This is a genomic window from Ochrobactrum sp. AN78, from assembly GCF_029909885.1.
Lineage (GTDB): Bacteria > Pseudomonadota > Alphaproteobacteria > Rhizobiales > Rhizobiaceae > Brucella > Brucella quorumnocens.
The window spans coordinates 1-115343 of the sequence record NZ_JASAMU010000002.1; the positions used below are offsets into that span (position 1 = coordinate 1).

A 115343-nucleotide genomic window follows, 5' to 3' on the forward strand; every position below is an offset into this window, starting at 1 on the left:
CCCCACCGCCCCACCCCCCCCCCCCCGACGCTCCCCGCCCCCGCCCCCCTCCCCCCCCCCCCCCCCCCCCCCCCCCCCCCCCCGACGCTCTAACACTCTAAAATGAGCGCATAATTTTACCTTAAACTGAACCAAGTTTAAGGAATTATGCTCTAGTGCGCCGGGCCATTTTCCTCGCCCGGAGCAGTCTGCACCGGAGCTGGAGTGGCAGCCACATCGTCAGGACGCTTCTTCGGCGGCTTACGGGCAATCAGGCTGTAGAACATCGGGATGAAGAAGGTTGCGATAAAGGTCGCAGCCAACATACCACCGATAACGCCCGTGCCGATCGAGTGACGACTTGCAGAACCTGCACCGGAGCTGATTGCCAGCGGAACCACACCAAGGATGAACGCCAATGACGTCATCACAATTGGGCGGAAGCGCAGGCGTGCAGCTTCAGCAGCAGCCTCAATAGCCGACTTGCCCTCTTCACGTTGCAGCACCGCAAACTCCACGATCAAAATCGCGTTCTTTGCCGCAAGACCTATGAGCGTCACCAGACCAATCTGGAAATAGACGTCGTTGGTCAGGCCGCGCAGATCGGTGGCGAGCAGCGCACCGAAGATAGCGAATGGTACAGCCGTGATAACAGCCAGCGGCAGGCTCCAGCGTTCATACTGAGCAGCAAGGATCAGGAACACCATGATCAAACCGAAGATCATAGCCTGACTGCCGCTACCGCTTGTCGTGACTTCCTGATAGGCAGAGCCCGTCCAGGCAATCTGATAGCCCTGCGGGAGCACTTCAGCAGCCACTTCCTGCATCGCCTTGATCGAGTCACCCGATGTGTAGCCCGGCGCTGGATTACCGGTAACCTTTGCAGCATTGAACGCATTGAACCGTTCGAGCTGATCAGGACCGACAACACGCTTTACCGTCACCAGTGCGCTCAGCGGGATCATGCTGCCAGAATTGGCGCGCACAAACACATGCTTGAGATCGCTCGGATCACGACGGAACTCGGCTTCCGACTGCAGATTGACCTGATAGTTGCGCCCATAGAGCGTGAAGTCGTTGACATAAACGCTACCGAAGGTCGCCTGCATGGCGGTGAATACCGAGTTGATCGGCACACCCATCGCCTTGGCTTTTTCACGGTCAAGCTGGATGTCGTACTGCGGAACATTTGGATCGAATGTCGTACGTACACCTGTCAGTTCCGGGCGCTTGGCCGCAGCATCTGTCAGAAGTTTGGTCGCATTGGTCAGCGATTCAACACCGCCACCAGTACGATCCTGCACGTAAAGTTCAAAACCACCTGTGGTGCTGAGACCCATGATCGGAGGCGGATTAAATGCCAGAACCATACCATCCTGAATGCCCGCATTCATGCCCATGATAGCACCGGGCAGATTACGCGCGTCGAGATCTGGCGTCGTGCGTTCTTTCCAGTCCTTGAGCATAATGAACATTGTACCCGCACTGGTCTTCAGACCACCCGAGAGCAGATCGAAGCCGGAGACTTCAAACACACTTTCGACAGCAGGATGCTTGCGGATATTGCTGCTGGCCTCATGAAGCACTGCAGACGTGCGCTCCAGCGAAGCTGCTGGTGGCAGGATAGCCACACTGAACAGGAAGCCCTGATCTTCATCCGGCAGGAGCGAACTCGGCACCTTCTCGAAGAGATAGTATGTACCGCCCAACAGACCGGCGAAAATCAGCAAACCGATAGCAGCGCGTTTCAGGAAGAACCGCACACCATTGGTATAACCGCGCGTCAGACTATCGAAGAAGCGATTGAAGATGCGGAACGGCAGCATTGGCTCATGATGGCCAGGCTTCAAGATCAGCGCGCACAAGGCGGGCGTCAGCGTCAAGGCCACGATGCCGGAGATCGTTACCGAAATCGCAATCGTAACAGCGAACTGCTTATACATTTCGCCGACCAGACCGCCCATGAAAGCGACCGGTATGAACACGGCGCAGAGCACCAGAACAATCGCGATAACCGGCCCTGTCACTTCGCTCATTGCCTTGATGGCAGCTTCGCGCGGCGGCAGTTTCTCGGTTGTCATAATACGTTCGACGTTTTCCAACACCACGATGGCGTCATCAACCACGATACCGATGGCCAGCACCAGACCAAACAATGTCAACAGGTTGATGGAGAAACCAAGCACATACATGCCTGCGAACGTACCGATGATCGAGATCGGAACCGCGATGACCGGAATAAGGGTGGCGCGCCAGTTCTGAAGGAAGATAAAGACCACAAGAACCACGAGGATAATCGCCTCGATGAAGGTATGGACCACTTCCTCGACCGAGACCTTAATGAACTTGGTCGTATCGAATGGAACCGAATAATCGATGCCTTCAGGGAAACTCGTCTTCAGTTCCGCCATGCGGCTCTGAATGAGCTCCATCGTGTTCAAAGCGTTGGCGCCCGGCTGCAGATAGATCGCAATCGGAACCGCCGGCGTGCCATTCAGAGCACTGTCGACGAGATAGCTTTCTGTCCCCAGTTCAACACGCGCCACATCCTTAAGCTTCAGCGTTGCAGCATTTTTGTCGGAACGAAGAATGATGTTCTCAAATGCTGATGCGTCAGGCAAACGACCCTGCGTTGTCGCAGTATAGGTGAACGGCCCCGCCTGCGGGTCAGGCTGATCGCCAAAACGACCCGCTGCAAACTGCGCGTTTTGCTCCTGAATAGCCGTCTGAACGTCCGAAGGCGTTAGATTATATTGTGCTAGTTTGTCAGGACGCAGCCAGACACGCATCGAATAATCTATGTTGCCGAGAAGCTGAACATCACCCACGCCCGTAAGACGCTTGAGATCGTCAATGACGTTCAGAAGCGCATAGTTACCGACATAGGTACGATCATAACGGTCAGTGGTGGAGAACATCGCCACCATGCCGAGAATTGTGCTCGAACGTTTGTCGACGGTAACGCCCAGACGTTGCACTTCCTGCGGCAGGGACGATGTTGCACGCTGTACGCGGTTGTTGACGTTGATGGTCGCCTGATCCGGATCAGTGCCAAGAGCAAAGGTCACGGTCAGCTGCATAGTGCCGCTGCCAAGGCTCGAGGACTGCATATAAAGCATGTTCTCGACGCCGTTGATCTGCTGCTCAAGCGGTGCTGCAACGGTTTGCGTCACCGTTTCAGCACTTGCACCCGGATAGGTCGCACTGACGACAACCTGTGGCGGCGTCAGCTCGGGATATTGTGCAATCGGCAGGATCCGCATCGAGATGAGGCCCGCCAGCACAATGACGATAGAGATAACCGCCGCGAAAACCGGGCGGTCGACGAAGAATCTATTCATTTCTTGTCTGCCGCCTGTTCTTTACCAGCCTCTGCCCCTGCATCACCTGCAGCCTTTTCAGCCGAAGCTTCGACCGGCTTAACCGTCTTGCCTGGAGCGGCTTTGATCACGCCTTCGGTAATGATGCGGTCGCCAGCTTGCAACCCGTCGCTCACGAGCCATGCGTCAGTAAGTTCACGCGAAATCGTAACGGGGCGAACTTCTGCGACATCGTCTTTGTTAACAACATAGACGAACTGTCCCTGCGGGCTCTGCATCAATGCTGCTTTTGGAACCAGAATTGCATTGTCGATGGTAACGCCGAGAATGGCGGCTCGCACAAACTGGCCAGGGATCAGACGCTGATCGGGGTTTTCCACGACCGCGCGGGCACCCAACGTGCCTGTTTCGGTATCAAGCGATGACGAGGTGAAGTCGATTGTGCCTTCATGCTCATAAGCCTGTCCGTCACCAAACAGAATCTTGATGCGCAGGCGATCGGCATCCTGACCTGTTGCCCCTCTCGCCTCACGCAGCTTGCGGATTTCCGCGGCTTCCGTGTCGGTGAAGGAGAAATTGACGTAGACCGGATTGATCTGGGTGATCGAAGTCAACAGGCTCGATGCCGAATCTGTACCGATGAGGCTGCCTTCAGAAACCTGTTCAAGGCTGGTGATGCCGCTGATCGGGGCAGTCACTTTGGTGTAGCTCAGATTGAGCTCCGCCGTCCGCAACTGCGCCTTGGTTGCTGCAACAGCCGCCTTATTGAGATCGCGGGTCGCAAAAGCCGTATCGCGGGCAGCCGTGCTTTGCACTCTCTGCTGAACAAGCTGTTCGGCACGTTCGGCATCGCGGATCGACTGCTGATACTGGGCTTCAGCCTGCGCTACTTGCGCCTGAACGCGTGCAAGCTCTGCTTCGTAAGGTGCCGGGTCAATTTCGAAAAGCACATCGCCAGCTTTGACTTCCGTGCCCTCTACGAAATTGCGGTGCAAAAGAATGCCGCCGACACGAGCGCGCACCTGAACATCACGATATGCGCTCACGCGAGCGGCATACTCATAAGGGACGGAAACGTTCTGCGCCTTGATTTCTGTGATAGTGACAGGTGGAGGCGGCGGCGTAGCGCCTCCAGGAGCCTGCGCATAGGCAGACTGTCCTGCAATAATGAAAAATGCGGCTCCTGCCGCAAAAAGCCGAATAGAACGGTTCATGGTCATAATGGGAGTTGCCCTTGATGTCGCACGGTGCGGCCGGATAAACATACACGAATGTTTGTAAATACGAATTACCGTGTTATAGTCAATCACCTAATGTTACATATCACGAATGAGTTATCCCAATTGTGAAGTAAAAACCCAAAGAGGTTTTGGAATTTTTTCACCTTGGAATTTCGAAAGAACCCGAATGCGCAGGACCAAAGCCGAGGCTGCGGAAACACGTGACGCCATTCTCACGGCAGCCGAGCATGTTTTTCTAGAACGCGGCGTAACGCAGTCCACATTGATGCAAATAGCAGGTCATGCCGGTGTGACACGAGGTGCGATCTATTTCCATTTTCACGACAAACTCGACATTTTTCAAGCGCTTATCAGCCGCACTCGCTTTCCACATGAAGAGATTATGCTACATGCGGCGGCCTGTGACCACCCCAATCCTCTCTATGTCCTTGAACAGTCGATCCTAACGGCCATAGAACTCTTCATTACCAATGAACGGCAGCAGAATGTTTTCACCATCATTCACCAGCGCTGCGAGTATGTTGGCGAAAACGCTCCGGTCGTTGAGCATTTGAAAGAAGCGCGCGCCAACATTCTGTCTCTTTTCATAGGACTGCTTGAAGTCGCGGAGCGTCGCGGAGAACTTTCCAGAGAGTGGACATCTTTCACGGCGGCGCAAATCCTGCTCGCTGTCCTGGGTGGGCTCCTCAATGAATGGCTCAGAAGCGAGCGGAGCTTCGATCTTGTCGGTTCAGGCAGCAAGGCTATCAAAACAATGATACAGTCTATGCGCAGCGAAAAATTCGCCGTTAGCTGATATCTATCTGACACCACAACTCGATCGGCCTGTCACCGCAAAATAATGCGAGATTCAGCGAAACGCGATGTTTATTGTGTTTACACACCACCCAACCCAACAAGTTGGGAAAGACGCTGCACAGCTTTTTAATTTACGCTTACGTCAATGTAACTCTTGCGATTACGACGAAAGTCGCCCACATTAATTTCTGAGGAGCGCGCCTATCCGTCTTTCTGGATCAGGCAGCATTGGGAGAAGGGTGGCGGGCTTGCTACTCAAACAAAGGACGGAGCAATCCGGGGAGAAGGCATGGCGAAAAAGGCAACCGAAACTAAAACCACATCAACCAAAGCAACATCGGGCAAAGCAACGTCGAACAAGGCAACAGCCACTGTGCCTACACCGGATAAGATTTGGCTGAAATCCTACCCGAAATCAGTGCCGCATGAGATCGATCTGAGCAAAGCCACATCTATTGGCGACATGATCTCCGCCGCGTGCCGCCAGTTTACTGACAAGCCGGCCTTTACCTGTATGGGCAAAGACTTATCCTATAAGGATTTGGACGAAAATTCGCGCGCGCTCGCAGCATGGCTTCAATCACGTGGACTGGTCAAAGGTGACCGCGTTGCCGTGATGATGCCCAATATCCTGCAGTATCCGATTGCGATTACGGCAATCCTGCGGGCGGGCCTCGTCGTCGTGAATGTCAATCCACTTTACACACCGCGCGAGCTTCAGCATCAATTAAATGACTCTGGCGCCAAAGCGCTGATCGTGCTCGAAAACTTTGCTGCGACTGTCCAGAAGTCGCTGGCTTCCATTCACGTGCCAAACATCATCGTCGCCTCGATGGGTGATATGCATGGGTTGAAAGGCCACATCATCAATCTGGTGGTGCGCAAGGTGAAGAAGCTGGTGCCAGAATGGAGCATTCCCGACCATGTGCGCTTTAAAGATGCGCTGACGCAGGGGCGCAGCAAGTCTTTTAATCCGGTGCCAGTCAACAATTCGGATCTCGCCTTCCTGCAATATACCGGTGGTACAACCGGCATTTCAAAAGGCGCAATGCTGAGCCACAACAATATTCTCGCCAATGTCGAGCAGATGCAGCTCTGGATGGACGTCGCATTTCAGAACAAAGGCAAGCCGAAGGAACTCAACTTCGTCTGCGCCCTGCCGCTCTATCATATCTTCGCCCTCACCGTGAATGCGATGATCGGCATCAAACTTGGCGCGCGCAATATTCTCATTCCGAACCCACGCGACATTCCAGCCTTCGTAAAAGAGCTGCAGAAATATCCGTTCCATATCTTCCCTGGCCTCAACACCCTGTTTAACGGCTTGATGAACAACGACGATTTCAAGGCGCTCAACTTCAAGCCGCTTATTCTCACACTCGGTGGCGGCATGGCCGTGCAACGCCCCGTGGCTGAACGATGGCAAGAACTCACCGGCTGTCACATCACTGAAGGCTACGGCCTTTCTGAAACATCTCCGGTTGCTTCTGCCAATGCACTGGATGCGACCGAATTCAGCGGCACTATTGGCTTGCCAATGCCGTCGACAGATGTGGCGATCCGCGACGATGACGGCAAAGATCTGGCGCTTGGTGAGGTCGGCGAGATTTGCGTGCGTGGTCCACAAGTCATGGTCGGCTATTGGAACCGCGAAGATGAAACCGCGCGTGCTATCATGCCAGATGGCTTCTTCCGCACCGGCGACATGGGCTTCATGGACGAAAACGGTTTCACAAAGATTGTGGACCGCAAGAAAGACATGATCCTCGTTTCCGGCTTCAATGTGTACCCGAACGAAATCGAAGAAGTGGCTGCGGAACATCCCGGCATCGTGGAATCGGCAGCCGTCGGCATTCCAAACGAACATTCAGGCGAGGTGGTGAAGCTCTACGTGGTGCGCCGCGACCCGAACCTGACGGAAGAAGATGTGAAGTCCTTCTGCGCCCAGCGCCTCACCAACTATAAGCGTCCGCGCGAAGTCGAATTCCGTGACGCACTGCCGAAAACCAATGTCGGCAAAATCCTGCGTCGTGAATTGAGAGACTAAACAGTCTCAATCATTGGGGATGACAAACTGCGGCTCTGCTGAGCCGCAGACGGTAGAGCTTTGTGTCAAAGAGAATGGCCGATGATTGAAGAAATCACCTTTACAGCCAGCGACGGCTTCCCACTTTGTGGGCAGCTGTTCCATGGCGAAGGCAGAAAGCCCCTTGTGCTGATTTCATCGGCAACCGCCGTGCCGCAAGGCTTTTATTCCGCCTTTGCCAAGCACCTCCTCGCCAACGGTGCACGCGCGGTTCTAACTTACGATTATCGTGGCGTCGCCGCTTCCCGCCGTGCCCGCAAGGCAGTGCCTGCAATCCGTTTCAAGGATTGGGCCAAGCTGGACTTCCCCGCTGCCCTGAAATGCTTACAAGCTGTAGCACCGGGACATGAAATGGTTGGCATAGGCCAATCCTTCGGTGGACAAGCGCTGGGGGTGTCGGGATGCTCTGGCGAATTCACCCGCTATGGTATGGTCGCAACCATGTCCGGTGCAGTGCATCTTCTTAATGATAAATGGGTCTGGCCGCGCATGAACATTGTCGGCGTGCCGGTTTCTTATCTCACACCGAGCACACCGCGCTGGATGAATGGAGAGCCTATTCCCGGATCGGTTTTTCGTGACTGGGCGCGATGGTGCCGGATGAAAAACTATTTCTTTGATGACGCCGAGCTTGACGCTGCAGACCTTATTGCCAAGGTCAAAACACCCATTCTGTCCGTCGGGCTTGAGGATGACCCATGGGGTACGCGGCGCGCAGTGAATCACTTTCTGAGCTACCACGTGAACGCACCCATTGAGCAGCGCTGGTATTCGCCAGCAGATACCGAGGGTCAGCCAATCGGCCATCTTGGCTTTTTCCGTTCGCGCTTTGCACAAAGTCTATGGCCAGAAATGACAGAATGGCTGCTGGATGGCGTTTCACCATCCAGTCAGGATCACTTGAACAAGTCAGGCAAGCCTGCGATGGAATCAAGCACTACATCCGCGTGAGGCTCCAGCGCCTCGCGCGGACTGTTGCCAGAAAGAACACCGACGGCAAGTCCAGCTTTCGCAGCCTGCGCTGTTTCCAAATCATGCAGATTGTCGCCCACCATTGCGATGGCGCTTGGTTCAAGGCCGACCTTTTCTGCGAAATAAAGCAGTGGATCAGGATAAGGCTTGGGACGTGCTGCCGTATCGTAGCCGATCACGACATCAAAGAAATGGTCGATCCCCAATGCCTTTGCTGTTGCATGCGCACCGGCTTCTGAATCATTGGTGGCGATGCCGAGTATGTAGCCCATTTCACGAAGCGTTTGCAGCGTCTCCTTTAGGCCCTCAATTGCCACTGCGGAACGCGCACCTTCCGCAACCGTGTAGGAGTCGAATTCGTCGATCTTGGCTTTGAAACCGGCCTCATCAATATCCGGGTGCCAGAGCTGGACAATGTCTTCCACCGTACCGGCTGCAATCACCGAATTGGCGCGAAAGCGTGACGCTTCCCAGTCATATCCGCCGGCATCGAGCAAAGAGCGCGCACGATGTTCATCGCCATTTGCGGTACGCTGTGCGAGGTTCCACGACACGGTAAACCATGTGCGGTCGAAATCGATCAAGGTGCCATCCTTATCGAACAGGATGGCACGGATCGCTTTCAGTTTTTCAGGAGAAGACGATGCACTCATGCCTCTAACGCACCCGAACGCTTTTTGACCGCCGATGGCTTGGCCGCGAGCAGTTTTAGCAGATCATCGCCACGGCGAACATAACGCAGCGTGCGGCGCGTGAGGATGCGGCCTGCCTGCGGCGCGGTCAGCGTAATGTCGCCTTCCGGTTCGCCCGGACGAGTGACAATCGTTACGAGCTTTGCGCCCGCTTCCACGACATCACCGGGAGCGATGTGGTAAAGCACCATACCGCCTTCTGGCGCACGCAGCATTTCCACGTTTTCAAGCGGCGTCACCAGACCCTTGTAATGAAGATCAAGCTTTACGTTTTCATCAAAGATGACGCCACGATGGACGAGGAATTTGTAAAGGCCTTCCGCATCACCTTTTCCCATATCAGCATAGACATCGCTCAGGCCACGGAACTCGACCGTGGTAACAGCGCGGCGCTTCATGTTGCGCTGATCAGCAGGCAATTGCAGCACCGGATGCGCGCAGGCCTCCTCGAAAGCCGCGTCTGCCGTCGTGTCCCATGCGAGGATCGCAGTCGAACCCAGCGCAATCGCCAGATCCTTCATGTCTTCCACGAATTCCTTGGCGATGTAGACGTAGTTTTCGCTTTCATCATCGCAATGAAGATCAAGCACGATATCGTTGGCAAGAGCGAGCTTCAAAAGCGTTGATTTGAGGCGCTGTGCAAGGGCCACCGGTGCATCCGGGCCGGGCAGTTCCGACGTGTCGAAATCCGGCAGAAGCGGAAAAGCCCGGTTGAAATTGACCGCTGAGAAAAACTCGAAACGACCCAGATGCTGATGCGCCTGCCACTGGTTCGAGCCAATCGGATTTGCCTGTGGGATAACCGTGATATTGCCGAGAATGCGGCCTTCATCGCCAGCTTTTTTCAACATCGGCACGAGAAAATGCAGAGCAGCCTGCCCCGGCAATTCACCACCATGCAGCGAGGATTGCAGATAGGCAGTTGGCGCATCGCTGTCTTTGCCTGCAAAACGCAGCACACGCAGTCCAATGGCGTTACCCGGTACATCGCCGGCAAACTCGATAATCTCGGTCTTCATGTCTCATCCCAATTCATGCACAAAAAAAGCCGGGCAGAGCGCCCGGCTTGCCTTATTGATTTGCCTTAATATCAGGCTTTACGGCGTGCATGCAAATGGGCAACCAGACCTACGGTCGAGGCATCTTTGCCTTCAGCCGATTCAGCGCCGGAAACAACCGGCAGAAGCTCGGTCGCCAATTCCTTGCCAAGTTCCACGCCCCACTGGTCGAACGCATTGATGCCGAAAATCTGCGCTTCGACGAACACGCGATGTTCGTAAAGGGCGATCAGGCGACCCAATGCAAACGGGTCGAGCTTGTCGTGAACAAGCGTCAGCGATGGACGATTACCAGAGAAGACGCGGTGCGGCGCGATACGTTCGACTTCCGCTTCGGGCAGCTTCTTAGACTGGAGCTGGGCACGGGCTTCATCGAGCGTGCGTCCCTTCATCAAGGCTTCTGACTGCGCAAGGCAGTTGGCGAGCAGCATTTCATGCTGATGATCAAGATGCTTTTCATGGCCCTTGGCAGCTACGATAAACTCAAGCGGAATGGTGTCCGTGCCCTGATGCAGAAGCTGGAAGAATGCGTGCTGGCCATTGGTGCCGGGTTCGCCCCAGACAACCGGACCCGTTGGGCCGGAAACAGGCTTGCCATCCACAGTCACGCTCTTGCCGTTCGATTCCATATCGAGCTGCTGAAGATAGGCCGGAACACGAGCAAGACGCTGATCATAAGGGATGACTGCGCGGCTGGAATAATCGCAGATTGCGCGATGCCAATAGCCGATAAGACCGAGCCAGATTGGCAGGTTCTTTTCGAGCGGCGCATCGCGGAAATGCACGTCCATCGAATGCGCGCCCGCAAGGAACTTGCGGAAGTTGTCAGCACCCACCGCAATCATCACTGGCAGGCCGATTGCCGACCAGACGGAATAACGACCGCCAACCCAATCCCAGAAACCGAAGACGCGGTCTTCGCCAATACCGAAGGCTGCAACCTTATCAAGTGCTGTGGAAACAGCCGCGAAATGTGCGCCAACTGCATCTTCGCCCAGCGCATCAGCAATCCATTTGCGCGCGGTTTGCGCGTTGGTCATGGTTTCGATGGTAGTGAAAGTCTTGGACGCGACAATGATGAGTGTCGTTGCCGGATCAAGCGCATTAAGCGTGTCGGCAATATGTGCGCCATCAATGTTGGAGACATAATGCGCGCGTGGGCCATCATGATAAGGGGCCAGCGCCAGCGTCGCCATAACTGGGCCAAGATCGGAACCGCCGATGCCGATATTGACGATATCGGTGATCTTCTTGCCCGTCGCGCCCTTGATCGAGCCGGAACGGATGCCATCAGAGAAGGCAGCCATGCGATCGAGAACTTCCTTCACGTCCGGAAGAACGTTATGGCCATCGACCAGCACTTCCTTAGACGTGGTATCGCGCAGTGCAACATGTAGAACGGCACGGTCTTCAGTGTTGTTGATGTGCTCGCCTGCAAACATTGCAGCGCGACGACCTTCAACGTCAGCGGCCTTGGCCACTTCGGTCAGAAGCGCAATCGTCTCGTCGTTGACACGTGCTTTCGACCAGTCAAACAGAAGATCGTCCAGAGATAGCGAATAGCGCTCAAAACGGCCTGGATCGGCTTTGAAAGCTGCGCGCATGTCTTTTGGTGCAGCGTCCGTCCAGTGCTTTTTCAGCTTTGCGACCGTTGCTTCAAGCTTCGCCGCGTCTCTTGCCATGATGGTACTCCCGGTCAATCAAATCGATTTAATTGTCTTAATAGAGCATTTTAGTAGAGAAGTGCATCCGTTAAATTACAGAAATTTTCCATTTTGATGTGGTTCCATATAGGGATATGCATCAATTTAGGTTGATCAGGAGCAGTGTAAAGCATGGACCTCGTCGGAGAAGAAAGAATCGCCGCACCCCGGCAGGCCGTATGGGACGCGCTCAATGACATTGAGACGCTGAAAAACTGCATTCCCGGCTGCGAAGACCTCGAACGTCTGTCGGAAACCGAAATACGGGCGGCACTGAAAGTCAGCCTTGGTGTACTTAAAGTCCGTTTCCACGGCATGCTCGAACTCTCCAACATGAACCCACCCGCCTCCTATACGATCTCCGGACGCGGCGAAGGTTCCATTGCGGGCTTCGCCCACGGCGATACCGATGTAACACTCACCATCGACGGTGATGATACGATCCTCACTTACGTGATCCGAGGTGATGCAGGGGGCAAGATCGCCCAGCTCGGCTCGAAACTGCTTGGCTCGGTGGCGCGCAAGATTGCGGATCGGTTCTTTGCCAATATCGGCGCTGCGGCAGCACAAAAAGCGGCAGAGAATGCCGCTGCAAAAACGGCATAATTTCATTCCAATCTATAATAGGAAGAGACGCGAAAGGATTTTTGCTTTTCGCCCTTTTGAGTTAGTCGATACTGCATAACCCGTAACAAGGCCTATCGGCATGAAACCCAGAGATATCGCAACGTATATGTTCCTTGCCGTAGCATGGGGGCTATCGTTCCTCGTGGTCCTGCGCGTGGTCGAAGCCTTTGGCTGGGTTGGCGCTGTTGCATTCCGCTCCTTCATCGCAGCCGGAACGCTTTTCGCGATTGCGAAACTCTCTGGACGCAGGCTTGATTTTCACGCAGGCTGGAAACCTTTCGCCGTAGTTGGCGCCACAACCGTTGCTGGTCAGCTTATCGGCCTGTCCTACGGTACACCGCTGATCGGAACAGCAATGGCCGCGATCTGCGTCGCATCCATTCCGCTGTTCTCAATGGTTATCAGCCAGCTCTGGGGACTTGAACGTATCACGTCACGCGGCCTTGTTGGCCTGTTGCTTGGTGTTACGGGCATCGTGCTGCTGGTTGGTTTTCCGGCAGTCGCAGTTACGCCAGCCTTCATCATGGGCTGCGTTGCCGTGCTTTTTTCCTGCTTTTCAGCCGCTTTTGGCAGCAATTATGCCAGCCGTCGCCTTTCCGGCTCAGGTTCCTGGGAAACAACCATCGGCGCTTTCGTCTTTGGCGGCATTCTTACCTTGCCGCTGATCTTCGCCGTTCCCGTGCCAACCACCCCGGGACTAATCGATTTTGCCTATCTGCTTATTTCGGCCTGCGTGATGAGTGCTCTGACCTATGTGCTCTATTTCAAACTCGTGGGAAATGTCGGACCTACCAAAGCCATCAGTGTTGAATTTGCCGTGACCGTAATCGCGGTTCTGATCGGCGCTGTATTCTTGAAAGAACAATTGTCTTTCATCCAGTTCATCGGCGCATCGGTCATCATCGCAGGCTGTGCTCTGGTGCTCAGTTCACGCCCGGCATTGTCACGTGAAGCAGAAACTTTCTCCGATCCAGAAATTGTAGCAGAGCCAACGCCGGACGCACTCAAATCCGACTCCCTCTGATTTCACAACGTAACTCCTTTCAAAGGCCCGCGCTTTCAAAGCCGGGCCTTTCGCTATTTCTGGTATGGAAATGTCATAAATTGACCAGATGATAAAAAATTTGACCTTCCGTAAAAATCTGTCATCCTGTCATCAACGGGCGTCACGCGACGGCAAAGATCGCAGCCCGGAACAGAGTTAAGGTGCGCAAAGGGAACCCGCGCCGTAACGCAGCAAAAATGGGAGATGCGATCCATGCGATCAGCAGATAATTCGCCTATTGATGCAGTCGATCATGCGGCCCAGCCTGATATGTCAGGGCCGGATATTCATGGCGCGCGGCTTGAAAAGGCCGATTATGCGCATGTCTTTGATGATCTGCATCCGCCGCTTACCAAACATGAAGCCATCGTTGAATCTGACCGCTGCTATTTCTGCTATGATGCGCCGTGCATGAATGCTTGTCCCACAAGCATCGACATTCCGCTGTTCATTCGTCAGATCAATGCTGGCAATCCTATCGGGGCCGCAAAAACAATTCTTTCAGAAAACATTCTTGGCGGCATGTGCGCCCGTGTTTGCCCGACAGAAACGCTCTGCGAAGAAGTCTGCGTTCGCGAAACATCGGAAGGCAAGCCAGTCAAAATCGGCCACTTGCAGCGATATGCCACCGATGTTTTGATGGAAACGGGCAACCACCCATTTAAACGCGCACCGGAAACCGGCAAACATATTGCTATTGTTGGCGCAGGCCCGGCAGGTATTTCGGCAGCTCATCGCCTTGCAATGCATGGCCATCAGGTGACGATTTTTGAAGCCCGCGCCAAAGGCGGCGGTCTTAATGAATATGGTATTGCCGCCTATAAGACAGTCAATAATTTCGCCCAGCGTGAGCTGGAATTCGTGCTGAAGATTGGCGCGATCAATATCGAATATAACCAGACACTCGGTCAGGACATCACTATCGAGGCACTTAAGGCTGGATATGATGCCGTGTTCCTCGGTATGGGCATGCCCGGCGTCAACGATCTGGGGCTTCTTGGCGAAGATGCGCCCAATGTGATCGACGCCGTTGACTACATTGCCAATCTGCGTCAGGCAAAAGACCTTTCGTCGCTTCCCGTTGGTCGCAATATCGTGGTGATCGGTGGCGGCATGACGGCAGTCGATGTTGCGATCCAGACCAAAAAGCTTGGCGCTGAAAACGTGACTATCGTCTATCGTCGTGGACAGGAAAGCATGAATGCCAGCGCCTATGAACAGGAACTGGCACAGATTCATGGTGTGGTGATCCGTCACTGGTTACAGCCGCATGCACTGGAGCGGAACGAAGACGGCACAGTCAATGCAATCGTCATGGAATATACAACCGCAACAGACGGTAAGCTTTCAGGCACTGGAGAATATTTGATCCTTGAAGTCGATCAGGTCTTCAAAGCTATCGGTCAGAAGTTCGAACCTGAACCAGTCGCTGGATCAGGCATCAGACTTTCCAAAGGGCGCATCAGCGTTGATGAGGAACGTCGCACATCCGTTGAGGGCATATGGGCGGGGGGCGACTGTGTTGCCGGTGGTCAGGATCTGACCGTGGCATCGGTGGAAGATGGCAAGGTTGCAGCAGAATCCATCCATGCAACGCTGACCAAACGTCCCGAAGCAATTGAAGGCTTTGCCGATGCGGTGTTGTCGGGCGGTGCGCTTCATGCGCCTGCGCCAGCGTCGCATGACCGTAATGCCCACTTGGGCCAGGAACAGGGCTGAGGAGATTAATCATGGCTGATCTGTCAACGAACTTCCTCGGTATCAAATCTCCAAATCCGTTCTGGCTGGCATCAGCTCCGCCGACCGACAAAGCCTATAATGTAGAGCGTGCCTTCAAGGCAGGCTGGGGCGGAGTGGTCTGGAAAACGCTGGGCTCTGAAGGCCCGCCAGTGGTCAATGTCAATGGTCCGCGTTATGGCGCGATCCATGGTGCTGACAGGCGCTTGCTGGGTCTTAACAATATCGAACTCATCACCGACCGACCGCTCGAGGTGAACTTGCGCGAAATGAAGGAAGTGAAAATGCGCTGGCCCGACCGCGCATTGATCGCTTCAATCATGGTGCCCTGCGAAGAAGAAGCATGGAAAGCCATCCTTCCTCTCGTGGAAGAAACCGGAGCTGACGGAATTGAGCTCAATTTCGGCTGCCCGCATGGCATGAGCGAACGTGGCATGGGTGCGGCTGTCGGTCAGGTGCCGGAATATGTCGGCATGGTCGTCAAATGGTGCAAGCAATATAGCCGGATGCCGGTGATCACCAAGCTGACGCCGAACATCACCGATATTCGCAAACCTGCACGCGGCGCAAAAGCCAATGGCACCGATGCTGTATCACTGATCAACACGATCAATTCCATCGTTTCGGTCGATCTTGATAACATGTGTCCGGTCCCATCCATTGATGGACGGGGTAGTCATGGCGGCTATTGCGGTCCAGCGGTCAAGCCTATTGCGCTCAACATGGTGGCGGAAATTGCACGTGATCCGGAAACGCACGGACTGCCGATTTCAGGCATTGGAGGCATCACCACATGGCGCGATGCGGCTGAGTTTATCGCGCTTGGTTGCGGCACGGTTCAGGTTTGTACTGCTGCCATGACCTATGGCTTCAAAGTCGTTGAAGAAATGATCGACGGCCTGTCCGACTGGATGGATAGCAAGGGCTATGAGACGCTGGATGATTTCCGTGGCATGGCTGTTGGTCAGGTCAGCGACTGGCAATATCTCAACCTCAACTATGTCACCAAGGCGCGCATTGATCAGGACCTCTGCATCAAATGCGGTCGCTGCCATATTGCCTGCGAAGACACTTCGCATCAGGCGATCACAGCAATGGTCGATGGTGCGCGCCATTTTGAGGTGATCGACGAGGAATGCGTTGGCTGTAATCTCTGCGTCAGCGTCTGCCCGGTCGAGGACTGCATCAACATGGAGCAGATTTCCGACTTTGATCCACGCACCAACGCGCCGATCCCGGATCAGTATGCCAACTGGACGACCCACCCGAACAATCCAATGGCCGTCAAGGAAGCAGCCGAATAAAACAGAAACGCACTAAAACAAAACGCCGGGCAACACCCGGCGTTTTTCATTTCAAACAAGCGATTTACAGGCTGACGCGAGCGCCTTTTTCCGGCTCGAACACATGACTGGTTGCCGGATCGATTGCGATGGTCAAGACATCGCCCGGACGAACGGTCAGACGCTCGCGGAACAGACAGGTGATCGGCTGATCTCCCAGCTTGCCCATAACCATGATTTCCGAACCGGTTGGCTCAACGATTTCAACCGTGACAGGCACGCCGTTCTCGGCAATCTTCATATGCTCTGGTCGAACGCCATAAACGGCCTTGCCTGAAAGGCTTGCATAATCCCCTTTGGGCAGCGGCATGCGGAAACCGCCGTCAGCGAGGAAAGTACCCTCGTCGATCTTGCCGTTGATGAAATTCATCGAGGGAGAACCGATAAAGCCTGCGACGAACATATTGGCCGGACGATCATAAAGATCGAGCGGCGCACCAATCTGCTCCACCAGACCATCACGCATGACGACGATCTTATCGGCCATGGTCATGGCTTCGATCTGATCATGGGTCACGTAGATCGTCGTGGTCTTCAGCCGCTGATGCAGTCCCTTGATTTCACCACGCATCTGCACGCGCAGCTTGGCGTCGAGGTTAGACAGCGGCTCATCAAACAAGAACACCTGCGGATCGCGAACAATGGCGCGGCCCATGGCTACGCGCTGACGCTGACCACCGGAAAGCTGGCGCGGGAAGCGGTCGAGCAGCTTGTTAAGCCCCAGAATTTCCGCTGCACGATTGACGCGGCTGTCGCGTTCTTCCTTCGGCGCGTTTTTCAGCATGAGCGCGAAGCCCATATTGTCGGCCACCGTCATATGCGGATAGAGCGCATAATTCTGGAACACCATGGCGATATCGCGTTCCTTGGCGCGCAGGTCATTGACCACGCGCGGACCAATAGCGATTTCACCCTCGCTGATTTCCTCAAGCCCTGCGATCATACGCAGAAGCGTGGATTTTCCGCAGCCCGACGGCCCGACCAGCACGACAAATTCGCCGTCCTGAATGTCCACTGACACGCCGTGCAGAACGCCGACATTGCCATATTTCTTGATTGCATTTCGGATGGATACAGATGCCATCTTGAACCTCAACTCTTATTTGACGGCGCCTGCGGTCAGACCCGCAACGATCTGGCGCTGTGCGAAAACGGTCAGCAACAGGACCGGCAATGTGACCACAAGTGCTGCGGCGGCAAGCGGACCCCAGCTGACCTGTTCAAAGGACAGCATGTTGTAGACCGCAACCGGCAGGGTGCGTGTCTCGCGGCTTGCGAGCACGATACCGAAAACGAAATTGTTCCATGAAAAGATCACTGCAAGGATGAGCGACACCACAACGCCGGGCTTGGCGATTGGCAGTGCCACCTTCATGAACACCTGCCAAGAGGAAGCACCATCGATAATGGCTGCTTCTTCAAGCTCCATCGGTGTTGTCTCGAAATAGCCGATCATGATCCAGATCACGATTGGAACGGTGACGACCAGATGGATGATGATCTGCGGCCAGAGCGTGCCAAGCAGGCCCAAGGCCTGGAACAGCAGGAACAGTGGGATCAGGTAGGACAGGCCCGGCGTCATACGGGCAATCATGATGACGATTGCCGATTTATGCGCCTTGAGCCGTGCAATACCGTAACCCGCAGGAACGCCAACCAGAAGCGCAAGCAAGGTCGCCGTACCTGTGACCAGAAGACTGTTCCAGAAATAGAGCAGAAAATCGTTGGTCGCAAAGATATCGGTATAGTTCGACCAGGCGAAGCGTTCAGGGATCAGGATCGGCGGATAAGCGCCATTGTCGATTTCATATTTCAAAGAAAGCGACAGCATCCAGACGAAGAAGAAGATCGCTGGCGACACAATGATGAAAACCATGAGTGCCGTGCCAAGCTTGGAAAGAATTGACTTGCGTGCCATGGTCGGTCCTCAGCTGTTCCACTTGGTCCGCTGGCGCAGCGCCAGAAGAACAAGCGACATGGCGATAATGACAATGAAGAACACCACGGCAATTGCCGATGCATAACCAATGTCATAATAAGAAAACGCCACGTTATAGAGATAGATGTTGATGGTTTCCGATGCCGTTCCGGGACCGCCCTGCGTCATCGCATAGATGATGTCGAAGCTTTTCAGCGCATCGATCGAGCGAATAATCACAGCTACCATGATGAAAGGCAGGATCATCGGGAGTGTGATGTACCGGAATTTCTGCCAGGCATTGGCACCATCGATTTCCGCACTTTCAAACGGATCGCGCGGCATTGAAGCAAGACCGCCCAGCACGATCAGCATGACCAGCGGCGTCCACTGCCAGGTTTCAACAGCAACCAGCGACGGAATGACTGTGTTCTGGTTGAAAATCCATTCCTGTGGCGGAACACCGATCAGCGAAAGAAGATAGTTCAAGACACCCAGCTGTGGGTGATACATCATCGTCCAGACCAGCGCGACCGCAACCGGCGTTGCCATCATCGGCATGACGAAGATACCGCGTAACAGCCCGCGCATTGGCAGCTTGCTGTCAAAGACCAGCGCTGCAATCGTGCCCAGAATCATCGGGGCCACGACTGACAGAACCGTATAAACAACCGTATGCCACATGGATTCCCAGAAGCGCATATCGGCTGCAAGACGCAGATAATTGTCGAAACCGACAAAGCTCTGCTCCCCGCCGAGCTGCCACTGGTTGGCACTCATCCAGAGCGTGAACACCCATGGGAAGACGATCACCGCCCCGACGGTGATCAAGGCGGGCAGAACAAACGGCCAGTAGCTGGGCCGCAAGCGGCTCGTGACCGACTTGGTGGAGGAAGCTGCCTTCGCAGCAGCTTCCGTTTTTGCTCCTATCGGGGCGGCAGATGTCATTTTCCTTCGCTCCGTGCGAGGACCGGACGGAATTCTTCCGTCGCGCGTTTCATTTCAGTTTCTGCGTCAGCACCATTGAGAAGATTGGTGAGGCCGACACCGATAATGTCGCGGAATTCCGTGACAGGCACGATGACAGGCAGGCAGAGCTGGCTGATCGGGGCAGACTTCGAGAGGGCTTCCACCCAGCCTTCCGGCATGGTGACAGCCTTGCGCACTGCTTCGTCGTCAATGATCGACTTGCGGAAAGGAACGCCCGATCCCGATTGCAGAAGACGTGCACCCATTTCCTTGGAAATAGCCCACTGGCAATAGAGATATGCGGCTTCCTTGTTCTTGGAAGCTTCGGTCACGCCAATGCCGTCGCCTGTCGTTGGTGCTGCCTGTGCATTCGGGCCTGCCGGCATGACGCCATAGCCAACCTTGCCGACAACACGCGACTTGTTCGGGTCTTCCAGCGGTGGCGCAAAGCCGATGCCATCGAGCCACATGCCGACACGTCCCTGCAGGAAGTTCGACTGGCATTCAGCCCAGTTGAAGCCTGCAACACCGGGAGGTGCCGATTTGGTCATCAGGCGCTGATAGAGCTTGGCAGCTTCAATGCCTTCAGCCGAATCCGTCTGTAGATTGCCATCGGCATCAACCGACTGTTTGCCATAGCCAAGCAGCAAGCTGGTATAGACCGGCGCATTGGCATTCTTCATGCCGCGAGCGACGAAGCCATAGGTTCGGGTTGATGGATCGGTCAGTGCTTCGGCGGTTGTTACAAGCTCTTCAAACGTCTTTGGGAATTCAAGACCCTTCTCCGCAAAGAGCTCCTTGTTCCAGTAGATAATCCAGTAATCAACCGAGAACGGCAGCGCACCAAAGCGGCCATTGGCATCCTTGGCGAATGTCAGACCAGCGCTTGCGAAATCATCTTCTGTAAGCGATGCATCGGTCAGCGTCGGGTCTTTCAGGAACGGATTGAGGTCGGCAAGCCAGCCGCCCTTTTCAAACTGACGCTTCTGAACGTGATAGCTGATGTGGATGACGTCGAAGCTCGGGCGACCGGAAGTCAGCTCGATCACGGCCTTTTGACGCTGCTGCTGTTCCGGCATCTGCTCGGAATGCACCTTGATGCCCGTCAGCTCTTCAAATTCCTTCTGATGCTTCTGAAGGATTTCGCCGCGCGGGCTTTTGATGAGGTTTACTTCAAGTGTGGTTCCGGCAAATTTCTTCCAGTCGACATTTGACTGGGCGAATGACGGGGTGAAGCCCGTGATGCCGGATGCAGCGATTGCTGCGGTTCCCGCCATAAACTGGCGGCGTGTCGGACGTAACAGATTCATTGCTTACTCCTCCCCTGTTGTGTTTTAGGCCTTATACATTTTGGCCTGTCATTCTTCCGGCTCGGCGACTCCTCTCGCCAGACCGTCAGTCTCATATATGCAAAGCCAGTTTCCGCGCATTGTTGATATGAACGGCGATGGCATCCATGGCTGTCTGCGGGTCTCGGGTCTCGATTGCGCTCAGCACGGAAAGATGTTCCTGCATGACCGGGATAACGCGTCCGGTAATGCGGAAGCGCTCCTGATTGATCAGACGCATCTTGATCGTGTTGGTCTGGTAAGCGCGCCAGATGATTTCATTGTCGAGCGAGCCGACAATCGTATCGTGAAGGCTCCAGTCGATATTCTGCGCCTGCTCTTCCAGCTCCGGTGTCTCACCTTCACTCATCGCACGATTGAGCGTGTCTTCGTGCTCCGCGCGCAACGAACGTAGCAGTTCGTCAGATGCCGCCTGACAGAAGATGGCAATCGCCTCTTTCTCGATGAAAAGGCGAAACTGAAACGCCTCGCGGATGAGATTGAGATCGATATGCGCAATCTGAAGCCCGCGCTGCGGCACGGTCTTGATAAGACCTTCCGCTTCAAGGCGCGGGATAAGTTCGCGGATAGCACCGAGCGGCAGGCCTGTCATGGTGACGAGCTGACGCTGAGAAACGAATTGGCCCGGATGAAAATCGCGCGCCAGCAAATGCTGGGTGAAGCTTTGATAAGCTTTATCCCGCAATTTTACCGGTTCGTTGTGATCTTCCGCCAAAGCCTGTCCCCTCTCAGTGCCGTTCGCTTATGCCGTGATCAGGCCGCTTTTGCCATATGCAAACGGTCGAATACACTGCCAATTGCATTGAAATCCGCGTCGTTGAGTGAAACGAGCGGTGCACGCACCCGACGCCACTCCATGTCACCCGTATGACGCGCAACCATAGCCTTCACTGCTGGCGTGACCGGATAGTTCAGCAACTGCTGCACGGCGCTGACGAGTTCAGCGTCGTCCTGACCTTCGTTGACCATGCGCAGAAGACGATCCGGGAACAGATTGGCCATGCCGGAAATAGCACCCTGCCCACCAAGACGAACACCCGCAGCAAGATCGCGCTCATCACCGATCAGGATCGCAATGTCCTTGTGTGCGGCAAGCAGTTTTTCCGTATAGGCCCAGGTCCCCGACGAATCCTTCACACCAGTGATGATACCGCCAAAAGCTGCACGCAGACGGCTGATCAAATCGACAGAAAGCTCAACGGCAGTAACCGACGGAATGTTGTAAAGAATGATGCTGCGCGCATCATCGCCAAGACCTTTGAAGACTGCAGAAAACCAGTTGAACAGGCCATCATCGGAAAGGTTTTTGAAATAGGATGGGGGTGCCAGAAGAATGGCCTTGCAATCGCGACGCAGCGCATCGGCCGATTGAAGGACAGCATCAGCAACCGAGTTTTCCATCACACCGACAACGATGTTGGAAGCTGCAAAGCCTTGAGCAATGAAGCAATCCAGAAGTGCTGCGCGTTCGGCATCAGCGATCGACGAACCTTCGCCTGTGGTGCCAAACAAAGTGACGCTTGAGCAGCCACTATCGAGGCGAGCGCGGGCGTGCTTCAGAGCACGACTGACATCGATTTTGCCATCCGCATCGAATGGCGTTGTAAGCGCTGCAGAAAGCCCGAAGCGCTCCTGACCAGAATTATCGTGTGCCAAAACTGGCTCCTCCCAAGTTTGAACTTAGGTTTGCACATACTAACATGTTAGTAAAGAGTCAATTCGAGTTCAGTGTGTAATCGCATGATTTCGGGAAAATGGGAGAGAACGTAAAATAGCTGAAACGCGGGTTAGTCCAAAGCGCTGACATCTTCCTCCCTCATCCTGAGGAGCTGTTGAAAACAGCGTCTCGACGGACGAGGGAGGAAGATGTACGTCGCTTAACTTATCGTGCTGGAACAACGCCGCTTTCGATGAATGAAAGAACTTCCGCTTTATGTGGTGAACCGGCTCGTCCGCCGAAACGCGCGCATTTGATGGCGGCAGCGGCATTGGCAAAGCGGATGATGTCCGTCATCGGTTTTCCCTCCACCAGACCATGTGCAAAAGCACCGTGGAACACGTCACCTGCAGCAAGCGTATCCACTGCATCGACCTTGAAACCCGCCACATGTGAAACGGATTGGCCAGCGCCGTCTGACCAATAGCAGCCATCCGCTCCAGCGGTAACAGCAGTAAAAACATCATAGCGATCAGCTAAAATGCGGACACATTCGCTCAAATCGGTCGTCCCTGCCACGCTGATCGCGGCAGGTTCTGATGCTACGATATGGGTCGCAAGCGGCAGCAGCGTTTCGAGCAATTCGACGGGTGCCGTATCAGCATCCAGAATGGCCGGAATACCTGCGTCACGCGCAGCACGCAGCGCGGTTTCAGCAGCCCATGGCCAGCGCACATCGGTCATGACAGCCACATAAGCTCCCGCTGCAATCGGCGGCACCGGATCAGACGGACTTGCGAGCCTGCGATCATAAAAAGGCACGATGATGCGTTCACCATTCGCATCGACGAGGATCGAAGAAAATGCGGTGCGGGCGCCATCGAGCCGCCGAATATGGGAACAATCAATACCTTCGGCTTCAAGCTCCGCTATGGCGCGATCGCCCACCGGATCAATTCCCGCAGAACCCCAGAGCGCCACCTCACCGCCAAGCCGGGCAATCGCAGCGGCTGCACTTGATGCCATGCCAGCAGCAATCTCGACCGCCTCGCGAGGCAGATATTTACCTGCCTGTTCGGGAAGCGTATCGAGGCGGAAAATGGTGTCCATGGTGAGGGCACCAACGCAGAGAATTTTGGACGTCATGATTACGAAATGAGACCTTCCGAGCGAAGTGTCGTCCAGAATTCATCCGGGATCGATTGTTCAAACCACACAACATTTTGCCTGATCTGTTCAGGTGAGCGAACACCGATCAGAATGGAACTAACCGCCTCATGCATCATCGGGAACTGCATGGCGGCAGCGGCAAGCGGCACATGATACTCATCGCAAATGTCATGCAGGCGATTGGTGCGCTCGATGATTTTGGCAGGCGCATCGGCATAGTCGAACTTCTGTTCGCCGCCGCGCGGTGCCGCAAGAATACCTGAGTTGAAAACACCGGCGATGACCAGCGCCATGCCACGCTTTTGCGCCAATGGCAGGAATTCTTTTTCCGACACCTGATCGAGCAGTGAATAGCGGCCAGCAAGAAGCGAGCAGTCGAGATCAGCTTCTTCAAGCGCATCGCGAATGATCTGCCATTCGTTCACACCAAGACCAAAGCCCTTGATGTTGCCTGCGTCGCGCAATTCGCTCAGCGCGCGGAATCCACCGCCCCTGGTCAGCGCATTCCAATGAAGCTCGTGCCTGTCGGCATGGGTCACGCGGCCAATGTCATGGACATAAAGCAGATCGATGTCCGGAAAGCCAAGACGTTGCTGACTATCATCAAAGCTCCGCATGATGCCGTCATAGCTGTAATCAAATACCTCGCGGAAATTCAGCCCATTGTGCCAGCCGGAATCAAGCGGGTTCTTTGGTGGCGCTGGCGGCAGCTTGCGCCCGGCACGCTCATTGGTCATCAGGCGTCCGACTTTAGTCGAAATGACCGCACGCTCATTCTTTTCACGCAGCATATCACCCAGAAGGTGTTCACTGCGGCCATAGCCATACATCGGCGCGCTATCAAAATAGCGGATACCACCATCCCAGCCCGCTTCGAGCAGAGCGTCGGCGTCAGCACGCGCGACCGGCGCATAGAGCCCGCCCAAAGGTGCTGTTCCCAGACCAAGCGCCGTTACAGTCAGACCGGTCCGGCCAAGCGTCCGTTTTTCGGATGCCTTCAATTGCATGGATATCTCCCCAACAACGGCGCTCAACGTGCCGCGCTCCTTATCCAGCGCCTCTTATCCAAAAACCGCTTCACACGTTTCGGGACGCGCTGCCTCTTCCGCCGATTGATAGGAGCAAGTTTGCGCAAGTGCAATCGGAAAAACATGCCCATGCAAAGAGCTTATTCATGCGCAAATAAATCATTCACCAGAGCGATCTCACGGAGTTAAGATAAATATTCGATTTATATCAATAAGATAACAGATGATCCCCGATCACCCCATCATAAAACCCTTCACCAGCACCCGCTTGACAATGTCGATTTCCTGTCGATATTACTATGATGTCAGACCAATTTAAAAACCAATTAGGGAACCGGTTCTGACCTGATTGCGCGTTGAGATTCTGGACCGGACACTGGGCCAAACACTAGGTTAGTCTCTGGGCTGATCGCGGGGCTGATCTCTGGGCCAATCTGTAAAATGGAGGCAGGATGAAAGATCGCAGGCTGCTGCAAATAGCGCCATTACCGCCGATGGATCGTGCCCGGCAGGTAACGGATGCTCTCGCCAATTACATCGCGACAGCGCAGCTTCAGGCCGGTGACCGCCTCCCCGCAGAACGTGAATTGATGACTGCACTCGCCGTTGGTCGGTCCACCATTCGCGAAGCAATCCGTCATTTTCAGGCATTGGGGGTGATTCAAGCCCGCAAGGGCAGCGGCACTTATCTGCTGAAGCCGATTTCGGCGGCGACAATCCATATGCCGCTCTCATTCGATCCCGCACAGTTGCGCGATGCATTGCTGCAATCGCTTGAAGTACGCCGCGGCATTGAAGCGGAAGCCAGCATGGTTGCAGCGCGCAAACGCACAGCCGATGACCTCGTGATTATCGAGCGCAATCTGAACGAGATGGAGCGTGTTCACATCGCTGAAGGCACGTCAGGCCCCGAAGATCTTGCCTTCCATCTCGCCATTTATGACGCGACCCATAATCCGCTTTTCAGACAATTGCTCGAACAGATGCGCGAAGCCTTTCTGCACTTCTGGGATCATCCGTTTGAGCGCGTCGATTTCGCGCGGCGGACCTTTCCGTTCCACCGCACGCTCTTTAACGCCATCGTGGCTCAGGACCCTGAATCCGCGCGGCTGGAAACACTCAAGATCCTCGACATTGTTGAGGAAGACATCAAGGAAATGTCCAAATGACCGACGGGATGGATTCGCTGGATTTTGCAGCACTTACGGTTGCTCATGATGAAAGCAATGCATACGACGCCGTGGTTCCCCCCATCGTGCAGACCTCGCTTTTTACCTTCCCAAGCTATGACGATATGGTCGCCTCCTATCGCGGCGAAAAAGTTCGTCCAATCTATACACGTGGACTCAACCCGACCGTGCGGGCATTTGAAGAAATGCTGGCGAAGCTTGAGGGCGGCGAAGATGCGCTGGGGTTTGCCAGCGGTATGGCCGCAATTTCATCAAGCGTATTGGCCTTCGTCAATCCGGGTGATCGCATTGTTGCGGTGCGCCATGTCTACCCGGATGCGTTCCGGCTGTTCGGTACCATCCTGAAGCGCATGCAGGTGCAGGTCGATTATGTCGACGGACGTGACGAAGAAGCAGTCGCAAAGGCTTTGCCCGGCGCGAAAATCTTCTACATGGAAAGCCCGACAAGCTGGGTCATGGAAGCCCATGATGTCGGCGCTCTGGCCAAAATCGCCAAACAACACGGCGTTTTGAGCATCATCGACAACAGCTGGGCAAGCCCGATCTTCCAGCGTCCGCTGTCGCTTGGCGTTGATCTCGTTGTGCATTCGGCTTCGAAATATCTCGGCGGTCACAGCGATGTTGTGGCAGGCGTTGTGACCGGCTCGAAAGCGCTGATCAATGCAATTCGCGCAGAAACCTACCCATATCTCGGTGGCAAGCTTTCACCATTTGATGCGTGGCTGCTTATTCGCGGCATGCGTACTCTTCCAACGCGCATGAAGGCGCATGAAGCCTCGGCACTCGAAATAGCAAAGCGTCTTCAAGCGCTCGATACGGTGGAAACTGTTTGCCATCCAGCACTTGCCAATCGCCTGCCAGCAGGGCTGACCGGCACGTCCGGTCTGTTCTCGGTGATCTTCCACGAAGGCGTGAATATCCGCGAATTCTGCAACCATCTCAACCTGTTCAAGCTTGGCGTGAGCTGGGGCGGACATGAAAGCCTGATCGTACCGGGCGAAGTGGTGTTGCAGCAAAAGGCACAGCCAAATTCGGCACACACATTCGGCATTGATGCGCGCTCGGTGCGCCTGCATGTCGGACTGGAAGGAACCGAAGCGCTGTGGAGAGACATTGAAGGAGCGCTCGCTCAGTCAATCGCATGAAATAAACCGCCGTGAGGATAAAAAAAGGGGAACGGAAATGAAGAAACTAGTAGTCGCCGCACTCGCCACCATGCTGATGAGTGGCACAGCGCTTGCCGATACAACATTGAAGCTGGTGGAGGTTATCACCAGCCCGGAGCGCACCAAGACGCTTGAATCAATTGTTGCAAAGTTTGAAGCCGCCAATCCAGGAACCAAGGTGAAAATCATCTCGCTGCCATGGGGCGAATCCTTCCAGAAATTCGCAACCATGGTTTCGGCTGGTGAAATTCCTGACGTCATGGAAATGCCCGACACCTGGGTTTCGCTCTATGCCAATAACGGGATGCTGGAAAGCCTCGAGCCATATCTGGAAAAGTGGGAAACCACGCCAGACCTGACCGAGCGTGCGCTTGAGCTTGGCCGCAGCGTCAAGAACACTGCCTATACGCTGCCTTACGGCTTCTATCTGAACGCCATGTTCTACAACAAGAAGCTGCTGTCTGAGGCTGGTGTATCCGAGCCGCCAAAGACGATGGACGAATTCGTTGAGGCTTCCAAGAAGATCGCAGCCCTTCCCGGCAAGTCAGGCTTCTGTATGCGCGGTGGTCCCGGCGGACTTAATGGCTGGGTGATCTTTGCTGCGTCCATGGCAGGCAACAATAAGTTCTTCAATGAAGACGGCACCTCAACCATGAACAGCGAAGGCTGGAAAAAGGGTATCACCTGGATGGTCGATCTTTACAAGAACGGCCTCGCACCAAAGGACAGCGTGAACTGGGGTTTCAACGAAACCGTCGCTGGTTTCTATAGCGGCACCTGCGCCTTCCTCAATCAGGACCCGGACGCCCTAATCGCCATTGCCGAGCGCATGAAGCCTGAAGATTTCGGCGTTGCCATTATGCCAAAGGGCCCGGATGGCAAGACCTTCCCGACCATTGGCTTTGCCGGATGGTCGATGATGAGCGGAAGCAAAAACAAGGACCTTTCCTGGAAGCTGATTTCCACCCTTGAAGGACCTGAAGGCAACATCGAATGGAACAAGCGCACCGGCGCGTTGCCGGTTCTCAAATCCGCACAGAACGATCCGTTCTATAGCGGTGAGCAGTTCAAGGGCTGGTTCGATGAACTGGCTGACAAGAACGTCGTTCCAACCGTGATGCCGACCTATCTTGAAGAATTTGCCTTCTTCAAGGATTCGCTCGTCATCAAGACGTCGCAGGAAGCGCTTCTCGGCGACATCACGCCGGATCAGTTGGCCGACCAGTGGGCAGAATATCTGACCAAGGCACAGCAGAAGCACCTATCCAAGCAGTAAGCCGCGTAAACTTGACAGGCGCGGAGTTTTCGCGCCTGCTCATCATCTTCATGCAATCCCCGCGAAGGGAAAAATGATGACCGACACCGCTTCCATAAAGGCCCCGGTGCGCAGCGAAGTGCCAAAGCAGGACCAGCGCAGCTTTTTGCAGCGTTTTGCGCACGCCTCCGAACCCTATCTTTACAGTGCTCCGGCGCTGATCCTGATTGGCGCTATCATGCTGGTTCCGCTGGTCCTTGGCGTGTCCTATGCCTTTCGCGATATCCAGTTGCTCAATCCGTTTTCCGGCGGCTTTGTCGGGCTTGAACATTTTCGGGAACTTGCAACCGATCAGGCGTTTTATCGCTCATTGAAAAACACGCTCTGGTGGACGGGCTTTTCGGTCCTGCTGCAATTTGTGTTTGGACTTATTCTGGCATTGCTGCTCGACAAGCCGTTTGCGGGTCGCGGTCTGGCGCAAGCGCTGATCTTCCTGCCATGGGCAGTGCCAACATTCCTGACCGGTCTTAATTGGGCATGGCTGTTTAACCCGGTTATCGGTCCACTTCCTCATTGGCTGCACGCCATTGGACTATTGAGTGCGCCTGACAATATCCTGTCCGATCCCAATCTTGCCATGTGGGGCATTATCACCGCCGGTGTCTGGTGGGGGATTCCGTTCTTTGCGATCACCATGCTCGCGGCCTTGCAGGCCATCCCACGCGATCTTTACGAGGCAGCAAGCATTGATGGCGCGGGCCCAGTGCAGCGCTTCCTTTCTATTACGCTGCCTTATCTTGCACCCACCATGGCCATCACCATTTTGTTGCGCACCGTCTGGATTGCCAACAGTGCAGATCTGATTGTCGTGATGACCGGCGGTGGCCCGGCCGACCGCACGCAGATCGTCGCAAGCTACATTTTCACGCAGGCTTTCAAGCGGCTCGATTTTGGCTATGCGTCTGCCATTGCGATGGTGCTGCTCGTGTTGCTGATGGTCTATTCGATGCTCATCGTGCTGTTGCGCCAGACGCTGCTAAACAAGGATTAAGGTCATGACAAACCGTAAATTTCTCCTTGTCGGCGCACATCGCATAGCTATTTTGCTGTTTGTTCTATTCGCGCTTTTTCCGATCTTCTGGCTGGTCAAAGTTTCGGTCACGCCCAATGACCTGCTGTACAGCGAAGGTGTGCGGCTCTGGCCATCGCGCACGACGTTCGATCACTTCAGCCATGTCTTGAATAACAGCTCGTTCCCGCTGTTCTTCCGCAACAGTCTGATCGTGTCCGGCTCAACCGCCATCATCGTCACGCTGTTGGCATCACTTTCCGGTTATGCGCTGTCACGTTTCAACTTCCGCGCCAAATACTGGATCGTAGCGCTGATGCTGCTCACCCAGATGTTTCCGCTCGTGATGCTGATCGCGCCTATCTATAAGATCATGGCGCCGCTCGGCCTCACCAACAGCCTGATCGGCCTCATCATCGTCTATTCGGCATTCAATGTGCCTTTCGCAACCTTCCTGATGCAGTCGTTCTTCGACGGCATCCCGAAAGACCTCGAAGAAGCTGCGAAGATTGACGGTGCAACGCAATTCATGGCGTTTCGCCAAATCATTCTGCCGCTCACCTTGCCCGGCATTGCAGCCACGCTCGGCTTCGTTTTCACTGCTGCGTGGAGCGAGCTTCTGTTCGCGCTGATGCTGATTTCCGGCAATGATTCAGCCACGTTCCCGGTCGGGCTTTTGAGCTTTGTCTCAAAGTTCTCGGTCGATTTCGGACAGATGATGGCGGCGGGTGTGCTCGCACTGATCCCGGCCTGTCTCTTCTTCTTCCTCATTCAACGATATCTCGTGCAGGGCCTCACGGCAGGCGCGGTCAAAGGCTGAAAGGATTTTTCCCTATGGCTTCCATCGATATTCAGTCAGTCCGCAAGAGCTATGGCGAACATGCTGTTCTGCACGGCGTTGATCTTGAGATCAAAGATGGCGAATTCATTGTGCTGGTCGGCCCGTCAGGCTGTGGCAAATCCACATTGCTGCGCATGATTGCTGGCCTTGAAGACATCACTGCCGGTCAGGTGCAGATCAGTGGCAAGCGCGTCAATGAACTCGCACCCAAAGACCGCGATATTGCGATGGTGTTTCAGTCCTATGCGCTCTATCCGCATATGAGTGTCGCCGACAATATGAGCTACAGCATGCGGCTGCGCAAAACGCCGAAAGAAAAGATCGCAAGCGCCATCAAATCAACAGCTACAAAGCTCGGCCTGGAGCCCTTGCTGGAACGACGGCCAAAAGCGCTTTCTGGTGGCCAGCGCCAACGCGTTGCCATGGGCCGTGCCATTGTGCGTCAGCCCAAGGCCTTCCTCTTTGACGAGCCGCTTTCCAACCTCGACGCCCGCCTGCGCGAGCAGATGCGTGCTGAAATCAAGAAGCTGCATGGTGAGCTGAAAGCCACATCCATCTATGTGACACATGACCAGATCGAAGCCATGACTCTGGCCGACCGTATCGTCGCCATGCATGGTGGCGTGGTGCAACAGGTCGGCTCCCCACTCGAGCTTTATGACCGCCCGGCCAATCTCTTCGTGGCAGGTTTCATCGGTTCCCCCGCCATGAATTTTCTCGATGTTGCCTATCTTGAACAGGATGGTGGTCCGCGTTTGAAACTCAAGGACGGCACGCTCATCGCGCTACCGCAGCCCGTAAAACTCAAGGATGGCGCGAACGCCACGCTTGGCATTCGTCCAGAGCATGTTCATATCGAGAATTCAGCAGGCCTGACGGCTGATGTCGATTTGGTCGAGCCGACCGGCTTCGGCATTATCCTGCATCTCAGCCTGCACGGATTGCCGTTCAAGATTTTCACGCTCGATCGCGATGCGCTTCATGCGCAGGGCTCTATTCAAGTGAGCTTCCCGGCACAGCATCTCCATCTGTTCGATGGCGAAGGAAATCGCGTCGATATTGCTTAAACTGCTTCCGAAAACCGTGTCTGGATGCTTTGTGAAAGCAGGGCTACAGGTCGGGTCTGATCGCCCGCCGCAACCCAGATCAGCTCTTCGATTTCGCTTGAGGCGGTGGGTATCTGCCCATCGTTTAATGCAAGGTGAAACAATTCGGCTTCAACAGTTGCACCTTCTTCATTGGCAGCCGGTGCCGACATCTTTGCAGCATAGCGCAATTGGCTCTCATCAATGAGAATCCCAAGCTCTTCCTCGATCTCGCGGATAAGGGCTGTTTCAGGCTTCTCGCCTGCATCAATCTTGCCACCAGGCTGGAAGAAAATCTCGCTGCCGCGCTTGCGCACGAGGAGGAAACGGCCCGCGTCATCACGGACAATGGCTGCTGCAATAAGAATCGTTTTCATAAGGGCGAAACATCGTCGCGAACACGCACACCGTCAAGAATGATTGCTGCAATGGAGCGTGCTGTCTGCTCATAAAAATCAGGTTCTTCCGTGCGCTTGCCAAGAACGGCTGCGACCTGAACCGAGAAGTCAGAATAATGCTGTGTCACCGCCCAGATCGTGAAAATGAGGTGGTAAGGATCAATCGGCGCAATGCGCTTTTCCTCGATCCAGCGATGAATGACCCGCGCCTTTTCATCGACCAGATCTTTCAGATGACCTTTGAGAAAATCGGTAATGGCCGGAGCACCATGCAGAATTTCATTTGCGAAAAGGCGCGATGCTTCCGGTCTCTTCGCAGAGAGTTCAAGTTTCTGCGTAATATAGTGCCGGAGTTCATCCAGCGGATCGCCTTGCGGGTTGATGCTCTCAAACGGGCCGAGCCATTCTGTGAGTGTCTCTTCGAGAACTGTCACATAGATATTCTGCTTGCGCGGAAAGTAATAAAGCAGGTTTGGCTTCGACATCCCTGCCTTTTCGGCGATCTGGTCGACGGTAGATCCGCGAAAGCCATAGGCAGAAAAGACGTCCAGAGCCGCATCCAGAATCAGCCTGCGATTGATTCCCTGAATGCGGGTCGCACCCTCCGCCTTCTCGTTCACACCTGCTTCGACGGGAGCTGTCGCATCTGTGACCATTTAACACCTTTTGACAGAGCAAAATTTCTTAAAACCGCTTGACCAGTGTCGAACGCTCTTCTAGCCTGCATTTTGACCAACTAGTCAAGTTTTTGCAATTGTTGCAAGAAGATTGAGGCCAAAGAGCCAGGTCGCGGGAACAACATATCATGCGAAGCGCTGGCAGCAATGCCGCCGTTGATGCATGCTTGAAATGTGGAGGCAGAGCGTATGGTGCTCAGCAACAATCCCAGTTTCAGCAATCTCAAGGTCGATGGTGATCGCCTGTGGGACAGCTTGATGGATATGGCCAAAATTGGCCCTGGTATTCGTGGCGGCAATAACCGCCAGACGCTGACCGATGAAGACAGCGAAGGCCGCCAACTTTTCCAGTCGTGGTGTGAAAAAGCCGGACTATCGATGACCGTCGATACGATGGGCAACATGTTTTTCCTTCGCCCCGGCGAAGATGCGGATGCTGATCCGGTCTATATGGGCAGTCATCTCGACACGCAGCCGACAGGCGGCAAATATGACGGTGTGCTCGGTGTGCTGGGCGGACTTGAAGTCATGCGCACATTGAACGACACCAATATCAAGACAAAGCGACCTATCGTGGTGGTCAACTGGACCAACGAAGAAGGTACACGTTTTGCGCCTGCAATGCTGGCATCCGGCGTTTTTGCCGGCGTGCATGAGCAGGACTGGGCCTATGAGCGCACCGACGCCAAAGGCAAGAAATTCATTGATGAGCTGGAGCGCATTGGCTGGAAGGGTGATGAGCCGGTCGGCAAGCGCAAGATCCACTCGATGTTCGAGCTCCACATCGAACAAGGCCCGATCCTCGAAATTGAAAACAAGGATATTGGCGTTGTCACCCATGGCCAGGGGCTGTGGTGGCTGCAGGTTACACTGACCGGCAAAGAAGCGCATACCGGCTCGACGCCGATGAAGATGCGCAAAAATGCAAGCGTGGGCTTGGGTAAGATGCTGCAACTCGTCAACGAGATTGCCATGTCACATCAGCCAGATGCCGTGGGCGGCGTCGGCCATATCGAAGTCTCGCCGAACTCGCGCAATGTGTTGCCGGGTCAGATCGTCTTCACCGTCGATTTCCGCTCTCCTAACCAGAAAACACTCGATGCCATGAAAGAGCGTTTTGAGGCCGAAGCGCCTAAGATCGCAAAGGAACTGGGCATCGGTATCGAGATCGAAGTGGCCGGACATTTCGATCCTGTCACATTCGACGAAGGTTGCGTCACCGCCATCCGCAATGCAGCCGAACGGCTTGGTTACAGCCATCGCAATATCGTTTCGGGTGCTGGACACGATGCCTGCTGGATCAATCGTGTAGCGCCAACTGCCATGGTTATGTGTCCATGTGTGGATGGCCTGAGCCATAATGAAGACGAGGAAATTTCAAAGGAGTGGGCATCGGCTGGCGCTGATGTGCTTCTTCATGCCGTATTGGAGACTGCTGAAATTGTGAGTTAGCATTCGTTCCATCCAATACTGCTTAATGTTCGAAACAAAACCAAAAAGGGGAACGCGAACATGGTAAGTTCTGGGGCCAGCAAAGTGATCAAGGGCGGCACAGTTATTACTGCCGACCGCACCTTTAAAGCCGACGTTCTCATCGAAGGCGAGAAGATTGTTGCCGTGGGTGATAATCTGACCGGCGATGAAACCATTGACGCTTCGGGCTGTTACATCATGCCCGGCGGCATCGATCCGCATACGCATTTGCAGATGCCCTTTATGGGCACCTATTCATCCGACGATTTCGATACCGGCACCGCAGCCGCGCTTGCTGGCGGCACGACGATGGTCGTTGATTTCGTGCTGCCGGGGCCGGAAGGCAATCTGCTCGATGCGTTGCAGGAGTGGTTCCAGAAGGCAGGCAAGGCCCGCACCGACTATTCATTTCACATGGCAATTACCGGCTGGAGCGAACGCGCCTTCAATGAAATGCCGGAAGTGGTGAAACGCGGCATCAATACTTTCAAGCACTTCATGGCCTATAAGGGCGCCTTGATGGTCAATGATGACGAGATGTTCGCATCGTTCCAGCGCTGCGCCGAACTTGGCGCTATGCCGCTCGTCCATGCTGAGAACGGCGATATCGTTGCACAATTGCAGGCAAAGCTGCTGGCCGCTGGTAATGACGGACCGGAAGCACATGCCTATTCGCGCCCGCCGGAAGTGGAAGGGGAAGCCACTAACCGCGCCATCATGATCGCCGATCAGGCGGGTGTGCCGCTTTACGTGGTGCATGTCTCCTGCGAGCAGAGCCATGAAGCGATCCGCCGTGCGCGTCAGAAAGGGATGCGCGTTTATGGTGAACCACTGATCCAGCACCTGACACTGGATGAGAGCGAGTATCATAATCGCGATTGGGATTATGCCGCGCGCCGCGTGATGTCGCCGCCGTTCCGCGACAAGGTCAATCAGGATAGTCTCTGGGCAGGCTTAGCTGCAGGCAGTCTGCAATGTGTTGCAACCGATCATTGCGCCTTCACCTCCGAGCAGAAGCGTCATGGCATTGGTAATTTCACCAAGATTCCAAATGGTACAGGCGGGCTTGAAGAAAGGCTTCCTGTGCTGTGGACACGTGGCGTTCGCACCGGCCGTCTCACGCCCAATGAGTTCGTGGCTGTCACCTCCACCAACATCGCGAAGATTCTCAACATCTATCCGCGAAAGGGTGCGATCCTGCCGGGTGCTGATGCCGATCTCATCATCTGGGACCCGGAAGCGACTAAAAAGGTCTCGGCAAAGACGCAACATTCATCCATTGATTACAATGTCTTCGAAGGTTTTGAGCTGAAAGGCCTGCCGGTCAAGACGTTCTCGCGCGGTCGCCTTGCTTTCGACAAGGGGCATGTAACAGCACAACCGGGCGATGGCCGTTTTGTTGAACGCGAACCAAATGGTGCGGTGAACAAGGCATTGTCGCAGTGGAAGGAAATCGTTGCGCCACGCAAGGTGGAACGCAGCGCCGAACATATGCCGATAGGGGTCTGATACATGGCTCCAGCTCAGCTTCGGGAAATACGCATGAATTCGAATGATAGCGTGGCCCCGAAGAGGGGCTTGGATGATGCGCAGACGGTGATTAACGTCGAGGATCTCTCCTTGGTGTTCGAGACCAATGATGGTCCGGTTCATGCACTGTCCAACATTAATCTCACGATTAAGCGCGGCGAGTTTGTTTCCTTCATCGGCCCGTCGGGTTGCGGCAAGACCACGCTGATGCGTGTGGTGGCCGATCTTGAACAGCCAACCTCTGGCATTGTAACCGTCAACGGCAAGACGCCAGAGCAGGCGCGGCTGGATCGCTCATACGGATATGTCTTTCAAGCAGCCGCTTTGTTTCCATGGCGCACCATTGAAAACAATATCAGCCTGCCGCTTGAGGTGATGGGATATAGTGCCGCCGAGCGCAAAGCGCTGATCGAAAAGAACCTGGCACTGGTCAATCTCACCGGTTTTGAAAAGAAGTTTCCATGGCAGCTTTCAGGCGGCATGCAGCAGCGGGCATCGATAGCACGTGCGCTGTCGTTTGACCCGGACATGCTGTTGATGGACGAGCCTTTCGGCGCGCTGGATGAGATCGTTCGCGATCACCTCAACGAACAGCTTCTCAAGCTCTGGGCCGCAACGCAGAAGACAGTCATCTTCGTAACGCATTCCATTCCTGAAGCTGTGTTTCTGTCCACCAAAATTGTCGTCATGAGCCCGCGTCCGGGCCGCATTCATGAAATCATCGACTGCGATCTTGGTCCTGACCGGACGCTTGATATCCGTGAATCGGAAGCGTTTTTGAAGATAGCCCATCGCGTGCGCGAAGGCCTGCGGCTGGGGCATATCCATGAGTAAATCAGGGGGCATGAGTAAACGGCGGGGGCATAAATCAGGTGAAGGGGGGCGGCAAACATGAAAGCCTTTTTTCACGACAAATTTGTACCGGTTACGACGGTTCTCGCCATCATCATCGGGCTTTGGTATCTGCTTGCGGTCTTTCTCAATGCGCCGTTTGAACGCGATCAGGCGGAGCGCGCCGGAACCGAGATTGCATTCTCGACAACCGTTGCCAACACGATGCATCAGGACCGCCCTGTCCTTCCTGCCCCGCATCAGGTGGCCGAAGAAATCTGGAAAACCGTCTTTGATGTTAAGCCGAGTTCCAAGCGCAGTTTGGTCTATCATGGCTGGGTAACGCTTTCGTCGACCTTGCTTGGCTTCGTGCTGGGATCGGCGCTTGGCGTATTGCTGGCGGTCGGCATCGTGCATTCGCGCACGCTCGACAAAAGCCTGATGCCGTGGATCATCACCTCGCAGACGATCCCCATTCTCGCCATCGCACCGATGATTATCGTGGTTTTGAACGCCATCGGCATATCGGGGCTTTTGCCAAAAGCCATCATATCGACTTACCTTTCCTTCTTTCCCGTGGCCGTGGGCATGGTGAAAGGTCTGCGATCCCCCGATGTCATGCATCTTGATCTGATGCGGACCTACAACGCGTCACAGAATCAAGTTTTCTGGAAACTGCGCTGGCCCGCTGCCATGCCCTTCCTGTTCACATCCATGCAGATCGCCGTCGCCATCAGCCTTGTGGGCGCTATCGTCGGCGAATTGCCAACGGGCGCAGTCGCGGGCCTTGGCGCACGTTTGCTTGCCGGTTCTTATTACGGGCAGACCGTTCAGATATGGGCAGCACTTATTGCAGCTGCGATCATGGCCGGAGTGCTTGTGGCCCTCGTCGGGTTTGTCGCAAGCGTCGTCAATCGACGCATGGGTGCAAAGCCAGAAAGGGCGGTAACATGACGAATGTCATAATCATCATCGCGCTGATTGCCGTCTCATGGGCGATTGTCGGTTGGGTCGCAAGCCTGAAATCCCGCAATCCCCGCAGCCAGAAATTGCTGGACATCGCGGTCCCTGCCCTGTTCGGCCTTGCAATGCTGCTCCTGTGGGAAGTCACTGTGCGGTTGTTTGCCGTGCCGCAGGTGCTTTTGCCCGCACCATCGGTTATATGGGCGCGGATAACCAGTTCCATCCCAATCCTGTGGGCCGACTTTCAGCAGACATTTCTTAAAGCTGTTATCATTGGCTATGTTGCGGGCTGCGGTCTGGGCTTCATCACCGCCATCATCGCTGACCGTGTGCCATTCCTGCGAAAAGGGTTGCTGCCGCTCGGCAATCTCGCTGCTGCCCTCCCCATCGTCGGCGTTGCGCCCATTATGGTGATGTGGTTCGGCTTCGACTGGCACTCGAAAGCAGCCGTCGTCATCATCATGACCTTCTTCCCGATGCTGGTAAACACCGTTGCGGGGCTTGCTGCGAGCGGTTCGATGGAACGCGACCTGATGGAAACCTATGGCTCAAACTACTGGCAGACACTCGTCAAACTGCGCCTGCCTGCAGCCATGCCTTTCATCTTCAATGCGCTCAAAATCAACTCCACACTGGCGCTGATCGGCGCGATTGTCGCCGAGTTTTTCGGCACGCCGATTGTCGGCATGGGCTTCCGCATATCGGCTGAAATAGGCCGCATGAATGTGGATATGGTCTGGGCCGAAATCTTTGTAGCCGCTCTTGCAGGGTCGCTCTCTTATGGGCTGATCGCAATGATTGAGCGCAAAATGACATTCTGGCACCCTTCATACAGGAGGGCTTAAGCCTGAATATTTGGCATCTACAAAAATAAGGTAGAGCCTTAACCAGAGGAGAACTGAAATGAAAAAGGCAATTTCTGTATGCCTTGGAACAGCCGGACTGGCGCTCGCGCTTATGAGTAGCTCGGCAATGGCAGCGGACAAGCTGACCTTGCAGCTCAAGTGGGTCACACAGGGACAATTTGCAGGCTATTACGTTGCCAAGGACAAAGGCTTCTACGAAGCCGAAAATCTAGACGTGGACATCAAGCCGGGTGGCCCGGACGTTGCTCCGCCACAAGTGATTGCTGGCGGTGGCGCGGACGTGGTGGTGGACTGGATGCCTTCGGCACTCGCAACCCGCGAAAAAGGTGTGGCGCTCGTCAATATCGCACAGCCTTTCAAGAAATCCGGTATGATGCTGACCTGCCGCAAGGACACCAACATTACCAAGCCGGAGGACTTCAAGGGCCGCACGCTTGGCGTCTGGTTTGGTGGCAATGAATATCCGTTCCTGTCATGGATGAGCCATCTGAAAATTCCGACCGAAGGCGGCAAGGATGGCGTGACCGTCCTCAAACAGGGCTTCAATGTCGATCCGCTGATCCAGAAGCAGGCCGACTGCATTTCTACCATGACCTATAACGAATATTGGCAGGTGATCGATGCCGGGATTCCTGCCGACCAGCTCGTCGTGTTCCCTTATGAAGAACAGGGCGTGGCAACGCTGGAAGACGGGCTATATGTGCTTGATAAGAGCCTTGATGATCCTGCAATGGTCGACAAGCTCGCCCGCTTTGTCCGCGCTTCGATGAAGGGCTGGCAGTATGCATCAGAAAACCCTGCTGAGGCGGCCGAAATCATTCTCGAAAATGATGCTTCGGGTGCTCAGACTCAGGAAGTTCAGGAGCGGATGATCAAGGAAATCGGCAAGCTGATCGACGGTTCAGACGGCACGCTGGACGTGGCAGCAGCAGACCGCACGGTCGAGACACTACTCGGTGGCGGTTCCGATCCTGTAATTACCAAAAAGCCGGAAGGCGCATGGACCTCCAAGATCACGGATGCGATGAAGAAGTAACAAAGTGCATAACAAAAAAACCCCGGAAGATTGCTCTTCCGGGGTTTTTTCTTTTTGCAAAGTTTACTTCAGCTTTTCTTCCAGTGCGACTGCCCTGACCAGCTCGCGCTCAAGCCGCGCTTCTTCCTCAACTCTTGGCTTGGTGAACCGACCAAGAAGAAGATAGGCGACCGGCGTCACAAACAAGGTTGCTATCGTGGCAAGACCCAAGCCGCCCACAATCACCCAGCCAAGCGCCACACGGGCTTCAGCGCCAGCGCCACTTGCCAGAATCAACGGCACACCACCCAAAACCGAACAGATCATGGTCATACAGACCGGACGCAGGCGGATATTTGCCGCCTCTTCAATGGCCTGTCGAACATTCATGCCCTTGTCGCGTAACTGATCGGCAAATTCGACAATCAGAATACCGTTCTTGGCCATGATGCCGACCAGCAGCACAAGGCCGATCTGGCTGTACACATTCAGCGTCGTGCCAGTGAGGATCATCGCGAAGACCGCACAACCAAGACCCAACGGCACGGTTGCCATAACGATCAGCGCACTCACAAAGCTTTCAAACTGTGCCGCCAGAACCAGCAGGATAATGATGATGGCAAAGCCAAATACCAGTGCAATGCCCGTCGAGGTTTCGCTCAGTGTCGAGGCTTCGGCAAGGGGGATGATATGCGCGCCGGGTGGCAATAGCGGAAGGGCTATTTCCAGTGCGGCAGCATAGGCGTCGCCCAAGGCGAAATCGCTGCGCAGGTCACTTGTAATCGCTATAGAACGCTGTCGTTCTTCGCGGTTGAGCTGTGGTGGAACCGCTTTTTCGACCACCGTTGCGATGGAAGACATTGGCACATAACGACCATCTGTCGTCTTCAGGAAGACGTTTTCCAGATCGGTTGGATCGTTGATCGGGTTGGTTGTCGATACAAGCTTCACATCGAAACTTCTGTCGCCAACATAGACCGAACCGATTTTACGACCATCAAGGACAGCCTGAACCGCATTGGCGAGACCGGTGATATCAATGCCCAGATCAGATGCACGCTCACGGTTGATCTCGACAGAAAGCTGCGGCTGTGTCGGTTCGACAGACAAACGCGGCTGCACAAAACGAGGATCTTTTTCGAGCGCTGAAACGATAGCGTCAGTGGCAGGACGCAGTTTCGCATAATCCTGACCGAGCACAGCAAACTGCAAGCCATTGCCTGCACCGCGAATACCCAGACTGTTGGGCTGCGCCGTGAAAATACGCACAGCCGTAATCCCGCGTGTACGCGCAGTGATATCAGCCATGATTTCCTGCTGTGAGCGGCTGCGCTCTTTCCACGGTGCCAGCGTCAGAACCATAAAGCCGTTGTTTGACGAACCGCCTGACCCGGCAATGCCATAAGTGGTCAGGATTTCGCCGCTATCGCGCAAGGGCTGGATAGCCGTTTCGATCTTCTCAAGCTGCGACTGAAGAAACTCGACACTGATGCCCTGTGGCCCATTGATGCGCAACACTGCAACGGCGCGATCTTCCGTCGGTGTCAGCTCCTGTCGCAACATGCCAAAGCCGACATAGGAAGCACCGGCAAAGAGCACTGCAACCAGAACGACAATGAACGGTGCGGAGAGACAGGCATGCAGGCTCTTGCGATAGAAGTTCGCCAACCCACTGCCAATCCGACGCAAAAACTTTGGACCATGACCGCCACCCTCAGAGGCTTCAACACCTTCTTTAAGGAACCGCGATGCCAGCATCGGACACAAAGTCAGCGCAACAATCGATGACAGCAAAATAGCAATTGCCAGCACGAAACCGAATTCGCGGAACAGACCGCCAGCCTGACCGGGTAGGAAGGAAATTGGTACAAACACAGCCACAAGTGTCAGTGTCGTTGCAATAACAGCGAAGAATACTTCCTGTGTGCCAAGGACTGCAGCAGCACGCGGACCCATGCCCTGATTGCGTCGTCGCACGATATTTTCGAGCACAACGATCGCATCATCCACCACAAGGCCGGTGGCCAGCACCAATGCCAGCAAGGTGAGAATATTGACCGAGAAGCCGCTCAGATAGATCGCCGCAATTGTGCCGATCAATGCCACAGGCATGGCCAGAGCAGGAATAAGCGTTGCACGGATATCCCACAAGAACATGAAGATGATGACGACAACGATGATGACCGAGGCAATCAGCGCAATTTCAACTTCGTGGATAGCACCGTTAATAAAGCTCGCGTCGTCACTGGTCACTGTCACATCGACGCCGGGCGGCAATGTGTTTTTCAGATTGGCGACTGCTGCCCGAATACCTTCCGAAATATCAAGCGTGTTCGACTGCGCCTGACGCACGATGCCAAGACCAATGGCTGTCTTGCCGTTCGACCGGACAGCCGAACTTTCAATATCCGGACCCAGTGTTACCGTCGCAACATCGCGGATCTGCGTGCGCCCTTTAACATAGACACTTTCGAAGTCTTCTGGCCGTTCAAGATTGGCCGTGGCACGAACCACAATCGACTGATCGGAACTACGCAACGAGCCCGCTGGCGCATCAAGGCCCATGGACGAAAGTGCGCTGGAAATATCCGCGATGGTCAACCCGTAGCTTGCCAAGCGCGCCTGATTGATATCGATACGGAAAATCTTGTCGCGATCACCATTGATCTGCACATCGGCGACACCGGGAACAGCCGAGAGAACATCCTGGATCTGATCTTCAACCAACACCGTCATATCGTCGACCGCCATTGTGTCGGACGTTACAGCGAGGCGCATGACCGGATCGGCATTGGAATCGGCCTTGATGATACGCGAAGGATCAGCTTCCTCAGGCACATCGTTTGCCACACGTGAAATGGCGTCACGCATATCGGCTGCAGCGACGTTAAGATCAACGCCGTCGTTGAACTCAACCGTGACACGGCTGCGCTCAAAAGAAGACGACGACGAAATGGATTTCACGCCCGATACGCGGGCAACGGCATTTTCAAGCACCTGTGTCAGCTGACGGTCAATGGTTTCAGCCGAAGCGCCACTGAAATCGGTGCTGATGGTAACGACTGGCCGGTCCACATCCGGTAGCTCCCGGATGTCGACGCCGGTAAAGGCCGCAAGGCCCGCAACGATGATCAGAACATTGATGACGAAGGCAAAGACCGGGCGCCGAATGAACAGCGCTGTCGATCCACCGGTATTGCCCGAAGGCGAATTAGGATTGCTCACGCTTTATCCTCACCCTGCAACGCGGCTTTTGGCGGAAGGATCAATGCGGGCGGTGCCCTGCTCATCCTGCAAACGGACCGGTGCATCATCGCGCACAGTCTGCACGCCTTGCGTAACGATCATGTCGCCTTCCTTAACTGCACCGTCGATCAATATGTTGGTCGAATTGCGCTGTACGATGCGCGCAGCAACCTTCTTCGCGACGCCTTCTTCCACGCGCCAGACGTAAGAGCCGTCAGCACCCCACTGGATAGCCAGCGGATCAACGGAAGGATAGTTATCTCCTGGGAACAAAACAGTCACCGAGAACGACATGCCAGCACGCAAGCGGTCCTGATCGTTGTTGATCTCGGCACGAACATGCAACGTACGGCTCGCTTCATCGAGCATATTATCAACAGCGTTGATTTCACCCTTATGCGTCACGCCGGGAAACGCTGTGGATTCGGCTGTCAGCGGCTGACCAACTTTGATCTGTGGCGCAAAACGTTCCGGCACCCAGATGTCGATCAGTACCTTGGAGCGATCATCAATGCGGGCGATTGAAGTTTGTGCCGTGACATAGTTCCCGGCATTAACCGGCAAGATACCAACAACACCGGAAATCGGTGCGCGTACCGTGCGGCGGCTCAGTGCGAGCTGTGCATCTTCCAATACAAGCTTGGCGTTGGACAAAGCCAGATCAGCTTCAACTTCCTGCACCACCGTTGCCGTATTCGTGGCCCGCAAACGTACGATGCGCTGGCGGGTGGTTTCCGCATCTTTCAGCGCGATCTGCGCCTTGCTGACCGCAATGGTCTCGGTTTCATTATCCAGCACTGCAATCGGATCACCAGCCTTGATGGAATCGCCTGCTTTCACAAGCAGCTCATCCATATAACCGCTCGAATAAGGCGTGACTGAAACTGTGCTCAGCGCGCGAGCGGAACCAATGGCTGTGAGGCGACTGTTGATCGTCTCCTCGCCTGCCGGTTCAACAACAACCAGCGGAGCACCGCGTCCTGAGGCTGATCCATGCGTCTGCTGTCCGGGAGCTGCGCCTGATGCCGTTTGCGCCGAAGAGTCCTTGTTTTTATAGATGTACCAACCGCCACTGGCGGCAATAATAACAAGCAGGCACAGAACAATCTGCTTCCAAGACTTCATTCAACTCTCCGGCAGGGCCTTATCGAATGCCTCGACAAGCCGCTGATTCAAACCATTCATATTCACGTTGGGCGCAGGATAAGCTGCAAACAGTATCAAAATAATGATCGCCCCAATAGATTGCACCGAAAGTGCCGCCATTGAAGCATCACAGATTTCCCTTTTTGCGAGTTTGCACGTCGCGATTCAGCACGTCGAGTTAAATTTCGGTAATGCTGGCAAAGGAGTGGGCTACAGTATTTCTGGATTAAGTTGAATCATTAGAAATGCGTCTCACTTTTTGTGTTACGCACGTCTTGTTCCGAAAACCGGTGCCCACTTTTCGGGATATGCTCTAAGTTGTTTCAATCAAAAACGACAAAGTCCGTTGGAATTATCGTGTGCCACCATATATAGAAGACGATATTTATATGTATCGCATTGTGATGAGCTTTCTGGATAAGGCACGGCTGCATTGCAGCCACACAGCCTGTCGGTTTGGATTTGACGTATGGCGGCTGTTGAAAAAACCATGGATACGGGTGGGGTCGTTGCCGATGCAGCTGCGCAGCATTCCGCTGTGGCATCTCCCAAAGACGATAAGATGTCGCCTATCCATTTCACGCGTCTTCGCTGGCGAAACCGGCTTTCAAGCAAGCTCCTTATCCTAACCGCTCTTGCCGTTCTTATCGCTGAAGTTCTGATCTTCGTGCCTTCCATCGCCAATATGCGTGTGCGTTGGATGAGTTCACGCCTCGACACCGTAGATGCTGTGAGCGAAGTGCTTATTGCGAGCGGCAACATCAATATTCCACGCGAGGTTCAGGATAAGGTTCTGCTCGCAACCGGTACCAAAGCAATTGCGTTGCGTGAAGCCGGTGCATCCCATCTTCTGGCAATGAGCGAAATGCCGGACACGATCGATCAGGTGGTCGATCTCAATAATATCAGTGAAGCCGCTGCCATCTGGGATGCATTTGGAACGCTCTTTAATGGCGGTAATCGCACGTTGCGCATTTATGGATCGAACCCGCCATCGGCCAATCCGGGACGGATTATCGAAATCGTCACATCGGACGCCCCGCTGCGCCATGCCATGCTGAGTTACGCGACCAATGTAGCGATCATCTCTCTGCTTATCTCGGTTATAGCCGCGAGCCTTATCTATCTGATCATTCATGAGATGCTGCTGCGTCCTGTGCGCCTTATGCATCGCAATATGATTGATTTTGCCTCGGCACCCGACAATCCAACCCGGATTCTCGTGCCTGAAAACCGCAAGGATGAATTCGGTATAGCGCAACGACAGATCGCACACATCCAGAGCGATTTGCAGCGCACCCTGAAAGAACAGAAACATCTGGCCGATCTCGGCCTCGCTGTTTCCAAGATCAATCATGATATGCGCAACATTCTGGCATCGGCGCAGCTCATGTCAGATCGACTGGCCGACACTCAGGACCCGATGGTGCAGCGCTTCGCGCCAAAGCTCATCCACACGTTGAGTCGTGCCATCAATTACTCTGAAAGCGTTATGGCCTATGGCCGCTCGCAAGAGGCCCCACCTGCCCCGCGCCGCGTACAACTGAGCACCGTCATTCTTGATGTGCAGGAAACGCTCAATCTGAAAACGGAAAGCGGTATCGAGTTCGAAAATCTCATTCCAATTGATTTCGAACTGAATGTCGATTCCGAACAGCTGTTCCGTGTGTTGCACAATCTGTGCCGCAACTCCGTTCAGGCCATGGAGCGTGATCGGCGTAGCGATGTGTCTACCGTCAAGCGCCTCACGCTATCTGCAGGTAGAATCGGGACCACAACAATTATCGGCGTCGAAGACACTGGCCCTGGCCTGCCGCAGAAAGCACGCGATAATCTCTTTACTGCGTTTAAGGGCTCTACACGCAGCGACGGCACAGGCCTCGGCTTGGCGATTGCACAAGAGCTGGTGCGCGCGCATGGCGGCACGATCGAACTGCGTGAAGATCGGCCCATCGGCGCGCATTTCGAGATTCGTCTTCCTGACCTGCCGAATTGGAATGACAAGCGAAACAGCCAATCTGAAAGCGAAGTGGCCTGATTTTTACGGTGCACTCAAAAAATTCTCATAAAAAACAGAGCGTTGATACAGCTGATTCCTGTTTGCGACTGCCTTAAAACGAGTGCGGCGGAAGATTTTCGCGCTATAGGTTAGTTTTCCACGTTCTAAAACGCGGCGGAAACCCTTGGAAATGCGGGCTTTGACAAGAAAACTTCACATAAGCGCGTTTTTTTCCAAGAAGGTGCTTGCTTTTAGTAATCCGTCCGATTATCAACCGCCCATCGCCGCAGCAATCGCGGCACACAGGCAAGCACCCGTAGCTCAGCTGGATAGAGCACCAGACTACGAATCTGGGGGTCAGAGGTTCGAATCCTTTCGGGTGCGCCATTCTTTCTCTACAAAATTCAATGTTTTTAGATCAGCGGAAACGCTGATTTACTAAAATTATTCAGCTACTTAGAGCGCCGTGCACCCTCTTGGGCGCACAAAGGTCGCTCTAACACTTTATATTTACAGCATAATTTTCTGCAGGAATTCTTCTTTGTAAAGAGACTTCGGACGAGTGATATGAATTTGCTTTTCCATTCACAAAATCAAATCGCAAGTCATGGTGAACCGCAATGATATCTATCATTGTGAAGTTTGAAGTTTAATCTCGGGGGGATACGGCCTTGGTTTCCAACCTGGAGGAAACTGGTGCTGCGAGAGAGGATTGAACTCTCGACCTCTCCATTACCAATGGAGTGCTCTACCACTGAGCTACCGCAGCATTCTCTTGAACGCGGCGGACTTCTGCCACATCATTACGCAAACCGCAAGCAAGCAATCGCATTTCTTTTCACTTAATGTGGAAATCATTGGATACTCGCTTTGAAACCGGCTTTTCGTAGGCTTTTTACCGTAGTACATGAGACCTATGAGCGAAAAAAAGACAAAAAACGACAACGAAGCCCAATCTGATCCACGCGAAAAGCGGCGCGCGGAGCAGCTCCGTGCGAATCTGATGCGCCGCAAAGTGCAATCACGTTCGCGACGCGCGGGCGATGCAGATGAGCGAAATGACGGCATTACAGCTGGCAAAGAAGATAATGATTAGAGCCGTTTCACAAAATGTAAGAACCGATTTTCTGCGCTGAACTGCAAATTGCCCGAGAAGCGGGTAGCGCTTCAAATCCCGACATTTGAGCCACACTCGTAACAGATAGATGCAAATGCCGGAATCGGACCACTAGAGCGCCGCGCGCCTTCTTGGGCGCACAAAGGTCGCTCTAACACTCTATATTTACAGCATAATTTTACCTTAAACTGATTCAATTTTAAGGAATTATGCTGTAGGCAAGCTTTAAGGAATTCGATTTAAGCTGAAACAATCGCAGCAAAGCCTTCCTTGAAGATAGGGAGCACCTGCGTTAAAAGCGCAGTTCAATTCTTGATGGCGTTGCGGTCCGGGTACGATTCGTGATCGACGTAATTTTGCCGCAAGAACAGTCATTTCATAATGCAACGCTGCATGCTTGAACGCTGCGGAATTTGCAAAAATCGATTACCGGGCAATGGCTTCGGCCCAGAAGGTGAAACAGCATGGATCGCATCAAAATCGTCGGCGGCAACAAGCTCAACGGCGTTATTCCTATCTCTGGCGCGAAAAATGCTGCGCTTCCTTTGATGATCGCCTCCCTTCTCACCGACGATACGCTGACGTTGGAAAACGTGCCGCACCTCGCCGATGTCGAGCAGCTGATCCGCATTCTTTCCAATCATGGCGTTGATTATTCGGTTAATGGACGCCGCGAACACCAGAATGGAGCCTATTCGCGCACCATTCATTTCACCGCCCGCAACATCGTCGACACCACCGCTCCTTACGAGCTGGTTTCCAAGATGCGCGCGAGCTTCTGGGTAATCGGACCGCTTCTGGCGCGCATGGGTGAAGCCAATGTGTCCCTGCCCGGCGGCTGTGCGATCGGCACGCGTCCGGTTGACCTGCTGCTCGAATGCCTTCAGGCACTCGGCGCTCAGATCGACATTGAAAACGGTTATGCCAAGGCGCGTGCGCCAAAGGGTGGCCTTGTCGGCTCACGATACAAGTTCCCGAAGGTTTCCGTCGGCGCGACCCATGTCATGCTGATGGCTGCAGCCCTTGCCCGCGGCGAAACGGTTATCGAAAACGCAGCCCGCGAACCAGAGGTCGTCAATCTTGCGGATTGCCTGAATGCAATGGGCGCAAAGATCAGCGGTGCCGGAACCAGCACGATCCATGTTGAAGGCGTCACCAGCCTTTCAGGTGCACGTGTTCGCGTCATTCCTGACCGCATCGAAACCGGCACCTATGCCATGGTTGTTGCGATGACCGGCGGCGATGTGCTGCTCGAAGGCGCGCAGGAAAGCCAGCTTACAGCAGCGCTTGACACATTGCGTCAGGCTGGTGCCGAAATCACCGAGACCAATAGCGGTCTGCGTGTTGTTCGTAATGGACACGGCATTCACCCGGTCGATGTGACGACCGATCCATTCCCCGGCTTCCCGACCGATCTTCAGGCGCAGTTCATGGGCCTGATGACCATGGCAAAGGGAACCTCGCGCATTACCGAAACGATCTTCGAGAATCGCTTCATGCACGTGCAGGAACTGGCGCGTCTTGGCGCAAAGATTTCGTTGTCCGGCCAGACCGCAACCGTTGAAGGCGTTGATCGTCTCAAGGGTGCGCAGGTTATGGCGACCGATCTGCGTGCCTCGGTTTCTCTCGTCATCGCAGGCCTTGCTGCCGAAGGCGAAACCATCGTCAACCGCGTCTATCACCTTGATCGCGGCTTTGAACGCCTGGAAGAAAAGCTCTCGCGTTGCGGCGCGAATGTCGAACGCATCAGCGGTTAAAATCTAAAAGCCGGAAACTTGTTTCCGGCTTTTCTTTCATTTCAGGCTTATTAATCAACAGGCTGAAAAGCCTGTCGATTTTTTTGTGCTGGCATGTAAAGTTGCACTACGCGATCTGAAAAATAGCAGGGAACGATGCCAGATATGGAAATGTTGAAGCTTGTGGCACTGGATGAGGAGGATTTGCAGGTCCTGTCCGCCCATCTTCAGGATGCAGTCCTAAAAGTCTCCGATCTTCAATATCTTGCGAAGGACAAACGCTTTGTCCTGACTGCCAACCGTTTTGCTTGGGAAGAAGCCAAGCCAAAGCTGTTTCGCAAACCCCAGTATCAGCGCCGTCGCGCCACATTGCATTTCAATCGTGTAACGGTCGCGAAAGCAACAGGCATTGATCGGCAGAAACCGGATGAGGTTCTCTCGCTGCTCGCCATCCGTTTTATTGTCAGCGAAGCCCCAGCTGGAACAATCGAACTGACTTTTTCGGCAAATGCGGCTATCCGACTGGATGTGGAATGCATAGAAGCGCAGTTGACGGATCTGGGGCCTGCCTGGGAAACAGCTTCTGTGCCGCGACACGACACCTGATTGTCGCGGACGACTGCTTCACATAACTGACGGGCTACGCCCAGACTGCCAATTACCAGACTGACTTTTAAAGGAATACCAGCGTGGTCACGACGCTCAGACAAACCGATCCCGATTTTGAACAGAACTTTGCTACTTTCCTGACCGGTAAGCGCGAAGTCTCGGAAGATGTGGATCGGGCTGCCCGCGAAATCGTTGATCGCGTGCGCCGCGAAGGCGATACAGCGCTTATTGAATATTCCCAGCGGTTTGATCGTATCGATCTTCATAAGACCGGCATCCGCGTGACGGAAGCGGAAATCGATGCGGCCTTTGATGAGGCACCCGCCTCGACTATTGAAGCATTGAAGCTTGCTCATGAACGCATCGAAAAGCATCACGCACGACAGCTGCCCAAAGACGACCGTTATACCGATGCGCTTGGCGTTGAACTTGGTTCTCGCTGGACGGCAATTGAAGCGGTAGGCCTTTATGTACCTGGCGGCACGGCAAGCTATCCAAGTTCTGTGCTGATGAATGCAGTGCCTGCGAAGGTTGCAGGCGTTGACCGGATCGTCATGGTTGTCCCCTCGCCCGATGGCAAGCTGAACCCACTGGTTCTGGTGGCAGCACGTCTCGCAGGTGTATCGGAAGTCTACCGCGTGGGTGGTGCTCAAGCCATTGCAGCTCTCGCTTATGGCACCGAAACCATTGAGCCGGTCGCCAAGATCGTTGGCCCAGGCAACGCCTATGTGGCAGCCGCCAAGCGCATTGTGTTCGGCACGGTGGGCATCGACATGATCGCAGGGCCTTCCGAAGTGCTGGTGATTGCCGATAAGGACAACAATCCAGATTGGCTGGCCGCCGACATTCTGGCGCAGGCGGAACATGACACCGCAGCACAGTCGATACTGATGACCAATGATAAGCCTTTTGCAAAGGCTGTCGAAGAAGCCGTGGAGCGTCAGCTCAAGACGCTGCCACGCGCTGAAACAGCCGCCGCAAGCTGGCGCGATTTTGGTGCTGTCATTCTGGTCAAAGATTTCGACGCTGCCATTCCACTGGCAAACCGAATTGCCGCTGAGCATCTGGAAATCGCCACCGCAGATCCTGAAGCGCTGCTGCCCAAAATTCGCAATGCCGGTTCGATCTTCATCGGCGCCCATACGCCGGAAGTGATTGGTGATTATGTCGGCGGATGCAATCACGTTCTGCCAACAGCGCGCTCTGCACGATTCTCGTCCGGCCTTTCGGTTCTTGATTATATGAAGCGCACCTCGCTTCTCAAACTTGGCCCGGATCAGTTGCGCGCCCTCGGCCCCGCAGCCATAGAAATCGCTCGTGCCGAAGGCCTCGACGCCCACGCGCAATCTGTCGCCATCCGGCTCAATCTATGAGGTATCATGACCGCCGGCGTTCCTAATGCCCGTCTAGTTGACGTCGAGCTCGATGAATCCATCGGCCGCTCGACGCCTGACGTCGAGCATGAACGCGCGGTCGCGATTTTTGACCTGATTGAAGAAAACGCTTTTCACCCGGTCGGCGATGATACGGGTGGTCCTTACAAGCTGAAGCTTTCACTGATGGAATCACGTCTGATTTTTTCCATCATGCGTGAAAGCGGTGATGACGTTGCTACTCACATCCTCTCGCTAACCCCATTGCGGCGCGTTGTGCGCGACTATTTTCTGGTTTGCGAAAGCTATTATGAGGCCATTCGCTCTGCGAGCCCCAGCAAGATCGAGGCGATCGATATGGGGCGGCGCGGCTTGCATAATGAAGGCTCACAAACTCTTCAAACGCGACTGAACGGCAAAATCGAAGTCGATTTTGCGACTGCGCGGCGTCTTTTCACGCTCGTCTGCGTGCTGCACTGGCGGGGCTGATTCTTGATGAGCGCTCAGGAAGCGATTGCCCCTGCTGAAGAAAGTGAAGCCGCCAAACGGCCCACTTCAGTGCTTTTTGTCTGTGGAAAGAATTCTATCCGTTCACCAATTGCCGAACTTCTTGCAAGAAAGCTGCTTCCACCCAATATGTATATAGCTTCTGCCGGTGTTCAGCGCGGCGAGCGTGACCCGTTTGTCGATGCAGTGCTCAATGAAGAAGGCCTGTCACTCGATGCCCGGCAACCGCGCGGACTGGAAGAACTGGCAGACGGCTATTTCGATCTTATCATCACGCTCACCCCGCTTGCGCATCATACGGTGCTGGAGCGGATGCGCGGCTTTTCCGTCGATGTGGAATATTGGCCTACGCCCGATCCCACACTTATGACGGGAAGCCGTGAGCAGATCATGAATGCTTATCGTGATGTACGAGACCGCCTGAAGCGGCAAATCACACAGAGATTGGCACCGAATTAAAAGCTCCTGAGCCTAATCCAATTCGGTTGTTCACAAATGCCGTCTAATCATATAGGTTCCGGCCAAATTTAAAGCTGCGGCCCGATTTCGGGCCAATTTTATCAAAGAAAGTAACAGGTATCGCATGGCGAAAGAAGAAGTCCTCGAATTTCCGGGTGTTGTTACGGAACTGCTGCCGAATGCAATGTTCCGCGTGAAGCTCGAAAACGAACATGAGATTATTGCCCACACCGCAGGCCGCATGCGCAAGAACCGCATCCGCGTTCTCGCTGGCGACAAGGTTCTGGTCGAAATGACCCCTTACGACCTTACCAAAGGCCGTATCACCTACCGCTTCAAGTAAGCGACTAACTACCTTTCAGGAAAACCTTGTCTCAGGAAAAAACTTGTCTATGAGCGCGCAACATAAGCTGGTTCTTGCCTCCGGCTCTCCCCGCAGGATCGAGCTTCTGGGGCAGGTCGGCATTGAGCCAGATCATATTCAGCCAGCTGATATTGACGAAACGCCTGAGCGCGCCGAACATCCGCGTTCACTGGCGCGTCGTCTTGCGCGCGAAAAGGCAAAAGCCGCACAAGAACAATTAAAGGGCGACGAAAACTTCGCAAATGCTTTTGTTCTGGCGGCTGACACGGTTGTAGCTGTGGGGCGTCGTGTCCTGCCCAAGGCAGAGATCAACGACGAAGCACGGGAATGCCTGCGCCTCTTGTCAGGACGCACGCATAAGGTTTTCACTGGCGTGTGCCTCATTCTGCCCAATGGCAATTTGCGTCAGACGCTTATCGAAACGCGCCTGCGTTTCGAGCGGCTGACACGCAAACAGATCGACGCCTATCTCGCTTCTGGCGAATGGCGTGGCAAGGCTGGTGGTTATGCCATTCAAGGGCTCGCTGGCAGCTTTGTGGTCAAGCTTGTTGGATCATACACCAATGTGGTTGGCCTCCCCTTGCAGGAAACTGTGAGCCTGCTGGCCGATGGCGACTATCCCGTTTACGATAACTGGATAAACGGCAAGGTCTGAGAACTTCCATGAGCGACAAGAAAGATATATCCGCAGCTGCCGGTTCGCGCGTTACACCTTTGCGCCCGACTCGCCCCTGCCCTGAATGCGGTAAGCCGTCGGTCCGTGACACGTATCCATTCTGCTCGCCACGTTGCAAAAGCATTGATCTTAATCGTTGGCTTTCAGGAAGCTATGTCATTCCTGGAAAAACGATTGAGGAGGAAGAAGAAAACGACAACTGAGGCTGTTCAATAGGGATTTCCACAGTGAAATCGGCACTTTAGCGTGTTTATAAGAAATCTTATAAAAATTGCGATGGGGTGCTGGACAGCGCGAAATTTAATGCTATAACCCACCCACTTCCGGCGGACACCAACACCGCCACCCAGTGAGAAATCACTGATAGGATGCCCGGATAGCTCAGTTGGTAGAGCAGCGGATTGAAAATCCGCGTGTCGGCGGTTCAAATCCGTCTCCGGGCACCATTTTTCTCCTGAGAATGATTTTCTGATGTTACGCAGTATGTTAGCGACTGCCTTATATTCGGTGAGTTTGATCCGGAGCACTCATGAAATTTTCCCCTGCCGATCAAGACGCCCTCTTCCGCATTCTGCAGTGGCGGCGGGATGTACGCCATTTCCTGTCTGATCCTGTTTCCGATGAAGTGCTCGAAAAACTGCAAGAGGCAGTGGCCTATGCACCATCTGTCGGAAATTCGCGCCCCTGGCGTATCTTTGTCGTCCAAAGCGCTGAAATGCGTGAAGCGGTGCATCACCTGTTCGAAAAAACAAATTGCGATGCGGCTACTGTCTATGACTACGCTCGTGCAGAGGAATACGGAAAACTGAAGCTCGAGGCGATCCGCACGGCCCCGGTTCAACTCGCCATTTTCACCGAAACAGACCCCGCTGAAGGCCACGGCCTTGGGCGACAGACAATGGCCGCTACGCTTGAGCAAAGCACCGCAATGGCCGTCCAGAATCTCAATCTCATGGCCCGTTCACTGGGACTTGGTGTCGGAATGGTTTCCATTCTCGATCCGCTCGCCATGAAGCACCTGTTCAACGTGCCAGAACATTGGATTTTCAGTCATTATCTGTGTATCGGCTGGCCATGCTTCACCAGCGATATACCGCTCCTGCATGAGAATGGGTGGCAGGAAAATACGACCCTCCGTTGGAAGACGTTATAGTTCACAACTGCTCGTTGACATGACCACCCAGCAAGTGGCTGGCGCGCATATTTGATAGTTGATCGCGCCAGTCCAATTTGCTTAATGAGGCACATGCTTCTACACGACAAACATCGGCTCGCTGTTCTCACTTCCTATAACACGATCGAGATGGGGCAAGATCGCACACTGGATGCGCTCTGCAATCTGGTTCTATCGACGTTTGGTGTGCCCATGGCAGCGGTGTCGCTTGTCGATGAGTGTGTGACGCATCATATCGGCATGGCTGGCTGCGTGTTCGGTGATGTAGCCAATGAAAACACGTTCTGCTCCCGCGCAATCGAGAGTACTGATCCTTTTCTGATAGAAGATGCCACTTCCGATGATCGTTTTGCCACGAATCCTTTCGTGAAAGATGCGCCGGGGATTCGATTTTATCTTGGTGCTCCACTGATCGCGCCCGATGGCTCTACACTTGGCGCAATCTGTGCTCTGGATACCAAAGTCAGACAATGCACTTCTGAGGAAAAGATAAAGCTCATCAGTCTCGCCAGCACTGCTGTCGAGATTCTGAGCATGCGTCGCTACATGCGCGAAGCGCGTAAATTGGCGCTTGTCGATGGATTGACCGGCATTGCCAATCGTACTGGCATCGAGTTGGAAATCGAAAAGGCAATCCTTGCACTTCGCAATCACGATCTACCCTTTTCGCTGCTTTACTTCGATGTCGACCGGTTCAAGCAGGTCAATGACGCGTGTGGCCACGCCGCAGGAGACGAATTGTTGCGGTTGATCGGCGAAGTGCTGGCCGGGCGCAATCGTCCTGACGAGGTCAGCGCACGTCCTGGCGGCGATGAATTCATCGTGCTACGCCTCGGCGGTACAAGAATAAGCGATCTCGCTGAAGCCCAGCAGATCAAGGCTCTTCTGGATGATGCCGTTTCCCGCGCAAGTTTCCCTGTCAGCTTCTCGATGGGCCTTGTGAGCTTCACTGCGGCTCCTAAAGATGTTACGGCAGCTCTCTATGCGGCTGATGCACTGCTATATGACGCCAAGCGGCGCGGTAAAAACCTGATCACGGCCGGCGAACAGAAATAAGGCTTCACTTTTCAGTGAGACATTGGCCTATTGCCCCTACAGATAATTGGGAGTGTTATCTGTAAAGTTTCGGTGCACTCCGTTTATCATCACACAATTACGATCCACATCTAAGCGAGGATTTTCCATGATCTGGACCTTGTTCGGCATTCTTTCGGGTGCCTGTATCGCCATTCAGGCTCCCATCAATGCGGCGCTCGCGCGCGGACTTGGTTCTCCGGTCACCGCAGCAGCGATTTCCTTTCTGTCAGGCGCAGTCATTCTTGGCATAATCGCAGCCATAACCGCACGAGCGACAGGCGCGATGCCAGCGTTCAACGTGCCTTCTGGCTGGCTGTTTGTGGCTGGCGGTGCGCTTGGCTGTATTTATGTGACCACGTCTGTATTGCTCACACCACGCATCGGTGCTGCGGCCGTGATGGGGCTTGCCGTCGCCGGGCAATTGGTGGCGGGACTTGCCGCAGATCGTATCGGTTTCATGGGGGTAGCAGTACGCGAAATCACTGCAGGGCGCGTAGCCGGAGCCGTGTTATTGCTGACCGGCGCTTTGATGATCCGCTTTCTCTAGAGCGCATCCCGAAAAGGGTGAAACGGTTTTCGGACAAAGATGCGCGTTAAAACAGATAATTAGAGCGCCGATCTGTTCCAATCAGATCGAAACGCGCTCTAAAAGCAAAAGCCGCGCTGTATTTTTTCAGCGCGGCTTTTTTTATCAACCCTTGAAGGTGTATTCCGTAATCGACTGCGGCTTCATTTCGATGGAGAAGCCCGGCAGCGATGGCGGCATATAGGCCGCATCCTTGATGATGCATGGCTCAATGAAGTGCTCGTGCAGATGATCGACATATTCGATCACGCGACCGTCCATAGTGCCTGAAACGGCAACATAATCGATCATCGAAAGATGCTGCACATATTCGCACAGACCAACACCACCTGCATGTGGCCAGACCGGCTTGTTGTACTTGGCAGCAATCAGCAGCACGGCCAGAACTTCATTCAGACCACCCATGCGGCATGAATCGATCTGAACGATGTCGATGGCGCCTTCTGCGATGAACTGCTTGAACATGATGCGGTTCTGGCACATTTCGCCGGTCGCTACCTTCACGTCGCCAATAGCTTCGCGGATCTTGCGATGACCTGCAACATCATCCGGGCTGGTCGGCTCTTCGATGAAGAACGGCTTTGAGAAAGCAAGCTTGTTGACCCACTCAATCGCCTGATCGACTTCCCACACCTGATTGGCGTCGATCATCAGATAACGGTCTGGACCGATGACTTCACGTGCGATGGTAAGACGACGAATATCGTCTTCAAGATCACGGCCGACCTTCATCTTCACATGATTGAAGCCTTCGTCGATGGCTTCCTGACAAAGGCGGCGCAGCTTTTCATCGTCGTAGCCGAGCCAGCCTGCCGAAGTCGTGTAGCAAGGATAGCCAGTCGCTTCGAGGTTCGCGATACGCTCCGCCTTGCCGCTTTCTGCTTTGCGCAGAATTTCAACGGCTTCGTCGCGGGTGAGCACGTCGGTCAGATAGCGGTAGTCGACGATGTCGGCGATTTCCTCTGCTGAGAGTTCCGACACCAGACGCCAGACCGGCTTGCCGGACTGCTTTGCCAGAAGATCCCAGAAAGCATTGACGACAGCACCGGTTGCCAGATGCATCGCACCTTTTTCAGGGCCGATCCAGCGCAGCTGGCTGTCGCTTGTCAGATGGCGCCAGAACTTGCCGGGTGCGGAGCGGACAACGTCGAGATCGACGCCGACCACCAGATGGCGCATCGCAAGAATAGCCTGACAGCAGATGTCATTGCCGCGACCGATAGTAAAGGTGAGGCCATGGCCTTTCAGAGCCTCGTCATCCGTATCGAGGATAACATAGGCTGCCGAGTAATCCGGGTCCGGGTTCATCGCGTCAGAACCGTCCAGACTTTGCGAAGTCGGGAAGCGAAGATCGAAGACGCGAAGATCAGTAATTTTGGTCATTTGTAATTCCGCGATCCGAACATGACCCCCAAAAGCAGCAACGCGTTTTGGGAATCATGCTCAAAAAAATTAAACGTCAGCGCGCACGTTCTGCTTCTGCGAGCCGAGGCCTTCAATGCCGAGTTCGACAGTGTCGCCAGCCTTAAGATAGCGCGGTGGCTTCATGCCCATGCCGACGCCGGGAGGTGTGCCGGTGGAGATGATGTCGCCGGGCTGCAGAGACATGAACTGCGAGAGATAGGAAACGAGGTAGCGCACGCCATAAACCATGGTCTTGGACGAGCCGTCCTGCATGGTTTCGCCATTGACCTTGAGCCACATGGCAAGGTTTTCAGGATCAGCGATTTCTTCCTTCGTCACCAGCCATGGGCCGGTTGGACCAAAGGTGTCGCAGGATTTGCCCTTGGTCCACTGACCCTGACGCTCGATCTGGAAGGCGCGTTCGGAGACGTCGTGGATGGTGCAGTAACCGGCAACATAATCAAGCGCATCGTCTTCGCTGACATATTTCGCGGTCTTGCCGATCACGATGCCGAGCTCCACTTCCCAGTCGGTCTTTTCAGAACCGCGGGGAATGAGAAGGTCGTCATTCGGGCCAACGATGGCAGAGGTTGCCTTCATGAAGATGATCGGCTCAGGCGGAACGGTAGCACCCGTTTCAGCCGCATGGTCGGAATAGTTGAGACCGATGCAGATCAACTTTCCGGTGCCGGTAACGCATGGGCCAAGACGCGGGTTGCCGTCAACCTTTGGCAGAGAATTCACATCGAGCGAACCGAGCTTGGCAAGCGCTTCAGGGCTCAAAGCGGCACCCGACAGATCGCTCACATGAGCAGACAGATCGCGGATATTGCCATCAGCATCGAGAAGGCCCGGCTTTTCGTGACCGGTTTCGCCATAGCGAAGAAATTTCATGAGTTTACTCCTTTGCGGGGATAGAATTGGCAGCTTGGACTAGATCGTCCAGCCACCGTCGATGTTATAAGCCTGACCCGTGGTATAGGTGGCACCAGCGAGATAGACCGCGAGATCCGCGATCTCTTCCGGCTGGCCAATACGGCCAATCGGCTGACGGGCGATGAAGGCTGCACGCTGCTCTTCATAGTCACCTTGCGCGCGCAGACGATCCTGCAGCGACGGGCTTTCAACCGTACCGGGGCAGATCGCATTGCAGCGAATACCCTTCGCGACATAATCAGCCGCGACAGCCTTGGTAAGACCGATGACGGCAGCTTTGGTGACGCCATAGGCAAAGCGATTCGGCACACCCTTTACGCTGGAAGCAACCGACGCCATGTTGACGATTGCGCCGTCTTTGCGTTCCAGCATACCCGGCAGCACGGCACGGATGGTGCGGATCATCGCCTTGATGTTGAGATTGATCGCGAAATCGAGGTCTTCGTCCTTCATCTCGAGAATAGAGCCGCCATGGACGACGCCTGCGCAGTTAAACAGGATATCGACCTGACCGATTTCGGTGACAGTTGCGTTGACTTCTGCCTCATCAAGCACGTTGAGCTTGCGGGTGATGATGTTAGAGACACCTTCGAGTTCTTTGAGAGCGCCCTCGTTGATGTCAGTCGCATAGACCTTGGCACCGGCCTCAGCAAAAGCCAGCGCACTTGCACGACCAATGCCCTGAGCTGCGGCTGTCACCAGCGCGGTTTTTCCATCAAATCGTATCGTCATCTTTATGCCTTCCGTTCAACAAGCAGGATGTGGTCACAAGCAAGCACCACTTCGTCCCGCTGATTAAGCACTTCGCACCGCTCCGTAACGCGGCCCAAATTTGTCCGTTTCGGATCATCTTCCTTGGCACTGATCGTCACGCGCGTGCGGATCGTATCGCCGATATGCACCGGACGCACGAAACGAAGGCGATCATAGCCATAGGAAAACGCAACAGGGTTAATAAGCGTCGCCGTCAATCCAACGCCGATAGCAAAGATCATCGTGCCATGGGCAATGCGCTGACCACCTGGCAATGTCTTGGCAAATTCCGCATCCATATGATGCGGGAAGAAATCGCCCGTATGACCGGCATGCACCACGAAATCCGTTTCGGTGATGGTCCGGCCATAGGTTACGCGCTCATGGTCAAGTTCATAATCTTCAAAATAGATCGTCTGTTCGGACATGATTAAAACTCCGGCTTTGCAGCGAGCGGGGTAGCGGGTGAGCTACTTGACTGATAGGCCGCTTCGACCAGTGCCATTGTATGCCAGGCATCCTCAACCGAGCCGATGAGTGCTGCATCTTCGCCGCACGCAAAACGCTGCAACTGCGCCATGCGATTGAGAAATGCATCCGGGAACCACGCGCCTTCAAGCGCGACCTGCACCCAATCGTCGCCACCCTTCGGCTTGATCCAGAGCTCGTCCGGTTCGCCACGCGGGTAGTCGAGATTAACGCCAAGCTTCACGTAGGCAGCACCCTCAGTTCCACAAATGCGGAACTCGCAGGCCTGAAACTTGCGGCCAAAATCATGATCGTGATTGATCGACAGCGCACAACGTACGCGGTCGCCGTAATCAAGGATTGCAGCAGTGCGGGTTTGAGCGACTTCGTGGTTTGGGTGACCGATAGTCTTGGCGTGAACGCCTTGCGGATTGCCGAGCAGACCGCGCACGAAATCCAGATAATGGATCGAATGCATGGCGATCTCGATACGCGGCAGACCTTTGAGGAACGGCCACAGACCCCAAGGGGTCGCAAGCGCCAGCCATGCATCGAAATCCACCACTTCGCCAAGCAAGCCCTTATCGACGGCATCGTAAAGTGCCAACATCATTGGCGCGAAACGCAGCTGAAAATTCACCGCAGCTTTCAGATTACGCGCACGGCAGACCTTCAGGATTTCCGTAGCAGCGGCAAGATCACTGCCCATCGGCTTCTGAATGAGACAGGCCGCACCTTCCGGCAATTGCGCAAGGATCGAAGCATGGGCTGAAGGCGGTGTCGCCAGATCGAAGATCGCACCTTCAACTGCAATCGCTTCTTCAAGACTTGCAAAAGCCTTGACGCCCCACTGGTCAGCCAAAGCTTTGGTCTTCTCGAAATTGGGATCGAAAATGCCTGCAACCGGTAAGCCGCCCTGCTTATAGGCGGGCAGATGCGCGTCGCCGACAATGCTGCCTGCACCGAAGATCACGATAGGCTTCGGCTCAGACGGCTTGGCCGACCATTGGCGCAAGGTTTTGGGATCGAAGGTCTCAGTCATGGTGGAAAACCTCCTCCATCATGGCCCACCACTCGCCCTCTTTACGGGTTTCAAGCGGCTTCTGGCATGGCATGCAAACCGACCACCATTCCTGATTTTTGGGGTTATCAGCCATCTTCTTCATGTCGGCCTCAAAGTCTTGGCCGACATATTCCCACGTACCGAAAAGCAGGTTTTCCGGCTCTTTGAGAAAGATCGTGTAATTGGTGATGTTGCACTCGGAAATGAGCGCCAGAATTTCCGGCCACACGCGCGCGTGCAGCTTCTTGTATTCTGCAATTTTCTCAGGCTTCAGCCCGATCACCATGCCCATTCGTTGCGCCATTACGACCTCACGATCTCGCGGGTGAATTCGGAAACCGACCGCGCACGCACGGCATCCCAATCCCACGAAATACCAATGCCCGGCTCGGAAGGTGCAATGGCGTGGCCATCACGAATTTCCATGCCCTTGGTGGTCAGGTCATCAAGCTGCGGAATATATTCGACATAGCGCCCGTTCTGCACGGCACAGGTGAGGCTGACATGCAGTTCCATCAGGAAGTGCGGGCAAACCGGAATGTCGAAAGCTTCTGCTGCGTGTGCCACTTTCAGCCATGGGGTGATGCCGCCGATACGCGCCACATCCACCTGCACGATAGAGCAAGCGCCCTTCTGCATATATTCGCGGAAATGGCGGATCGAATAGATCGATTCACCCACTGCAATCGGTGTCGGTGTCGAGCGCGTCAGGCGGATATGGCCATCAAGATCATCAGCCGGAAGCGGTTCTTCGATCCACGCCAGATCAAGTTCTTTCAGGCGCTCGGCACGGCGGATCGCTTCATCCACCGTAAAGCCCTGATTGCAGTCGGTCATGATCTCAAAGCCATCGCCCACGGCTGCGCGAACAGCCGAAAGGCGCGCGTAGTCTTCCGAACCATGCGGTTTACCGATCTTCACCTTGGAGCCCGAGAACCCCTTGGCTTTCGCGGCTAGTGCATCCTCGACCAGCGCTTCCTTCTCGATATGCAGCCAGCCGCCTTCAGTGGTGTACAGCGGACAGCGATCTTTGGCACCACCTGCAAGCTTCCACAGCGGCAGGTTCTGTTTCTTCGCACGCAAGTCCCAAAGGGCCGTATCGATTGCAGCAAGCGCCAAAGCGGTAATCGCGCCAATGGTTGTGGCGTGGGTCGCAAATTCGAGCTTACGCCAGATCGCTTCAATACAATCGGTATCGTCGCCAATAATCAGCGGCACCAAATGGTCGTTCAACAGCCGCATAACGGACGAGCCGCCGGTGCCGATGGTGTAGCTGTAGCCCGTCCCCACCGCCCCATCACTGTCGGTGATGGTGACGATTGGCGTTTCCTGACTGACGAAGCTCTGGATCGCATCGGTACGCTTGACCTTCGGCGGAAGATCGACCATGCGCAGTTCAACTTTTTCAATGCGTGCCATATCTATACCGCCAAGCTCTTGCCGTTTGCCGCATCAAACAGATGGGCCTGCGACAGATCAAAATGCATGGAGATTGCTTCACCGGAATTGAGAGGGCGCGGGTTGAGCATACGCGCTACCCATTCCTTACCGGCGAACTCGACAAAAACCAGTGTTTCATTGCCAAGCGGCTCGGTGATCGAAACACGCAGGTCCTGCTCATGCGATGTACCGGCATCACCCGAAGACAGGCCGTGGCCGGTCGGGAAAAGATCATCCGGACGCAGACCGAATGTTACCTTGGCACCATCCGTAACCTTGGCCTTGAACTGTGCAGGCACTGGCAGGCGGTCGCCGCTGACAAAGACCAGTTCCGAACCCTGCACGGTTGCCTCCGCCATATTCATCGGCGGAGAGCCGATAAAGCCCGCAACAAACTGCGTGGCCGGACGCTTGAACACTTCATCCGGTGTTCCGACCTGTTCAATATGGCCATCGCGCATGATGACGATGCGGTCAGCCAGCGTCATGGCCTCAACCTGATCATGCGTCACATAAACGACTGTAGACTGCACCTTGGCATGAAGCTTCTTGATCTCCGTACGCATCTGCGTACGCAGTTTCGCATCGAGGTTAGAAAGCGGTTCGTCGAACAGAAAAACTTCCGGATTGCGCACGATGGCGCGGCCCATGGCAACGCGCTGGCGCTGACCGCCTGAAAGCTGTGCCGGACGGCGCTCCATCAAGGCTTCAAGGCCAAGAATGGCGGAGGCTTCATTAACACGGCGGTCAATTTCTGCCTGTGGCTGTTTGGCGATTTTGAGCGAGAAACCCATGTTTTCACGCACCGACATATGCGGATAAAGCGCATAGGACTGAAACACCATGGAGATGTTGCGATCACGCGGCGGCAGATCGTTGACCACCTTGCCGCCGATTTCCAGCGCGCCGTCGGAAATGCTTTCAAGACCGGCAATCATACGCAGCGTTGTGGACTTGCCACAGCCGGATGGGCCTACAAGCGCTACAAATTCCTTGTCAGCGATTTCGAGATTGATGCCATGCACCACTTCGATTGTGCCATAGCGCTTGACGAGATTTTTAATGGAAAGCTGAGCCATTGTAATATCAACCTTTAACCGCGCCGAACGTCAGACCAGCAACGAGATGCTTCTGAACGATGAATGTGAGGGTCAGCGCCGGAATAATCATCACGACCGCCAGCGCGCACATGCCACGCCAGTCGATGGTGAATTCAGCGGTGTAATCGAGAAGACCGACAGGAAGGGTCTTGGAATTGACCGAGCGGGTCAGCTGGGAAGCCAACGCATATTCGTTCCATGAAGTGAGGAAGGCGAAGATGCCTGCGGTGGCAATGCCGGGACCAGCAAGCGGAAACTCCACCTGCCAGAAAGCCTGCCAGCGCGTGCAGCCGTCAATCTGGGCTGCTTCCGCCAGATCCTTCGGCACCTGACGGAAGAAGCCTTCGATCAGCCAGATCGTGAATGGCACATTGAGCGCCACATAAGTGACAATCAGACCGAAATGCGTGTCGATAATGCCAATGCGCGAATAGAGCATGAAGAGCGGCAGCGACAAGGCAATGCCCGGCACCGAGCGCGTCAGCATAAGACCGAGGAATGTCGTCGACTTGCCCCAGAAGCGGAAGCGCGCAAAGGCATAGCCACCCGAAACACCGACAATCAGCGCAATGATGGTGGATGTGACCGAGATAATCAGCGAGTTGCGGAAATAATCCCAGACCGGAATGCCGCCGCCGCCTGCACCAGAGAACATCGCATAATAAGCATCAAGCGTGATTTCCTGCGGAATCCAGACCGGCGGCTTTGCCATGATTTCAACCGGCGGACGCAGCGAGGACAGCACAATCCACAGACCGGGCAGGCAGATGATCGTCATCGCGAGAAACAGGCCGATGAGGTAAGCGACTTTTTTGACGCGGCGCAGCAGGCGATGCTGATCATTAGAGAGGGTTTTGGAAGCCATGATTACCACTCCGCTCCAATTTGCGCGCGTGCGGCTGCAAGCTTGCGGAAGAACATTACGGTGAAGAGGATCGAGAGCAGGATCGCGACATAGGCCATGGCATTGGCCAAGCCCATCTGCGCATCCGAATAGGCGGTGCGCCCGACCAGCGTCCAGATCAGCTCGGTTCGCCGTGCCGGGCCACCATCGGTCATGATCTTCACGATGTCATAGGCACGCGCCACATCGAGCGAACGAATGGTCATCGCGATGAAAGCAAATGGCATCAGATAAGGCCAGATGACATAGCGGAATGTCTGCCATGGCGTGCAACCATCAACGCGCGCGGCTTCAACCGGATCCTGCGGCATGGACAGAAGACCACCCAGAATGAGGATGGCGAATACCGAGGTCGACATCCAGACTTCTGCCATCAGAATGGCAAACAGCGCCAGATTACCGTCGATCAGCCATGGAATAGCGGTATCGGTTATACCCAGCGATTGCAGCGCATTGTTCACAAGACCGATATTGTCGTTGAACATGAATTTGAACTGGAAGCCGACCAGAACCGGCGAAAACATCATCGGGAACATCATCAAGGTGCGCAGAAGGCGCTGGCCATGGGTGGCCTTGTTGATGAGCAGCGCCAGACCAAGTCCGAGCAGCATTTCCAGATTGAGCGCGATGGTGAGAAAGATCACCGTACGAATGAATGCAGCCCAGAACACCCAGTCGGTCATGATGCGCTGATAGTTGCGCAGACCGATGAAGTTGAACAGGCTATCAGGGCGCGTCAGCCGGAATGGCGTGAAGCTTGAATAAAGCGAAAGCGCGAGGGGAAACAGAACCACCGCAGCGAGGATGATAAAGGCCGGAAGCAAAAGCAAAACCGGCGGGGAAATTCGTTTAAACATTGTTCTTCCGAAGCGGCGGACCACAGCATCGGCCTAAAAATCGAAATCGATTTTTGGAAAGCACGATGCGTAGATTCAATAGTTTAGAGCGTCCTTTGTGCGTCCAATTGGATGCATGGCACTCTAAGCGGAAAACCTGTCAAAACGGCCCGCCAGTCGGTTTCCCAAAGGCGGGCCATAAAGTTACCAAGCGAAATCAGAGTTCGCCTGCATCCTCGAGGATCTGCGTTGCTTTCTTGGCTGCATCGTCAAGCGCCTGCTGCGAAGTCTTGTCGCCAAGGATCGCGGCCTGAAGCTCAGGATAGACAGCGTTTGAAATTTCGATCCAGGATGGTGTCTGAGGAACCGGGAAAGCGGTCTTTGCCGTTTCCTGGAATACCGAGAGCACTTCCTTCTTGTATGGATCGGACGCAGCCTGTTCGATGACGTAATCCCAGACAGCTGTGCGCGTTGGCAAAGTGCCTGCAGCCGATTCCTGCTTCTGCGAATCCTCGTTGGTCAGGAACCAGACGAGCGATGCAGCGGCTTCCTTGTTGCTACAGGTTTCAGTGACCGAGAAGCCGTGATGACCCGACCAGCCAGTGCGCTTGCCCGATGAACCTGCAGGTGGAGGAACGATCCCGACATTGCCTACGACTTTCGACGACTTTGGATCGTTGAAATAGGTCGCCCAGCCTGGCCAATCCAAGTTGATTGCGATGGTGCCCGATGCAAAGCCAGCGCCCAGCTCATCCCAGAGATAGTTTGTCGTGCCAGCAGGAACTGCCTTGGCCTTGTAGAGATTGACAAACCAGTCGAGCGCACGAACACCGGCTTCCGAATTGAAAGCTGGCTTGCCGTCCTTGAGATATTCGCCGCCTTCAGCAACGAGCATTTCATAGAAGCGGCCATTGATGGCTTCTTCCTTGCCCGCAAACTGTGTGCCGTAGAAATTCGGTGGATCAGCAAAGAACACAGCCTGATCGGAAACTTCTTTCCATGTCTTAGGCGGTGCCAGATCGTAGCCGTATTTCTCCTTGAATGCCGTCTTCTTGGCGTCATCCTCGTAGAGGCTCTTCTGATAATAAAGTGCCGAGACGTCGAACTGTGCACGCGGCAGCATGATCAGCTTGTCGTTGAGCGTTGAAGCCTTGATGACCGATGGCACGAAGCCTTCGATTTCTTCTTTCGGAAGCAAGCCGTTCAGATCGGCATAAAGGGTAGGATATTGCGGTGCAAAGGATGAATGGTTGGAACCGACGCACCAGTTGATCGAACCCGATGCGATGTCCGATTTGATTTCCTTGTCCAGTTCGAAGTGGTTCTTCTTGGACAGGATGTTGACCTTGGCACCGGTTGCCTTTTCCCAATCGGCAATGCGCGAATAAAGCGCTTCATATTGCTGACCGCCGATCAGCTTGGCGTCAATTGTAACGCCTTCAAATTTGCCCGGAAGTTCCGCAGCCCCCGCGGAAACCATCCCTGCAGCCAGCAGCACAGAACCTGCCAGCACAGATGTCGTGAAATTTCTCATGCTTCTCCTCCTCTTGACGGGCAACTCCCATGCCCACCCCCAATTGTGAATTGTGTATTTATATGCAAACATAATATTCACACCCGGTCAAGGCGCTTTCGATGCGTTCACGACTTTCGTCATTTGCAATGTTCGTATATGAAGAAGGCTATTCATGAAGGGGACGAGTTTGGAAACAGATGACCGCTATCGCGCGCCAGCGCTGGACAAGGGGCTGGACATTCTTGAATTGCTGGCAAGCGTTGATGGAGGTCTCAGCCAGGCCGAGATTGCAAAACATCTCGACCGCAGTCCGAATGAGTTTTACCGGATGCTCGACCGGCTGGTGAAGCGCGGCTACGTCACGAAACTCGAAGGCGACCGCTATTCTTTGACCCTTAAGCTGTTCGGTCTGGCGCATCTGCATGCGCCTGTTCGCAGGCTTGCATCCTTCGCCACGCCCTATATGCGTGATCTCGCCGACCGCTCAAAACAAGCCAACCAGCTCGCGGTTTTTGACCGTGGCTCGGTGGTGGTCATCGCCCAGCAGGAAGCCCCGGATTACTGGGGTATTTCCATCCGCGTGGGCTCGCATATCAGCCTGTTCGATACGGGTTCCGGTCATGTACTGCTTGCCTTCCGCTCGCCTGAAGAGCGTAAGATGATGATTGCCGAATATGTGAAAGACAGCGATAGCATCAAGCTGGATGAAAGCTTCTATGAGAGGCTCGACCAGATCAGAGAGCGTGGCTACGAGATGATGCCGAGTGCGCAGGTCGCAGGCGTTTACAATTTGTCCGCACCGATTCTCGGTCCCGATGGTGCCTGCATTGCAGCACTCACCTGCCCCTATGTGACGCTCGTCAATTCTGCCCCTGCACCAGACATTACTCAGACGATTACACTGCTGCAGAATACGGTAAAAGACCTGTCCAAACTGGTTGGTTCTGATATCGGCACAACAGAATAGTTCACTGCGATAATTCTTATTTGAAAACTCTCTTCTTTTTTGAAAGTATGACATAGGAGGAGAGTTTTCATGATTATCGATACCCATCTGCATCTGATCGACAAAAGCGCGTTGAATTATCCATGGCTGGGAGACGTACCAGCCTTGAACCGCGACTTTCTGTTTGAGACCTATCAGAAGCAGGCCGAACGCTGCGGCATTACAGCAGCGCTTCATATGGAAGTGGATGTTTTACCGGCTCAAATTGTGGCCGAGACCGTTCACATTGAGGCAATCTCGCGGCAATATAATGGCTACATTAAGGGTGCAATCGCATCCTGCCGCCCTGAAGAACCGGGATTTGCCGAATATCTGGAACAGCAGCTTGGCAATCCTTTCGTGAAAGGTTTTCGGCGCGTGTTGCATGTCGTGCCTGACGATTTGTCGGAAAAGCCTTTGTTCCGCGAAAATATCAGGCGCTTGGAAGGCACCGGCCTGACATTTGATCTCTGCACTTTGCCGCATCAAATCGACAAAGCCGTGGCTCTCGCCGACCTCGCAACAGATGCGCAATTCGTACTCGACCATTGCGGTGTGCCGGACATCAAATCAGGTGCGCTGGAAGTCTGGCAGAAGGGAATTACTGAGATTGCTCAGCGCGACAATGTGGTCGCCAAGATTTCAGGCGTTGTGGCTTATGCGGACTCCGCAAGCTGGACCGTAGAAACCCTGCGCCCTTATGTGGAGCATGTCATTCAGTCGTTCGGTTGGGAGCGTATCGTGTGGGGGAGTGACTGGCCGGTCTGCACCTTAGCAGTTCCGGGGGCGAGCAGTGTCGATGCGGGGCTTTCGACATGGGTTGCCACAACCCATGCGCTTCTTGAAGGATGCAGCGAAGACGAAAAAGCGCTGCTGCTTTCTGAGAATGCAACGCGCCTCTGGAAGCTGTAAAATTGATCAGGCTGGCGACAAACCGCCAGCCTTTTTTTAATTAAAAGCTTTCGCGGAAAAGCCTATTGAGATCGACGATAACATCTTCCGCCTTCTCATTTTCCGCTAAGCCCTTGTTAATGCGCTCGGATGCCGCTTCCTGAAATGGCATATAGCCATCGTGACGTGGGCGCACCCATGCGCCTTCAAGCGTTGCACGCGTATCCCGATAGAAGTCTGACGTCGCTGCATTTACAATGGCGTCTTCCCAGGCACTCGCATGCCCCGGCTGGCCGTTGGAGGCCGCATAAAGCCCCTTCTGCACATCCCCACTCGCAATCCAATAAGCAAAATCAATGGCTGCGTCTGAATGCTTGCTGAAGGCAGAAACCGCAATACCCGTGCCGCCGAGAGCAGAACCTGCAACACCCGCCGCACCCGCTGGAATATCGGAAAAGCGGATCAAACGTTCACGGAATTCTGGCATGGCATAATTCACATAGCCATAGATCAGCGGTGAGCAGGCTATCTCGGAATCAGGCTTCGCCATTTCCTCAAACACAGCAATCGGGTCCATGCCAAAACATTCAGGCTTCACCAGTGAAGCAAGCTCACTTAACTGCTCGAAAGCCTTTGCACCATCCTCAACAGAGATCAGCTCGCCTTCCACTGAGCAAGGTGTGCCGGCATTGGCGACAAGTGTGTAAAAACTCATCAGCGAATGCGGCGAACGCAGTGGCAACAGCACTTTTCCAGAGCGTGCAAGCCGCAGCACTTCGCCCCACGAGGTTGCAGGCTTGTCCATCAGATCAGGACGCCATGCCTGAACCTGCGTTGCAGCATCCAGCGGAAACGCCCATTGCCGCCCCTGCCAGTTATAGCTCGGGAAAGACTGCCCGACCGAACCATCCGCAAGCGCCGCAAGTTCTGTTTCGCGTCCAGCTACATCAAGCGGCAGCAGGCAATTTTCCTTGGTAATTTGCCCCACATGCGGATGATCAATCACGATCATATCGAAATTGCGCGCCAGTTCCTCGACAGGATAAGTCTCAAAATCCTGAAGCGAGCGCTTTTCCCACTCAATCTCGACGCCCTTATCCTGCAACCATTGTTGAGCCGCCGCCACCATCGGATCATAACCGCGCGGGTGGCTCCAGGTCATGCCTTTAAGCGTGATCTTGCTCATAGGCCGAACTCCTCGCGAATTTCCCTGCTGTTTTCGCCAATGCGCGGTGCCGCACGCGCAACCTTCGCACGCAAACCATTGATGCGCAGTGGTGAACGTGTAGTGGTGATGGAAACATCGTCTTCACGTGTCACCGTCTGGAGCATGTCGAGGACCGAAAAGCCTTCGCTTTTGAGCAGTTCTTCCCAGTTGAGAACGCGGGCACACCAGATATCGGCCGGTTCCAGAATGGCGAGCCACTCATCGACTGTTTTCTCAGCAATACGCGCCGCAATCAGGCGTTTGATTTCATCGCGCTTAGCGAATGCGATCTTCGGATCGTCAATGAAAGGCGCAAGTGTATCTGTTTCAAGCAGGGGCGCGAGTTTTGCAATCGGCATCATGGCAATGGCGAGATAACCGTCCGCTGCCGGATAAACCCCATAGGGTGCTGAAAGATAAGCGTGGGCGCTGCGGAACTCAGAACGCTTCGGCAGACGGCGACCATCGTTCAAATGAGTGGTCAGCACTTCAAACTGGAAATCAACCAACGCTTCGAGAAGGCTGGTTTCGACATGCGAGCCTTTGTTGGTAATGCCACGGCGGACCAGTGCGGCGAGAATGCCCTGCGCTGCGGCAGCGCCTGCCAGCATATCAGCGACCGCCAAACCGAATGGCACCGGCCCCTGCCCTTCATCACCATTCAGCCACATCAGGCCCGAACGCGCTTGCGCCAGCAAGTCCTGTCCCGGACGCCCGACCCATGGACCTTCTTCGCCATAACCGCTGATCGATGCATAGACGAGACGCGGATTGATTGCTTGAGCTGCTTCATAATCGAGGCCAAGACGCTTTATGACACCGGGACGGAAGTTCTGGATCAACACGTCAGCCTGTGTGAGAAGCTTCTTCAACGCCGCCAAATCGTCAGGGTTTTTCAGATCGATTGCAAGGCTGTCCTTGCCGCGATTGATCGCATGAAAAATCGTGGAATCACCACCTATTTCCGTGTCACTCAGATAAAGCCTGCGCGAGAGATCGCCGCCATCGGGCCGCTCAATCTTAATAACGCGTGCGCCTAAGTCCATCAGACGCAACGAGCAATAAGGCCCCGACAAAAACTGGCTCATATCGACAATGACGAGCCCGCTCAACGGCAGTTCGTTTTCCGACATCGGGAAATTCCCTCCTCATGAATTTCTTATGTGAATACAGTCTTCACATATGGATTTATGGAAGGCAAGGTGAAATTGGGGTTCGAGCGCGGTTCGGTGTGAATGTGCCAGATCGGTGCTCTGGGAGAGCGAAAGCCTCTCGCTTTCAGAAATATGGGGTTTTCGAACGCCCTCCTCATCCTGAGCCAGTGCGAAGCACCGTGTCGAAGGACGAGGGCATAGGCTTGGTTCGTTTTCCCTCGCCTTCGAGACGCCGTTTTCAACGGCTCCTCAGGATGAGGGAAAGAGATGTCACGCTCTAGAATGCAAAAACGCCACCCGGTTGGGCGGCGTTTTTGGAGGAATAAGGTATCAATCAGACTGCGGGTTCGACTTCGTTACTGGCAAGTTCCAGCAGGGTCCAGACGTGATCGGCAAATGAGTTCCACACCTCAATGCGATAATGATCTTCGTCCCATTTCAGAAGAATAATCTGGGCATGATCGAATATCGTACGGGCGGCTCCTGGCGCTTGCATCTTGGCCAGTTCCAGCGGAGAAGCGGCATTCAACAACCATTCGGCCTTGGGACCAGTAATATCGACGCCGGTTTCGCGGTGGCTCACTTCCGTCAGGCTGTGCTGCTCGGTTTCATAGAGCTTGGCGAATGCCTGCGTGATGGTTGCGCCCTTGGTTTCCTCAGCCCAGATATACCATTCATCCGGCCCGATGCAGGCGACTGCGATATCATCCGTGCGGATAAGATCGCCGATCTTTGCTGGGATTTTTGCACCTAGCGCTTTTTCCGCTAGCTTCAGTTTTGTGGCCGCAATGCGCAATACGAAACGGGCAGCGTCATCGGCTGCGTGGATTTCCAGACGACCCGGAATAACGACCTTGCGGTTCGAATAAGGTTTTGTCTCAACAAGCATGGTTCAATCCTTATCCGTTCAACTTCGCGCCTTCGGGATCATAAAAGACCATTCCCGAAACAGTGGCTTCATGTACGCTTCCATCGGGCATCGGCATATAAAGCGTTTCACCCATACGGTCCTTGCCGCCAGCAACAACCGCCATGGCAATAGACCGACCAAGGGCCTCGCTCCAATAGGACGAAGTGACATGGCCAAGCATGGTCATCGGCAGCGCCTGTTTTGGATCGGCAACAATCTGTGCGCCTTCTTCCAGAACCAGCTTCGGATCGTTGGTCAACAGACCCACAAGATGCTTGCGATCAGATTTAAGCATATCAGGGCGAGCCAGCGAGCGCTTACCGACAAAATCCGGCTTCTGCTTGCCAACAGCCCAGCCGAGGCTTGCATCATCCGGCGTTATCGTGCCGTCAGTGTCCTGACCGACAATGATATAGCCTTTTTCCGCGCGCAGAACGTGCATGGTTTCCGTGCCGTAAGGCGTGATGTCATATTGCTTTCCGGCCTCATAGAGTGCCTTCCAAAGTGAAAGACCGTAACGCGCAGGCACGTTGATTTCGAAGCCAAGTTCGCCGGTGAAGCTCATACGGAACAGACGTGCTGGCACGCCGAGGAATGTGCATTCCGCGACCGACATATGCGGGAAGTTTTCGTTTGAAATATCCAGCCCTTCGACCATCGGTTCGATGAGCTTGCGCGCATTGGGACCGTTGATCGCCACAACTGCCCATTGCTCAGTGGTTGAGGTGAGCGAGACTTTCAGGTCCGGCCATTCGGTCTGGAGATAGTCTTCCATCATATTGAGAACACGCGCGGCACCGCCAGTTGTGGTTGTCACATGGAAACGATCCTGCGTGAGACGACCAACTACACCGTCATCACGGATGAAGCCATCTTCGCCAAGCAGCAGACCATAACGGCAGCGCCCGACACCGAGCTTCGTCCATGGATTGGTGTACATGCGGTTCATGAACTCTGCCGCATCGGGGCCGACCACTTCGATCTTGCCAAGCGTTGAAGCGTCGAACATGCCCAATGATTGACGCGTGGCCTTGCATTCGCGTGCCACCGCCTTGTGCATGTCTTCGCCGGTTTTCGGGAAATACCATGCCCGTCGCCACAGCGAGACCGGCTCGAAAGCAGCACCATGCTGCTCGGCCCAGCTATCGATTGGCGTCTTGCGTGTCACATCAAACAGCTTGCCACGATTGTAGCCGCAGAAAGCACCAAAGGTGGTCGGTGTGTAAGGCGGGCGGAAAGTTGTGAGACCCACCTGCGGCGTTGGCCTCTTCAACGCATCCGCTGCAATCGCCAGACCGTTAATGTTGGACGTCTTACCCTGATCGGTCGCCATACCGTTGGTGGTGTAGCGCTTAACATGCTCGATAGAGCGGAAGCCTTCACGCACGGCCAGGCGAATATCCTTGGCCGTCACATCGTTCTGGAAATCGATGAAAGCCTTGGCTTTGCCGGGATCGCGATCTGTCGGTAGTTCGCGCACGCTCTCACCATCGCAGATGAAATCACCAGCAACTGCATATTCAGATGCTTTGGCCTTATGCCCGACATCCTTTGCGGCAGCAGCGCCTGCATCTGCACCTTCGCGAAGAGCGGCCTGCAAATCGAAATTGCCATTGCCTGCTCCTGCACAACGGCTTTCCTCGGTCGGCTTACCCGGAAGATAAATCTGACGCGCCTCATCCCAGACAAGCGAGCCTTTTGTGTGCGAAAAGAGATGCACGCTCGGATTCCACCCACCAGACATCAGCACCACATCGCAGGCAATTATGCGTGCAGCACCGACCGAGCCATTGGAAACCGGATTGACGCGCACGGACGACACACGATGACGTCCGCCAGTGTCCGTAACAGTCCAGCCGGTCAGTGTTTCAATGCCGAGCATTTTGGCACGGTTGATAAGGCTGTCGGCAACGCTCGAACGCACATCGATGATGGCAGGAACCTTAACGCCTGCGACCGCGAGATCGAAAGCTGCAAGCCATGCGCTGTCATGCGAAGTGACGACGACAGCCTGATTGCCAACCTTGACGCCATAGCGATTGAGATAGGTGCGTCCCGCGGAAGCCAGCATCACGCCGGGACGGTCATTGCCTGCAAAGACCAGCGGCTTTTCAATCGCGCCCTGCGCCAGCACGACCTGCTTTGCACGCACACGCCACATGCGCTCACGCGGTGCATTGGAGGCGGGCTTGGCCTGATGATCAGTCAGGCGTTCGCAAAGGCCGACCATATTCTGATGATAATAGCCAATCGCGGTTGTGCGCGGCAAAAGCGTGACATTCGGATTGGCTTTAAGGGCCGCTATGGTTTCACTGAGCCAGTCCCAGCTTGCGCGGCCATTGATGACCGGCTCTGGCTCGGACAGAAGCGAGCCACCAAATTCGGCCTGCTCATCCACGAGGATGACCTTCGCGCCGCTCTTTGCAGCTTCGAGCGCTGCAGCCAGACCGGCAGGTCCACCACCGGCGATCAGCACGTCGCAGAAAGCATAGCGGCTGGCATAGGTGTCTGGGTCCGGTTCGGATGGCGACTTGCCAAGACCGGCAGCGCCTCGGATGAAAGGCTCATAAACCTTGTTCCAGAAGCTCTTCGGCCACATGAAGGTCTTGTAGTAAAAGCCTGCTGAGAAGAACATGTAGAACGCGTCATTAATCGCGCCGACATCGTGCTTGAGCGACGGCCAATGGTTCTGGCTTTCGGCTTTCAAGCCGTCATAGAGTTCGAGAACCGTTGCGCGGGTGTTCGGCTCATAACGGCCCGGTCCTCTTGAGACGCCCATCAGCGCATTTGGCTCTTCGGAACCGGCAGAAAGAATGCCGCGCGGACGGTGATATTTGAACGAACGACCGGCCAGATGTTCGCCATTGGCAAGCATGGCGGATGCCAGCGTATCGCCTTCAAAGCCCGAATAGGACTTGCCGTTGAAGGTGAAACGCACAGCCTTGGCCTTGTTGACGCGGCCTTTGTTATGAATGCGCATATCGGTCATTATTTCGCCTCCGCAGCCGGAGTTTCTGCCAAAGCAGGACGGGGTTCACCGGCCTTGTAGGTGGTGACAAACTTGTCGCTCACCGTGTCGCGCACCGCATTGAAAAAGCGGCCACAGCCATTGATATGCCGCCAGCGTTCATAATGGGTGCCTCGTGGATTGGAACGCGTGAACAGGAAATCGCGCCATTCATCATCGGAAAGCGTCGACGGGTCGGCTGGGCGCGCAATATGCGCTTCGCCCGCATAGGCAAATTCCAGTTCCGGGCGTTCCATCTCGCAATAAGGGCAACGGATAAGAAGCATTTTGTGTTTCCCCTATTCCTTAGTGCGCGACAGCAGCAGCAGCCGCTTCATCGATCAGGCGACCGGTGGTGAAGCGTTCAAGCGTGAACGGTGCGTTGATCCAGTGTGGCTCGTCGCGGGCGATTGTGTGCGCGAAGACATGCGCAGAACCCGGCGTTGCCTTGAAGCCCCCGGTGCCCCAACCGCAATTCACAAACAGGCCCGGAACCGGCGTCTTGCCAATGATCGGCGAACGATCAGGCGTGACGTCAACGATACCGCCCCATTTGCGCAGCATCCGCATACGGGTGAAGATCGGAAACACTTCGCAAATGGCCGCAAGCGTATGCTCGATCAGCGGCAGACCGCCACGCTGGCTGTAAGACACATACTGGTCAGTGCCGGAACCGATCACCAGTTCGCCCTTGTCGGACTGGCTGATATAGGCATGCACCGAATTGGACATAACTACGCATGGGAAGATCGGCTTGACCGGCTCAGACACCAGCGCCTGTAGCGGGAAGCTTTCAAGTGGCATGCGCACGCCTGCCGTATCCATGACGATCGATGTGCTGCCAGCAGCGGAAACCGCCACCTTCTTCGCCTTGATGAAACCGCGTGGCGTATCAACGCCGGTCACACGGCCCGAAGCATCGCGACGAATGGCCGTCACCGGGCAATTCTGTATGATATCAACGCCGCGCTCGGTCGCACCGCGTGCATAGCCCCAGGCCACGGCATCGTGTCTGGCCACACCGCCTCGCCGCTGCAAGGTGGCACCAACAACCGGATAGCGCGCATTCGCCGAAATATCGAGCGGCGGACAATATGCCTTCGCCTGCTCCTTGGTCATCCATTCATTGTCGATACCATTGAGACGATTGGCATGGATATGACGCTTGAAGCTCTGCACGTCATGAACCGTATGCGCCAGCATCATCACACCGCGCTGCGAGAACATGACGTTATAATTGAGGTCCTGGCTTAGACCTTCCCACAGCTTCATCGCATGTTCGTAGAGATGTGCGCTCTCGTCATAGAGATAGTTGGAGCGGATGATGGTGGTGTTGCGCCCGGTATTGCCGCCGCCAAGCCAGCCCTTTTCAATGACCGCGACATTGGTGATTCCGTGTTCTTTCGCCAGATAATAAGCGGCACCCAGACCATGGCCGCCCGCGCCGACGATGATCACGTCATATTCGGCCTTGGGTTCGGCATCCGGCCATTGCGGCTTCCAGTTCTTATTGCCGGAAAGCGCGTTGCCAACGATAGAAGCTAACGAAAAACGGGACATGAACAACCACCAGTCTTACGGTTCATGCACCCATGCAGCACATGAAAAATCTTTGGTGATATTTGTATTGGCTTGCGCGTGAAACCGACAGCAGGCTTGCGTCAAAAGACGTCACAAATACGACATCGGCACCATTTCGCGACATGGCGAAGATCGGAGCGCCCAAGTGTTGCATTTCGCGTCTGACAAGGACAGTAGTGGAACCGGATTGAATGCGTCACATCAACTTCAACTGGATTGCCGATGACCGATACATTGCCGCTTAAGCCGCTAGGCCTGCCTGAGAGCGAATTTGCAAAACTTGTGCCGAATTCCAGACTGCGACAGCAATTCCAGTTCATTCTTGAAGTAGAAAAACTGAAACAGGTGATACGGCGGACCCCACTTCTGGATGTTTCGCGGCGCGAAAATGATGCCGAGCACACCTGGGAACTGACGCTCATGGCGATGGTTCTGCATGAACATGCGAATGAGAAAGTCGATCTCCTGCGTGTACTCAAGATGCTGATCATCCACGACATCGTGGAGATCGATGCGGGCGATACGTTCATTTATGATGCCGTGGGAGCTGTTGATCAGGAAGAGCGCGAAATACAGGCCGCCGACCGGTTATTCGGCATTCTGCCGGAAGATCAGGCGCTGGAGTTTCGCGCGTTGTGGGATGAATTTGAGGCGCGTGCAACGCCTGAATCACAATTCGCGCGCGCGATGGATAGGCTACAGCCGCTCCTTCATAACTTTTTCACCAGTGGCGGAACCTGGCACACGCCGGGTGTGATCGCATCAGACGTACTGGATAGAAAAGCGCCCATTTCACAGGCATCTGACACACTTTGGGACGCCGCTCAGCGGATAATCGCAGAAGGTGTAGAACGCGGATATCTGAAGCAGGGTTGAACTAAACTTTTTAGTTTTGGCTGGATATTGCGAAGCTCTGGTTGTTTTCACGGACGGCCCGAAGGAGCTGCTATGTCCTTAATATTAGTGATTAATAATATTAGAAAGCCTCCAAATAGTTTTTATCAAAATAGGACAATATTGTTGTCCTTTTCTCTTTTCTTTTATTGCGTGAAGCGCTACTCAAGCGTTCATAAACGCCTCTTTAAAGAGGGATAAAAGCAAGAAAGGTGATTTCATGACTAGGGAAAATCTACTTGAAAGTGCGCTCGTTCGTCTTGATGAAGCCGCAAGCCATATCAATATCGATCCGGATGTTATCGAAAAGCTGAAATACGCGCGCGAAACCATGAAGGTGCGGTTGATGATCCGCATGGACGACGGCTCGCGTAAATCCTTTCTTGCATGGCGCTGCCGCTATGACGACACTCGCGGACCAACCAAGGGCGGCATCCGTTATCATCCCGAATCAACGGCTGAAGAAGTCGAAACACTCGCTTTCTGGATGACCTTCAAGTGCGCCGTGATGAACCTGCCTTATGGCGGTGGCAAGGGTGCTATCCAGGTTGATCCACGCAAGCTTTCCAAGGCTGAGCTTGAGCGTCTTTCACGCGCCTATATTCAGGCTTTCTCCGGCATCATCGGCCCAGACCGCGATATTCCGGCACCAGACGTCTATACCAACTCCATGATCATGGGCTGGATGGCAGACGAATACTCTCAGATCGTCGGCCAATCCTCACCTGCCGTGATTACCGGTAAGCCATTGGCACTCGGCGGCTCGCTTGGTCGTAACGATGCGACAGCACGCGGCGGCTTCTATCTGGTTCGCCATCTGGCGCACGACCTCGGGCTTGCTTCGCAGCTTCGCGTTGCAGTTCAGGGCTTCGGTAATGCTGGACAGTTTTTTGCGAAACTTATGGCCAGTGACGGCCACAAGATCATAGCAGTATCAGATTCGTCGGGTGCGGTTTATTGCGCCAAAGGTCTTGATCTTGATCTGCTTCTGGCAGCAAAGGAACAGGGCAAATCGGTTGTTTCCACTGCTGGTAACAAGGGCCATGAAGCGATCAGCGCTGATGAACTTGTCGCCGTTGATTGCGATGTATTGGCACCAAGCGCCATGGAAAACATGATCCATGTCGATAATGCTGCATCCATCAAAACCAAGTTGATTGTTGAGCTTGCAAACGGTCCTGTTACGCCTGAAGCCGACAAGATTTTGGAGGAAAAGGGCGTCATCATCCTGCCTGATATTCTGGCCAATGCCGGTGGCGTAACTGTTTCCTATTTTGAATGGGTTCAGAACCGTCAGGGCTATTACTGGACGCTTGAAGAAATCCATGAACGCCTGAAAACCATCATGGAACGCGAAGGCCGTGCCATCTGGAACCATGCCAAGCAACACAAGGTTACTGTCCGTTCGGCAGCTTATGTGCATGCGCTGGAACGCCTTGCACAGGCCATCGAAGCGCACGGCACACAGAACTACTTCTCTGCCTGATCGAGCATCTTAAAACGTCCTCCTGTTAGATATCTGGCGGGAGGGCGCTTCATCGGCAAGCGTCTTTTGCCAGATGGCTATAGTCTGGCCTCTTAACATAACAATCGTCGAATACCTGCTCGCAAGGCTCTTTGAATGACGCCTTACCATCCCTATATCCTGTAAAACCACGATACAGCGAGGAACGGGATGAATATCGGGCAAGCCGCCAAAGCATCGGGCATATCGGCGAAAATGATCCGCCATTATGAAACCATCGGGCTTATCGAGGCTGCCGATAGAACCAGCTCGGGCTATCGCGTCTATACGCAGAATGATGTCGAAACGCTGCGTTTCATCCGTTCAAGCCGTGATCTCGGCTTTCAGGTCGAGCAAATCAAGGAACTACTGGCGCTCTGGCGCGATCGCAACCGCGCATCTGCCGATGTGAAGAAGGTCGCACTCCAGCATGTTGAAGATCTTGAAGCCAAGATGAAGCAGCTGCAGAATATGGCCGATACGCTGCGCCACCTTGCCCATAATTGCCAGGGCAATAATCGCCCCGACTGTCCGATTATTCACGAGCTTGCCACCCATAGCGTGCAAAAGCCTGTGCGCCCCGCACCGCGAAAGGGCGAGTTGCTGCACGGGAAAGTTTGAAACGCTCTTTGGACAAGAGACATATCAAAAAGGCAAAACGCCGGGAATTTCCCGGCGTTTTTGTTTGATGTGCTCTGTCGGTTTATTTTTACGCGCATCTTGTTCCGCAAACCGCTTCGCACTTTTCGGGATGCGCTTTATTTCGGAAGCGTATAGGCAATCACGTAGTCGCCCGGCTTAGTCCCGACCGAACCGTGGCCGCCAGCAACCATCAGCACGAATTGCTGATCACCGACCGTATAGGTCATAGGTGTGGACTGACCACCTGCCGGCAAACGTGCCTCCCATAGAACCTCGCCATTGGTGAGATTATAGGCGCGGAGATAATCATCGACCGCAGCACCCAGGAAGGCAACGCCACCTGCCGTAATCATCGGCCCGCCAATGCCCGGCACGCCAACCTTGAATGGCAGCGGAACGGGTGCCATGTCGCGGATGGTGCCATTGCGATGCTTATAAACCGTCTTGCCTGTGCGCAGATCGACACCCGCAACATAGCCCCAAGGTGGCGACTGACACGGAATGCCGAGCGGGCTTAAGAATGGTCCCATGAAGACGCCATAAGGCGCGCCGTCATTGCGGTTCAGCCCCTGCTCGCTGCCCTTCTCATCCTGTCCACGCGGCGGAATATCCGCACGCGGCACAAGGCGGGAGGTGAAAGCGAGGTAGGTCGGCATGCCGAACATCACCTGACGCACCGGATCAACCGCCACGCTGCCCCAGTTGAAGACACCGAAATTACCTGGATAGACAATCGTGCCTTTCAGAGAAGGCGGCGTATAGCGCCCTTCATAGAAGTGCTGATGGAACGCGATGCGGCAAGCGAGCTGATCGAACAATGTCACGCCCCACATGTCGCTTTCTTTAAGCGGTGGTGGGCTGAATGTCAGATCAGAGATCGGCTGCGTTGGCGACGTATGATCCTCTGGGATTGCGCCTGTTGGAGCCGCAATCTCACTGATCGGAATGATCGGCTCGCCCGTGCGGCGATCAAGCACATAGATATCGCCCTGTTTGGTCGGCCCGACCAGTGCAGGCACACCATCGATGTCAAGAAGAACTGGCTGGGCTGGAACGTCCATATCCCAAAGGTCGTGATGCACTGTCTGGCGCACCCATTTGACTTGACCCGTATTCACATCGAGGGCGACAATGGAAGAAGAATATTTCTCGACATTATCGCTACGCCCCATGCCGAGCTGATCCGGCACCTGATTACCGAGCGGGATATAAACAAGGTTGAGCTTGTCATCGACGCTGAATACCGACCAGCTGTTGGGCGAATTGGTCGTGTAATGCTCGCCTTCCGGCAGCGGCGTCGTAACATCCGGATTGCCCGAATCCCAATTCCAGAGCAGCTCACCCGTGCGGATATCGAAGGCGCGGATAACGCCTGACTGTTCTTCGGTCGAATAGTTGTCATTGACCGCACCGCCGACGATGATCTTGTCACCAACCACAGCTGGTGGCGAGGTCGAGTAATAATAGCCAGCCGGATTATATTTCATCCCATGGCTGAGATCGAGCGTGCCACCATTGGCAAAGTCAGTGCATATTTCCCCGGTAGCAGTATCAAGCGCGATCAGACGCGCATCCGAAGTCGGCAGATAAACGCGCTCAGAGCATTTGGCTCCCGCCGTTGCCGTTGAATCCTTCCAGTAGCTTACACCACGGCACGTCTGGTGCTGGCGATCGGTATTAAAACCAACCTTGGGATCGAACTTCCACTTTTCTTTGCCCGTCGCAGCATCAAGCGCAATCGCCCAGTTATGTGGGGTACAAAGGTAAAGCGAGTCGCCGATCTTGAGCGGTGTCACCTGGTAGGTGGTTTCGCCAACATCCTGCGGCTGTTTCACATCGCCAGTCTGATATTGCCAGGCGACCTGCAGTTTGGAGACATTTTCAGGCGTTATCTGCGCAAGCGGTGAATAGCGCTGCCCGTAAGGTGTACGCCCATATTGATGCCACTCACCCTCGGGCACGTTGCCACCAAGATCAGGTGTTGCAGCAACCTTTTCCGTCGGCAGATCGCCCTTGATATTGGTCGGGTCCTGCGTCATCGAGTAACCCGCGACAACAAGAGCTGCGAGCGTCGCAATGGTCAGCGGTAAACCACCACCATTCAGCGGCTTCCTGATCCATGGCGTGAGCAACCAGAGGCCAAGCAGGACAATAATGCCGCCAGTGGAGCCGAGACGCCACCAATCAAAGCCGACTTCATAAACGGCCCAGCCAAGCGTTCCGAGAATGACCAGCGCATAAATCCAGAGCGCCAAAGCATTTCGTTTGAGAAGGAAAAAGCCGGTCAGCAGGAGGCCGACAGCGATGGCTATGAAGGCCCAGCTGCCACCCAGCGTGGCGAGATAGATCCCGGCTGCGCCGAGCGCAAGACCAATCAGTAACAACACAATAGCCGTAAGAGAAACAAGCAAGACATTACCCCCTTCAAGTAGTGACTGCAGTCCCGCCGTGCATGACTGTTACTCTAATGAAAGCTGCACGGATTAAACCGAATTCGAGGTATTCCTGATTTGGGTGGGAGTGTCGCAGCAAATCCTTTGCCGCGCAACACTACGTTGCCTGCTCATCCACATAGGCGGCAAAATAAAAAATCCAGAGGGAGTGTATCGAAAAGTTCTTATTGATGTATCGGCAACCAATGTGGCCGCCGATACAAGTATTCAATGTTTGTTTTTATTAACTCGCCATTGGGCTCTTAAAGCCCCTCAGTCGCAGAGCATTGCTCAGGACAAAGATGCTTGAAAGCGCCATGGCACCAGCAGCCAGAACAGGCGACAGCAACGTGCCGGTGAACGGATAAAGGATACCGGCTGCAACCGGGATCAGCGCCACATTATAGGCAAAGGCCCAGAACAGGTTTTCGCTGATATTGCGGATCGTTGCCTTCGAGATCGCAATTGCATTCACCACGCCGCGCAGATCACCCGACATCAGCACCACATCGGCACTTTCAATCGCAATATCCGTGCCGGTACCGATGGCAATTCCGACATCGGCTGCGGCAAGTGCTGGCGCATCATTGATGCCGTCGCCAACAAAGGCAATGCGCTTGCCACCAGCTGAGAGACGCTTCAATGCTTCGACCTTGCCGTCAGGCAACACTTCGGCCACCACTTCATCAATGCCCAGACGCCTGGCAATGGCTTGCGCCGTGCGACGGTTGTCGCCCGTAATCATTGCCACTTTCAAACCCTGCTCATGCATGGCTGCAATAGCTGCAGGCGTGGTTTCTTTCATCGGATCGGCAACCGTGATAATTGCTGCAAGCTTGCCATCAATTGCTGCATAAAGCGGTGTCTGACCTTCATCGCCAAGGCGACTTGCATCATCGGCAAAAACCGCCACGTCATAGCCAAGCTTTGCCATATAACGGTCAGCACCGATGGCAACCTCATGACCGGCAACGCTGGCTTTAAGGCCAAAGCCGGGGACAGATTCAAAGGCTGAGACATCCGCAAGCTTCAGACCTTTTTCCTTTGCTGCGGTAACAATGGCATCGGCAATCGGATGCTCAGAACGTGCTTCTACAGCGGCGACCAGCGCCAGAGCTTCATCTTTGTTGACACCATCGACAACAGCAAAATGTGCAAGTGCAGGCTTGCCTTGTGTGAGTGTCCCGGTCTTGTCGACAGCGATCACCGATGCATCACGCAGGGTTTGCAATGCATCGCCACGACGGAACAACACACCAAACTCGGCTGCACGACCCGTTCCGACCATGATCGAGGTCGGCGTTGCAAGGCCCATGGCACATGGGCATGCAATGATAACCACGGCAATGGCATTAACCAGCGCAAAGCCCATCATGCCTGTGCCGCCGATGACCAGCCAGACCACGAATGTCAGTGCCGCTGCGACCAGCACTGCAGGCACAAACCAGCCGGTGACTTTATCAACTTTCGCCTGAATAGGCAGCTTGTCGGCCTGTGCATCTTCGACCATACGAACGATCTGCGAGATCACCATATCACGGCCAACCTTGGTCGCGCGGAAGCTGAAGGCGCCGGTCTTGTTGATCGTGCCGCCGACGACTTCTGCGCCCTCTTCCTTGGCAACCGGTACCGGCTCACCGGTAATCATCGATTCATCCACATAAGATGAACCCTCAATCACCTCACCATCCACAGGCACCTTTTCGCCCGGACGCACTTGCACGATATCGCCGACGCGCACATCGTCGAGCGGCACATCGACCGTTTCGCCATCACGGACCACACGTGCAGATTTTGCCTGCAAACCCACCAGACGGCTGATTGCGGCCGAGGTGCGGCCTTTGGCACGTGCCTCCAGATAACGACCAATCAGGATCAGCGTGACAATGACTGCCGCTGCCTCGAAGTAAACATTCACTGTGCCTTCGGGCAGAATATCAGACCAGAAGGTTGCAACGACGGAGAAGCCCCATGCGGCTGTCGTTCCGACGACCACCAGAGAATTCATGTCTGGTGTGCCGCGCAGCAATGCCGGAATGCCTTTCTTGAAAAAGCGCATACCGGGGCCGAACAGTACCATTGTGGTGAGCACAAACTGGAAATACCAGCTGTTCTGCATTCCGATCGTGTCCATGACGAACATGTGCACAGCCGGAATGATATGCGATCCCATTTCAAGAATGAAAACCGGCAGCGTCAGAACTGCGGCAAGGATAACGCTCTTCTTCAGTTCTGCAGCTTCTGCATCGCGCTTGTCAGACTGCGTTTCCTGCGTCGCGTCGCTGCGCGCTTCATCAAGCGAACGGGCTTCGTAACCTGCAGTCTCGACTGCCTTGATAAGGTCACTGAGCGGCACCTGACCCGCAAGCTCTACATGTGCACGCTCTGTCGCAAGATTGACACTGGCGCGCGTTACGCCCGGAACGGCGTTCAATGCCTTTTCGACCTTGCTGACGCAGGACGCGCAGGTCATGCCTTCAATAGCGAGATCAGTGCTACCGGATGGCACGTCATAGCCAGCCTTGCGAATGGCATCGATGACCGCAGGCATATCGGGAGCTGCTTTAAAGGTCACGTCAGCGCGTTCAGTTGCAAGATTGACCAGCACCTTGTCAACGCCCGGCACCTTCGCCACGGCTTTTTCAATGGACGAAACACAGGAAGCGCAACTCATGCCCTCAACGGGAATGGCAAAACTTGTGGCTTCCGGTTTGACTGGCTTGTTCATGGCAATCCCTTTCAGCCCCTGTTTTGAGGAGCGATATTACGAGTTGCACAATAATTAACCCTTCCCACCGTTGGAAGGTCAAGCCTTAATATGGAATGATTTTCAGACTGCCATTTCGTTCTGCGGCTGCATCGTCGCGAGGATCGATCCGCAGCGGGTCTGAATGAATTCCGGCACGTCAGCTGCAGGCATCGGGCGCCCCATGAGGAAGCCCTGCACCTCACCGAAATTCTGTTTACGCAGACATTCGAGCTGTTGCGTTGTCTCCACACCTTCGGCGGTCGTAACAATCTTGAATCCTGCTCCAAGCGTCGCAACAGCCTGAATAATCGCCAGATCGCGGGTGTCTATTTCAATACCGGAAACGAAGCTTCGGTCGACCTTGATCTTGTCGAAAGGAAAAGAGCGCAGATAACTCAGCGATGAATAACCGGTGCCAAAATCATCCATGGCAATGCGGACGCCCAATCGGCGCAACTCGAACAGCAACTCCGTATTGTGCTTGCTGTTTTGCAGAAAGACGGATTCCGTAATTTCCAACTCAAGACGATCCGGCGAAAGCCGGGCTGCATGTAATGCATCCTTCACAGAATCAAGCAACGTGCACTGATTGAACTGGACTGGAGAAAGATTGACCGAGACCTTGATGTCCTCGGGCCATGAAGCTGCCTCCTGACATGCCTCACAAAGAACCCAATCACCAATCGGCCCGATCAGTCCTGCTTCTTCGGCAATCGGAATAAATTCGACCGGAGACACCAGCCCCAATACGGGATGATACCAACGCAGCAAGGCTTCAAAGCCGGATATGCGCCCGGATTCCAAATTGAAGATCGGCTGATAATGCAACTCAAACTGCTGTGCAGTCAAAGCCAGACGCAGGTCGGTCGTCATGGCATGGCGTTTCTCAACGGCAAGGCGCAGGGAATGCTGATAAAAGCAGAAAGTCCGCCTTCCATCCGCCTTGGCCGCATAAAGCGCAAGGTCGACATTTCGCATCAGCACATCAGGATCGTCACCGTGCATAGGAGCCTGTGCAATGCCGATGCTACAGGTCACAAATTCGGAGATGTCACCAAGATCGAACGGCTCCTGGAATGCCGAAAGGAGGCGATCTGCGAACATGGCGATCTGTTCAACCGTATTGCAGTGATAAATGATGGCGAATTCATCGCCACCAAGCCGCGCGATGAACTGATCACTGATGATGTTCTTAAGACGAACTGCGACTTGCTGGAGAAGCAGATCACCAATCTGATGACCTCTGCTGTCATTGATGTTCTTGAAATGATCAATGTCGAGATAAAACAGCGCGAATGCAGGCGCGCACTCTCTCTGTTTCAACACCCCGGTAATGTGCTGCGAGAAATAGGCACGGTTTGGTAAATCCGTCAGACTGTCATACATGGCGACATGAGCCATGCGTTCCTCAATCTGTCGCCGCTCCGTCGTATCTTCTATCATACCAATGAGATAACGCGGCTGATCACCCTCAATAGGAGGGATCGAGCGTTTGATAATACGCATGCGGCGCGGCTTGCCATCGGCGCAACGGATATCGCGTTCGACTGTCAAAACACTGCCGCGGCGCATAGCCAGACGGTCCTGCTGGGTCAGAAGCTTTGCTTCCTCAGCAGGAAAGATTTCTGCATCAATCGAACCAATAACCCGATCAATATCGTGCCCGCTGATGCTGGACGCTGCCTGATTGTAGAGGAGGTAACGCCCCCGATCCTTCATGTCCTTAACGAACACGCCAAGCGGCAGGTTATTGACGAGACTGTCGAGAAGCGACTGGGCATGATTTGCCTGCCGGTTGGCCTCTTCCAGCTCGGTAATATCCTGCACAATTGCAAGAATGGCTTGCTTACCGTCAAAGATAACCTGACGCCCATAAGTCAGAACATCGATGGTCTGACCGTTGGCGTTCAGGTGCTGCCAGCGCTCAGGACGTTCGAGATCGCTCCGGTCGCGCACGGCAGCAAACATTCTGTCGCGTTCGGTCTGTGGGCGGATGTCCAGCACTGTCATGCCGGGTATTTCGTCAACGGAATAACCATAGAGCCCATGGGCTGCTTCATTCATGACAATGAAGTGCAGCGTGTCAGGATCATAGACCCACATTGGTGTCGGATGGGTTGTAAAAAGAATGCGGAAATCTTCTTCGGAGGTACGCACCATGGCACCATCCGAGCGAGCCTGACCGGCTTCCCGCTTCCTCATCATTGTCCCCTCATCAGACATATCCTGACTGGATGTTCTCTGTTCTCGTGTCTGGAGAATCAGACCAAACTGTCTGTAGCAGGACGAAACAATCCCGTGGATAGCTTACTGCGTATAATTTTAACAAATTATATATAAATTATCGGAATCGCTAAATTAGCACCTTTGATTTTGATATTCAGAGAGCTTTGCTCTGTCTCTTGACCGGCCTGCTGTTCCGGCCTATGCCTTAAAGCACAAAATTCGTTGGGGTGCCTTCGAAGCAATATCAAGAAAAGTGCTTAGCGCTTTTCTGCCCGATATTGCGACACAAAAGGCTGAGAGACGCTGATCGCGTTAACCCATTGAACCTGATCCGGGTAATACCTGCGTAGGGAACGGAGTTTGACGCGTCGCGGCCGAGGGAGTTCCCTCATCGGAGTTCAGGCTCCAAACAGGTTCATGACGTCTCATTTTTCCGTTCGGAATGAGAGACGACATGATGGACCAAAAAAACAGTTTCTCCCGAACCACATCAAGCAGCAGTGCGGCGCCCGTGCCCATATGCGTAACTATTGCTGGCTCTGACAGCAGTGGGGGCGCGGGCATTCAGGCTGATCTCAAAACCTTCTCGGCACTTGGTGTCTATGGTGCAAGCGTCATTGCCGCCATCACAGTGCAGAATACCCGCGCTGTAACAGCGGTGCATGATGTGCCGCCGGAAATTGTCGCTGGCCAGATCGAGGCGGTTTTCAGCGATCTCAATGTCGCCGCAGTCAAAATCGGCATGGTGTCGGTGCCTAAGACTATTCAGGCAATCGCGTTTGGCCTTGAGCATTTTTCCGGCCCTATCGTGCTCGATCCGGTGATGATCGCCAAATCAGGTGATCGTTTATTGAGTGAAGACGCTATTTCGATCCTGCGCGAAAAGCTGATCCCCCTTGCCGCCCTTTTGACCCCCAACAGGCCCGAAGCTGCCTGCCTTCTCGACGCACCAACGGCAGTGACTGACGACGAGGCAGAGGAACAAGGTCGCGCCTTGCTCAAGCTTGGTGCAAAGGCTGTCTTGATGAAAGGCGGACATGCGGAAGGGGCAATTTGCACCGATCTTTTGATCCGCAGTGACCAGCCGACAATTCGGCTTGAAGCACCCCGCATTTACACCGCCAACACGCATGGAACGGGCTGCACGTTGTCCTCCGCGATTGCAGCAGGACTTGGCAAAGGCCTCTCGCTTGAACACGCTCTTCGAGAGGCGCACACCTATCTGCAAGCCGCGATCCGGAACGCAGACAAGCTTAAGGTTGGTCACGGACATGGCCCTGTGCATCACTTTCATGCCCTCTGGAATACAGATATCAGGGAGCAGGTATGATGCGGGTTACGATCATCGGCGCAGGCGTGGCGGGCCTTGCCACTGCCGCCGAATTTACCGATCAAGGCCATGCAGTTACCATCATTGCACGCAGTCCGAAAATCGGCAGTGATTGTTGCTCGTGGCTTGCTGGCGGAATGCTTGCACCATGGTGCGAAGGCGAAAGCGCTGAAGAGCCGGTCGTTCGTCTCGGACAGGAGGCCATTGGCTGGTGGGAACGCCAGGTATCTGGCGTCAAACGCGAGGGAACACTCGTGCTTTCGCATCTGCGGGATACCACCGAATTGCGCCGCTTTGCCCGTCGAACGGATGCTTTCGATATCATTGATCAAGCACGCATCGATGCTCTGGAACCCGATCTTGCAGGCCGTTTCCGACAGGGATTGTTCTTCGCGCAGGAAGGACACCTTGACCCACGCAAGACGCTGATCGAACTGGCAGACCGACTGCAGAAAAAAGGCGTGGTCTTTCATCTTGGAATGGATGCACAAGAGGCATCTCTCGACGCGGATATCGTAGTCGATGCGCGTGGCCTTGCCGCCCGCGACGTGCTGACCGAACTTCGTGGTGTGAAGGGCGAAATGCTGGTGGTCCGCTCACGCGATATCAACCTCACCCGTCCTGTGCGCCTCCTGCATCCACGCATCCCGCTTTACATCGTACCGCGTGGCGATGGTGTTCATATGATCGGCGCGACCATGATCGAAAGCGATGAGCGCAGTGGGATCAGCGTGCGCTCGACGCTGGAAATGTTGAGCGCGGCTTATGCTTTGCACCCTGCGTTCGGCGAGGCGGAAATTCTCGAAACCGGCGTCGATGCCCGCCCGGCCTTCCCCGATAACCTGCCGCGTGTAAGCAGGCGCGGCAAAACCATTTATGTCAACGGGTTGTACCGGCACGGCTTTCTGCTGTCACCGGCGGTCGCACGTATGGCCGTTGCAGCAGCAACGCAGCCGGAAGAAAGACCTGAACTTTTGGAGGAACTTTCATGACCATCGTTCTCAATGGCGAGGTCGTAGAGACGACTGCGGCCACTCTTGCAGCTTTGCTGACAGAAATCGAACTCGACGAGGCTGTGGTGGCAACGGCACTCAATGGTGAGTTCATCGCGGGTGACGAGCGCGAAACGACTACAATTTCTACTGGCGACCGCATCGAAGTTCTCGCTCCGATGCAAGGAGGTTAAGTTGCTGGAGTTTTATGGAAAAACGTTTGAAAGCCGTCTGTTGCTTGGCACAGCACTTTACCCATCACCGGCCATTCTAGCGGACAGCGTCCGTTCATCAAAGACGGAAATCGTGACTGTTTCGCTCAGGCGCGAAAGCGGTGACATGCGTGCAGGTCAGGATTTCTGGAAACTTATCAAGCAGATGGGCGTGTCTGTCCTGCCCAACACGGCTGGCTGTCACACGCCACGCGAAGCGGTCACTACGGCCAGGATGGCACGTGAAGTCTTCGGCACCAATTGGATCAAACTCGAAGTCATCGGCGATCATGACACGCTGCAGCCTGACCCTTTCGGGCTGGTGGAAGCAGCACGCATCCTTTGCGATGACGGCTTTGATGTTTTTCCCTACATGAATGACGATCTGGTGGTGGCCGAAAAGCTGCTCGAAGCTGGTTGCAAGGTGCTCATGCCATGGGGCGCACCCATCGGTTCGGGGCGCGGGTTGAACAATCCTTATGCGCTCAGAACCATGCGCGCGCATTTTCCCGATGTTCCGCTGGTGGTGGATGCGGGCATCGGCGTGCCTTCACATGCAGCGCACGCAATGGAGCTTGGTTATGATGCGGTGCTGATCAACACCGCCGTCGCCAAGGCTGGCGACCCCATCGCAATGGCCCGCGCTTTCGCACTTGCCGTTGAAGCCGGACGCCTCGCCTATGAAGCCGATCCGATCGACGCGCGCGATATGGCCGCCCCCTCCACTCCCCTTATCGGAAAGGCATTTTTGTAATGGCCCTCGATCCGTTCTACCCGATCTTTGACAGTGCAGACTGGATCAAACGCATGGTGCCACTTGGCATCAAGCTGGTGCAGTTGCGTATCAAGAATAAGGATGATGCAGAACTGCGCACAGAAATCCGTGCAGCACGTGACATTTGCAAAGCACATGACTGCCAGCTCATCGTCAACGACTACTGGAAGCTGGCGATAGAGGAAGGCTGCGATTTCATACATCTTGGTCAGGAAGATCTCGATGACGCCGATCTCGATGCAATCCGTGCGGGCGGCGTAAAGCTCGGTATTTCCAGCCATGATGAAGCAGAACTCGATCGCGCAATGGCGCTTGAGCCTGCCTATATCGCGCTCGGTCCTGTCTATCCGACCATTCTCAAGAAGATGAAATGGCACGAACAGGGACTGGACCGCGTGCGGGAATGGAAGACAGCCCTCGGTAACATTCCACTCGTTGGCATTGGCGGCATGAATGTCGACCGCGCGCCCGGCGTCTTTAAGGCGGGCGCCGACATTGTTTCAGTCGTCACCGACATCACCCTCAATCCCGATCCGGAAGCCCGCGTGCGGCAATGGATCGAAATTACCCGTGCTTACGTAATTTAGTTTCTGGAGGAAACATTGAAAAAACTGATTTTTGCTGCGCTTTTCAGCGCCACGGCTTCGCTTGCCCTGATGTCACCTCAGCCGGCACACGCCAACGATAAATTCAAGCTCATTCTGGACTGGTATGTGAACCCTGACCATGGACCTATCATCGTGGCTGACAAGCTCGGTTACTTCAAGGATGCAGGACTTGATGTAGACATCGTGGCACCAGCGGACGCTTCCGTGCCACCCAAAATGGTTGCGGCCGGGCAGGCTGATCTCGCAATTTCCTATCAGCAGCAGGTGCATCTCGATGTGCATGCCGATATTCCGCTGATCCGTGTCGGCACGTTGGTGGATTCCCCGCTCAACTGCCTGATGGTGCGCGATGACGGTTCGGTCAATTCAATCGCCGATCTCAAGGGCAAGAAGATAGGTTTCTCGGTTGCGGGTGTTGAAGAGACAGTGCTCGGCACAATTCTCAAAAAACACGACATTCAGCTTTCAGATGTTGAACTCATCAATGTGAACTTCTCGCTCGCACCATCGCTCATGTCGAAGCAGGTTGATGCGGTGATGGGCGCTTATCGCAATGTCGAACTCAACCAGATGGCGGTTGAAGGTGTTGCGGGCAAGTGTTTCTTCGTCGAGGAAGAAGGTGTGCCAGTCTATGACGAGCTGGTTTATGTCGCCAACTCCAACAAGCTTGATGCCGCCGAAAAAGACAAGATTTCGCGCTTTCTCTCTGCCACGGAAAAGGCAGCGCAATACATCGTCAATCACCCGGAGCAGAGCTATGAGGTGTTTGCGTCCTACAGTTCTGAACTTAAAGACGAGCTGAACCAGCGCGCCTGGAAAGATACCGTCGCCCGTTTCTCACGCTCCCCTGCCAGCCTCGATTATGGACGCTGGAGCCGCTACGAAACCTACCTCAAGGAAAACGGCCTCGTGTCTTCGATCCTGCCTGTCGAGAAATTTGCCATCGACATCAATGCTGAAGGGAGCAAATGATGAGCGTGCCACAGCCGCATTATTCGTCAGAATTATTCACCCGTCTGCGGGCAGCAACCCTTGAGGACTGGAAGCCTTATATTGATCATGAATTTGTACGCGGGCTTGGCGACGGCACGTTGCCCAAGTCAGCTTTCCTGCACTATCTCAGACAGGATTATGTCTATCTGCATCATTATGCCCGTGCCTTTGCGCTTGGTGTCGTGAAGGCAGGCAGCTTGCAGGAAACGCGGCTTTGCGCGGAAATCATGCACGGGCTGGCGGTTACGGAACTGCCGCTGCATGTCGGCATCTGCGCGCGCGAAGGCATCAGCGAAGACGATCTTTACAACACCCGCGAAGAGCCGGAAAATCTGGCCTATACGCGCTATGTGCTGGATTGCGGCTATCAGGGCGATTTTCTCGACCTGCTGACCGCCCTTGTGCCTTGCGCACATGGTTATGGTGAAATCGGGATCAACCTTGCCGCAACGGCAAAGGCTGGCACACCTTATCAGGAGTGGATCGACACCTATGCCGGGGCTGACTATCAGGACATGTGCCATACGGTCGGCAAGCTTTTTGATCAGGCCGCCAAAGATCGCATTGGCACCGATTTCGAGAACAGTCCGCGCTGGCCAAAGCTCTGCCAGATTTTTGCAATCGCCAGCAGGCTTGAAGCGAATTTCTGGAGCATGGGGCTAAAAGCAAAGTGACGAGCGTGGTTTCTCGCTCCCGTAAAAAACGCATCGCCGACGGGTTTCTGTCGGCGTTTGCAGTGCTCGGATTGTGGCAGGCAGTGGTGAGCATCTGGCAAATGCCACGCTTCATTTTGCCCGGTCCACTTGATGTGGTTCTCTCCCTCCTCACCAATGCGCAGCTGATCGCGGATAATGCCATCGTGACATTTGGCGAAGTACTGGGTGGGCTTTTTCTTGGCTGTGCCATTGGTGTGCTGACCGCAATTGGCCTGATGATGTCGCCGCTTGCTCAACGGCTTGTCATGCCCGTGATGGTGTTCAGTCAGGCCATCCCTATATTTGCACTTGCCCCGATCCTCACCCTCTGGCTCGGATACGGCCCGGCATCCAAAATTGCCGTCACCATTCTAATGATCTTTTTCCCGGTCGTTTCCACCTTTTTGGATGGAATGCAGCGCACCGATCAAACCCTTATCAACGCGGCGGAAAATCTCGGCGCCAAACGGATGCATATTCTGTTTCGCGTTCGCATACCCGCGGCCTTCCCTTCGCTTGCTTCAGGCTTGAGCTTGGCGGCAGTCTATGCGCCAATCGGTGCGGTTGTGGGCGAATGGGTCGGCGCATCGAAAGGTCTTGGCTATCTTATGTTACTTGCCAATGGGCGCGCCAAGGTCGATCTCATGTTCGCCAGCCTGTTTGTGCTGGCAGCCTTCACAATGCTGCTGCATGCAACCATTTCGCATTTCTCGCGCAAGCTCGCGGCTTGGCCACGAAAGGTATAAAGCGCGATGTGCTTTAAAGCATTTCCAAACGCAAAAGCGGTTCCCGCTTTTGCGTTTGGAAATGCGTAAAAACAAATAGTTACAGCAGCTTCAATGATTCAATATTAACTGGAACCGCTGTAAGTCTTTGCTCTACGCATGTCTTAGCCTCAAAACCGTTCCAACTTTTGGGAGACATTCTGGTCTGACATTTTTGCCACACTCAATAGGTTGAAAGCAAAATTCCGCATTTTGCCACTTGGCAAAAACATTTGCTCATTTATTGTGCAGACATCTGAAACACTGGCAAGAGGTATGAGATGCGTGTCTATCCATTTCCGTCGGTGCCCGGTGTTAACGCGGGCGCTTCCAAGCTTTAAGTCTTTGGCCCGTGCTGCAGGCTAAGGCCTGACCGCCCTCCCTAAAAGGGCACATTCCTAAAAACTTCCCAATTTGCCGCAGCCCTTCCGGCTGCTTGTTTTATCTTCGTTTCACGCTTTGTCCGACGCAAAACCGCTTCGCACTTTTGCTGGAAATGCTTTTAAAGGAACCAGAATCCGCCGTTTTGCGGGCTGGTATTATTCATATGACTCGGTTTCGTATAGATTTCCGGGGACCTGCGTTCCGCAATGTCCTTGGCTACACTTTCAGCCACTGGCGAAGTCAGCCCGTGCGGCTGTCGCTGATGATTATCGGCATGCTGCTTGCAACAGCCGCAGATGTTTTGACTCCGCTCTATTCAGGGCGACTGGTCGATGCGCTTTCGCTTAGCGGCGACAATGCATGGAACGCCGCAATCGAGGCCCTGATCGTCCTGCTTGTGCTGGGCGCAGTAGCGCTCATAACACGTCAGCTGACCTTCTATGTCATTACAGACTTCACACTGAAGATCATGAGTGACATGGCAGCAAGCTCGTTCCGCAGGCTGCAACGGTTTTCAACCGATTGGCACGCCAATGCTTTTGCGGGATCAACGGTGCGCAAGGTTTCGCGCGCCATGTGGGCGCTTGACCTGCTCAACGACACGCTGATCGTCGCACTGCTGCCGTCAATACTGATGTTGCTCGGTTCGGTTGCTTTGCTTTCGTGGTACTGGCCGATGATGGGCTTGCTGGTTGCTATCGGCTCGGTGCTTTTCATCGTGTGCACGATCGTGATTTCGCTGGGCTTTGTTGCACCTGCAGCAACGCTCGCTAACAGCTGGGACACACGCATGGGCGGCGCTTTGGCCGATGCCATTTCGTGCAATGCAGTCGTTAAGGCTTTCGGTGCTGAAGGTCGTGAAGATGCGCGTCTTGCAAAGGTTGTCACCAAGTGGCGCGGCCGGACACGCCGCACCTGGCTGATTGGCACACTGAACGGCTTCATTCAGGGCGCAAATCTGCTGATTATGCGCGGTGTGGTCATTGCCTTTGCGCTTTACCTGTGGAGTCAGGGTAAAGCAACGGCGGGTGACATCACCTTCGTTCTGACCGCTTTCTTCATGTTGCAGGGCTATCTGCGCGACGTTGGTATGCATATCCGCAACCTGCAGCGTTCGGTCAATGACATGGAAGAACTGGTTCAGATTGAAGCCGAGCCTTATGGCATTGCCGACAGGCCGGGTGCGTCTGCAATCAAGATTGGAAATGGCGAGATCACATTCGATAACGTCACCTTCCATTACGGCAACCACGCAGCAGCGCTTTATCGCGACTTCTCGGTCAAGATCGATGCTGGTGAGCGTGTGGGTCTGGTCGGTCATTCGGGTTCGGGCAAGACGACATTCGTCAAGCTCATCCAGCGTCTTTACGATGTCAGTGGCGGTGCCATTAAGATTGATGGTCAGAACATTGGAGAAGTCACACAGGCTTCGCTGCGTTCACAGATTGCCATCGTGCAACAGGAGCCAATTCTGTTTCACCGGACGCTGGCCGAAAACATTGCTTATGCCCGTCCCGGCGCAACACAGGCCGAGATCGAGCACGCAGCAATGCTTGCCAGTGCGCATGATTTCATCATGCGTCTACCAAAGGGCTATGCGACGCTTGTTGGCGAGCGTGGCGTGAAGCTTTCTGGTGGCGAACGTCAGCGTGTGGCAATTGCCCGTGCGTTTCTGGCAGATGCACCGATCCTTATTCTGGATGAGGCAACGTCGAGCCTTGACTCAGAATCGGAGTTGCTGATCCAGCAGGCCATGGAGCGGCTGATGATCGGTCGTACGACGCTTGTCATTGCACACCGGCTTTCGACGGTTCGTGCGCTTGATCGGTTGCTGGTCTTCGACAAAGGCGAGATCCTCGAAGAAGGCGATCACGATGCACTTATCCGTAAGCCGGGTGGCATTTATCGCCGCATGTTTGAACGACAAGCCCTGGAACTGACCAAGGGACTGGAAGATGTTCTTCCATCTTAAAAACGAAAGGGGCCGGGATTACCGGCCCCGCTTTAATCTTTTGTTTTTCCGCATGTCTCGACCCAAAAACCGGTTCCCACTTTTGGGAGACATGCTTTACTCCGCCGCTTTGCCGGAAGACTGACGGATGATCAGCTTATATTCGACATGCCGCGATGGCGATGCGTCGCCGCTTTCGATCTGCTGTAAAAGCATATCCACGGCATCACGGGTCATCTCGCGTATGGGCTGACGAATGGTGGTAATCTGTGGCGAAACCATGCTTGCGATAGCGCTGTCATCGAAGCCCACAATGGTCAGATCACCGGGCACGTCCAGCTTATAATCATAGGCAATCTGCAGAACGGCTGCCGCCATATCATCATTGGAAGCGAAAATAGCCGTTGGCCTTTTTTGCAGCTCCATCAGTTTTCTGCCTGCCGTCAACCCGCTGTCAAAACTGAACCCACCGCCAACTTCATAATCGGGATTGTGCTCGATGCCTGCCTCATCAAGCATCCGGCGATAGCCCTCAAGGCGCAACTGCGCAGAACGATGCGTCAGATCACCAATAATGATAGCAATCCTCGTATGGCCTTGCTTGAGAAGATAATCCATCAGGTCAAAGGTGGCGGCGGCGTCATCGATTGCCACGCTGTCAGTCGGGTGCACATTAAAATCACCCGCCACACGTGAAAATGGCATGGCGGAAGCAATCAATTCCTGCAAAATCTCTGGATCATCAGACATGGGTGGCGTGACGATTATGCCATCAAGCCCGGAAGCATGCGCCGTTTCAATCAACGAACCGCGAATATCGGCACGATTTTCGACCGGAAATATCAGCAGCCGGTAGCGGGTGCCACGCAGACGATCCAGCGCGCCGTTTTGCAATTCTGTGACATAACTGTGGCTTGGATTTTCAAAGAAAAGCCCAATGAGATGCGAGCGTCTTTCAACCAGATTGCGCGCTGCCGCATTCGGGCGATAGCGCAGCTCGGCACCCGCTTCTCTCACACGCTCACGGATCGTGTCGCGCACATTGGGTTCATCATTGTAAACCCTTGATACTGTCTTGATAGACACGCCAGCGAGACGCGCCACATCATGGATTGTCGCTCTTTTATTGGATGCGGCCATGGCCGATATGTACTCTCTCCCCGGTATTCCCAATAGTTTAAGTAGCTGCTTTGCCTATCAACGCAAAGCGCTAAAGCGCGATGCGCTTTAACTATTGTTTTTACGCATGTCTTTATCCCCAAAACCGTTGCCCACTTTTGGGAGACATGTTTCAAATCGTGCATATCTTGGAGCGGGTGAGAAAACGCTTTTCACGGCCATTGTCGAGCGAGAACATACCACCTCGCCCCGGCACGACATCAATGATGAGTTCGGTATGCTTCCAGGCTTCGTATTGCGAGCCGCTGATGTAAAATGGTGCACCACCGATCTCGCCAAGCTTCACATCTGCATCAGACAACAATAAATCGCCTTGCGGATAGCACATCGGCGAGGAGCCATCACAGCAACCGCCCGACTGATGAAACATGATCGGCCCGTATTCTGCCTGCAATTCATTTATCAGCTCGAGCGCTGCGTCGGTCGCAGTAACCTGCTGATTTTGTGCAACTTGCGCCATGCTTCCTCCTCCCATGAAGAAAGCCGCCGCATTACTACGGCGGCTTTATTTACAAATATGCCCTGATTACTGCGTCAGGTCCATTACAACGCGGCCTTCAATCTGGCCCGCGCGCATTTCATCAAAAATCGCATTAATATTGTCGATCTTGTCGGTGCGAATGGTCGCCTTAACCTTGCCATCGGCGGCAAAATCAAGCGATTCCTGCAGATCAAGGCGCGTGCCGACGATAGAGCCGCGCACGGTAACACCGTTCAACACCATGTTGAAAATCGACAGTGGGAATTCACCAGCTGGCAGCCCGTTGAGCGCAATTGTGCCGCCACGCGCAGCCATGCCGATTGCCTGTTCAAAAGCCTTCGGCGAAACGGCTGTGACAAGCACGCCCTGTGCGCCGCCATCGGTTTCTTTCTTGATATAGGCTGCCGGATCATTGTGCGTCTTGGCATTGACCGTCACAGTCGCACCAAGCCTGCGGGCGAGATCCAGCTTCTTGTCGTCGATATCGACGGCAGCAACATTCAGCCCCATCGCTTTGGCATATTGCACCGCCATATGGCCAAGACCGCCAATGCCGGAAATCACCACCCAATCACCGGGCTTGGTGTCCGTGACCTTGAGGCCTTTATAGACTGTTACGCCTGCGCAAAGGATAGGCGCGATCTCGTTGAACTCGATGTTCTTGGGCAGGTGTCCAACGAAATTGGGATCAGCAACGACATAATCAGCAAAGCCGCCATTGACGGAATAGCCGGTATTCTGCTGCTCTTCGCAAAGCGTTTCCCAGCCACCCAGGCAATGCACGCAATGGCCGCAGGCCGTATAGAGCCAAGGAATGCCGACGCGGTCACCTTCCTTGACATGCTTGACGCCTTTACCGACAGCCGAGACAAAACCAACGCCTTCGTGACCGGGGATAAATGGAGGGTTCGGCTTTACGGGCCAATCGCCCTCAGCGGCATGAAGATCAGTATGACAGACGCCAGACGCCTGAATTGCCACCTGAATCTGGCCATCTCCCGGCTGGGGAATCGGGACTTCGTCAATTGTCAGTGGTTTACCGAATTCGCGGACCACGGCCGCTTTCATTGTCTTTGCCATTGGAAGTTCCTTCTGTTTTTAGGCGGGCCGGCAAGGGTATAGACCGCACCGACCCGCCACTTTCCTGGGAGGAAACAGGGGGGGAACGGCCTCGGATCGATAGTGCAAGTGAGGCCGTACTGTACCGATGAAACTGCAAGGATAGGCGGCGGCTCGAGGCGTGAAAGCCACGAACCGCCTTTACTTTTTAGAAGAAGCCGAGCTTCTTCGGGCTGTAGCTCACCAGCATGTTTTTGGTCTGCTGGTAATGGTCGAGCATCTTGAGGTGGTTTTCACGACCGATACCCGACTGCTTATAGCCACCGAACGCCGCATGGGCCGGATAGGCGTGGTAGCAATTTGTCCAGACTCGGCCTGCCTGAATGGCACGACCAAAGCGATAAGCGCGCGTACCGTCACGCGTCCATACACCTGCGCCAAGACCATAAAGTGTGTCATTGGCAATCGCGAGCGCTTCGGCATCGTCCTTAAAGGTCGTGACCGAAACAACAGGACCGAAGATTTCCTCCTGGAAAATCCGCATCTTGTTGGTGCCTTTGAAGACGGTCGGCTTGACGTAATAGCCGCCTGCCAGATCACCGGCGAGCTCATTGCGTCCACCGCCGGTCAACACTTCTGCACCTTCCTGCTTGCCGATATCGATATAGCTCAGGATTTTTTCCAGCTGTTCGCTGGATGCCTGCGCACCGATCATGGTTGCCGGATCAAGAGGATCACCCTGAACGATTGCCTCGACACGCTTCAAAGCGCGTTCCATGAACTTGTCATAGATTTTTTCATGAATCAGCGCGCGGCTTGGACAGGTGCAGACTTCGCCCTGATTAAGCGCGAACATGACAAAGCCTTCGATAGCCTTGTCGAAGAAATCGTCATCTTCCGCAGTGACGTCGGAGAAGAAGATGTTTGGCGACTTGCCGCCCAGTTCCAGCGTAACCGGGATAAGATTCTGGCTGGCATATTGCATGATGAGACGACCGGTCGTCGTTTCACCGGTAAAGGCGATCTTGGCTATACGCGGGCTCGATGCCAGTGGCTTGCCAGCTTCCAGACCGAAACCATTGACTACGTTGAGCACGCCCGCAGGCAGAAGATCACCAATGATCTCCATCAGCACGAGGATGGATGCAGGTGTCTGTTCTGCTGGCTTCAGCACCACGCAGTTACCGGCAGCAAGTGCTGGCGCCAGCTTCCACACAGCCATAAGAATTGGGAAGTTCCACGGAATAATCTGGCCGACGACACCGAGCGGCTCGTGGAAATGGTAAGCGACCGTGTCGTGGTCGATTTCCGAAATTCCGCCTTCCTGCGCACGGATTGCACCGGCAAAATAACGGAAGTGATCAATAGCAAGTGGCAGATCCGCATTTGTGGTTTCGCGGATCGGCTTGCCGTTGTCCCATGTTTCAGCGGCTGCGAGTTTCGGCAGATTTGCCTCGATGCGGTCTGCGATCTTGTTAAGGATAACGGCACGCTCAGCAGGGCTGGTTCTGCCCCATGCATCCTTGGCTGCGTGTGCCGCATCAAGAGCCGCATCAACATCGGCCGCATCAGAACGTGCAACTTCGCACAGAACCTGGCCATTGACTGGGGATGTGTTTTCGAAATAGCGGCCAGACTTGGGTTCAACCCATTTGCCGCCAATGAAATTGCCATAGCGTTTGGCAAACTCCGGCTTTACGGAGCGATGAAATTCTACCTTGTTCATGACATTCCTCCCAAAGACAACGCCGCTCCTACGGCGTTTCTTAATTCAAGATGGCGCGGCTCTTGGGAGGAGTCATCCACACCGATGACTATGCAGGATCAATGTGTCTCAATAATGAGACACATTGGAAAACCGAATGAAGATTCTAGTTCGGACGAATGATTTTCAGGCGATTGAGCTTACGGTGAAGCGTGGCACGGCTGATACCAAGAAGCTTGGCAGCGGAGGAAACATTGCCATCTGAACGCGCAATGGCCCGCAGGATAACGCTTCTTTCAGACTCCGCCATATCCTCTCGCGGATCCGCATTCCAACCCAAAATGTCAGCAGCCGGAAGTGCTGCCGAAAGGGTTTCATCGGTAAGACCGAGAGAAAGCCTTGCAGCCCTTGTCGCACCAATCACCAGATCATCCTTGTCGACTGCGATCAGCGCACCGCCGGTGCGATCAGCACTTGGAGCCAGCATTATGCGTGCCTGAGGAAAAGCCTGACGGAAGTTTTCAGCCTCTATCCGGCGAGCCGCATCAATAACCGCGACGGAAATCAGTTGAACAAAGGCCTCAGTCAGATCGCTGCGGCATGATGAGACATCAAGCGCTGCCATCAGCCGACCCTGATGGTCGTGGATCGGCGCAACCGTGCAGGAAAGGCCTATGTTTCGAGTGTGAAAATGTTGATCGCGATGGATGGTCAGCGCACGTTGTTCGGCGATGCAGGTTCCAATCCCGTTGGTGCCTTCGACAGCTTCGCTCCACACGGCACCGGTCCACAGACCCCACTCGTAGAATGTATCATCATCGCCTGCAGCACCCCGTCGCTCAACCGGCACGCCGTCACTGTCAGCGAGAAGCACACAGCAACCAACACCGCCAACCGCCATATAAAGGCGATCCATGCTCGCTTGGGCTATATTGACGACACGCTCCATACGCTCACGCACATTGCGAAATTCGCCGTCAGAAAGCGTCTGGACGGCACCAAGCTCCGCCGGGTCCAGTCCATGCAACTGTGCTGATCGCCGCCATGACGCGACGAGAGCCGAGCGGGCCGCACCACCCGTATCGATAGCGGACTGGATGCGGTCAGCATGAATTCTGTCTTGCGGTGCACCCATGTTTTCCTCCCAGAAAGGCTGGAAACCGCCTGCCGGAAGATAATGACTTTTTATATCAAGCGTTGCAAGTCAGGGATTAAGCAGCCTTCACTGGTTGAACGAAAGTCTCAAGAGCAGAAACCTCTATCGCGTTCATTCGCAGGCCAAGTTTTGTGCGCCGCCATAAAATATCTTGTGCCGTATGTGCCCACTCATTCTCAACGAGATAGCGCACTTCTGCTTCGTAGAGATCGGCACCAAAATGCCGCCCGAGATCAGCCAGCGAACTCGCCTTGCCAAGCAGTACGTGTGCTCGCGTTCCATAGAGCCTGAACAAACGACGCGCATGAGTGGACGAAAGAAACGGATAGGCCGCTTTCAGCTTTTCAAGCTCACGATCAAAGGACGTTGCCTCAAAATCGCCACCCGGCAGAGGTGCTGCATGGGTCCATGATGCACCTTTTTTGCCTAAACGATGCTCGATCTTCTCAAGCATATGCTCGGCTAGCCTGCGAGCCGTGGTCAGCTTGCCACCAAACACGTTGATCAGCGGAGCGGCATCCTGAGGGGCATCTTCTTTCAACACATAATCGCGGGTTGCTTCCTGCGCCTTGCTTGCGCCGTCATCATAAAGCGGGCGCACACCGGAATAGGTCCAGACAATATCCTCAAGGCGCACTGGCTCCTTGAAATATTCACTGGCACAAGCGCAGAGATAATCGGTTTCCCTGTCACTGATCGCAACTTTGGCCGGGTCGCCCTTATAGTCCTGATCAGTGGTGCCGATCAGCGTAAAATCGTCCTCGTAGGGGATGGCAAAGATGATACGTCCGTCATTGTTCTGGAAGAAATAGGAACGCGGATCGGAGAACTTTTTGCGCACCACGATATGGCTGCCCTGAACCAGACGCACATTGTGCAGTTGCCGATCGCCCTCAACGCCCTGCAATACTTTATCGGCCCATGGGCCGGCGGCATTGACCAGCAGACGCGCACGAACCTCTTCGCGCCCGCCAGTGTCGATATTTTCCAGCGTCACAGTCCATGCTTCATGGTCACGGCGCGCGGATACGACCTTGGTTCGTGTGCGGATCATCGCTCCACGATCGGCGGCGTCACGTGCAGTCAGGGCGGTGAAACGAGCATCATCCACCCAGCAATCCGAATATTCGAAAGCCTTGGTGAAAAGTGGCTTCAATGGTGCGCTAGACGGGTCGGTTCGCATGTCGAGCGTGCGCGTCGCAGGCAGTTTCTTGCGACCACCCAGATGGTCGTACAGAAACAGACCAAGACGCAAAAGCCAGGCCGGACGCACGCCGCCCTTGTGAAAAGGCAGCACAAAGCGCATCGGATGAATGAGATGCGGCGCATTGGCCCACAGCACTTCGCGCTCCATCAGCGCTTCGCGCACCAGACGGAACTCGTAATGCTCCAGATAGCGCAAACCACCATGAATGAGCTTGGTGGCGCGCGACGAGGTGCCACTTGCCAGATCGTTCATCTCGGCAAGACCAACAGAGAAGCCACGCCCCACGGCGTCTCTTGCAATGCCGCATCCGTTGATGCCGCCACCGATTACGAAAATGTCGAATATTTTATTCTGCGCCATGGCGAACCCTGAAGACCTTCTCCAACCACCAAAGCGAATATAATTCATTTCATACGAAAGCAAAACGAAAATGAAACGAAACTACGATTCTTTCTCTTCAGCAGAGGCTTGCTCGGCGGTTTCGATGAGTTCGACCTCGTTTTCGCGGCACAAATCGCGCAATTGCTGTGACGGACAACGGTCAGTGATGAAGGTATGGACCTGCGATATATGACCAAGTCGTACTGGCGCTGTTCGTTCGAGCTTTGTTGAGTCGGTCACAAGAATCACGTGGCGTGCATTGGCGATGATAGCCTGAGCGACTTTCACTTCGCGGAAATCGAAATCGAGCAGAGCACCATCTTCATCCATCGCTGAGGCACCAATGATCGCATAATCGACCTTGAACTGACGGATGAAATCAACCGCCGCTTCACCCACAATACCACCGTCGGAGGCACGAACGACACCGCCAGCAATAACGACCTCTATTTCGGGATAGACACGCAGCGTGTTGGCGACATTGATATTGTTGGTGATGACCATCAGGTGATTGTGGTCTATGAGCGCGTGACTGACAGCCTCGGTCGTCGTGCCAATATTGATAAACAGCGATGCGCCATCGGGGATCATTTCAGCAGCCGCCCGCCCGATCAGCTCCTTCTCATGTGCTGCGATACGGCGGCGCGCCTCATATTCCATGTTCTCAACCCCGGATGGGTAGAGTGCGCCGCCATGAATGCGCCGCAGCAAACGCGCCTTGCAGAGATCATTGAGATCCTTGCGCACAGTTTGTGGTGTCACATCGAACGCGGCTGCCAGATCATCGACCAGCACCTGCCCGTGTCGGCGAGCGATATCCAGAATTGCATTGTGGCGAGGAGTAAGCTGCATTTTGTGCCCGGCGATGGAATTGTTCTAACTAGAGCGAGTCGCTTTTGATCATACCCAACGCGCTCGCTCTGTCTCTTTATTTTCACGCATGCCGTTATCGGAAAACCGGTTCCCACTTTTCCGCGACATGCTTTTAGTTCGTAATTTCGCTGTTTTGCAAGAGAAAGCAACCGCTTGATGACACATCAGCCGGAAAGCGACCTCACGAGGCAGAAATTCTCGCTTCTCATTTGAAGGCAACCAGCTTTTGCGCGTTCCCCTCCCAACATAGTCCTGCAATCGCAATCGCTAGCTATAAACTTTCGTTTAGAAGCAAAACTAACGTCATAATTGGCGATTTGAAAATATCCGAACGATAGCAATAAAGATTAATAATAATAAACCACTTACACGTTGTAGGTAAAAAATAACACAACATTTATATTCACAAGCCTACGAATTTTCATAATATCGAAATAATCCTTTTCGTGCGTAAAATGGAAATAACAAAATAAATAATATTGGCGCCTCTATCATAATAAAAGCATCAAAATACAAAGTAAAAAGTGGAAGGGGTTAGCTATGTCTAAACTGGGTATCCTTTGCTTGTCTGGCACACTTCTTCTCTTCGGAGGAAGTGTGTTCGCTCAAACCGTGAATGTAGATAACAACACAAACTCGTCGGCTCAGGCCGGCGCCACAGCTATCGCTGTTGGCGGAGGTAACAACTCGCCAGACAAAATCAAAACCACCGTTCCGGCCTTTGCACCGGGACTTGTGGCAGCGGGCGTGCATTCTTGTGCAGGTTCGGCGAGTGTCGGCGTCGGAGCTACAGGCTGGGGCCTCGGCATCGGCAGTACATATGAAATGCGTGAATGTAATCGGCGCGCCTATGCGGCAGCACTTCTGGGCATGGGGCAAAACGGGGCGGCACTTGATCTGATTTGCCTCAACAAGGAAGTCAGAGCATCCCTCAATGCGACAGGTGTGTTCTGCCCTTCACAGGGAGCTCGCTCCGCATCCGCGCCGCGTCAAGTAAAGCAGGCACCACTTTTGGCATCTGTCTCTAACGAAGAGCCAGCGTCAATTCCTGCAAGTGCAACTGGTACTACGCCACTACCACAAGCAACTGGCCGTAAGCGTACTTATTCTGCAAAAGCCCTTGGCCTGAGTTCAGACCAGTTGCGCGCCAAGGGATGTGTTCTGCGTAATACATCGAGCAACAGCCGGGCATGGCACTGCCCCGGACCGCTCATGTAAAGCCGGGGCGGCGGCTCAGAGCATCGGCTCAAAATCAATTTTTTGGGCCGATGCTCGCTCTAGTGGTCTAACTCCGACACCCCTCGGCTATTCGCTTTGGACACATGTCGGTCAAAAACAGGAGGAGTTTCATCGTGAAGAAAATCATTATTGCTTCTATCGCACTTCTCGCGGCTGGCGCTCTGCCTGCAGCCGCGCAAACCGTAAACTGGAATGGCAGCTTTGGTGGCGCCAGCGGCGCAGGCTCGGCAGTGACGGGCGGCTTTGCATTCGGCGCAGGTTCCACCGCTGCTGGCCAGGCCGCAACCACTGGCTGGGCAGAAGGCAAAGGCACGGTCCTTGGCATAGGCGGTGGCATGGGTAGCAAAATGGGTCATTACGGCGGCAGCGGCGGCATTGGTTCGGGCTACTTTACATCCGGCTCAGGCGGCCAGTCGGCAGCTACGGCCCAATCCGGAACCGGGTTTCTCGGTGGCAGTTCCGCAGGTTCTGCCTTTGGCACGACATCCGGAGGATCATCTGGCAGCATCAGCCTTCGTCGCTGATTGGAGTTAGGGCTGTTACGTGCGCAGCAGGTTTTCGCAGAGGATTCAAACGGAGCTTGAAATCAACCTAACCGAAAGACTGCAGCGGGAGGTCATCGCGTTTACTCTCGCTCAGAAAAGAATGAGAGTCCCCTCAAAGGATACCCACTCTCATTCTGTAGGGGCAGGTGCAAATCTGCCCCTACCCTTTTACTCAGAGCGCGTTTCGCTCTCACTGTTTGTTTTAACGAGCATCTTTTCCGAATACCGTATAGATGCATCAAAAACTAAGAAGCGCCGGCTGAGTTTTCAGTCCGACGCTTCAAATTTTCCAGAGTGTATCAGTATGCATGCGGATAATTTCATTCCTCGCTGAATTTATTGCCGTACATTTTGTGCAGCTTGCAAGCGACTTCGGTGCGGTTGGCGGCACCGATCTTTCTCATAATGTTATGAACATGCGCCTTTACTGTGCCTTCACTCATACCAAGTTCAAACGCAATGATCTTGTTGGACTTACCCACTCGGATTGCATGAACGACTTCAATCTCGCGTACCGTCAATAACTCGCCCAATACATCATCGCTCAAGTCCTCCGGCGGCGGTTTCATCAGCATCGAAGCTGGCACATACATCCCACCCGCCAAGGCAAGATGAATGGCCTCCACGCAAATCTTGATATCGACCGATGTCGGAATGTAGCCGCGCGCTCCAATCTCCATCGCACGCAAAACCTGCGACCACTCCTCACGTTCGGCAAGGAGTACGAGCGGTATCGGATGCCATGCCTTTACCGCAGCCTCCACCTCATCGGAAAAAAACGGATCGGCGAGACGTTTTGAGCCGATATGCATGAGGATAACGATTGCACCATTCAACGCCATGTTCTTATCGATAGATGCATAGCTAACGACGGGCAGTTTAAGTCCGTTCATCATTAGTCCGTTGAAGAGGCACTCCCGCTCCAGATTGCTTTTACAGACGAGCATTAAATGTGGCTCACTCTGCACAGGCAAACCGGCCGAATATCCTCTGTCTTTTGTTCGCTCACCTATAGCAATAGAAACTCCATCGCCGCTGCCATCAGGTGTCGCCCATAAGTACTGTTCTCTAACTTCCAACATTGCTTAGTTTCCCCTGTTACTCAGGTTTGCATTCGACGCAAAACACTAGTCATGCTAAAAACTGCGCTAGTTTATTAGGATTTTTATTGCCAACCCCGGTGAAGACTGGTCTAAATATTGCTATCGTCAAATAAACGTGTCATTAACTTATGTTAGCGCTTTATAAAAAAATGTAGTCACCATTAGAACGACTTCGGGAACAGAAAGTTATAAATTCTATAACTTTCGTTGGGCATAGGCAGCAAATGCATAGTGGTAACCTGAACACCACCGCCCTACTGATCGACGGCTTGGTTAGCTTATTGGAGTCTCCTCCAATTCTGGCCAAATTAAACACGCAAGAAAAACAAGCTTTGCAGTCTCTCGTCATTTCCGAGAGCAGTTATCCTGCTGATGCCGTCATCATTGATCAGGGCGCTCGTATAAGAAGTATTCATCTGGTGCGTTCAGGCTGGGGATGCGTTTATCGCGATCTTTCGAGTGGCGAACGCCAAATCATCGACTTTCCCATGCGATGTGACTTTGTTGGGCTGAGAACCGCTGACGGTTACAGCTACAATACGATCAAGACGATCACACCGATGTCGGTTTATGAAATACCGCTAACATCGCTGGAAAAAACAATCTGGCAGATTCCCAGACTGAGCATGATTTTCATTGAGCTTCTTTCGCGGCAGCGTTCGATGCTCATTGAACACCTGACGAATGTTGGCTGCCGAAGCGCATTTGTCCGCACGGCGCATCTTTTGCTGGAGCTTTCAGATCGCGTCAAATCCTGCGGAATGGGTGAGCCAGACTCATTTTATTGTCCACTCACACAGTATCAGCTCGCGGACGCCCTGGGCCTGACCCCCATTCATCTCAATCGCATGATGCGTGAGTTGCGCGAAGAAGGGCTCGTGATGTTCAGATCGTATAAGGTTGAAATTCTCGACAGGCAAAGACTGGTTGAAATCGCCGAATATGATGGCGAGTTCATGCGAATGTCCGTCTTTGGCAAAACGAAGTAGTTTCCCCGGTTTCGCATAAATATTGTTTTGGAATATTAATTAAGAAGAAAATGGTCGGAGCGAGAGGATTCGAACCTCCGACCCTCTGGTCCCAAACCAGATGCGCTACCAGGCTGCGCTACGCTCCGTGTCCATATAATCGTGACTCTTAAGCCCGACCGTGAAGCGGCTTATAGCGCTGCCGTTTTCAAGTCGCAAGGGGCGTATGCGCTTTTTTTCCAGTCTTTTGAAGACATGCCCGATTAGCCGACTTATCAGTTGCACAGAGGGGCTTTGATGCCGCTTACAGCGGTTCCAGTTAATATTGAATCGTTGAAACCGCTGTAACTATTTGTCTTTACGCATTTCCGAACGCAAAACCGGTTCCCACTTTTGCTGGAAATGCTTTAGTTTAAGCAAAAACAGGGGCTGTCCCTGCGCCATAAGCGACAAAATCGGGATTGGCGAAGCTTTGCACCGTGCCATCGGACCGTTGACCGTAAGTCAGTGGAAGCGTATCAAATGTGGTCGTCATTCCGCCAGCCGCGCGAAGTACTGCGTCACCAGCCGCCGTATCCCACTCCATTGTCGGGCCAAAGCGGGGATATAAATCGGCTTCACCGCGCGCAATCATGCAAAATTTGAGCGAAGACCCTACGGAAACACTATCGCCGATCTGGTTGGCCTTCAGAAACTGCTCTGTCTCCGTTGTAATATGAGACCGGCTGCACACCACGACGCGCTTCGCAGGAGCGATGCGCGCCTTAATCGATCGTTGGCTTTTGGCGATATGGTCAAAACTCGTTACAATTTCAACAGCACCATCAGGGCTTCCCACATAGAGAAGATTGCGCACCGGCGCATAGACCAGACCAGCCACAGGTGCGCCGTCTTCTATAAGCGCGATATTCACTGTGAAGTCGCCATTGCGCAGTAGAAACTCCCTCGTTCCATCCAGTGGATCGATCAGCAGGAATTTCCGTCCCAGATGCGCAGGCAAGCGCCCTGCAGCCGCTTCTTCTTCTGCCACCACCGGAATATTGGAGGCAACAGAAGCGAGCGCGGAGAGAATAATGGCTTCAGCCGCATGATCCGCCTCAGTGACCGGGGACTGATCCTTCTTGGCACTCACCGCACATCCGTCGGTATAATGCTTCATGATCACGCGCCCGGCCTCAAGCGTCGCCTCTTGCAAAACGGCAAGAAGTGCCTGGCCGTCAAGATCAGCTTTTGGAGAGGCGGATATCTTCATTTTCTCAAATCGACCAGGAATCGCTGCCATAGCTGCCGATAACACCACGTTCGGCCAGATACTTTTCCACCTCTGCGACGAGTTCGTCAATGTCACGACCTGCGGTGTTGAGATGTAACTCGGGTGAAAGCGGTGTTTCATAAGGAGAATCGATACCCGTAAAGGCTTTGATCTCGCCTCGCAGTGCCTGCGCATAAAGCCCCTTCGGATCACGCGCCATGCATTCCTCAATCGGTGTGTCGACAAAGATTTCGATGAACTCACCTTCCGGCAGCCGTGAACGCACGCGATCCCGTTCAGAGCGGAACGGCGAAATGAACGATACCAGCGTAATCAGCCCAGCATCGGCCATCAGCCCCGCCACTTCACCAACACGGCGGATATTTTCCGCCCTATCTTCGTCGGAAAAGCCGAGATCGCTATTGAGACCATGACGCACATTATCGCCATCGAGCAAATAGGTATGTTTGCCGAGCGCGTGAAGCCGTTGTTCGAGCCGGTTGGCGATCGTGGACTTTCCAGATGCTGAAAGCCCCGTGAACCAAAGCACGGCAGGCTTCTGGAATTTTTGCGCAGCACGCGCCTGCTTGTCGAGATCAAAAGCCTGCAGATGCACATTGGTCGCCTGACGCAGCGCACTATCGATCATGCCGGCACCAACAGTTGCATTGGTGAGACGGTCAATCAGCACGAAAGCGCCCGTCACGCGGTTATCCGCATAAGGATCAAATATAATCTGATCCGCCGTCTGAAGATGGCAGAAGCCAACCTCGTTCAGATCCAGTTGTGTAACGTCTTCCTGCGCGAATGTGTTGACGTCAGTGCGGTACTTGATCTCGTTGATCGTGACCGGTGTTTGGTCCGTTTCGGTACGCAGGAGATAGGAACGGCCCGGCAGCAAAGCCTCTTCGCCAAACCAGACCACATTCGCGCTGAAACGGTCGGCCACTTCTGGGCGTGCCTCAGCTCCCACAAGCATGTTACCGCGAGAGACCTCGATCTCGTCTTCGAGAACCAGAGTTACCGCCTGTCCTTCGGAAGCACGCGGTAAATCCCCATCATAAGTGGCGATGCGTTTGATCTTCGATTGCTTGCCCGACTTTGCGACAACAACTGTGTCGCCTTGTGCGATTACACCAGAAGCAATGGTCCCGGAAAAACCGCGAAAATCGAGATTAGGCCGGTTTACATATTGTACGGGCAAGCGAAATGGCCTGGCATTCGCTTCCGTATCAATCCGCACCGTTTCCAGATGTTCAAGCAGATATGGCCCTTCATACCAATCGATACGTGGAGACAGGCTGGTAACATTATCCCCGTAGCGTGCCGAAAGCGGAATGGCCTGGATGCTCGCAAAGCCTAATTCTTTGGCGAAGCTCATATAATCAGCGACAATTCCGTCAAAGGCTTCTTGTGAGAAATCAACCAGATCGATCTTGTTGACGGCCACCACAATATGCCGAATGCCTAAGAGCGAAGCGATGAAGGAGTGACGACGCGTCTGTGTCAGCACGCCCTGACGTGCATCGATCAGCACAACAGCAAGATCGGCAGTCGATGCGCCAGTTGCCATGTTGCGCGTATACTGTGCATGGCCGGGCGTGTCAGCTACGATGAATTTGCGGCGTGGCGTTGAGAAAAAGCGATAAGCGACATCAATGGTGATGCCCTGCTCGCGCTCTGCCTCGAGACCATCAACCAGCAGGGCAAAGTCAAAATCATCTTCGGTCGTGCCGAACTTGCGACTGTCGTTCTTCAGCGTCGCAAGCTGGTCTTCAAAAATCAACTTGGTATCGTAAAGAAGGCGACCGATCAGCGTGGACTTACCGTCATCAACGGAGCCGCAAGTGAGAAAGCGCAGAAGCGTTTTGCGCTCCTGATCGGCCAGAAAATCGCTGACGGCTGCACTTGTTACAGAGGGCTTTAGTACGGCGTTCATCAGAAATAGCCCTCCCGCTTCTTCTTTTCCATTGAACCAGCCTCATCGCGGTCAATGGCGCGGCCCTGACGCTCGGATGTGCGGGCGATCAGCATTTCTTCGACAATATCGGACAGATTGGTGGCGCTTGATTCAATCGCGCCAGTGAGCGGGTAGCAACCGAGTGTGCGGAAGCGCACCAGGCGTTCTTCCACCTTTTCACCGGGACGAAGCGTCATGCGGTCGTCATCGACCTTGATCAGCATGCCATCGCGCTCAACCACAGGACGGTTCGCGGCGAAATAGAGCGGCACAATCGGGATATTTTCCTGCAGGATATACTGCCAGATATCCAGCTCGGTCCAGTTGGAGAGCGGAAAGACGCGGATCGATTCACCAGCTGAAACCCTCGTATTATAGACCCTCCACATTTCAGGACGCTGGTTCTTAGGGTCCCAGCCGTGCTGTGCATTGCGGAACGAAAAAATGCGCTCCTTGGCGCGGGATTTTTCTTCATCTCGGCGGGCGCCACCGAAAGCAGCATCGAACTTGTATTTATCAAGTGCCTGTCTCAGTCCCACCGTTTTCATAACATGGGTGTGAACATTGGAGCCATGGGAGAAGGGGCCAACACCATCGCGCACGCCGTCTTCATTGATATGCACCAGCAGCTCAAAGCCCTTATCGCGGGCTTGCGCATCGCGAAACTCGATCATCTCGCGGAATTTCCATGTCGTATCGACATGCAGGAAAGGAAATGGCGGTGGCGCAGGATAGAATGCCTTCATCGCCAGATGCAGCATCACCGACGAGTCCTTGCCCACCGAATATAGCATAACCGGATTGGAGAAGGTCGCGGCAACCTCGCGAAAGATATGAATTGCTTCTGCTTCCAGACGCTCAAGATGCGTCAGGTTCTTGGTCAGGGATGCGTGATGCACGTCTGTTTCTCCCGGAAACCGGATCGGACTTTAACTTCGACGCGCATCTAATCCGAAAACCGTTTCACACTTTTCGGGATGCGCTTTATACCAAGGCGGCTCAAGATGCTGACGCATCACGCCTTGAAAATGTTCAATCGCCACACCGGCTTAACCAAAGTCCGATGAGTCTTACTCAATGAACTTTGGTTTTAGAGCGTCGTGCGTCCTTTCGGACGCACAAAGCACGATGCGTAGTAGCTGGCGGGAGGGTGGGCAGATGCCTTGATCCGGCGCTAGCGTGGAAAACCACTCTGAGCGCATTGTCGTGAAAGACAGGACAAAAGGAAAAGTATGCTATCGCTTATTGCGAGAGGCTTGAGCGAAAACTTGCCTGTTTTTTGCCAGAAGCAGGAACAAACTTGCGCAGCATCAAGAAACTGTATTCTGAGCCAAGTGACGGAAAATACTACTAAATTTGTGGTATTAAAGCAGTTTTTTGAAGGGCAAAACTTTTGTCAAACAAGGATTGAAGCATCCTTCGGTCCAAACCGCCGAAGGATAGAAGTTATTAGAACGCGTTTTGATCTGATTGGATCAGATCGGCGCTCTAATTTAGTCTATTTCAATATATTCTTATCAATCCTCGTTTCACTCCGGTCAGATTCTGCTCTAGAGCAGGCCAAAAGTCCGCGCCTTGGCGACAGCCTGTACCTTGTTCACAGCAACAAGTTTGATGAGAACATTGCTGATATGAAAATTAACGGTCCGGGTCGAGATATTGAGGATCCTACCGATAATCTCAGCAGTCTTTCCTTCGCTCGTCCACCGCAGGATCTCGCGCTCACGTGCCGTCAGATTAACCTCCGCCACACAATTGATGCTGGGAACATCGACATGTTCATACATGGCAAGATGCAGAAGATTGGTTACAATCTGCATCTGGCGACGCAGCATCGAGATTTCGCCTTCTGACAAAGCTGGTCTCTCGCGCAGGAATGTGAGAATTCCAAAAACGCCCTGAGCCGCCCAGCATGGCTGGGAAATACCAGCCTTCAAACCAAACGTTTGTGCATCCGCCCATATTTGGGGAGCTTCCGCAAACTGTCGAGCCGACCAAACCAAAGGCTCGATGCTATTTATCCCTCGCCTAATAATCGGATCAATATCCGCGTATTTCTTGGCGACGTAGTGTTTCTGCCAGCCGTCGGGCAAGGATTCAAAACGCACCCAGCGAGCAACACTGTTCAGAGACGGCACACACATGGTACATGAAGCATATTGAAAGCCGAGCGCTTCAGCATAAGATCTAACGTGTTCAAATAACTGCTCTGCATTATCGGATGATTGTATCTTCTCGTATAAATCTTCCCATTTCATTGCATGAATCCCAACATTTTCCTTATGAAGCAATATTTACTCTAAAAACGCTGCAAGCATACACACTCCGGCATCGATATATTGCCAGACAAACAAATATAAACTGAAGGGATTCTATGGCGCCGGAATCCGCGAATTCAAATCATCGACTACAAAACCGTAAGCCACCTGTATTACATAACACATGATTCTTGGGTCAGCCATACATAATGATTTCAAGATTTTTCGGCATTTTCAAAAAGCCAATATTTATTCTATGTAAATAAAACTTTAGTAAATTAAATATAAAGACCCCATAATGCGGAGCCTTTATATTTATTATTTAATAAACTACTTAAGCAGCTGCTTCAACTGGCTCCGGTGTTTGCCCCGGTATATAGTTGAGGATCGGTCCCAGCCAGCGCTCAACCTCCTCAACGCTCATGCCTTTACGTTCAGCGTAATCCTCAACCTGATCACGCTCTACTTTGGCAACGCCGAAATAATAGCTTTCCGGATGACCGATATAGAGCCCCGAAACCGATGAGCCCGGCCACATGGAATAGCTTTCCGTCAGCTCAACCCCAGTTTGAGTGGTCGCATCAAGCAGCTCAAACAGTGTTGATTTTTCGGTGTGGTCAGGCTGCGCCGGATAACCAGGTGCGGGGCGGATACCCGCATAACGCTCGTGAATCAGATCGTCGTTCGGCAGTTCTTCACCCGGCGCATAGCCCCAGAACTCGTTGCGCACGCGCTGATGCATCAATTCCGCAAAAGCTTCAGCGAAGCGGTCCGCCAGCGCTTTAACGAGAATTGACGAATAGTCGTCATTGGCTCGCTCAAAACGCTCTGCAATTGCCACTTCCTCAATGCCTGCGGTCACAACGAAGCCGCCAACATAATCCTGCTTGCCGCTGTCTAGAGGCGCTACGAAGTCCGACATAGCAACATTTGGACGACCGTCGCGCTTGGACAATTGCTGGCGTAGCGTGAAGAAGGTCGCTAGCGCTTCCTTCCGGCTCTCATCAGTGAAGAGACGGATATCGTCGCCCACCGTATTGGCGGGCCAAAAACCGATAACGGCGCGCGGTGCAAACCACTTTTCTCCAATGATCTTGGCAAGCATTGCCTGCGCGTCTGCCCAAAGCGCACGCGCGGCTTCGCCCTGTTTTTCATCTTCGAGAATTGCCGGATAGCGCCCCTTCATCTCCCAGGTCTGGAAGAAAGGCGTCCAGTCGATATAACGAGCAATTGCTGCGAGATCGTAGTTCTCGAACGTCTTGGTGCCAAGGAAAGTCGGCTTCGGCGGGTTGTAAGCATCCCAGTCGAGCTTATGCGCGTTCTCGCGCGCACGAGCCAACGGCAAGCGCTTCTTATCCGCTTCGTTACGCGCATGTGCTGCTGCAACCTTGGCATATTCAGAACGGATACCTTCGATATAGCCTGCCTTGTTTTCCGGTGACAGAAGATTGGAAACGACGCCAACCGCACGGCTGGCATCGATCACATAAACCGCCTGTCCCTGCTCATAACGCGGATGAATTTTCACCGCCGTATGAACACGGCTGGTTGTCGCACCGCCAATCAGCAACGGCACGTTAAAGCCCTCGCGTTCCATTTCGGCCGCGACATGCACCATCTCGTCGAGAGATGGCGTAATCAGGCCCGAAAGGCCGATCACATCGACATTTTCCGCGCGCGCAGTATCGAGAATTTTCTGTGTCGGCACCATCACGCCAAGATCGATGATCTCGTAATTGTTGCAGGCGAGAACCACGCCAACAATGTTCTTGCCGATGTCATGCACATCACCCTTCACGGTTGCCATCAGCACTTTTCCTGCACTCTGGCGGCCTTCGCCACCGCTCAAGCGCTTTTCCTCTTCCATGTAAGGGAGAAGCACCGCAACAGCCTGCTTCATCACGCGTGCGGATTTAACCACCTGGGGCAGGAACATTTTGCCCGAACCAAACAGATCGCCGACCACATTCATGCCGGCCATCAGCGGGCCTTCGATCACATGCAGCGGACGCGCTGCGGCCAGACGAGCTTCTTCGGTATCAGCTTCGATATATTCAGTAATGCCGTTGACCAGCGCATGCGCCAACCGCTTTTCGACTGACCATTCACGCCAGCTCAGATCTTGCGTTTTGGCTTCCCTTGTACCGCTATCCCGGAAACGTTCGGCAATTTCCAGCAGGCGTTCGGTTCCGTCTGCACGACGATTGAGCACCACATCTTCGCAGGCCTCGCGCAGTTCCGGATCAATCGTGTCATAAACGGCGAGCTGACCGGCATTGACGATGCCCATATCCATGCCAACCTGAATGGCATGATAGAGGAAGACCGCATGCATCGCTTCGCGCACCGGCTCATTGCCACGGAACGAGAACGACAGATTGGAAACACCGCCGGAAATATGGGCGTGCGGCAAGGTTGAAGTAATCTTGCGCGTGGCCTCAATGAAATCGACGCCGTAATTATTGTGCTCATCAATACCGGTCGCGACCGCAAAGACGTTCGGATCGAAGATGATATCTTCCGGTGGGAAGCCGACCTGCTCGGTCAGTATCTTGTAAGCGCGAGTACAGATTTCGACTTTGCGCTGTTCCGTATCAGCCTGCCCGGTTTCATCAAATGCCATGACCACAACCGCCGCGCCATAGGAGCGGACCAGTCGCGCATGATGCAGGAAGGCTTCCTCGCCTTCTTTGAGCGAGATGGAATTGACGATGGGCTTGCCTTGCACGCATTTAAGACCAGCTTCGATCACGCCCCATTTAGAACTATCGATCATCACTGGCACGCGAGCGATGTCCGGCTCAGCTGCAATCAGGTTGAGATACTCAACCATGATCTTCTGGCTGTCGATCAGGCCTTCATCCATATTGATGTCGATGATCTGCGCGCCGTTTTCCACCTGATCGCGGGCAACAACGAGTGCTGCCGAATAATCACCAGCCGTAATCAGCTTGCGAAAGCGGGCAGAGCCGGTAACGTTGGTGCGCTCACCGATATTGACGAAGGGAATGTCTTTGGTCAGCGTGAAAGGCTCAAGGCCAGACAAGCGCATCAATGGTGGCACGTTAACCGGCTTGCGCGGCGGATGCTTGGCGACAGCCGCAGCGATTGCGCGAATATGGTCAGGCGTCGAGCCACAGCAACCGCCAACCACGTTGACGAGCCCTTCACGCGCGAAATCTTCGATCTGCGCGGCCATTGCTTCCGGGCTTTCGTCGTACTGACCGAATTCATTCGGCAGACCGGCATTTGGATAGGCACAGACAAACGTATCGGCGATGCCTGCGATTTCCGCCAGATGTTCACGCATCGCATTGGCGCCGAGCGCGCAATTAAGGCCAATAGTGAAAGGCTTGGCATGGCGCAGCGAATACCAGAATGCCGTCGGCGTCTGGCCGGAAAGCGTACGACCTGAAAGATCGGTAATCGTGCCGGAAATCATGACCGGCAGATGTACGCCCTTCTCGATAAATACTTCTTCGGCAGCAAAGACTGCAGCCTTTGCATTCAGCGTATCGAAGATCGTTTCAATCAGAATGATATCGGAGCCG

General features: G+C 54.2%; 100 protein-coding genes, 4 tRNA genes and 1 riboswitch (1 of these 105 running past the window's edge). Of the genes, 51 read left to right on the forward strand and 53 right to left on the reverse strand.

Going from position 1 to position 115343, the window contains the following annotated elements:
• Positions 1-152: 152 nt before the first annotated feature.
• Together QBD00_RS03600 and QBD00_RS03605 are read right to left on the reverse strand one after the other, a co-directional pair.
• A complete protein-coding gene (locus QBD00_RS03600; RefSeq protein ID WP_095446025.1) occupies positions 153-3320 on the reverse strand; it encodes an efflux RND transporter permease subunit in 3168 nt (1055 codons plus the stop codon).
• A complete protein-coding gene (locus tag QBD00_RS03605) occupies positions 3317-4519 on the reverse strand; it encodes an efflux RND transporter periplasmic adaptor subunit (RefSeq protein ID WP_318578663.1) in 1203 nt (400 codons plus the stop codon). The genes QBD00_RS03600 and QBD00_RS03605 overlap by 4 nt, the downstream gene beginning before the upstream one ends.
• A gap of 187 nt (positions 4520-4706) precedes the next feature.
• Here QBD00_RS03605 and QBD00_RS03610 point away from each other — a divergent pair, with 187 nt between their 5' ends.
• The 3 genes from QBD00_RS03610 (at position 4707) to QBD00_RS03620 (ending at position 8375) form a co-directional block, all read left to right on the forward strand.
• On the forward strand, positions 4707-5336 hold the full coding sequence (locus QBD00_RS03610) for a TetR family transcriptional regulator (protein ID WP_095446023.1): 630 nt from the start codon (positions 4707-4709) through the stop codon (positions 5334-5336).
• 291 nt (positions 5337-5627) lie between these two features.
• Positions 5628-7385, forward strand: a complete 1758-nt coding sequence (locus QBD00_RS03615; RefSeq protein WP_318578664.1) for a long-chain fatty acid--CoA ligase — start codon at positions 5628-5630, stop codon at positions 7383-7385.
• 81 nt (positions 7386-7466) lie between these two features.
• Complete coding sequence (locus QBD00_RS03620; RefSeq protein ID WP_318578665.1) at positions 7467-8375, forward strand: esterase; 909 nt, start codon at positions 7467-7469, stop codon at positions 8373-8375.
• Here the strand turns inward: QBD00_RS03620 and QBD00_RS03625 are convergent.
• The 3 genes from QBD00_RS03625 to pgi form a co-directional block, all read right to left on the reverse strand.
• Positions 8321-9049 carry an HAD family hydrolase gene (locus tag QBD00_RS03625; protein ID WP_318578666.1) on the reverse strand — a complete coding sequence of 243 codons (729 nt, stop codon included), beginning with the start codon at positions 9047-9049 and terminating at the stop codon, positions 8321-8323. The genes QBD00_RS03620 and QBD00_RS03625 overlap by 55 nt on opposite strands.
• Entirely contained in the window at positions 9046-10107 is a 1062-nt protein-coding gene (locus QBD00_RS03630; protein ID WP_318578667.1) for a succinylglutamate desuccinylase/aspartoacylase family protein, read from the reverse strand. The genes QBD00_RS03625 and QBD00_RS03630 overlap by 4 nt, the downstream gene beginning before the upstream one ends.
• Positions 10108-10178: 71 nt before the next feature.
• On the reverse strand, positions 10179-11828 hold the full coding sequence (pgi, locus tag QBD00_RS03635) for a glucose-6-phosphate isomerase (RefSeq protein ID WP_318578668.1): 1650 nt from the start codon (positions 11826-11828) through the stop codon (positions 10179-10181).
• A 153-nt stretch (positions 11829-11981) separates the two neighbouring features.
• Here pgi and QBD00_RS03640 point away from each other — a divergent pair, with 153 nt between their 5' ends.
• The 4 genes from QBD00_RS03640 to preA all read left to right on the forward strand — a co-directional run bounded on the left by QBD00_RS03640 (position 11982) and on the right by preA (position 16562).
• Positions 11982-12455: a carbon monoxide dehydrogenase subunit G gene (locus QBD00_RS03640; RefSeq protein ID WP_318578669.1), complete on the forward strand. Its 474-nt coding sequence runs from the start codon at positions 11982-11984 to the stop codon at positions 12453-12455.
• A gap of 100 nt (positions 12456-12555) precedes the next feature.
• A complete protein-coding gene (locus QBD00_RS03645) occupies positions 12556-13500 on the forward strand; it encodes a DMT family transporter (protein WP_318578670.1) in 945 nt (314 codons plus the stop codon).
• A gap of 225 nt (positions 13501-13725) precedes the next feature.
• A complete protein-coding gene (locus QBD00_RS03650) occupies positions 13726-15240 on the forward strand; it encodes an NAD(P)-dependent oxidoreductase (RefSeq protein WP_318578671.1) in 1515 nt (504 codons plus the stop codon).
• 11 nt (positions 15241-15251) lie between these two features.
• Positions 15252-16562: an NAD-dependent dihydropyrimidine dehydrogenase subunit PreA gene (preA, locus tag QBD00_RS03655; RefSeq protein WP_318578672.1), complete on the forward strand. Its 1311-nt coding sequence runs from the start codon at positions 15252-15254 to the stop codon at positions 16560-16562.
• 64 nt (positions 16563-16626) lie between these two features.
• Here the strand turns inward: preA and QBD00_RS03660 are convergent, their stop codons facing one another.
• The 8 genes from QBD00_RS03660 to QBD00_RS03695 all read right to left on the reverse strand — a co-directional run bounded on the left by QBD00_RS03660 (position 16627) and on the right by QBD00_RS03695 (position 24671).
• Complete coding sequence (locus QBD00_RS03660; protein WP_318578673.1) at positions 16627-17685, reverse strand: sn-glycerol-3-phosphate ABC transporter ATP-binding protein UgpC; 1059 nt, start codon at positions 17683-17685, stop codon at positions 16627-16629.
• A gap of 15 nt (positions 17686-17700) precedes the next feature.
• A complete protein-coding gene (locus tag QBD00_RS03665) occupies positions 17701-18519 on the reverse strand; it encodes a carbohydrate ABC transporter permease (protein WP_264230606.1) in 819 nt (272 codons plus the stop codon).
• A 9-nt stretch (positions 18520-18528) separates the two neighbouring features.
• Positions 18529-19467 carry a sugar ABC transporter permease gene (locus tag QBD00_RS03670; RefSeq protein ID WP_318578674.1) on the reverse strand — a complete coding sequence of 313 codons (939 nt, stop codon included), beginning with the start codon at positions 19465-19467 and terminating at the stop codon, positions 18529-18531.
• Positions 19464-20798, reverse strand: coding sequence for a sugar ABC transporter substrate-binding protein (locus tag QBD00_RS03675; protein WP_318578675.1), 1335 nt, complete (start codon positions 20796-20798; stop codon positions 19464-19466). Before QBD00_RS03675 ends, QBD00_RS03670 begins: the two co-directional genes overlap by 4 nt.
• Positions 20799-20889: 91 nt before the next feature.
• The gene (locus tag QBD00_RS03680; protein WP_134152830.1) at positions 20890-21552 is read right to left on the reverse strand and encodes a GntR family transcriptional regulator; all 663 of its coding nucleotides are present in this window, start codon (positions 21550-21552) and stop codon (positions 20890-20892) included.
• Positions 21553-21590: 38 nt separating this feature from the next.
• Positions 21591-22493, reverse strand: a complete 903-nt coding sequence (locus tag QBD00_RS03685; protein ID WP_318578676.1) for a dihydrodipicolinate synthase family protein — start codon at positions 22491-22493, stop codon at positions 21591-21593.
• Between the two features lie 226 nt (positions 22494-22719).
• A complete protein-coding gene (locus QBD00_RS03690) occupies positions 22720-23640 on the reverse strand; it encodes a PfkB family carbohydrate kinase (RefSeq protein WP_318578677.1) in 921 nt (306 codons plus the stop codon).
• 2 nt (positions 23641-23642) lie between these two features.
• Positions 23643-24671, reverse strand: coding sequence for an aldo/keto reductase (locus QBD00_RS03695; protein ID WP_318578678.1), 1029 nt, complete (start codon positions 24669-24671; stop codon positions 23643-23645).
• Positions 24672-25144: 473 nt separating this feature from the next.
• On the opposite strand from QBD00_RS03695, the gene QBD00_RS03700 reads away from it, so the two are divergent.
• From QBD00_RS03700 to QBD00_RS03725, 6 genes are all read left to right on the forward strand, one after another.
• Positions 25145-25861 (forward strand): FadR/GntR family transcriptional regulator, encoded by a 717-nt coding sequence (locus tag QBD00_RS03700; protein WP_318578679.1) that lies wholly within the window; start codon positions 25145-25147, stop codon positions 25859-25861.
• Positions 25858-27027: a PLP-dependent transferase gene (locus tag QBD00_RS03705; protein WP_318578680.1), complete on the forward strand. Its 1170-nt coding sequence runs from the start codon at positions 25858-25860 to the stop codon at positions 27025-27027. The genes QBD00_RS03700 and QBD00_RS03705 overlap by 4 nt, the downstream gene beginning before the upstream one ends.
• A 37-nt stretch (positions 27028-27064) precedes the next feature.
• Positions 27065-28324: a sugar ABC transporter substrate-binding protein gene (locus tag QBD00_RS03710; protein WP_318578681.1), complete on the forward strand. Its 1260-nt coding sequence runs from the start codon at positions 27065-27067 to the stop codon at positions 28322-28324.
• Between the two features lie 76 nt (positions 28325-28400).
• The gene (locus tag QBD00_RS03715; protein WP_318578978.1) at positions 28401-29354 is read left to right on the forward strand and encodes a sugar ABC transporter permease; all 954 of its coding nucleotides are present in this window, start codon (positions 28401-28403) and stop codon (positions 29352-29354) included.
• A gap of 4 nt (positions 29355-29358) precedes the next feature.
• Complete coding sequence (locus QBD00_RS03720; RefSeq protein ID WP_095446003.1) at positions 29359-30192, forward strand: carbohydrate ABC transporter permease; 834 nt, start codon at positions 29359-29361, stop codon at positions 30190-30192.
• 14 nt (positions 30193-30206) lie between these two features.
• Positions 30207-31280, forward strand: coding sequence for a sn-glycerol-3-phosphate ABC transporter ATP-binding protein UgpC (locus QBD00_RS03725; RefSeq protein WP_318578682.1), 1074 nt, complete (start codon positions 30207-30209; stop codon positions 31278-31280).
• Here the strand turns inward: QBD00_RS03725 and QBD00_RS03730 are convergent.
• Both QBD00_RS03730 and QBD00_RS03735 read right to left on the reverse strand, forming a co-directional pair.
• Positions 31277-31675, reverse strand: coding sequence for an NUDIX hydrolase (locus QBD00_RS03730; RefSeq protein WP_095446001.1), 399 nt, complete (start codon positions 31673-31675; stop codon positions 31277-31279). The two genes, QBD00_RS03725 and QBD00_RS03730, sit on opposite strands and share 4 nt — an antisense overlap.
• Positions 31672-32352, reverse strand: a complete 681-nt coding sequence (locus QBD00_RS03735; RefSeq protein ID WP_095446000.1) for a TetR family transcriptional regulator C-terminal domain-containing protein — start codon at positions 32350-32352, stop codon at positions 31672-31674. The genes QBD00_RS03730 and QBD00_RS03735 overlap by 4 nt, the downstream gene beginning before the upstream one ends.
• Positions 32353-32562: 210 nt before the next feature.
• On the opposite strand from QBD00_RS03735, the gene QBD00_RS03740 reads away from it, so the two are divergent.
• Genes QBD00_RS03740 through QBD00_RS03765 form a run of 6 tightly spaced genes read left to right on the forward strand, consistent with a single transcriptional unit; the run spans position 32563 to position 39072 of the window.
• The gene (locus tag QBD00_RS03740; RefSeq protein WP_318578683.1) at positions 32563-33825 is read left to right on the forward strand and encodes a Zn-dependent hydrolase; all 1263 of its coding nucleotides are present in this window, start codon (positions 32563-32565) and stop codon (positions 33823-33825) included.
• Between the two features lie 60 nt (positions 33826-33885).
• Positions 33886-35355: a dihydropyrimidinase gene (hydA, locus tag QBD00_RS03745; protein ID WP_318578684.1), complete on the forward strand. Its 1470-nt coding sequence runs from the start codon at positions 33886-33888 to the stop codon at positions 35353-35355.
• A gap of 33 nt (positions 35356-35388) precedes the next feature.
• Complete coding sequence (locus tag QBD00_RS03750) at positions 35389-36210, forward strand: ABC transporter ATP-binding protein (protein ID WP_095445997.1); 822 nt, start codon at positions 35389-35391, stop codon at positions 36208-36210.
• A gap of 57 nt (positions 36211-36267) precedes the next feature.
• On the forward strand, positions 36268-37161 hold the full coding sequence (locus QBD00_RS03755) for an ABC transporter permease (RefSeq protein WP_318578685.1): 894 nt from the start codon (positions 36268-36270) through the stop codon (positions 37159-37161).
• Positions 37158-38015: an ABC transporter permease gene (locus QBD00_RS03760; RefSeq protein ID WP_318578686.1), complete on the forward strand. Its 858-nt coding sequence runs from the start codon at positions 37158-37160 to the stop codon at positions 38013-38015. Before QBD00_RS03755 ends, QBD00_RS03760 begins: the two co-directional genes overlap by 4 nt.
• Before the next feature lie 58 nt (positions 38016-38073).
• Positions 38074-39072 (forward strand): ABC transporter substrate-binding protein, encoded by a 999-nt coding sequence (locus tag QBD00_RS03765; RefSeq protein WP_264230592.1) that lies wholly within the window; start codon positions 38074-38076, stop codon positions 39070-39072.
• Between the two features lie 63 nt (positions 39073-39135).
• Here the strand turns inward: QBD00_RS03765 and QBD00_RS03770 are convergent, their stop codons facing one another.
• From QBD00_RS03770 to QBD00_RS03780, 3 genes are read right to left on the reverse strand one after another with little or no spacing between them, the layout of a single operon-like run.
• Positions 39136-42276, reverse strand: a complete 3141-nt coding sequence (locus QBD00_RS03770; protein WP_095445993.1) for an efflux RND transporter permease subunit — start codon at positions 42274-42276, stop codon at positions 39136-39138.
• A gap of 9 nt (positions 42277-42285) precedes the next feature.
• Positions 42286-43422 (reverse strand): efflux RND transporter periplasmic adaptor subunit, encoded by a 1137-nt coding sequence (locus QBD00_RS03775; RefSeq protein WP_095445992.1) that lies wholly within the window; start codon positions 43420-43422, stop codon positions 42286-42288.
• On the reverse strand, positions 43423-43563 hold the full coding sequence (locus tag QBD00_RS03780) for a hypothetical protein (RefSeq protein WP_157743452.1): 141 nt from the start codon (positions 43561-43563) through the stop codon (positions 43423-43425).
• Positions 43564-43912: 349 nt separating this feature from the next.
• On the opposite strand from QBD00_RS03780, the gene QBD00_RS03785 reads away from it, so the two are divergent.
• Positions 43913-45481 (forward strand): HAMP domain-containing sensor histidine kinase, encoded by a 1569-nt coding sequence (locus QBD00_RS03785; protein ID WP_318578687.1) that lies wholly within the window; start codon positions 43913-43915, stop codon positions 45479-45481.
• Between the two features lie 271 nt (positions 45482-45752).
• Positions 45753-45829: transfer RNA gene (locus tag QBD00_RS03790), tRNA-Arg, on the forward strand.
• 307 nt (positions 45830-46136) lie between these two features.
• Here the strand turns inward: QBD00_RS03790 and QBD00_RS03795 are convergent.
• Positions 46137-46211, reverse strand: a tRNA-Thr gene (locus QBD00_RS03795).
• A 147-nt stretch (positions 46212-46358) separates the two neighbouring features.
• On the opposite strand from QBD00_RS03795, the gene QBD00_RS03800 reads away from it, so the two are divergent.
• From QBD00_RS03800 to QBD00_RS03860, 13 genes are all read left to right on the forward strand, one after another.
• The gene (locus tag QBD00_RS03800) at positions 46359-46538 is read left to right on the forward strand and encodes a hypothetical protein (protein WP_095445990.1); all 180 of its coding nucleotides are present in this window, start codon (positions 46359-46361) and stop codon (positions 46536-46538) included.
• 485 nt (positions 46539-47023) lie between these two features.
• Positions 47024-48316, forward strand: a complete 1293-nt coding sequence (gene murA, locus QBD00_RS03805) for a UDP-N-acetylglucosamine 1-carboxyvinyltransferase (protein WP_318578688.1) — start codon at positions 47024-47026, stop codon at positions 48314-48316.
• Positions 48317-48460: 144 nt separating this feature from the next.
• Complete coding sequence (locus QBD00_RS03810) at positions 48461-48901, forward strand: DUF2948 family protein (RefSeq protein WP_095447837.1); 441 nt, start codon at positions 48461-48463, stop codon at positions 48899-48901.
• Positions 48902-48984: 83 nt separating this feature from the next.
• Positions 48985-50277, forward strand: a complete 1293-nt coding sequence (gene hisD / locus QBD00_RS03815; RefSeq protein WP_318578689.1) for a histidinol dehydrogenase — start codon at positions 48985-48987, stop codon at positions 50275-50277.
• 6 nt (positions 50278-50283) lie between these two features.
• Positions 50284-50766, forward strand: a complete 483-nt coding sequence (locus QBD00_RS03820) for a UPF0262 family protein (RefSeq protein ID WP_095445987.1) — start codon at positions 50284-50286, stop codon at positions 50764-50766.
• Between the two features lie 6 nt (positions 50767-50772).
• The gene (locus QBD00_RS03825) at positions 50773-51243 is read left to right on the forward strand and encodes a low molecular weight phosphatase family protein (protein ID WP_095445986.1); all 471 of its coding nucleotides are present in this window, start codon (positions 50773-50775) and stop codon (positions 51241-51243) included.
• A gap of 124 nt (positions 51244-51367) precedes the next feature.
• Positions 51368-51586: a translation initiation factor IF-1 gene (gene infA, locus QBD00_RS03830; RefSeq protein WP_002965531.1), complete on the forward strand. Its 219-nt coding sequence runs from the start codon at positions 51368-51370 to the stop codon at positions 51584-51586.
• Positions 51587-51635: 49 nt separating this feature from the next.
• Positions 51636-52262, forward strand: coding sequence for a Maf-like protein (locus QBD00_RS03835; RefSeq protein WP_095445985.1), 627 nt, complete (start codon positions 51636-51638; stop codon positions 52260-52262).
• Between the two features lie 8 nt (positions 52263-52270).
• The gene (yacG, locus tag QBD00_RS03840; protein ID WP_024898072.1) at positions 52271-52486 is read left to right on the forward strand and encodes a DNA gyrase inhibitor YacG; all 216 of its coding nucleotides are present in this window, start codon (positions 52271-52273) and stop codon (positions 52484-52486) included.
• 167 nt (positions 52487-52653) lie between these two features.
• Positions 52654-52729 (forward strand) — tRNA-Phe (locus QBD00_RS03845).
• 83 nt (positions 52730-52812) lie between these two features.
• Positions 52813-53436 (forward strand): 5,6-dimethylbenzimidazole synthase, encoded by a 624-nt coding sequence (gene bluB / locus QBD00_RS03850; protein ID WP_318578690.1) that lies wholly within the window; start codon positions 52813-52815, stop codon positions 53434-53436.
• A gap of 93 nt (positions 53437-53529) precedes the next feature.
• Positions 53530-54513, forward strand: coding sequence for a sensor domain-containing diguanylate cyclase (locus tag QBD00_RS03855; protein WP_264230585.1), 984 nt, complete (start codon positions 53530-53532; stop codon positions 54511-54513).
• A 127-nt stretch (positions 54514-54640) separates the two neighbouring features.
• Positions 54641-55081: a DMT family transporter gene (locus tag QBD00_RS03860; protein ID WP_095445982.1), complete on the forward strand. Its 441-nt coding sequence runs from the start codon at positions 54641-54643 to the stop codon at positions 55079-55081.
• A gap of 144 nt (positions 55082-55225) precedes the next feature.
• Here the strand turns inward: QBD00_RS03860 and QBD00_RS03865 are convergent, their stop codons facing one another.
• From QBD00_RS03865 to QBD00_RS03915, 11 genes are all read right to left on the reverse strand, one after another.
• Positions 55226-56503 carry an L-fuconate dehydratase gene (locus tag QBD00_RS03865; protein WP_318578691.1) on the reverse strand — a complete coding sequence of 426 codons (1278 nt, stop codon included), beginning with the start codon at positions 56501-56503 and terminating at the stop codon, positions 55226-55228.
• A gap of 69 nt (positions 56504-56572) precedes the next feature.
• Positions 56573-57418 carry a fumarylacetoacetate hydrolase family protein gene (locus tag QBD00_RS03870; RefSeq protein ID WP_318578692.1) on the reverse strand — a complete coding sequence of 282 codons (846 nt, stop codon included), beginning with the start codon at positions 57416-57418 and terminating at the stop codon, positions 56573-56575.
• A 39-nt stretch (positions 57419-57457) separates the two neighbouring features.
• Entirely contained in the window at positions 57458-58192 is a 735-nt protein-coding gene (locus tag QBD00_RS03875) for an SDR family oxidoreductase (RefSeq protein ID WP_318578693.1), read from the reverse strand.
• A 2-nt stretch (positions 58193-58194) separates the two neighbouring features.
• Complete coding sequence (locus tag QBD00_RS03880; RefSeq protein ID WP_318578694.1) at positions 58195-58641, reverse strand: MaoC/PaaZ C-terminal domain-containing protein; 447 nt, start codon at positions 58639-58641, stop codon at positions 58195-58197.
• 2 nt (positions 58642-58643) lie between these two features.
• Positions 58644-59723: a Gfo/Idh/MocA family oxidoreductase gene (locus tag QBD00_RS03885; RefSeq protein WP_318578695.1), complete on the reverse strand. Its 1080-nt coding sequence runs from the start codon at positions 59721-59723 to the stop codon at positions 58644-58646.
• A complete protein-coding gene (locus QBD00_RS03890) occupies positions 59716-60048 on the reverse strand; it encodes an L-rhamnose mutarotase (RefSeq protein ID WP_318578696.1) in 333 nt (110 codons plus the stop codon). Before QBD00_RS03890 ends, QBD00_RS03885 begins: the two co-directional genes overlap by 8 nt.
• Complete coding sequence (locus QBD00_RS03895; protein WP_318578697.1) at positions 60048-61163, reverse strand: mandelate racemase/muconate lactonizing enzyme family protein; 1116 nt, start codon at positions 61161-61163, stop codon at positions 60048-60050. The genes QBD00_RS03890 and QBD00_RS03895 overlap by 1 nt, the downstream gene beginning before the upstream one ends.
• 2 nt (positions 61164-61165) lie before the next feature.
• Positions 61166-62263 carry a sn-glycerol-3-phosphate ABC transporter ATP-binding protein UgpC gene (locus QBD00_RS03900; protein WP_318578698.1) on the reverse strand — a complete coding sequence of 366 codons (1098 nt, stop codon included), beginning with the start codon at positions 62261-62263 and terminating at the stop codon, positions 61166-61168.
• 7 nt (positions 62264-62270) lie between these two features.
• On the reverse strand, positions 62271-63149 hold the full coding sequence (locus QBD00_RS03905) for a carbohydrate ABC transporter permease (RefSeq protein ID WP_318578699.1): 879 nt from the start codon (positions 63147-63149) through the stop codon (positions 62271-62273).
• Positions 63150-63151: 2 nt separating this feature from the next.
• Complete coding sequence (locus tag QBD00_RS03910) at positions 63152-64045, reverse strand: sugar ABC transporter permease (protein WP_318578700.1); 894 nt, start codon at positions 64043-64045, stop codon at positions 63152-63154.
• A gap of 196 nt (positions 64046-64241) precedes the next feature.
• Positions 64242-65558 carry a sugar ABC transporter substrate-binding protein gene (locus tag QBD00_RS03915; RefSeq protein WP_318578701.1) on the reverse strand — a complete coding sequence of 439 codons (1317 nt, stop codon included), beginning with the start codon at positions 65556-65558 and terminating at the stop codon, positions 64242-64244.
• Between the two features lie 154 nt (positions 65559-65712).
• On the opposite strand from QBD00_RS03915, the gene QBD00_RS03920 reads away from it, so the two are divergent.
• Together QBD00_RS03920 and QBD00_RS03925 are read left to right on the forward strand one after the other, a co-directional pair.
• Positions 65713-66507 carry an IclR family transcriptional regulator gene (locus tag QBD00_RS03920; RefSeq protein WP_095445970.1) on the forward strand — a complete coding sequence of 265 codons (795 nt, stop codon included), beginning with the start codon at positions 65713-65715 and terminating at the stop codon, positions 66505-66507.
• A 69-nt stretch (positions 66508-66576) separates the two neighbouring features.
• Entirely contained in the window at positions 66577-67437 is an 861-nt protein-coding gene (locus QBD00_RS03925; RefSeq protein WP_318578702.1) for an amidohydrolase, read from the forward strand.
• Between the two features lie 40 nt (positions 67438-67477).
• Here the strand turns inward: QBD00_RS03925 and QBD00_RS03930 are convergent, their stop codons facing one another.
• The 6 genes from QBD00_RS03930 to QBD00_RS03955 form a co-directional block, all read right to left on the reverse strand.
• Positions 67478-68602 carry an extracellular solute-binding protein gene (locus QBD00_RS03930; protein ID WP_318578703.1) on the reverse strand — a complete coding sequence of 375 codons (1125 nt, stop codon included), beginning with the start codon at positions 68600-68602 and terminating at the stop codon, positions 67478-67480.
• A complete protein-coding gene (locus QBD00_RS03935) occupies positions 68599-69756 on the reverse strand; it encodes a CaiB/BaiF CoA transferase family protein (RefSeq protein ID WP_095445967.1) in 1158 nt (385 codons plus the stop codon). The genes QBD00_RS03930 and QBD00_RS03935 overlap by 4 nt, the downstream gene beginning before the upstream one ends.
• 355 nt (positions 69757-70111) lie before the next feature.
• On the reverse strand, positions 70112-70666 hold the full coding sequence (locus tag QBD00_RS03940; RefSeq protein ID WP_318578704.1) for a sarcosine oxidase subunit gamma: 555 nt from the start codon (positions 70664-70666) through the stop codon (positions 70112-70114).
• Between the two features lie 10 nt (positions 70667-70676).
• Entirely contained in the window at positions 70677-73676 is a 3000-nt protein-coding gene (locus QBD00_RS03945; protein WP_318578705.1) for a sarcosine oxidase subunit alpha, read from the reverse strand.
• Positions 73676-73981 (reverse strand): sarcosine oxidase subunit delta, encoded by a 306-nt coding sequence (locus QBD00_RS03950; RefSeq protein ID WP_318578706.1) that lies wholly within the window; start codon positions 73979-73981, stop codon positions 73676-73678. The genes QBD00_RS03945 and QBD00_RS03950 overlap by 1 nt, the downstream gene beginning before the upstream one ends.
• A gap of 19 nt (positions 73982-74000) precedes the next feature.
• Positions 74001-75254 carry a sarcosine oxidase subunit beta family protein gene (locus QBD00_RS03955; RefSeq protein WP_095445963.1) on the reverse strand — a complete coding sequence of 418 codons (1254 nt, stop codon included), beginning with the start codon at positions 75252-75254 and terminating at the stop codon, positions 74001-74003.
• A 243-nt stretch (positions 75255-75497) separates the two neighbouring features.
• On the opposite strand from QBD00_RS03955, the gene QBD00_RS03960 reads away from it, so the two are divergent.
• From QBD00_RS03960 to cueR, 3 genes are all read left to right on the forward strand, one after another.
• The gene (locus QBD00_RS03960; RefSeq protein ID WP_318578707.1) at positions 75498-76151 is read left to right on the forward strand and encodes an HD domain-containing protein; all 654 of its coding nucleotides are present in this window, start codon (positions 75498-75500) and stop codon (positions 76149-76151) included.
• Between the two features lie 238 nt (positions 76152-76389).
• A complete protein-coding gene (locus tag QBD00_RS03965; protein ID WP_318578708.1) occupies positions 76390-77655 on the forward strand; it encodes a Glu/Leu/Phe/Val dehydrogenase in 1266 nt (421 codons plus the stop codon).
• Positions 77656-77844: 189 nt separating this feature from the next.
• Positions 77845-78294 carry a Cu(I)-responsive transcriptional regulator gene (cueR, locus tag QBD00_RS03970; RefSeq protein ID WP_095445960.1) on the forward strand — a complete coding sequence of 150 codons (450 nt, stop codon included), beginning with the start codon at positions 77845-77847 and terminating at the stop codon, positions 78292-78294.
• A gap of 137 nt (positions 78295-78431) precedes the next feature.
• Here cueR and QBD00_RS03975 read toward each other — a convergent pair whose 3' ends face one another.
• The 3 genes from QBD00_RS03975 to QBD00_RS03985 all read right to left on the reverse strand — a co-directional run bounded on the left by QBD00_RS03975 (position 78432) and on the right by QBD00_RS03985 (position 85698).
• On the reverse strand, positions 78432-80726 hold the full coding sequence (locus tag QBD00_RS03975; RefSeq protein WP_095445959.1) for a glucose/quinate/shikimate family membrane-bound PQQ-dependent dehydrogenase: 2295 nt from the start codon (positions 80724-80726) through the stop codon (positions 78432-78434).
• Positions 80727-80991: 265 nt separating this feature from the next.
• Positions 80992-83475 (reverse strand): heavy metal translocating P-type ATPase, encoded by a 2484-nt coding sequence (locus QBD00_RS03980; protein ID WP_318578709.1) that lies wholly within the window; start codon positions 83473-83475, stop codon positions 80992-80994.
• Between the two features lie 102 nt (positions 83476-83577).
• Positions 83578-85698: a putative bifunctional diguanylate cyclase/phosphodiesterase gene (locus QBD00_RS03985; protein WP_318578979.1), complete on the reverse strand. Its 2121-nt coding sequence runs from the start codon at positions 85696-85698 to the stop codon at positions 83578-83580.
• Between the two features lie 237 nt (positions 85699-85935).
• Positions 85936-86092: riboswitch (TPP riboswitch) on the forward strand.
• A gap of 87 nt (positions 86093-86179) precedes the next feature.
• Here QBD00_RS03985 and thiD point away from each other — a divergent pair.
• The 9 genes from thiD (at position 86180) to QBD00_RS04030 (ending at position 94447) form a co-directional block, all read left to right on the forward strand.
• The gene (gene thiD, locus QBD00_RS03990) at positions 86180-87052 is read left to right on the forward strand and encodes a bifunctional hydroxymethylpyrimidine kinase/phosphomethylpyrimidine kinase (protein WP_318578980.1); all 873 of its coding nucleotides are present in this window, start codon (positions 86180-86182) and stop codon (positions 87050-87052) included.
• Positions 87052-88044 (forward strand): glycine oxidase ThiO, encoded by a 993-nt coding sequence (gene thiO / locus QBD00_RS03995; RefSeq protein WP_318578981.1) that lies wholly within the window; start codon positions 87052-87054, stop codon positions 88042-88044. The genes thiD and thiO overlap by 1 nt, the downstream gene beginning before the upstream one ends.
• Entirely contained in the window at positions 88041-88238 is a 198-nt protein-coding gene (gene thiS / locus QBD00_RS04000) for a sulfur carrier protein ThiS (RefSeq protein ID WP_095445957.1), read from the forward strand. Before thiO ends, thiS begins: the two co-directional genes overlap by 4 nt.
• A 1-nt stretch (position 88239) precedes the next feature.
• A complete protein-coding gene (locus QBD00_RS04005; protein ID WP_318578710.1) occupies positions 88240-89010 on the forward strand; it encodes a thiazole synthase in 771 nt (256 codons plus the stop codon).
• Positions 89010-89618, forward strand: a complete 609-nt coding sequence (locus QBD00_RS04010; RefSeq protein ID WP_264230567.1) for a thiamine phosphate synthase — start codon at positions 89010-89012, stop codon at positions 89616-89618. Before QBD00_RS04005 ends, QBD00_RS04010 begins: the two co-directional genes overlap by 1 nt.
• 15 nt (positions 89619-89633) lie before the next feature.
• Positions 89634-90611: an ABC transporter substrate-binding protein gene (locus QBD00_RS04015; RefSeq protein ID WP_318578711.1), complete on the forward strand. Its 978-nt coding sequence runs from the start codon at positions 89634-89636 to the stop codon at positions 90609-90611.
• On the forward strand, positions 90611-91306 hold the full coding sequence (tenA, locus tag QBD00_RS04020) for a thiaminase II (protein WP_264230655.1): 696 nt from the start codon (positions 90611-90613) through the stop codon (positions 91304-91306). Before QBD00_RS04015 ends, tenA begins: the two co-directional genes overlap by 1 nt.
• A complete protein-coding gene (locus QBD00_RS04025) occupies positions 91303-92073 on the forward strand; it encodes an ABC transporter permease (protein WP_264230566.1) in 771 nt (256 codons plus the stop codon). The genes tenA and QBD00_RS04025 overlap by 4 nt, the downstream gene beginning before the upstream one ends.
• Positions 92074-92638: 565 nt before the next feature.
• The gene (locus tag QBD00_RS04030) at positions 92639-94447 is read left to right on the forward strand and encodes an ABC transporter ATP-binding protein (RefSeq protein ID WP_318578712.1); all 1809 of its coding nucleotides are present in this window, start codon (positions 92639-92641) and stop codon (positions 94445-94447) included.
• A gap of 96 nt (positions 94448-94543) precedes the next feature.
• Here QBD00_RS04030 and QBD00_RS04035 read toward each other — a convergent pair whose 3' ends face one another.
• The 7 genes from QBD00_RS04035 to QBD00_RS04065 form a co-directional block, all read right to left on the reverse strand.
• The gene (locus QBD00_RS04035; protein ID WP_095445950.1) at positions 94544-95566 is read right to left on the reverse strand and encodes a LacI family DNA-binding transcriptional regulator; all 1023 of its coding nucleotides are present in this window, start codon (positions 95564-95566) and stop codon (positions 94544-94546) included.
• A 151-nt stretch (positions 95567-95717) separates the two neighbouring features.
• A complete protein-coding gene (locus tag QBD00_RS04040; protein WP_318578713.1) occupies positions 95718-96065 on the reverse strand; it encodes a DUF779 domain-containing protein in 348 nt (115 codons plus the stop codon).
• A gap of 66 nt (positions 96066-96131) precedes the next feature.
• Positions 96132-97166: an alcohol dehydrogenase AdhP gene (gene adhP / locus QBD00_RS04045; protein WP_095445948.1), complete on the reverse strand. Its 1035-nt coding sequence runs from the start codon at positions 97164-97166 to the stop codon at positions 96132-96134.
• 187 nt (positions 97167-97353) lie between these two features.
• Positions 97354-98871 (reverse strand): aldehyde dehydrogenase, encoded by a 1518-nt coding sequence (gene adh / locus QBD00_RS04050; protein ID WP_095445947.1) that lies wholly within the window; start codon positions 98869-98871, stop codon positions 97354-97356.
• Between the two features lie 145 nt (positions 98872-99016).
• Positions 99017-99985 carry a GAF domain-containing protein gene (locus QBD00_RS04055; protein ID WP_264230563.1) on the reverse strand — a complete coding sequence of 323 codons (969 nt, stop codon included), beginning with the start codon at positions 99983-99985 and terminating at the stop codon, positions 99017-99019.
• Between the two features lie 76 nt (positions 99986-100061).
• Entirely contained in the window at positions 100062-101573 is a 1512-nt protein-coding gene (glpD, locus tag QBD00_RS04060) for a glycerol-3-phosphate dehydrogenase (protein WP_318578714.1), read from the reverse strand.
• Between the two features lie 81 nt (positions 101574-101654).
• A complete protein-coding gene (locus QBD00_RS04065) occupies positions 101655-102446 on the reverse strand; it encodes a DeoR/GlpR family DNA-binding transcription regulator (RefSeq protein ID WP_318578715.1) in 792 nt (263 codons plus the stop codon).
• A 561-nt stretch (positions 102447-103007) separates the two neighbouring features.
• Between QBD00_RS04065 and QBD00_RS04070 the strand changes: the two genes are divergently transcribed.
• Positions 103008-103685, forward strand: a complete 678-nt coding sequence (locus QBD00_RS04070; RefSeq protein ID WP_318578716.1) for a hypothetical protein — start codon at positions 103008-103010, stop codon at positions 103683-103685.
• 134 nt (positions 103686-103819) lie between these two features.
• Positions 103820-104230 (forward strand): hypothetical protein, encoded by a 411-nt coding sequence (locus QBD00_RS04075; RefSeq protein WP_095445942.1) that lies wholly within the window; start codon positions 103820-103822, stop codon positions 104228-104230.
• A gap of 341 nt (positions 104231-104571) precedes the next feature.
• On the opposite strand, the gene QBD00_RS04080 is transcribed toward QBD00_RS04075, so the two are convergent.
• Positions 104572-105333, reverse strand: a complete 762-nt coding sequence (locus QBD00_RS04080) for a helix-turn-helix transcriptional regulator (RefSeq protein WP_151094739.1) — start codon at positions 105331-105333, stop codon at positions 104572-104574.
• Positions 105334-105578: 245 nt separating this feature from the next.
• Here QBD00_RS04080 and QBD00_RS04085 point away from each other — a divergent pair, with 245 nt between their 5' ends.
• The gene (locus tag QBD00_RS04085; protein ID WP_095445940.1) at positions 105579-106343 is read left to right on the forward strand and encodes a Crp/Fnr family transcriptional regulator; all 765 of its coding nucleotides are present in this window, start codon (positions 105579-105581) and stop codon (positions 106341-106343) included.
• Positions 106344-106394: 51 nt separating this feature from the next.
• On the opposite strand, the gene QBD00_RS04090 is transcribed toward QBD00_RS04085, so the two are convergent.
• From QBD00_RS04090 to metH, 6 genes are all read right to left on the reverse strand, one after another.
• A tRNA-Pro gene (locus tag QBD00_RS04090) sits at positions 106395-106471 on the reverse strand.
• A 263-nt stretch (positions 106472-106734) separates the two neighbouring features.
• Positions 106735-107574, reverse strand: a complete 840-nt coding sequence (gene cysQ / locus QBD00_RS04095; RefSeq protein WP_318578717.1) for a 3'(2'),5'-bisphosphate nucleotidase CysQ — start codon at positions 107572-107574, stop codon at positions 106735-106737.
• Positions 107575-107578: 4 nt separating this feature from the next.
• Positions 107579-109513, reverse strand: coding sequence for a sulfate adenylyltransferase subunit CysN (cysN, locus tag QBD00_RS04100; RefSeq protein WP_318578718.1), 1935 nt, complete (start codon positions 109511-109513; stop codon positions 107579-107581).
• Complete coding sequence (cysD, locus tag QBD00_RS04105) at positions 109513-110433, reverse strand: sulfate adenylyltransferase subunit CysD (protein WP_264230558.1); 921 nt, start codon at positions 110431-110433, stop codon at positions 109513-109515. The genes cysN and cysD overlap by 1 nt, the downstream gene beginning before the upstream one ends.
• A 651-nt stretch (positions 110434-111084) precedes the next feature.
• The gene (locus tag QBD00_RS04110) at positions 111085-111792 is read right to left on the reverse strand and encodes a LuxR family transcriptional regulator (protein WP_318578719.1); all 708 of its coding nucleotides are present in this window, start codon (positions 111790-111792) and stop codon (positions 111085-111087) included.
• A 334-nt stretch (positions 111793-112126) separates the two neighbouring features.
• A protein-coding gene (gene metH / locus QBD00_RS04115; RefSeq protein WP_318578720.1) for a methionine synthase crosses the window boundary here: on the reverse strand, positions 112127-115343 show its 3' portion. 566 nt of this gene lie beyond the right edge of the window; the window shows 3217 of its 3783 coding nt (coding positions 567-3783); its start codon lies beyond the right edge, outside the window; it ends in the stop codon at positions 112127-112129.

Bases quoted from the DNA above. Each gene is read 5' to 3' on its own strand.
- adh (WP_095445947.1), bottom strand. From the start codon at position 98,871: ATGAACAAGGTAGAATTTCATCGCTCCGTAAAGCCGGAGTTTGCCAAA.
- thiD (WP_318578980.1), top strand. From the start codon at position 86,180: ATGGACCAAAAAAACAGTTTCTCCCGAACCACATCAAGCAGCAGTGCG.
- cysQ (WP_318578717.1), bottom strand. From the start codon at position 107,574: ATGAAGATATCCGCCTCTCCAAAAGCTGATCTTGACGGCCAGGCACTT.
- QBD00_RS03980 (WP_318578709.1), bottom strand. From the start codon at position 83,475: ATGAACAAGCCAGTCAAACCGGAAGCCACAAGTTTTGCCATTCCCGTT.
- QBD00_RS03905 (WP_318578699.1), bottom strand. From the start codon at position 63,149: ATGGCTTCCAAAACCCTCTCTAATGATCAGCATCGCCTGCTGCGCCGC.
- QBD00_RS03740 (WP_318578683.1), top strand. From the start codon at position 32,563: ATGGTGCTCAGCAACAATCCCAGTTTCAGCAATCTCAAGGTCGATGGT.
- QBD00_RS03875 (WP_318578693.1), bottom strand. From the start codon at position 58,192: ATGACGATACGATTTGATGGAAAAACCGCGCTGGTGACAGCCGCAGCT.
- QBD00_RS03930 (WP_318578703.1), bottom strand. From the start codon at position 68,602: ATGAGCAAGATCACGCTTAAAGGCATGACCTGGAGCCACCCGCGCGGT.
- murA (WP_318578688.1), top strand. From the start codon at position 47,024: ATGGATCGCATCAAAATCGTCGGCGGCAACAAGCTCAACGGCGTTATT.
- QBD00_RS03915 (WP_318578701.1), bottom strand. From the start codon at position 65,558: ATGAGAAATTTCACGACATCTGTGCTGGCAGGTTCTGTGCTGCTGGCT.
- QBD00_RS03880 (WP_318578694.1), bottom strand. From the start codon at position 58,641: ATGTCCGAACAGACGATCTATTTTGAAGATTATGAACTTGACCATGAG.
- QBD00_RS03920 (WP_095445970.1), top strand. From the start codon at position 65,713: ATGAAGGGGACGAGTTTGGAAACAGATGACCGCTATCGCGCGCCAGCG.
- QBD00_RS03715 (WP_318578978.1), top strand. From the start codon at position 28,401: ATGACCGACACCGCTTCCATAAAGGCCCCGGTGCGCAGCGAAGTGCCA.
- QBD00_RS03955 (WP_095445963.1), bottom strand. From the start codon at position 75,254: ATGTCCCGTTTTTCGTTAGCTTCTATCGTTGGCAACGCGCTTTCCGGC.
- QBD00_RS03615 (WP_318578664.1), top strand. From the start codon at position 5,628: ATGGCGAAAAAGGCAACCGAAACTAAAACCACATCAACCAAAGCAACA.
- QBD00_RS03910 (WP_318578700.1), bottom strand. From the start codon at position 64,045: ATGTTTAAACGAATTTCCCCGCCGGTTTTGCTTTTGCTTCCGGCCTTT.
- QBD00_RS04040 (WP_318578713.1), bottom strand. From the start codon at position 96,065: ATGGCGCAAGTTGCACAAAATCAGCAGGTTACTGCGACCGACGCAGCG.
- thiO (WP_318578981.1), top strand. From the start codon at position 87,052: ATGCGGGTTACGATCATCGGCGCAGGCGTGGCGGGCCTTGCCACTGCC.
- QBD00_RS04065 (WP_318578715.1), bottom strand. From the start codon at position 102,446: ATGCAGCTTACTCCTCGCCACAATGCAATTCTGGATATCGCTCGCCGA.
- QBD00_RS03600 (WP_095446025.1), bottom strand. From the start codon at position 3,320: ATGAATAGATTCTTCGTCGACCGCCCGGTTTTCGCGGCGGTTATCTCT.
- QBD00_RS03925 (WP_318578702.1), top strand. From the start codon at position 66,577: ATGATTATCGATACCCATCTGCATCTGATCGACAAAAGCGCGTTGAAT.
- QBD00_RS03960 (WP_318578707.1), top strand. From the start codon at position 75,498: ATGACCGATACATTGCCGCTTAAGCCGCTAGGCCTGCCTGAGAGCGAA.
- pgi (WP_318578668.1), bottom strand. From the start codon at position 11,828: ATGGCAAGAGACGCGGCGAAGCTTGAAGCAACGGTCGCAAAGCTGAAA.
- QBD00_RS03670 (WP_318578674.1), bottom strand. From the start codon at position 19,467: ATGACATCTGCCGCCCCGATAGGAGCAAAAACGGAAGCTGCTGCGAAG.
- QBD00_RS03690 (WP_318578677.1), bottom strand. From the start codon at position 23,640: ATGACGTCCAAAATTCTCTGCGTTGGTGCCCTCACCATGGACACCATT.
- QBD00_RS03870 (WP_318578692.1), bottom strand. From the start codon at position 57,418: ATGAAATTTCTTCGCTATGGCGAAACCGGTCACGAAAAGCCGGGCCTT.
- QBD00_RS03945 (WP_318578705.1), bottom strand. From the start codon at position 73,676: ATGACCGATATGCGCATTCATAACAAAGGCCGCGTCAACAAGGCCAAG.
- tenA (WP_264230655.1), top strand. From the start codon at position 90,611: ATGAGCGTGCCACAGCCGCATTATTCGTCAGAATTATTCACCCGTCTG.
- glpD (WP_318578714.1), bottom strand. From the start codon at position 101,573: ATGGCGCAGAATAAAATATTCGACATTTTCGTAATCGGTGGCGGCATC.
- QBD00_RS03825 (WP_095445986.1), top strand. From the start codon at position 50,773: ATGAGCGCTCAGGAAGCGATTGCCCCTGCTGAAGAAAGTGAAGCCGCC.
- QBD00_RS03625 (WP_318578666.1), bottom strand. From the start codon at position 9,049: ATGAGTGCATCGTCTTCTCCTGAAAAACTGAAAGCGATCCGTGCCATC.
- QBD00_RS03800 (WP_095445990.1), top strand. From the start codon at position 46,359: ATGAGCGAAAAAAAGACAAAAAACGACAACGAAGCCCAATCTGATCCA.
- QBD00_RS03985 (WP_318578979.1), bottom strand. From the start codon at position 85,698: ATGAGGAAGCGGGAAGCCGGTCAGGCTCGCTCGGATGGTGCCATGGTG.
- QBD00_RS03785 (WP_318578687.1), top strand. From the start codon at position 43,913: ATGGCGGCTGTTGAAAAAACCATGGATACGGGTGGGGTCGTTGCCGAT.
- QBD00_RS04035 (WP_095445950.1), bottom strand. From the start codon at position 95,566: ATGGCCGCATCCAATAAAAGAGCGACAATCCATGATGTGGCGCGTCTC.
- QBD00_RS03760 (WP_318578686.1), top strand. From the start codon at position 37,158: ATGACGAATGTCATAATCATCATCGCGCTGATTGCCGTCTCATGGGCG.
- QBD00_RS03895 (WP_318578697.1), bottom strand. From the start codon at position 61,163: ATGGCACGCATTGAAAAAGTTGAACTGCGCATGGTCGATCTTCCGCCG.
- QBD00_RS03965 (WP_318578708.1), top strand. From the start codon at position 76,390: ATGACTAGGGAAAATCTACTTGAAAGTGCGCTCGTTCGTCTTGATGAA.
- QBD00_RS03900 (WP_318578698.1), bottom strand. From the start codon at position 62,263: ATGGCTCAGCTTTCCATTAAAAATCTCGTCAAGCGCTATGGCACAATC.
- QBD00_RS03780 (WP_157743452.1), bottom strand. From the start codon at position 43,563: ATGGCGGCACTTTCGGTGCAATCTATTGGGGCGATCATTATTTTGATA.
- QBD00_RS03950 (WP_318578706.1), bottom strand. From the start codon at position 73,981: ATGCTTCTTATCCGTTGCCCTTATTGCGAGATGGAACGCCCGGAACTG.
- QBD00_RS03720 (WP_095446003.1), top strand. From the start codon at position 29,359: ATGACAAACCGTAAATTTCTCCTTGTCGGCGCACATCGCATAGCTATT.
- bluB (WP_318578690.1), top strand. From the start codon at position 52,813: ATGAAATTTTCCCCTGCCGATCAAGACGCCCTCTTCCGCATTCTGCAG.
- QBD00_RS03660 (WP_318578673.1), bottom strand. From the start codon at position 17,685: ATGGCATCTGTATCCATCCGAAATGCAATCAAGAAATATGGCAATGTC.
- QBD00_RS03705 (WP_318578680.1), top strand. From the start codon at position 25,858: ATGACCGACGGGATGGATTCGCTGGATTTTGCAGCACTTACGGTTGCT.
- QBD00_RS03810 (WP_095447837.1), top strand. From the start codon at position 48,461: ATGGAAATGTTGAAGCTTGTGGCACTGGATGAGGAGGATTTGCAGGTC.
- QBD00_RS03665 (WP_264230606.1), bottom strand. From the start codon at position 18,519: ATGGCACGCAAGTCAATTCTTTCCAAGCTTGGCACGGCACTCATGGTT.
- QBD00_RS03820 (WP_095445987.1), top strand. From the start codon at position 50,284: ATGACCGCCGGCGTTCCTAATGCCCGTCTAGTTGACGTCGAGCTCGAT.
- QBD00_RS03735 (WP_095446000.1), bottom strand. From the start codon at position 32,352: ATGGTCACAGATGCGACAGCTCCCGTCGAAGCAGGTGTGAACGAGAAG.
- QBD00_RS03730 (WP_095446001.1), bottom strand. From the start codon at position 31,675: ATGAAAACGATTCTTATTGCAGCAGCCATTGTCCGTGATGACGCGGGC.
- QBD00_RS03620 (WP_318578665.1), top strand. From the start codon at position 7,467: ATGATTGAAGAAATCACCTTTACAGCCAGCGACGGCTTCCCACTTTGT.
- thiS (WP_095445957.1), top strand. From the start codon at position 88,041: ATGACCATCGTTCTCAATGGCGAGGTCGTAGAGACGACTGCGGCCACT.
- QBD00_RS03605 (WP_318578663.1), bottom strand. From the start codon at position 4,519: ATGACCATGAACCGTTCTATTCGGCTTTTTGCGGCAGGAGCCGCATTT.
- QBD00_RS03855 (WP_264230585.1), top strand. From the start codon at position 53,530: ATGCTTCTACACGACAAACATCGGCTCGCTGTTCTCACTTCCTATAAC.
- QBD00_RS04055 (WP_264230563.1), bottom strand. From the start codon at position 99,985: ATGGGTGCACCGCAAGACAGAATTCATGCTGACCGCATCCAGTCCGCT.
- QBD00_RS03710 (WP_318578681.1), top strand. From the start codon at position 27,065: ATGAAGAAACTAGTAGTCGCCGCACTCGCCACCATGCTGATGAGTGGC.
- QBD00_RS03610 (WP_095446023.1), top strand. From the start codon at position 4,707: ATGCGCAGGACCAAAGCCGAGGCTGCGGAAACACGTGACGCCATTCTC.
- QBD00_RS04080 (WP_151094739.1), bottom strand. From the start codon at position 105,333: ATGTTGGAAGTTAGAGAACAGTACTTATGGGCGACACCTGATGGCAGC.
- yacG (WP_024898072.1), top strand. From the start codon at position 52,271: ATGAGCGACAAGAAAGATATATCCGCAGCTGCCGGTTCGCGCGTTACA.
- QBD00_RS03890 (WP_318578696.1), bottom strand. From the start codon at position 60,048: ATGGCGCAACGAATGGGCATGGTGATCGGGCTGAAGCCTGAGAAAATT.
- QBD00_RS03885 (WP_318578695.1), bottom strand. From the start codon at position 59,723: ATGACTGAGACCTTCGATCCCAAAACCTTGCGCCAATGGTCGGCCAAG.
- QBD00_RS03750 (WP_095445997.1), top strand. From the start codon at position 35,389: ATGAATTCGAATGATAGCGTGGCCCCGAAGAGGGGCTTGGATGATGCG.
- QBD00_RS03640 (WP_318578669.1), top strand. From the start codon at position 11,982: ATGGACCTCGTCGGAGAAGAAAGAATCGCCGCACCCCGGCAGGCCGTA.
- QBD00_RS03835 (WP_095445985.1), top strand. From the start codon at position 51,636: ATGAGCGCGCAACATAAGCTGGTTCTTGCCTCCGGCTCTCCCCGCAGG.
- QBD00_RS03695 (WP_318578678.1), bottom strand. From the start codon at position 24,671: ATGCAATTGAAGGCATCCGAAAAACGGACGCTTGGCCGGACCGGTCTG.
- preA (WP_318578672.1), top strand. From the start codon at position 15,252: ATGGCTGATCTGTCAACGAACTTCCTCGGTATCAAATCTCCAAATCCG.
- QBD00_RS03650 (WP_318578671.1), top strand. From the start codon at position 13,726: ATGCGATCCATGCGATCAGCAGATAATTCGCCTATTGATGCAGTCGAT.
- QBD00_RS04070 (WP_318578716.1), top strand. From the start codon at position 103,008: ATGTCTAAACTGGGTATCCTTTGCTTGTCTGGCACACTTCTTCTCTTC.
- QBD00_RS04110 (WP_318578719.1), bottom strand. From the start codon at position 111,792: ATGAAATGGGAAGATTTATACGAGAAGATACAATCATCCGATAATGCA.
- adhP (WP_095445948.1), bottom strand. From the start codon at position 97,166: ATGGCAAAGACAATGAAAGCGGCCGTGGTCCGCGAATTCGGTAAACCA.
- infA (WP_002965531.1), top strand. From the start codon at position 51,368: ATGGCGAAAGAAGAAGTCCTCGAATTTCCGGGTGTTGTTACGGAACTG.
- QBD00_RS03675 (WP_318578675.1), bottom strand. From the start codon at position 20,798: ATGAATCTGTTACGTCCGACACGCCGCCAGTTTATGGCGGGAACCGCA.
- QBD00_RS03725 (WP_318578682.1), top strand. From the start codon at position 30,207: ATGGCTTCCATCGATATTCAGTCAGTCCGCAAGAGCTATGGCGAACAT.
- QBD00_RS03645 (WP_318578670.1), top strand. From the start codon at position 12,556: ATGAAACCCAGAGATATCGCAACGTATATGTTCCTTGCCGTAGCATGG.
- QBD00_RS03935 (WP_095445967.1), bottom strand. From the start codon at position 69,756: ATGTCGGAAAACGAACTGCCGTTGAGCGGGCTCGTCATTGTCGATATG.
- QBD00_RS03630 (WP_318578667.1), bottom strand. From the start codon at position 10,107: ATGAAGACCGAGATTATCGAGTTTGCCGGCGATGTACCGGGTAACGCC.
- QBD00_RS03865 (WP_318578691.1), bottom strand. From the start codon at position 56,503: ATGACCAAAATTACTGATCTTCGCGTCTTCGATCTTCGCTTCCCGACT.
- QBD00_RS03860 (WP_095445982.1), top strand. From the start codon at position 54,641: ATGATCTGGACCTTGTTCGGCATTCTTTCGGGTGCCTGTATCGCCATT.
- cysN (WP_318578718.1), bottom strand. From the start codon at position 109,513: ATGAACGCCGTACTAAAGCCCTCTGTAACAAGTGCAGCCGTCAGCGAT.
- QBD00_RS03775 (WP_095445992.1), bottom strand. From the start codon at position 43,422: ATGAAGTCTTGGAAGCAGATTGTTCTGTGCCTGCTTGTTATTATTGCC.
- QBD00_RS04010 (WP_264230567.1), top strand. From the start codon at position 89,010: ATGGCCCTCGATCCGTTCTACCCGATCTTTGACAGTGCAGACTGGATC.
- QBD00_RS03755 (WP_318578685.1), top strand. From the start codon at position 36,268: ATGAAAGCCTTTTTTCACGACAAATTTGTACCGGTTACGACGGTTCTC.
- cueR (WP_095445960.1), top strand. From the start codon at position 77,845: ATGAATATCGGGCAAGCCGCCAAAGCATCGGGCATATCGGCGAAAATG.
- hydA (WP_318578684.1), top strand. From the start codon at position 33,886: ATGGTAAGTTCTGGGGCCAGCAAAGTGATCAAGGGCGGCACAGTTATT.
- QBD00_RS03940 (WP_318578704.1), bottom strand. From the start codon at position 70,666: ATGCTTGTTGAGACAAAACCTTATTCGAACCGCAAGGTCGTTATTCCG.
- QBD00_RS03700 (WP_318578679.1), top strand. From the start codon at position 25,145: ATGAAAGATCGCAGGCTGCTGCAAATAGCGCCATTACCGCCGATGGAT.
- QBD00_RS04030 (WP_318578712.1), top strand. From the start codon at position 92,639: ATGACTCGGTTTCGTATAGATTTCCGGGGACCTGCGTTCCGCAATGTC.
- QBD00_RS03765 (WP_264230592.1), top strand. From the start codon at position 38,074: ATGAAAAAGGCAATTTCTGTATGCCTTGGAACAGCCGGACTGGCGCTC.
- QBD00_RS04085 (WP_095445940.1), top strand. From the start codon at position 105,579: ATGCATAGTGGTAACCTGAACACCACCGCCCTACTGATCGACGGCTTG.